The organism is Trichocoleus sp. FACHB-262, assembly GCF_014696035.1.
Lineage (GTDB): Bacteria > Cyanobacteriota > Cyanobacteriia > FACHB-46 > FACHB-46 > Trichocoleus.
This window is the reverse complement of sequence record NZ_JACJPK010000072.1, coordinates 293,358-382,803: the sequence shown is the minus strand read 5'-3', so window position 1 is coordinate 382,803 and position 89,446 is coordinate 293,358. Positions and strand designations below refer to the sequence as shown.

The window sequence follows — 89,446 nt, the reverse complement described above, 5'->3', positions numbered from 1 at the left end:
GCGTTGCACTTCTTCTTGGGTGCATGGCCTGTGATTGGCATCTGGTTCACGTCCTTGGGCATCAGCACGATGGCGTTCAACCTGAACGGGTTCAACTTCAACCAGTCGATCATTGACTCACAGGGTCAAGTGATTGGCACCTGGGCCGACGTGCTGAACCGCGCGAACTTGGGGATGGAAGTGATGCACGAGCGCAACGCTCACAACTTCCCCCTTGACCTAGCTGCGGGCGAAGCTGCTCCTGTAGCGCTAAGTGCACCTGCAATCCACGGTTAATCTTCAGCTAGTCTCTAGCTAAACCAGAAGCGCTCTCCTCACGGGGGGCGCTTTTTGCATGGCTGATTTTTTATCCTGACAAGTTTTCTGGGCTGACAAGAGCTGAAATGAGCTTTGATGGAAGAGGAGCGATCGCTCCTGTCTAGTATCGGCAAGTTCCCCTAAAAGTCGCCATTCTACACCTCCAAGATGAACGAAGTTTTAGGTGCTCTGATTATCTGTATTGGTTGTCCACTGCTCGGCGGGCTTCCCCTGATTGGCTGGCTCACCTATGCCCTAACGAGAAAACAACTAGCCAAAATAGGAACGGGCAATGTCAGTGTTTCGGCAGCGTTTTATCATGGCGGGCGTGTTGTAGGAATTTTGGCGGTTCTGTCAGAGGCCTTCAAGGGAATTGCTGCGGTTTTAATTGCTCGCTACTTTTTTCCGCAAGCTTCAGAGTGGGAGCTAATCTCCTTAATAGCCTTAGTTATGGGCCGTTATTGGATGGCGCGGGGAGCAGGCACAACCAACGTGGTTTGGGGCTATGTTGTCCACGATTGGATGGCTTCATTACTGGTGTTTATTTTGGGGGGCATTGGCTCCACCATTTTGCGGGAAAAGCGCCAAGGCAAGATTTTAGTCTTAGTTTTGTTTCCGCTAATCACTGCTTTATTGCATCCCCAAGAATCCGCTTTGATTGTGGCGGCGATCGTGCTGGGCAGTCTCATGGGCTGGATTTACCGCAAGATTCCCGATGATCTAGACTTAACCCCAGAAGCAGGTCAACCGGAATCCCAAGCAGTGTTTAAGTTTTTTCGCGGCGATCGCGCTCTAGTCTCGCTGAATCGGCCTTTAGAAGCGCAAAAAGTCGGACAGAAAGCGGCTACCCTCTCGCAATTAATGCGGTGGGGCTATCCAGTTCCGGTAGGTTGGGTGTTACCACCTGGCGACGATCCAACGCCATTGATTGAGTTTTTGCAGCCTTCCTCCGAAAAACCTTTGGTGGTGCGTTCTTCAGCGGTGGGGGAGGACTCGGAGCTAGCGTCGGCGGCAGGGCAGTACGAAAGTATCTTGAACGTGACGAGTCAGGGAGCGTTGGAGCGGGCGATCGCTCAGTGCTTGGCTTCCTATGACCAGCCAGGAGCCATCCAGTATCGGCGCGATCGCGGATTACCAGAAGCGGCAATGGCGATCCTGGTACAGCAACAAATTCGTGGCGCGTTTTCGGGGGTGGCCTTTAGTCGTGACCCGATCGCTCGGCAGGGTGAGGCAGTCGTAATTGAAGCGCTACCCGGTGAGACGCAACGGATTGTGTCCGGACAGTTTACGCCTGAGCAATATCGGGTTTTGGTGCGTGAAAGCGATTTAGCTCAAGCGGATTCAAACTGGGTGCTTCCCGCTGATTTAGAGCTACCAGTCGAGGGCACGGGAGATTTACCACCCCGCTTAATTCAGCAAGTGGCGTTTCTGGCTAGACATTTAGAGGCCCGCTATCACGGACTGCCGCAAGATATTGAATGGACCTACGATGGGCAGACCTTGTGGCTCTTGCAATCGCGTCCCATCACCACCCTGCTACCTATTTGGACTCGCAAAATTGCAGCGGAAGTAATTCCTGGGCTGATCCGTCCCTTGACTTGGTCGATTAATCGGCCTTTGACCTGTGGGGTTTGGGGTGAAATCTTTACGTTGGTATTAGGCAAGCGATCGCGAGGGCTAGACTTTAATGAAACCGCGACGCTGCATCACTCTCGCGCTTACTTCAACGCCTCTTTGTTAGGGCAAACTTTCCTCCGTATGGGCTTACCTCCTGAGAGCCTAGAGTTTTTGACCAGAGGGGCCAAGTTCAGCAAACCACCCCTAGGCTCCACGTTAGGCAATACACCTGGCTTAATGCGGCTGTTACAGCGAGAATGGCAGCTAGACAAAGATTTTCGTTATGACTACCAACGGCAGTTTGCACCCCTCCTAACGACGCTAACGCGAGAACCTGCCGAGAACTTGACTGCTCCCGCTCTCCTAGAGCGCATTGACACTATTTTGCGGGTGTTGAAGCGGGCGACTTATTACAGCATCTTGGCTCCACTAAGTGCAGCGTTACGACAAGCAATTCTCAAGGTTCAGGATGGCGAAATAGACAATAGCAGCACCCCAGAAGTCGCCGCGTTGCGATCGCTGCAAGACATCGCCAATCGTAACCGCCATTTAGTCGCTAACTTGGAAAATTCTGCTCCAACTCCTGAAGTTTTTGACACCTTAGCAGCCCTCCCCAACGGTCAAACTTTGTCTGACCAACTAGCTCAATTTCTCGACACCTATGGTTACTTGAGTGAGGTGGGGACGGATATTGCGGTGCCGACTTGGCGCGAAGACTCTAAACCTGTTTGTGACCTGTTCACCCAGCTTCTGCTCAACCCAACCCCTGTGGGTGAGCCTTTGCCTGCTGAATCGCGATCGCCTGCTTGGAAAGTGCAGCGAGTCCAGCAGCGAGTAAGTTTGAAGGGTCAAGTTACGGAGGTTTATAGCCAACTGCTGGCGGAATTGCGCTGGAGTTTTGTGGCGCTAGAAAAGTTGTGGCTGGAGCAAGGATTGCTGTCAGCAGCAGGCGATATCTTCTTCTTAAAGTTTGAGGAAATTTGGCGGCTGATTCGACAGTCAGATGCCGATTTAGCCAGCCAAGTCTCTAGGTTAATTGCAGAACGGCGATCGCAACTGGCCCAAGATAATGAACTGGTAAAAGTGCCCGCTTTGGTCTACGGTAATGACCCACTCACCTTTGTCACCGTCAATAATTGGCAACCTTCGCAAAAGCTGCAAGGCATTGGGGCTAGCCCAGGCCAAGTTGAGGGCCGAGTCAAAGTGTTGCGGAGTTTGCAAGCGATCGCAGAAATCGATCGAGAAACAATTTTGGTGGTGCCCTACACCGATTCTGGCTGGGCACCGCTGCTGGCGAGAGCAGGAGGTTTGATTGCGGAAGTGGGAGGGCGCTTGTCTCACGGCGCGATCGTGGCACGGGAGTATGGCATCCCTGCCGTGATGGATGTGCATGATGCGACCCATCAATTGCAAGATGGTCAATGGGTGAGAATTAATGGTCAACAAGGAACCGTAGAAGTCTTATAAAAGTTTTCGAAGACTTGTAATTTTTACTTTTAGGTCGAGCATTTCCGCAACCCAACCTTAACTGATCAAGACCGATTGATGTTTTTTTCCATTGCTTTAACCGTATCCAATGCTTCCTTTAAGCCAACTCCTGTTTCTTCACGTAGCTTTTTAATTGCTCCAATCCGATCGCCTGATCTGACTATATCTTCGACGGTTTCGCTGTAGTCAATTTCCAGCTTATTCAGAATTAGATCAACTTTTCGCTCTAATCTTGCGAGGCGGGAACTGTCCATTGCGTCAGGTGAGCGACTTTGAATCGCAAAAATACTGGCTAAACTCACCAAAGCCAAACCAATCAGCCAGGGTTCTATCATGTTGAGAAGCTTTTTAACTGAACAAGGCGGCTGTAGGAAAAACCAAATACTCTAAGAAAAAGAGCTTCCAAATGAATTGATAGAAGCTCGCGATCGCTACTTTGTCTGATAAATCAACTCGTAAACTTCGCCACCAAAGTAGACTCAAAGCGGCTAGGTGAGTCACGATTAAAAACTTAGAGTTAACGCCTGCCAGGTTAAATAAGCCAGCCAAAACCATGCCAAGATAGCAAGCGGTTAAAACCCAACGAGACAAGTTAAATACTACTTTTGTCCCGAGCCGAATTGTGAATGTATTGATGTTGTATTGACGATCGCCATCAATGTCAGGAATATCTTTAAAGATTGCGATCGCAAACGTAAATACCAGAACAAATAGCGTCAGCGCCCAAACTGCCGGAGTGATATTACCTTGGCCTTGGAGTTGTTGGCTGAAGTGTAGAAATAACCCCAAATTAACAATGACGCCCCGCACTGTAAAAATGCACAGCGAAGCCCAAACCGGAAATCGCTTCAGGCGGATGGGTGGCAAGGAGTAGGCAGTACCGATCGCCAAGCTAATTCCTACCGTACCGAACAAAAACCAGCCTGAACTGAGGGAAATCAGCAGCGCTAAAGCCCCTGTGAAGAGGACAATGGCCCAACCTTGCGATCGCGAGAATTCCCCAGAAGCGACAGGTAAATGTGGTTTGTTGATCCGGTCAATCTCGACATCTTCTAATTGGTTCAGTCCCACAATGTAGACGTTGCCGCAGAGACAAGCGAGCCAAGCGGCCAACAGTACGCCTAGATGACTAAGGGCAAAAGGAATCGAAGTTGTAGCACTGGCGATCGCGTACAACCCCAGTGCACTCAGGCTCGTGCCAATGATGGTGTGGGGGCGAGAAAACTTCCAGAAAGCATAGAGCCAGGGGGCATACTTTTGGAGGAGATTAATCTGGGCCGACGAAACAGCAGGCTTTTGGGGGGAAATCTGGCTCATGCGTGCCTGAATTGATACACAGGCTTGATTTTAAGCAATCAATGACAATTTTGGCAGCAATCCCTTGATAGAGAATGGCTGAGTTAGCTTGACCACAACTTGCTTAAATCGTTTATTTAGTGCCACATAGCAATCCAAAACGTACTAGTCCCCGCTGATAGCCCCGACTCATCAAATTCAACGCCAGAGCCGCTTGAATTGTCGTCCAACCAGAAAGTAGTAGACCGAAAATGGCATTAGGAGTTAAAGCGGATTCAATCACTTTGTCCCAGAACGGAGCTACTGCATCTGACCAATCCGCAGTCCGAATATTTTGAAACGCAAGTTGGCGGGCGATCGCTTCATACTCTGGCAGCGAAATCACATAAGGCAAGCAATAGACGCGATAAATGTCAGCTAAATGCTGCCGCTCATCTGTGGTCAGTGGATCGCTGGGCGTGGTGGGGCGGTGACACCAAGTCGCCATAATCAACGTGCCACCTGGTCTCAGCACCCGATAGCATTCCTGCAAGAACTTACGCTTATCTGGCATGTGCTCCCCGCTTTCCAGCGACCAGACGAGATCAAAGGAATTGTCGGCGAAATCGGTGTTTAAAGCATCCCTGACAAAAAACTGAGCCCTAGGTTGGGTCGTCAAGCTGCTCATGCCTGCCTCACGCGCTCTCTCGGTGGCTCTAGCGGCTTGCACAGGGCTTAGAGTGATGCCAGTCGCCGCCGCTTGAAACTTTTGAGCCAAATACAAAGAACTTCCTCCAATCCCGCAGCCTGCATCCAAAATCGCTTCTGCCTGTCTAACTTCGGCCCACTTCAGCAATTCTTCTACCAAATCAATCTGGGCTTGGCGGCGTTCTTTGGGTTCCTTGCCATCTAGACCGTAGTAGCCATGATGCATGTGCTCGCCCCAAATCTGCTCCCACAAACCAGAGGAGGCATCATAGAATTGCTGAATTTGTTGGTAGAGGGTCGAGGTCATAGCAGTGTAGCGTTGAATCTAGATCGGAATTAGCCTAGCAGAGCCAGCGATCGCGTCATAACCTCTAGAGGTGGAAAATGTATTTGAAAAAGGAAAAATCTGCATGACGATCTCCAGCGATCTATGGCAAGCAAACCAAGATTTAGCTCAAGCTTGTCTGAAAAATCCTTTTGTCCAGGGCATTGCCGATGGCAGCTTGCCCAAAGAGCTATTTGCTTATTACGTCGGCCAAGATGCTTTTTTTCTAGAAGCGTTTGCGCGAGCTTATAGTATTGCCGCTGCCAAAGCACCCGATTGGGAAGGATTTGGTGTGTTTCACACCCTAGCAGGTGGGGTGTTGGAAGAATTGCAACTGCACCAAGGCTATGCCCAAGAGTGGGGCGTGGACTTGCAGGCTATAGAACCTGGAGCCGCTACCCGGCGCTATACAGATTTTTTGTTGGCAACGGCTTGGAGCGGTGATGCGGGCTTGACCACAGCCGCAATGGTGCCTTGTATGCGCTTGTATACCTTTCTCGGTCAGCAACTTGGAGATAGCCAAAAGTCCGAGCATACCTATACCACTTGGATTCGCACCTACAGCAGTCCAGAGTTTGACCAATTGGCGCAACAGTTAGAGCAGCTTTGCGATCGCTACACCATCCATCCTGCTCCAGCCCATACCACTTACCGCTATGCCATGCAATGCGAACACGATTTCTTTCAAGCAGCTTGGTCCTATGATGCTTAGATAGTGTGCCAAGATGCAGCTAAACCAGAATCGTACAACGGGTGCCTCAGCAAGCAGTAAGCTCTTAAGCAGCCTTTGTTTTACAGTCCCAACTTAGTTTATTGACGCGATCGCTTCATGACTGTCTCTAGAACTATTTGTCTCGGTTTTCTAGCTGTCATTGCCATAGGAACATTCCTACTAATGCTGCCTTTTTCAACCAGCAGCGGCAATTGGAATGACTTTATTGTGGCTCTGTTTACTGCTACATCAGCTGTTTGTGTCACGGGCCACATCGTGGTGGATACAGGCATTTATTTTTCTACAACGGGGCAAGTGATCCTGCTCGCCTTGGTACAGATTGGTGGGTTGGGCTACATGACCGCTACTACCTTTCTCTTGCTACTTTTGGGACGACGGTTTGGCCTACGAGACAAAATTGCGCTACAACAGGCGCTCGATCGCCCTGGGATGCAAGGGGTGGCCCAAGTTCTGCGCTCCATCGTCGCCCTTACTCTAATCTTTGAACTCACAGGCGCGTTTCTACTGCTGCCAGTTTTTGTGCCCGATCACGGTTGGAGCAAGGGATTATGGCTCTCTATTTTCCATAGTATTACCGCTTGGAATAATGCTGGATTTAGCCCCTTTAAGGACAATCTCATTGGCTATCAATCTTCGGTGTTATTGAACATCATTATTCCAGCCTTAATTATCTTTGGTGGTATTGGCTATGAAGTGATTTTTGAGTTGTTTCTGTGGTTGCGCGATCGCTTGTCCAGAAAACCGGAAAAAATTGTCTTTTCCTTAAATTTCAAAGTCGCAACTAGTACTACAGTCATTCTTTTAGTCATTAGTACAATTGCTATATTTTTTACAGAGTTAGGAAATCCAGCCACCCTCGGAGCAATGGATCTCAAGACTAAGATACTCGCAGCTTGGTTTCAAGCCGTAACACCGCGTACTGTAGGTTTTAATACCGTTGATATTGGCAAAATGACGACTGCCAGCTTATTTATCATGATCGTCCTCATGTTTATTGGAGGTAGTCCAGGCGGTACCGCAGGCGGGATTAAAACTACTACTTTACGAGTTTTAACTAGTTGTACCCGAGCGATCTTACAAGGCAAAGAAGAAGCGACTTTATATGAGCGGCAAATTCCTGTTTCGCTCATTCTCAAAGCAGTGGGAGTTTCAGTTGGTTCACTCGCTGCCGTCATGATTATGACTACTTTAATTGCCATCACTGACACACACGTAGAATTTATTCAAATTCTGTTTGAGGTGATGTCAGGTTTTGGCACAGTCGGTCTCTCCACCGGGATTACGGCAGGTCTCTCCACCTTTGCTAAATTAGTTTTAATCGCCAGCATGTATCTCGGTCGAGTTGGGGTATTGCTGCTAATCGGCGCAATTTTAGGTGACCCCAATCCGAGTACTATCCGTTATCCAGAAGAAAACTTACTCGTAGGGTAGGTTTCTGTAACAAAATAGGGTGGGATTTCCGGAGCAGATTTGTACCCGAAATCTTGATAATTTAAAGAGTTGTGGATTCCAAATCAGATTTTGGCGCTTAGCGCCTGAGGTTAATTCGTGAATTTATCCTATCTGAGCTTCTTTCGCAGCTTACGAACCGAGAATAAGCAATTTGCTGTCATTGGTTTGGGGCGCTTTGGTCGAGCTGTTTGTGCATCTCTGCATCGTATGGGGTACGAAGCACTAGGGATTGACTCGGATGAAAAGCGGGTGGCTCAGATTCTGACAGACCAGCTAGCAGCTCATGCAATACAGTTAGATTCAACTGAGGTTGCTGCCCTGAAAGAAGCAGGGGTTTTTGAGTTCGATACCGTGATTGTCGCGATCGGCAATTATGTGGAAGAAAGCGTGATCACTACCATGAACCTGAAAGAGGCAGGGGTGCCCCATGTGGTCGCCAAGGCTTCTTCCGAAATCCATGAAAAGCTGCTGCGAAAAGTTGGCGCGGATCATGTAGTTTTTCCAGAGCATGAAATGGGCTGTGCCTTGGCGCGATCGCTGACGAAACCGGGCATTCTCGATCGCTTTGAGCTTGATCCCGACAACAGCATTGTGGAAGTGATTGTTCCTGAAGACTTTGACAGTAAAACAATTTCCGATCTGAGGTTGCGGAGTCGTTTTGGCCTCAACTTGCTGGCAGTTAGCTACAACGGCAAGTTTGAGATCAACCCCGAACCCAACCGCCGCCTCCGCAAGGGGGAAGCAATGGTGGTGATTGGTTCTAATAAGGGAATTGATCAACTACCAATCTAACTTCAAGTTCTGATGGCATTGCATCTTCAAGCGGGTCGGGAAGAATAAAGAGCATTGCTCCATTTTTGCTACCGACATCATGCTTGTATTTTTCATGCACGGAGTTGCCACCCGCAACGTGCAGTATGCCGATTCCTTACAGAGCTTGATTCGAGAAGAGTTTAGCCAACAACAAGTAGCTTTGCCGCTCTTTTATGCGAGCTTTTGGGGTGATGTCTTAAATGACGTTGGCAAGCTCTGGAATGCGGTGCATCAAAATTTGCAAGCCTTTCAATCAGCCAATCCCCAGGTTGATGCTCAAGCCGTATTTCGCTATCAAAACTTCAGAAAAGGCTTCTTTTCTGAATTTGTCGGTGATGCTTTCACCTATCTCAATTCAGAGCGTGGCATCAAGATTAGAAAATTAATTGCGGAACAGCTCTCTGATTTCATCAGCCGTAACCCAGGCGAGACAGAGCTACACATCGTTTCTCATTCGCTCGGTACGGTTGTTTTATGGGATGCTTTATTTTCTGAGAGATTCCATTCGGACGATCCAGCCTTTGAGATTCGATCGCTGATTCAGGGGCATCACAGCTCCGATTTTGAGTCAGAATCTTCTCAGCAAAAACTGCAATTAAAAAGCATCACCACAATGGGTTCTCCCATCGCTTTCTTTAACATCATGCTGGGCATTCAGCCTGAACAGGTGAAAGCTTTAGTGAGTCAATATAGCGATCGCGGCTTGAGATGGAGCAATCTGATCCATGCTTCTGACGTCATCGCTTATCCTTTGCAACCCTGCCTCAATCCAGACTTGTCTTGGAAACTCACTCTTCAGGATCACTATTTGCAAACTGAGGCCAACCCTACAGAGACCGCTGTTCGGAATTTTGTTAGCTCGGATCTGGTTAATCGAGTTGCTAAGGTGGCAGGCTTAGTTAATCCTGGTGTTCAAATCGCGATCGACCATGCGCCAATGGTAGCAGGGGCAGGAGATGCCCATATCAATTACTGGAGCTGCCCTGAAGTGGCCCGTTTAGTTGCTGACAATCTTCTGGCAAGCTTACCCAAAGCCCCAGGAACATCTAGCTTGCTGCAAACGGCGATCGCCCAGCTCCAACAAGTTCCTGGCATGACTCGGAATTTTCTTCCAACAGGCCAGTTTTTGGAGGAAACCCTCTCAGAACTAAAGTTTAGAGATCGCAGTGGTAGCCTACAACTTACAAAAAACCCTGCTGGCGTGCATCATGTTTGTATTCTTAACGCTCAAAATGTGGCTCAATTTAGAGGGTATGTTGGCTGGCTCCATACTTCAGGCTTGAAGCAAGCTGTGGAGTTTATTAGAAGCAGTTGTTGCTAAGGTTCACGCCCGAACGCATGATGCACGTAATTGGTTTAATGAGCGGCACCTCCGTAGACGGCATCGATGCCGCCTTAGTCGAAATCTCCGGTTTAGAAACCGATTTGCAAGTCAAATTGCTGGCCGGAGCAACTTATCCCTATCCCGAAACTTTGCGATCGCAAATCCTCGCCGTCGGTGCAGGCGAACCAATCTCGATGGCAGAGTTTGCCGCCCTAGACGACGCGATCGCCACGCAATTTGCTCAAGCCGCCTTAGCCGTTCAAGCAGGCCACACTCCAGCAGATTTAATTGGCTCGCATGGGCAAACCGTCTATCATCGACCACCAAAAAAGGATCAAAGAACAAACGACAAAGTTGTTTCTTCCTCACCGCTTGGCTACAGTCTCCAACTCGGTCGGGGAGCCGCGATCGCTCACCTGACTGGAATTTCTACCGTGAGCAATTTTCGAGTGGCTGACATTGCTGCGGGAGGGCAGGGAGCGCCGCTGGTGCCACGGGTGGATGCTTACTCGCTGAGCCACGCTACCCAGAGCCGCTGTGTGCAAAACATTGGCGGCATTGGCAATGTCACTTATTTACCAGCCAGAAGTACAGCTAACTGGGAGCAGCAAGTTCGAGGTTGGGATACAGGCCCTGGCAATATGCTGCTGGATTTGGCTGTGCAGCAACTTTCCCAGGGAGCTAAAACTTACGACCAAGACGGAGCTTGGGCTGCTACCGGAACCCCTTGCCAAGTTTTAGTCGAGCAGTGGCTCCAACAAGATTTTTTTCAGCAAGCACCCCCCAAATCAACCGGACGGGAATTATTTGGACTGGATTACTTGAAGGACTGCTTTGCTGATGCTGGACGTTATCAGCTGAGTGATGCTGATTTTCTCGCCACCTTAACGGAACTTACGGCACGTTCGATCGCTCATAGTTATGGGGCTTTTTTGCCGCAGCTTCCTGCTCAAGTGCTCCTTTGTGGCGGTGGCAGTCGCAACTTGTATCTCAAGCAACGATTGCAAGTGCATTTGCCTTCTGCGTCCGTGATCACCACCGATGAGGTTGGTTTAAGTGCAGACTTCAAGGAGGCGATCGCCTTTGCTGTGCTCGCTTACTGGCGACACCACGGCATACCCGGAAATTTGCCACAAGTCACGGGGGCGGCAAAAGCGATCGCTCTAGGGGAAATCCACCTTGTGACGACCTCCGGGCGTGATAGCATAGAGTCCCATCCGCATTAGCATGGCGAAACGCAATACAAGTAAGGAATAGCGCTGTGGCTCACACCTTTCTAATGGAGGCAGGACGCTGGACGCTACAGGGCAATTGGCTGGAGCGTGATGGGTTGCCGATCTTGGTTAAAGGCAAGACCTTAGTCGGCTGGAGCCGAGATAATTGGTACACAATGGTGACCAAGTTGGTATTTCCAGGCTCCGAACGCGAAGATATCTCACTACAATATCGGGGCCGCTTAGATGCGGGCGAGCGACAGTATACCTTTGTGCTCCAACACAGTTTGCTGGGGCGGGTCGAGGGCGAAGGCTGGATTGCACCGGAGTCCATTGTGCAACGGTATTGGGTTCTCGGCGATCGCCAGCGGCGTAGTGGGTTTGAAACCCTACATTGTCTCGATCCAGAGCGGTACTATCTCTCTAGCGGCATCATGGCAGGTCACTATCTCACTAGCACGATGGAAGTCACGCTGGAGCGGCAACCAGAGCAGTAGCTGCTGTCTCACAGGTCTATTGGCTTGGGTACTCTTAAGTGATAATCCTTTACTTGAGCTTTTAATGAAGCAAGACCGCCAGCCGACTCCTGACTGTAACTAAGCCTCTGCTAGAGAAAAGGCTCAGACCGCTAGAATAGCTTTACGTAAGCTTTACGGAATTTCTAATTCGTTCTCGGTAGGTAAGTTCAAACTACTGAGCGGTCAGCAACTTTGCGCCTGACCCAGGTAGTTTTATTGAGCCTGCTTGAATTCTCAACCGCAAGATTAAGAGATGTCTGCCCTCTTCTCAAGGGTTGGCTTCCGTATCTTTAACTTTACTCAGAGACTAATAACCCTAGTGTATGCCTGTGATTGGTAAGCCGTGGCAGAAATAAGTTACGTTCCTGTTGATTTAACTCAGAGTCGTCAGTTGTGCTGCAACCGACGCAGATCTACTGGCACCGCGAGAAACGGAGTTTCAATCGATGTCAGATCCTAATCTGGGCCGCTTATTAAACGACCGTTATCAACTAGCAGAGTTGATTGGTAAAGGCGCAATGGGCCGAGTGTACCGGGCTCAAGACGTTTTGCTGGGAGATGTACCAGTTGCAGTAAAGTTTTTGGCCCGCACCCTCCTCAACCAGAAAATGCGGGATCGCTTCAAAAGTGAGGCTAGGACTTGTGCGTTGCTGGGGCAGAAAACCATGCACATCGTGCGAGTCATGGACTATGGCGTTGACGATGATGAAGTGCCCTTCTACGTAATGGAGTATTTGCAGGGAGAGAGCTTGAGCGATGTGATTCGGACACGATCGCTAGTTCTACCTCGGTTTCTCAGCATATCTCGCCAAATTTGTCTGGGTTTACAGTGCGCTCACCACGATGGAGTAATTCACCGGGATATCAAGCCTGGGAATATTCTCGTGAGTCATGACACGAGTATTGGTGAACTCGTAAAAATTCTAGATTTCGGAATTGCTCGCCTCTTGCAAGCCGATAATGGCCAAACCAACTCCTTCATGGGCACGCTGGCTTACTCTTCGCCGGAGCAAATGGAGGGCAAAGAGCTAGATAGCCGCTCTGACATCTATAGCTTAGGCATCATGATGTATGAGATGCTAACGGGCCGCTTGCCGTTGCAGGCTGAAACTCATACCTTTGGTAGCTGGTACAAAGCTCACCATTTTCAACTCCCGCGCTCATTTGATGCCATTACCCCTAGCCTGAAGCTGCCTAAAGCGTTAGAAAACTTGGTGATGAGCTGTTTGGCTAAATCCCCGAGCGATCGCCCTCAGAGTGCAGCAGAAGTTCTCAAAGCCTTAGAGCCTTTAGAAGAACGCTTTGGTCCCGGCAGACAGATGGGCCATCGGATTGAAGCTGTGCTCTCAAAGTTTCAAGGGGTCACTGATAGCAAGCGCCAAGACTCAGTCTCCTCCGATGAATTCTGCAAACTAACTTCTTGGCCGAAAAGTAAACCCCTAGCTGAAATCGTTTTTGCTCAACCGTTGAAAACCAGTGATGAGGTTTTGGCAACACTATGGGTGATGATGCCTAAACAAGAAATTCAGCGGCGGTTACTAGCAACCCGGTATAACCAGTTCTTGTTTATGCTGGCTCCTCATCCGATGCTGCTGTGGCTGACTGCCCTGCATAATCGGGAGCATGGGCCTCGCTGGTTACCTTGCTACTTAGACTTAAAAACGCCACAGGGCCAACAAATGACTCGGCTACTAGCAGAAAATGGCTTGTATCGCCTGTTGTTTTTTGCCTTGGAAGAACCTCAACGATGCGTGACTGTGATGAGTTCTAAAATTGCTGACTTACAGCGCGATCGCTTGCGAGAATGGGCTGATATTAGCCGAACTTTTGTCTCCACTGCCCAACCCAATAATACTAAGACTCTCCTCAAGCAAGAACTTGAGAAGGTCAAGCCCAAAATCTTAATGAAACTGGAGGAACGCTAACAGTTAACGACTCAAGGACGGGTGGGGGGGAAAAATAATACTGGATGCCAACTGCGACGCAAGATTTCCCCGGCAAAGCTAGGAGCCGACCATTCAATTAAGCGGCCTAGGCTACCCGATGATATGGCGATCGCACTGATATCAAACGAGGATGCTACTTCCAGAATCTGGGTCACTGAGTTGCCTGAGCGTACCTGAGTCTGCACTTGCAGATTCAGGTTGGCTAAAGCTGCTTGAGGTGCTGCCAGCAGTTCAGCAATTTCCTGATCCTGATTGCTCTTTCTCAGTTCTTTACGGCCACTATCACTGACTACCCAGCAAAGCACACATTGTTCTAGGGCTTTAGTAGGTTGATTTTGGCAGTGCTGCTCAATTTGTTGAACTAAATATTTAGCGGGGTCGCTGCCATCATAAGGCAATAACAAACAACGAAATAGATGGCGACAGCGCAAGTCTAGTTCTTCAGAGGTATAGGCCGAAATCAGTTGGGGTCGTAATACCAGCAAAGGCGTCTTGGTGCGCTGCGCCAAGCCCACGGTCGTGCTACCAAAGAGCTTTTCATTTAATAAGCTACGAGTTGGGGTACCCAAAATGATGACATCTGCTTGGTGGGTTTTAGCGACCTTGAGAATCGTGTCGATCGCTCGTCCTGACTGCACTTCAACTTTAACTTCAACTCCATCAGGTACTTGCTGTAAGGCCACTGCTAAGCGATCGCGAGCTTGATTGACTTTTTCCGTGTCTTCTCGCGGAATTTCGCCTTCTTCCCACAGCGCTGTCACATGCAAAAACACAATCTGTTTCATTCCCCCAGCGACTAAGCTAGGCACAAAGTTAGCCAAGCGCTGAATGTTGTCGGAGAAGTCGGTGCAAATTAAAGGACGTTGGAACATAAGTGAGGAGGTGAGAGGATCTGAAGCGCAACTCTCCTAATTAAGCACTTAACTCAAAAGACATCCAATTAAATTTGTGAAAACTTTAGCGGTTGAGTCTAACTAACTCAAAGGTTTGGCCAAGCTAGATCAGCTAGTTTTTTCTGATTCTGGCAGCAAAGCTTTGGACATGGCTGGCTGACTCAGATAAATTACGTCCTCAAGCAGTTATTCTTATAAGCCACGTAATCTGGCTGAAACAACGCTGTTAATTGAAACTTATAGTTCTAGGTTAGTCAACTCAAATTAGTGCTTGAGTTTTTCGAGCTTGGTAAAGCGGGTTCGACGCCCCACGACCCCAGCTTCTTTCCCACGTTGGAACAAAGCAAGAGATAGAGGTCGCCCTACCGCGACGAGGCATTAACTACACTTGAGGACCTGGTTCCAAGCCCCACTGATGCTTCAGGAAGTGCTTGTACATGGTCTCACGCATCATCATTTGCTTGTAGAGGTCAATCAGGAAGTTCTGAGCCTGCTCGCGGCTCATTTGTTGAACCTGAGTTTCAAAAGAGCGGATATTGAATTGTTGTTCGAGAGAAAGTTCGATGGGCTGGTTCATATGTAACTCCAAAGTAAGAGAGAGGAGAGTACAGCGAATCTGGAAAAGCAGTATTGCTCTGTGGGCTACTTATTCTCTTCAACTGCTTTACCTGCAAATCCAGTCACCCTGTATTAAAAAAGATAACAATTGTTTGACAAAGTGCGCATACCCCTACTGAGGTAACTTAGCTCTAATGTTAGCTATCCCTGACGAAGTAGGTTTTCCAGGATACACATACTACCTCCTACACCAAATAACGGGTTGGAGTATTTTTATCAGGTTACAAATTGTAAAAATGCTCAAAATGAACTAATTTTGTGATACAGCTCAATTTAGAGAACGCCTAAAACAGCAGCCGGTACCTATGTCTTAGCCCAAAGGTCGAGTGGATGGGCGATCGCGGCGATCACAAAGCTGGACAAATCATTATTTGCCCTAACAAAAATTTCCTTTAAAGCTGAGTAAAGCTGAAGCGTTACGAACCCTGGGTCGGTGGGTCGGGATGGTTGAAGCCATCGAGGGTCACTAGCACTACGGTGATATTGTCCCGTCCACCCTTGTCTTTTGCAGCGTTGACTAGTGCTGCCGCTGCCTTCTCGGAGGCTCGGATTGCCTTGAGGTGCGCGGCGATCGAGTGGTCGGAGAGTTCTTCGGTGAGGCCATCACTGCACAGCAACAGGCGATCGCCTGGTTGTACCTCTAGAGCTTGAATATCCATCTGGCGTAAATCTTCACGCCCTAAACACTGGGACAAAACATGTCGCCAAGGATGATTCCGCGCCTGCTCTGGAGTCAAATCCCCCCCTTTCAGAGCTTTGGCAACCCAAGTGTGATCCTCTGTGATCTGTTCAATTTTGGGGCCGCGCAAACGGTAAAGCCGGGAGTCACCAATATGGGCGCACCAAGGTTGCTCGTCACCATCTCGAAAGATCACCACAACCACAGTTGTTCCCATATCGGAACGTTCTGGGTGACTTTGCTGGTCTTGCAAAATGGCTTGGTTAGCCTCTAGCAGTGCTGCTTCCAGTAAAGCGGATGACGAATCTAGCGAAGGCCAATATTGCTCTAGATAGAATTGGATTGCTTGAGTGGCAATGCGGCTTGCTTCCTGGCCGCCAGCATGCCCTCCCATGCCATCCGCCACAATAAAAAATCGACCCTCAGGGTCAATGTAGTAAGCATCCTGATTTACGGAACGAAGGAGTCCCGGATCGGTCAGACCCGTGAAGAGGCGTTTCATAAATTGGCTGCTTTTACCTGAAAGTCAAAAAACATTACAGCATCCGATCGAAGCGATCGAGGCGCATCAACAGGCGGATCAGGGCAAAGGCGAGGGCGGCAGCACCAACAGCAACCAGCAATGCCAGCCAGACATGACCGTTAACATACAAGATTGTGGCTGAAAGTGTAAAGGCACTGACCAACAACGTGTAGTTAGTTCCTATATTAACGCTGCTGAGACGGCGAATGACCCGATCCGTTTCAGTGGAGCGAACCCGGACTCGTAAATCGCCCCGTTCCAGTTTTTCTAGCGTATCTTCAATGCGGCGTGGTAAGCCAAAAGCCGTGCTGCCCACTTGAGCCGCTTGACGACCTAATTCGCTCAGGATGCTGCTTTCTGGAGAACTATTGCCATTAGACATAATCTGCATCGCAAAAGGTCTTGCGACCTCCATGAAGTTAAAGTCTGGGTCTAACCCTTTACCCACTCCTTCAAGTGTAGAGAAAGCTCGCATCACAAAGGTGAAGGTAGCTGGAAAGCGAAAGGGCTGGTCGTAAGCAATCTCGTACAAGTCGTCACTGATGTCACTGACCGATTGGTTCTCAAACGGTTGATCCATAAAGTGATCCAGCATGTACTGAACCGAGCGGCGCACAGGCCCCATGTCATCCACTGGAGACAAAGCGCCCAGTGCTACCAAAGAAGTCACCACGCGATCGGCATCTTTTTGAGCAATGCCAAAAAACGTATCAAGTAGCTTCTCGCGAGTAATGGGCTGAATGCGGCCCATCATGCCGAAATCGTAGAAGATTAACGAGCCGTCAGGACTAACGGCAATATTACCGGGATGCGGATCGGCATGAAAAAAGCCATCATTCAGCAGTTGTTGCAGATAAGCTCTTGCTCCCAATTGCGCTAAATTCCGGCGATCGAGCCCTGCCGCTTCGATAGCTTCATAGTGGCTAATTTTGATACCAGGAGCATATTCTAGAGTTATTACCCGGGGAGAAGTGTAACGCCAATAAACCCGTGGCACGGACACCCAATCCTCGTTGCGGAAGTTACGCCGAAATGTATCCGCGTTACGCCCCTCGTTGAGGTAATCGATTTCTTCCCAAAGAATTCGACAACACTCTTCGTAAATGCCTAGCCAATCTCGGCCTCGGCCCCACTCCGGATGGTTTTGGAAATAACGGGTAATCCCTTTGAGAATTTGTAAATCGATTTCAAATAACTGCCGCAAAGCTGGACGCTGCACTTTGGCGACGACTTCTTCACCAGAATGCAACTGGGCTTTATGGACTTGGCCCAAGCTAGCCGCTGCAAGGGGAATGGGGTCAAAGCTGCGGTAAAGCTCATGCACCTGTTTCCCTAAGTCCTTCTCAATAATGGCTTCAACTTGCTCGTAGCTGAAGGCAGGCACTCGGTCTTGGAGCTTGGACAACTCCTCAACGTATTCAGAGGGAAACAAATCGGCTCGCGTTGAGAACAACTGTCCGATTTTAATAAAAGTTGGCCCCAAATCTAGCAGGGTTTCTCGAATCCAGATTGCTTGATTTCGCCGTCTGACCGCCTTTTTAGCTTCAGTCATACCCCCGCGGTAGCTCCAAGCTTTGTCGTTGAGCCACAGCGAGGTCAGCAGGGTGAGAACAAAAGACCAAATGTCTACAAAGCGACGACGACGAGAGTACTTGTCGCGGCTCCAGCGGTAGACTTTTTCCTTACGGGTGCCTCGGCGGAGCCACCCTGTAATCGTCATGTGCTCCTTAGATTCCGGAAGACTAAGAGGATCATCAAAAAGGGCAGACACTTGGATTCCTAAATCAGCTTTTAAATTTGGCAGCCTAAGCACAGAGAGGGAAAGCAGAATGCTTCAACCTTAAACGGAACTACTCCGGTAGGTTTTTAATTCGGAGCGCAGTTGAGCAATTTCAGCCCGTAGCTCGTCAATGGTAGCTTGCAAGTCAGTGGGTTGAGAGCCTTGAGGCACGATTGCGGTGGTGGTGCGGGCTCGCATCACAATCTCTTCTTCTCGCTGAGCCCGTTCTAGAACTTGTTCGGTAAACTGGCGCAGGTGCTCTCGCTGCTCAGCATCAAACTTGCCTAGCTCACTCAAGGCGTTCGTCAGTGAATGTTCTAGCTGCTCACCCAAAGTTTCAGCCAAGGCTCTGCCAACGAAAAAGGCGTGAACTAGCGGATTACTCATGGGAAAATCTCTGCGGGTGTCCGCAAAGATTATAACTTGCTTATTCAATATCCTGCCTCGACCTCAGGGCTGGCTAAGGAGATGGTGCTGGAGGTTCCGGTGCGGCTGGGGGAGCAAACGAGGAAGCAGGGGCAGCGGAGTTATCGCTGGGGGGTTCTGGCTCAGGAGCGGGTTCAGGATTATTCGCAGGCGGTTGTGGCTCTGGCTCTACGGCTGGCTCCGGGGCAGGAATAGGGCTGGCTTCTACCGGAGCGGGAACTGGGCTGGGATCTGGAACTGGATTTGGCGCAGGGTCTACCTCTACAGGACTCGGAGCAACTTCTACATCTGGAGGGAGAGACGGTGTAGGAGCTAGGTCAAGTGGCGACTCAATGGGTTCGGGTGGAGCTTCATCCGCAGTTGACTCTGATTGCTCTGGAGGAGGCGCAGCGTTGTCCTGCGGAGCACCTCGTTCAACTGGCACATCTGGAGGCACAGAGGTGGGCACCTCCTGCCCTGGCCAGGCTCTTTCTGGAAAGGATTGATCGTTTTGCAAGAAAGTTGGGCCTGCTTGACCACCACTGATCCGGAGAACTAAACCAAAAGCAACACCAACGCAGGTGGCGATCGCTGCGGCTCCTAGCAGTGCCTTGGGGAAGGGTGAGTGAGCTGGAGCTGGCTTTGGAGGTGGAGCTTTTCTGGAAGGCGCTGGAGTTGCTGCTGCTTCATGCGATGCTACAGCCGTAGCCGAGGTGGGAGGAGTTACTGGGGTAGCAACTGCTGCTGGCGTAGGGCTATGCCGAGGCACTACCGGGAGAGTGGCACTGGTGACTGTGGCAGGAATGGGTTGAGGTTGAGAATTGGTGCTAGGTGGGGCTGGGGGCAATTTACTGGCGTGAGCCGTTTCGGAGGCGGGGGTAACAAAATTGCTATTGGGCAAGAGGGCAAACCACTCGGCTACAGTTTGAGGCCGTGCTTCAGCTTCCATCTCCATACCGCGCAGAATAGCTTGTTCTACAGCCGTACTAAGGTGGGGCTGGGATTGCCGCATGTCGAGTAAAGGAATGCGATCGCGTAAAGGAGCGGCGATTGGTGCTTGCCCTGTGACTAAGCTGTAGAGTGTGGCTGCTAAAGCATAGATATCAAGTGCAGGGGTGCGTTTGCCTTGAGGCAGATATTGCTCGATTGGCGCATAGCCCGCCGACAACATGCCCGTATGGGTTTGAGTCACCCCTGGAGTAAATTCGCGAGCAATACCAAAGTCGATCAGCACTACAAAGTCGGTATGTTCGCGGCGAATAATGTTATGAGGTTTCACGTCCCGATGTAGTAAGCCTGCTTGGTGCACTACATTTAGGGCTGCGCCAATCTGCCGAATGTAGTGAATCGCTTTAGCTTCGGGTAGGGCACCTTCGGACTGCACAATATCAGCCAAGGTATCGCCGGGAATGTAATCCATCACAATAAAGGACAGGCTACCTTCCTCAAAAAAGTCGAACACGCGCACAATGTTGGGATGCTGACAGCGGGCTACACGGCGGGCTTCAGCAATGAATTGCTGTTGAAACTGGGCGAAGTCTGCATGGCGACGTAAATTCTCGTGTAAAACTTTGATGACGACAGGTTGGTCGAAGTAGGCATGGTGCGCCCGATAGGTGATCCCAAAGCCACCTTGACCCAGGATGGCCTCAACGACGTATTTGCCGTTTTGCAGAACTGTTCCAGTCGCCAAGTTCATAGGTATTAACTACCAATTTGTCCACTTATGCTAGCGCCTTGCGAGAAATCTGAAACTTCAATGGCAGAAAAAGCGCATCCTGCTCAAGCCAGATTCTTAGACGTGACAACGAATTTTTCGTGCCTAATTTTTAACTGAATTCAGTTAGCTTAGCGTACTCGAAAAATTTTTAATCTAGAGGATAATGTTGAGCCAAAAATGCGATGGCTGAGTCGCGATCGCCAATCACACCATCTAAGGTAGCAGCCGTCAAGTCGGACAGAATCTGCTTAAACTGGCGGCTCGGCTTGTAACCCAACGCTTTTAAGTCATTACCATCTAGGAGCGGTTTCACCTGTGCCCAGCAGATTAAATAACGCCAAATTAACTGTCGCATTGAGCGAGGAGTTTGTACGGCCATCAAGATGAGAGTAGGTCGATCATATTGGCTCAGCAATTGCACAACTTGGCTAGGCTTTTGAGATTCCGATAAATGACTCGCTAGGTCAGCTTGTGTGGTAGCAAGTTGTTGCAAAGCCTCAATGCTATTAACAGGTAGTTGCAGATTGGCGGCAATCTTACCCCGGTACTCTGGCGCAAGATCAGCAATCAACACCTCTAACAGCATTTGCCAATGAACCAGCGTATTTGGGGAATCGAAGCGCCGCAACCAACGACTCATCAGGCGTATCCGGTGCCAAAGCGCTGGCGTTAAAGTCAAGGTGGGATGAATGCAGCGCAAAGCTCCTAAATGGGACAGTAACTGTAAAGCTGATTGCCAATAGGGAGCAGCCAGAATGTATTTGAGTTCGCTTTTTAATCGGGTTTGGAGGGCTGGCGCTCGACTGTTTTCGTCTTGGACGCGATCGTAAACACCACTCTCGATCGCATGGCGGATATAGCCTTCAGTTTGGGGATCAATCTCGAATCCTAGCCGCACTGCAAAGCGCACCGCTCGATAAATCCGGGTGGGATCTTCAATAAAGCTGTTGGCATGGAGGACACGGATTTGGCGCGATCGCAAATCCAGCAAACCCCCAAAGAAATCAAGTAATTCACCCGACCGGGGAGCCGTAAGTCGAATGGCGAGGGCGTTAATCGTGAAATCTCGCCGATAGAGATCTTGCCGAATCGAACTGGCTTCCACCTCTGGGTTAGCAGCGGGATAGGGATAAAACTCGGTACGAGCAGTAGCAATATCTACCCACAGAGAATCTAATTCTGGGTCTTTGTGCCACAACAAAGCAGCAGTTTGAAATTGCCCATGAATGTCGAGCCGAGCCTGCGGATATTGCTGCTGTAAAGCACGGGCTAGCTCTACGCCCGCTCCCTCTTGCAGCGCTCGGTGGTAGCCATCCACTACCAAATCAATATCATTGAGCAACAAGGCATCCTCTGGGTCAGCCAGCAGCAGATCTCGCACTGCCCCTCCCACGAGATAAAGATGCCAGCCCCTCGCTTCAGCCTGCTGAGCAGCCGCCGCTAGAACAGACCACAACTGCGGCACCAAACGAGCTTTGAGCTGTTCTTGCAAAGGTGCCCGCAGGGGAATTCCTTTGTCTCCAGGCACCACAGCGCTAGCCGGGCGCTGCATCTGGTGGAGCTGGCGCAAGACATCCGTGCGAGTGACGATACCCACTAACTGGTTCTCTTCCAACACAGGCAGACGGCCAATGTCATAAGTCACCATCAATGACTCAATATCTGGTAACGGTGTCTCTGGCGTAATCACTTTTAAGTTGGTAGTCATATAGCCTTTTACGGGGGCATGACCAAAGCCGTGATGCAGCGCAATATCTAGATCGCGCCGAGAAATGATGCCGACGAGTTGGCCTTCGGCATCGACCACCGACAAACCGGAATGACCGTAGCGCAACAAAATTCTCTGCGCCTCATTGATTGTGGTCTCAGGCCGAATGGTACGCACAGGTGAGGACATCAGTTCGCGAGCCGTGGGAGACTGAGGAATTTGTTGTTGCAACCCTGCTCGTAGCTGTTGCAATACTGACTCCGGGTTCGCTCCTCGTAAAGTTAGCGCTGCCGCCTTTGAGTGGCCACCCCCACCCAGCGGCTTGAATAGCTCGTTCAGGTCAGTGCCCTCAATTTGCGATCGCCCAATCACGCTTAAGCGAGTGTCGTCGAGGTCAGCTTCTTCTCGGTCTCCTGGATCTCCCGCCCGGACAGGATAATGAGCGGCTAACAGCAGGGCGTCGCTTTCTGTAAGTTCCGTGATCCGAGAAGCCAAGCTAGACAAACCAGGAATATACGCTCCAGGTTGCAAGAGCACCCAAGCGACCCGATGCCCTTGGATCTCCTCAGTTTGCAGCCCATCTAAGGCGATCGCAAACAACTCCTGTAACTGCGGTGACAGCCCAGGATCGATGTACTCCGCGATCATCTTCAGGTTGGCTCCCTGCTCCATCAGCCAAGCCAAAGCCAGCGCATCCCTAGCGGTTGCGTGGTCATAAGTCAGCGAACCCGTATCCACATGCACTCCCAAGGCCATCACGGTTGCCTCGGCAGGAGTCAGCTCCACAGCTTGCGCTTGCAGTTGCTCAGCAATCAACGTTGAGGTCGCCCCGACTGGCTCCACCTGAAAGGAAGTTGCTGGAATATCGCTCTCCGTGTTTAGGTGATGGTCGTAGACCGTAATCTCTATATCTGGCAGGTCTAACCACTCAGCGGTCTTGCCAATGCGATCGCGCCGCTGGGCATCTACCACGGCCAAAGAGCGAATCTGCTGCGGACTGACCGATCGCCGCTCAATCAAATGATATTCATCTCGGTGCAAAGCCAGAAAGTCATGCACCGCTGGATGCGAACCACCACTCAGCACAATCCGTGCCCCTGGTTGTAACCGAGTCAGCCCTACTGCCGCGCCCAGCGTATCAAAATCTGCGGTTGTATGACACAGAATTAAATCCATTTGTCTTGCTTCCAGCGCTGATCGGCAGTGACTATAAATGAACGGCTTTGGCCGCCCCACGTAACCCCGCAAAGCTAATTTGGTGTAGTACTTACGATGTTTCTTCAATCGTGGCAGAGAAAGTGCCGAGAGGGGATGAATTTCTGGTAGCGTACTACTCAGGACTGATCAAAAAATTGTCTAAATTCAGCGACAGGTGTAAACCAGTCCACTGCTGTATTGGGAGAAAAAAATGTTTTCAACTCTGTTCCAGCTCGCCTTAGTTGCCTTGGTTGGGTTGTCCTTTGTGATGGTTGTGGGTGTTCCAGTAGCCTATGCTTCTCCACAAAATTGGGAGCAATCTAAGCGATTGATCCTACTAGGTTCTGGACTTTGGTTCGCTCTCGTGCTGCTCGTTGGACTACTAAACTATTTAGTGGTATAGGTTGCCAGCAGATTCAATTCAGCCCCAGAACCCGATTTACCCAACTCACCAGATATCTACAGGCAGCCATGGCAGTTTTTGAGGGAACCTTTACTCAGACAGAACCCCTACGTTTTGCAATTGTGATCGGTCGGTTTAATGACTTGATTACAACCAAGCTGTTAGAGGGCTGTCAAGATTGCTTGAAGCGCCACGGCGTTGATCCAAACCCGCACGGCACTCAAGTGGATTATGTCTGGGTGCCAGGTAGTTTTGAGGTCCCCTTGGTTGCTCGTCAGTTAGCGTTGGCTAATCGCTACGATGCAATTATCTGCCTAGGAGCAATCATTCGGGGCCAAACCCCTCATTTTGACTACGTGGCTGCTGAGGTATCCAAAGGCATTGCTAACGTCGGGTTGCAGACAGGAGTGCCGATCATCTTTGGCATCGTTACCACAGATACCATGCAGCAAGCTTTAGAGCGCGCAGGGATCAAGAGTAATAAAGGTTGGGATTACGCCATGAATGCGCTAGAAATGGCTAGCTTAATGCGCCAACTGCGCTCTGGAGACGGGATTGTCCCCCAAACCTCCCAGGTCTCTGGCACGACCTCGACTCAGACATTACCTGCGGCTCCAAGCAATACCCTCGCTCCCAGTTTGCATAAAGAGCAAGAGCGGCTGGGTTAAGGGTAAGTTCTGCGGAGGGTGAGGCGATCGCATCCGATTGTGACAACAGCCGCTAACTTTCTCAACATTTCTTTCCAAAAAGTGTTGACAAACACATTCAAATCTGAGAAATTATTATCAGTGCGGCTTGCGGGCATAGCTCAGTGGTAGAGCGTCACCTTGCCAAGGTGAATGTCGCGCGTTCGAATCGCGTTGCCCGCTTTGAAAAATAGATAAAAATCAAGAAACTAGCGTTAGTTTCTTACCCTAATCTGGCCTGGGAAATTAAATATCTTCTTGGTTTCTTGGAAACTTGTACCAGTAGATACACCATAAGGTTTATGCCAGTAGGTATAACTCTAGTAAGATTTGCGTCAAATCTGACGGTGCTAGGATTTATTGAGTAGCTTAGTCAGTAGGTGTTTTGACCTGAACTGCTCAGGTCGGTCCATCTCATTACAATTACGCTTCTAAAACTACTGAATTATGGCACTCAGTTGTAGCTAAGTAGTTTGAAACTTTAAGTAACTTTTGTCTTAACTATCTTTAACTCTATAGCTGCTTGTGCAATCCCAAAAAGCCCAAAAGATTGAGTTAGACACAGATTACCCATGCCCTTGCCGCCGTCGGGGTCGCCTCTTGCCTATTACTCTGACGGAGGCTTTTGGCTGCAATCGATGTCAGCAGATTTTTGTGGTTGAAGAGAGTGGCTACGTCATTGAGCAACTTTCAACCACCTATCCTTATAAGCGGGCTTGGCGCTGGAGTGGCCAGCAGTGGAACATTGCTCACTCCGGTTTACGTGAAAGCTACTTGCCATTAGCCCTAGGCATTGTGATTGTCTTGCTAGTGCTTTGCTTGCCGATGGCGCTCCATTCGCCCTCAAACCCTAGTAATATTATTCTCTGGGCGGTAGTAATGGTGCTAGCTGCGATGTTGCCAGCGTTTATTCTATGGCTAGCTTATAGACGTTAGCTCAATGTCACCTGATTCTTCTAGTTCCCTTGTTGATCCATTAGCCGGAGTTCATCGCGCTTACCAAGCTTCTCTCGACTTGACTACGACTCAAGGAGCCGATCGCAGTCGAGCGGTGCAAGCTATGGTTCAAGTTTTGAAGCGCTATCAAGACGATATTTTAGAAGCCAATACTTTAGATCTGGAGGCTAGCCGGGAGATGGCAGTGCCAGATTTAATTTTGGAGTGGTTGAAGCTTACTCCAGAACGGCTGCAAGCCACGATTCAAACTTTGCAGAAGTTGGCGGAACTATCAGACCCGATTCGGCGAGTCATGAGTGCGGCTTACCAAATTCCTCATTGCCAGACTTATAGCCAGTTGGTACCTTTGGGCGTGATTGCGCTGGTGTATGAAGCGTTTCCAGATTTAGCTGCGATCGCTGCTGGACTTTGTATTAAAACCGGGAATTGCTTAGTCCTGAAGGGCGGCAGTGAAGCGAGCCATACCAATATTGTGATTGCCCAAGCTCTACAATCAGCCATTTACGACGCTGGCTTACCGGAAGGGTGCCTAGAATTATTGCCTGCCGAGCAAGGAGCATCGGTGCGAGATTTAATCACGCAAGATCAATATCTCAACCTAATCATTCCCTACGGTCGTCCTAGTTTGGTGCAGCAAGTCGTACGACAAGCCACAGCCCCCGTGTTGCGATCGGCGATGGGCAACTGCTATCTCTACTGGTCGCCTTCGGGCAGCATAGAAGCGGCTCGCTGGATGATTTTAGATAGCCATCAAAGTGAACCTGATGCGGTCAATGCGATCGAGAAAGTGTTGATTCATCAAGACCAAAATCGCTCGTCCCTAATTATGCTTTGGGACAGCTTGCGAGAAAAAGGCTTTACCTTAAGAGGCAGTCCTGAGCTAGCCGCAGAACACCCAGATCTACTGCTGTCTGAAGATCGCGAATGGAGCCAAGCTTACCTGGACAAAGTAGTGGCGTTTAAGACAGTGAGTAGTATTGAGACCGCGATCGCCTGGATTAATCAGTACAGTAGTGGTCATGCCGATTGCTTAGTCACTGAGTCTTACCAAGAGAGCCGCCAATTTGCCTTAGGCGTAAATAGTGCCTCAACCTACATCAATGCCTCCCCTCGCTTCTCGCGCAATCCCAAGCAAGGCGATGCGGTGTTCTTGGGCATGTCTAATCAAAAGGGTCATCGTCGTGGCTTAATTGGCTTAGACACGCTGACAACGGTGAAGCATATCGTCCAGGGAAATGGACAGTTTTAACGTCTCACTCCCAAACTGAAGTGGGGCTGCCCCTCAGAGCAACCCCACATCCTCAATCTGTAGTTTCAACGGCAACAGCTTTGCCAACCGGAGTTAAGACTAAGCGGCTTGAGCTTCCTTAGGAGGAAGCTTCACCTTAGAAGCTAGACCCAAGGTTTGCAAAAGCTGAATCGTCATCCAGGTCATATCAATTTCCCACCACTGGAGGCCGTGACGAGCGGAATATTGGTAAGCATGGTGATTGTTGTGCCAGCCTTCGCCATAGGTCAGGAGGGCCACCCACCAGCAATTGGTAGAGCGATCGTCAGACTCATGACTCCGATAACCAAATTTGTGCGTTGCGCTATTCACAAACCAGGTGCAGTGATACACCAACACCAAGCGGACAAAAATGCCCCAGACGACAAAAGGCCAGCCGCCGATGAGATAAAGTACAACTCCTAGGGCGAACTGCACCAGAAGAAAGTAGTCGTCCAAAAACTTGTAAACTGGATCGCCAGAAATATCTTTGGTCAAACGCTCAACTTCGCTTTTGGCTGGAACTTTGTGCAGCATCCAACCCATGTGGCTCCACCAAAATCCCTCGTTTGAGTTGTGGTGATCCACCGCTTCGTCTGAATGCGCATGGTGATGACGGTGCAGGCCAACCCACTCAATTACACCGCCTTCACAGGCTAAGCTGCCACAAAATACGAAGAAGTATTCTAACCATTTAGGGGTTTGGAAACTCCGGTGCGTGACTAAACGATGCCATCCTAAAGTAATTCCTAACCCACCAGTCACCCAATGGAGAAACAGAGCAACACCCACAGCACCCCAGCTAAAGGTGCCAGGTACAAAGGCGAAGAGTGCCCCAATGTGGATTGCCCCCATGAACAAAATAATGGGCCAGGCTAAGGGAGGTTTGGTTGCTTGTGCAATAGTCATGCGGTAATCTCAAAACGAACTTTGATGTCCAATCTGCGCGACAATAAACTTTACATCTGATAAAGGTTAACCAGCTGACAAAGAAAAAACATCAGCCTGGAGGGCTACCAGATCCTACGTATGTCTCCGGAGGAGAACGAAAGCGTGACCAGCAGTGTTGAACTGTTACAGAAAGCAGAGCAAGCACTACTCCAGATTTTTTCTGGAATTGACTCTCAGGTCAAGAAAAATCTGAAACGAGTCTTAACATCGTTCTACCATCATCGCGTAGGAACGCATCACTTTGCAGGTGTTTCTGGCTACGGGCATGATGATTTGGGGCGGCAGACGTTAGATCAAGTATTTGCTGAAGTCATGGGAGCCGAGGCAGCAGCAGTGCGGGTGCAGTTTGTCTCTGGTACCCACGCGATCGCCTGTGCCTTATATGGCGTGCTGCGTCCGGGCGATGAAATGCTCGCTGTGGCAGGTGCGCCCTACGACACTTTAGAAGAAGTGATCGGCCTGCGGGGTCATGGTCAAGGCTCGTTGCGCGAGTTTGGTGTGGATTACCGCCAACTAGAACTCACGCCAGAAGGTGCGATCGATTGGCAAGCTTTGGCCCAGGCGGTGAGCGATCGCACTCGCCTCGTGTTGATTCAGCGCTCCTGTGGTTACTCTTGGCGCTCTAGCTTGGCGATCGCCGATATTGAAAAAATTGTGCATTTGGTAAAGCAGCAAAATCCCAACACCGTTTGCTTTGTGGATAATTGCTATGGCGAGTTTATTGAAACCCAAGAACCCACTGCCGTTGGTGCGGATTTAATGGCTGGGTCACTGATCAAAAATCCCGGTGGCACGATTGTGACGGCGGGAGGTTATGTTGCGGGTCGGGCTGATTTGGTAGAAGCTGCCACCTGTCGCCTGACTGCACCAGGAGTCGGCAGTTCCGGTGGAGCTACTTTTGATCAAAACCGTTTGCTATTTCAAGGCTTGTTTCTAGCCCCTCAAATGGTTGGAGAAGCAATAAAGGGCAATCACTTAACCGCTCATGTCTTCCAGCAACTCGGCTACCCAGTGAATCCTTTGCCAGAAGCGCCACGACGGGATGTAATTCAAGCTATTCAACTTGGTTCACCCGAAAAACTGATTGCTTTTTGTCGCGCCATCCAAAAGCATTCGCCCATTGGTTCCTATCTAGACCCAATTCCCTCAGGAATGCCAGGTTACGAAAGCGAATTGGTGATGGCAGGCGGCACGTTTATTGATGGTAGTACTTCTGAGTTCTCAGCCGATGGGCCGCTGCGTGAGCCTTTTGTAGTGTTTTGCCAAGGAGGCACTCACTGGACCCATGTGGCGATCGCCTTAGAAGCAGCGATCGAAGCAGTTGGCCCTGCCTAGGCGACCCCAGCAGCGGGGCGAAAGGAAAACTCTACAAACAAGCGGCGGCAAGAAAATAAGGTGTAACCGTCTACAGGCATGAGAGAAATGCTGTCTTCGTAGCACTCCACCACCCGATATTGCTTGCCATTCTTAGCAACTAAAAGCTCGCCCGTCTGAAGTTTCATTTCTTAACAACTGCTAATGATTAGTAACTAAAATTATGCATTTCTTAGTGTATTTAGTATGACTGGATACGACTTTACAAAGTTGGCATTTCTGTAACGAATTTATCAATTTATATAAATTGAATGTAATGTTTTAACCTGCGTTTAAAGTTCTCGCGCTACAGCAATTTGCCAATGAGCTAAGGAATTGGATAGAGTGCCCGCCCTGCAAACTGATTAGGTGATTGAGAGTAGTTACCAGTCCAATTGTTTACGCGATATGAAACCAGCATGAAACCCAAAAACCAAGAGCCGTATTGTTCTAGCTCCTGGCTTCTGGTTTCTAACTCTTGACTTCTAGCTTCTAAATCTCGCTCATTCCGGCAACTTATACTGTCCTACAATACGCTTGGCATACTCTGGCACATGAGCTTCCAGTTTCTCCGGATGTTGGCGCTTTAGGTATAGATAGTTGCGAGTGAAGTGCGAATCGATGGAGAAGCGAGCGTACTCCAAGCCTTTAGGGCCAATTCTTTCGATTACCACACCCATCAGCTGAGCTGCCCACATGGGTAAAGTAACGCCTTTGTCATAGGCAGGAATGCTTTGCTGTACTGCGTTACGGCGATCGCCTTGGGACATCACAGGCTGAGTTTCAATCTGGTCATGCACCAAATCCAGCATTTCTTGACCGCGATCGTTCCGTACCACAATCCACTGCCAGCCGAAAGGAGCGCCCATGTAGCCCACGACTAAATCGGCTAGGGAGTTGACGTAGTCGAAGCAGCTCATGCAGGAAGGCGCGAACACATCTTTGAGTTGATTGGTTTTGAGGCCGAAGAAGGGGACTTTTTCAATTGAGCCATCTTCATGCTTGAAATGGACTCGGAAATCTTGCATGAACTCGTAGTGCACCACCGTTTCTGGCGATCGACTGGTGGTTTCTAAGAACTTCTGCAAGCCTGCCCGTGTCACGTTGTCTACACAAGGTGTCCCTAGCACATAGAGCTTTTCTAAGCCGAGTTGCTTTTCCACCGCCCGCAGTGCTTGGATTTGACAACCCACACCAATTACTAACAGTCGCTTCATGCCCGACTGCTCAATCTGCTCTAGTACTGAGAGATTTGGAGACAATGTGGGTTTATTGACTCGTGCCGCTAAAATTTCCTCCGGCGTACGAGCGATCACAGGTTTGGGTTGAAAGCGGTCTTCTTCGGTGTTTTGCACACAGACCACGCCTTCCACAAGGCCACGATTCAGCATCTCGATCGCGATCGTGCTGACAATGCCTGTCCATTGGGCACCCTCGATCGGCTCAGTTTTGCGGGCGGCCTTCATGTCTTGGTTGACGCCGAAGTACCACTCGTCTTGGTTCTCTAAGTCACGGCTGCGTCCGTGGATTTCAGCCTCTAGCTCAGCAATCTGCTGATTGATAAAGGCACAAGCTTCTTTGACGTAATGAACGTAGTAGGTATCACACAGGCCGCACTCACTACAGAGTTCCTTGGCAGGACGACGGCTAGAAGGTTTGAGGGCTTTAGCTTTTTGGTGAGGACGGACAGAGGCGGTCATGTTATGGCAGCTAATGAATCACAAGCGTAAAGTCTGATTAAGGTAGCTTAATGCTTTCTTGTGGTTACCGTTAAAGGATGGTCATGAAACTTTAAGCAAGTCTTGAAACAAGCTCTGCTATTCGGCTAGAAGGTCTTCGTAGGTTTTGATCAGTTGCTTAACTGCTGGTAAATATTCAGAGGCGATCGCTGGAGGGTTGGAACTCGGTTCTACCACCACATCGCCTACGGTATCCAAGGCTCGTTCATTGATCGAGTCAATCAACAGCTCTGGCATCATAATGTTGGCTTCAGCAATTTGCTTAATGGCAGCGCTAGCATTTTCCTGTTCCGCGATCGCCTTTAGTACCTGAAATTCGGCCATTGGCAATTGCAAGAGAAATTCTGTCCACTCAGACGGTAAAGTTTCCTCACGGGGTGGGCGGAACGGGAGAATCGCTCCTTTTTTGCTAGCACTTTTGCGCTTGCGGTTGGAAGTCTGAGGTTGAACTGCTTGAACTGGTTGCACTTCATAGGCTTCCGCTTGCAGCTTCAATAGGTTGAGTGTGGCGAGTTCTTCTTCTAAGCTTTCTTTGTGATTGCGTCGCTCTAAGATTTGGGTTTCTAGTTGTTCCAGTTCTTTGTGCAGCGAGATTACCTGAGTTTGTAACTGTTGCATGGCAGCTTGGAGCGGATGAGAACTCGCATCTTCCTGCTGTTTTTCTGCTTGTAAAACCGAAAGCGATTGGCTGACCTCTAATTTGCGCTGCTCTAACTGTTGAATTTGTGTTTGCAGCCCGTAGACTTCTGGCTCAAGTTGCTGTTTTTGTTGTCGCAGTAGCAGCAAAGCTTGGTCGAGCGAGGCCTCTTGCTGGCGTTGCTCTATCACCCGCGCTTCTAGCTGGATGAGCTCTTCTCGCCAAGTTGCCAAGTTTGCTTCTGTTTGTTCCTTGATCGTGTCAATGCTGGAGAGCGATCGCTTCAGCTCCAATTCTTGCCGTTCTAAGGCTTTTACCTGAGATTGCCGTTGGTTGATTTGCTCTAGTTGGTGTTGTTCCTGAGCATTCAGGGCATTTAATTTCCAAACCAATTCTTCTTTGTGGTTCCAATAATCCGCAAGTTGCAGCTTGGCTTGTTGTGCTTGAGCTTGCAGCGAACTGAGGTGGGCTGCGACTTCCTGCCGTTCGTCAGTTAAATCTAATAGTAGGTCTTGTAAATCTTCACCCTGCCGCTGCAACGCCCGAATCTGAGTGTTGAGAAATGCCAAAGTACTTTTGGCTTGGGAACTGCGGCGATTTTCTACTACGACCATTGCAACCAAGGCAGCAGGCAGCGTGATCAACCCACTAGAAAAGGCTTTTCCCATATGTCGGTTGGTCAAAAAGCTGAGGCCAAAGCTGACACCAAATGCAACAGACCCAACAAGGAACCGATTGTTGACCATAGCTCACTGCGATCGCGTGTCTTAGTTACCTGGATCTGGTTGAACCAGTTCACACTAGTTTAGTTGTGGGGGAGGGAGTATATGCGATCGCCCCTTTAATCTCTCAGAAAATTGACTGATTGGACAGGAGATTGTGGCGATCGTTTTTATCTCTTTCAAAGGGAATGTTAGAGCAGTAAGGCTGTTCTAGAAGCAGTAAATACCCAAAATCCTTAAGAAAATTGGTTTATTCTGAAAGGAGGCTGGTTTACGGAACTTAACACACCATCTCCCTCCCCTGCGCCCATGAAATGCATTATCAATCGTCGAGCTGAGTTCTCAGCAAGCCATCGTTACTGGCTGCCTGAACTCAACGAAGCGGAAAACACAGAGCAGTTTGGTCTCTGCGCCCGTGCCCCCGGACATGGACATAATTATGTCTTTTACGTCTCGATGGCGGGTGAACTCGACGAGTACGGCATGGTGCTAAACCTGTCGGACGTAAAGCATGTGATCAAGCGAGAAGTGACCAATCATCTCAACTTCTCGTACCTCAACGATGCTTTGCCAGAATTTCAGCAAACGCTGCCAACAACGGAAAATATTGCGCGGGTGATTTGGCAACGTCTTGCGCCTCACCTGCCGATCACCAATATTCAACTGTTTGAACATCCTGAACTCTGGGCCGACTACAAAGGAAACGGAATGGAAGCTTACCTCACCATCAGCACTCACTTCAGCGCCGCTCACCGCCTGGCTCTGCCTCACCTCACCTTAGAGCAGAATTCTGAAATCTATGGCAAATGCGCGCGGGTCAATGGTCACGGTCATAACTATCACTTAGAAGTCACGATCAAAGGTGAGATGGACCCCCGCACAGGCATGATCGCTGATTTGGTAGCTTTCCAAAAAGCAGTGGATGACTATGTGGTAGAACCCTTCGACCACACGTTTCTGAACAAAGACATCCCTTACTTTGCTGAGGTCGTGCCCACGGCTGAAAATATTGCCGTCCATATTCGCGATCTGCTGCAACAACCCATCCGCGAGATTGGCGCACAGTTGCACAAAATCAAGTTGATCGAAAGCCCTAACAACTCCTGCGAAGTCTTTTGCAGTGAGGCTGATTTCAATCAGGCAGCAGGTCAACAACGCGAAGCAGCACTGGCTTAAGACGACCTAACCCCCGGCCCCTTCCCTTAGAGGGAGGGGAGAAAGAGGAGATCAGGGTCGAGGGCGATCGCCTCTACGCCTGAGATAGCGGTAAATGAACCAGGCGATCGCCGCTGGAATTAAGTTGAGCGCAAAACGGCTGAGCGCAAACTGGAGTAAATCTGGTGTGGCGATTAGTTGTGCCCAACTGACGCTGCTCAAGCTTCTACCCAATAGAAACCAGCCAAAAATCGCGTTGCCTCCTAGCAGCAGCGCAAATAGAACTAGACCACTCTGCCAGTAACGTTCTGGTTGCGTAGTTCCAGAGATTAGCGTCGGTAGAGGTTGGTTTTGCGATTGCCTCAGCAAATTATTCAGTCGCCACGCCATCCAAAGGAAGAACGGAAAGAGACCGTAGCTCAATAACTGAATCGGTGGATTGTAGCGCCATGCAATAGAGAGGGTATTGACGAGGGCATGACAAGCGACTGCGTTTAACCAAGCGATTAGCAGCTCTCCCCAATCTCGCTTAAAAAAGAGACCTAAAGTGTGTCTGCGATGGAGTGTTAAACCTAATACATAACCCCAAGGTGCGGAAAACCAAGCGTGGACAGCAACACCGATTGTGCGATCGAAAATAGACGCAACACCATTGAACAGATAAAACAGATTTTCTTCGGCAGTGAATCCTAAAGCGACAGCAATGGTGTAGAGCAGAATGGTGCTGCTTGAGGGCGATCGCGACTGCCACTTGCGAAGGCCAACCAAAAGTAAAAGCACCCCTGCGAGTTTGTTGCCTTCTTCAATGGGGCCAATTTCTAGCAGTTGTCGTAAACCTGCACCGAGGAGCGATCGCGTGATTTGCTGCCAAGGCAAAATGCTTTGAGCCAAAAATTCAAAACCCCACTCCAGGCCCAGAGCCATAAGGCCAACTAGCCCTCCGAGTAGGAACCCAAGCAATAGTTGAGGTAGGGCGGGAACTGGGCGTACTTGGCGACAGTAGTAAACCAGGGCTAAGAGCGGAGGTGCGATCGCCCAAAAGACTAATGTGTAAGTGTTCATACACTAGGTAAGGGCAAAGCATTCTCAATAGCCTTAAATAAAACCGTTCATGAGTTGCGAGAATGCTTCGCCCCTACAGCCCAATAGGGTTATTTGGCTTGGGCGACGATCGTGCGGTGGCGGGGACTGTTGGCGGTGATAGTGGGCGGATGGAAGCCCGCTTCGACCATTGCCTTTTCAATATCTAAAGCGAAGTATTGATCGAGATAAGGCTCAGTGCTTTTGAGTAGCGTCAATATATAGGGCGGCATCTTGGCATAGATTTCGGACTTGGGGTTCATGTCCATGATGGTGAAATGACCACCGGGACGAAGTATCCGTCTCACTTCTTGGAAGATGGCGATCGCGGCACTTTGAGGTAGTTCGTGGAATACCAGGCAAGCCGAAACCAAATCGAATGAGGCAGTGGGTAAGCCTGTCTCTTCGGCTTTAGCATGAACCCAGTTGATCTGGAGTTGGCGTTTCTGGGCTTTGTAGCGAGCCACCGTCAAGAAGTAGGGAGACAGTTCTAGACCCGTTACCCTGGCTTGTGGATAGGTTTCTTGTAGCGCAAACGTGCTCATGCCGACGCTGCATCCCAAGTCCAAAATATCCTTCGGTTCTGCTAGAATCTGCGATTTCACGGCATTATGGTAACTCTGGCGCAGCATGGCATCTCCCTGCGCTCCTGCTTCGGGCCAAATCCGCGCATGAACCGCGTGGGCTGCCACCTCAACTTCCGTCGCAGGCTCCCAACCCATATTGCCTTCTTCATAGGCATGGAACGAAGTCAAATAATAATCGGGATAAGCCAGGTTAGGGTTCTGAACTTGCGCCAGCTCTGCTTCCCACTCCGGTGAAAATTCGGCAGTGCTACCTCGTGCTTTGAGTGCTTTCACTTCCTTCGGCCAATAAACCCCAATGGTTTCAGCTCGTTTGATCATCATGTTGCGCGCTCGGTTCTTGGCTAGCTTGGCGAGCGGTTTGATCGAAAGAACGCCATTCACGAGGCGAGAGGCTAACCGGGGAGCAGTCTTGGCGGCAGTCGCAGTCATAGAGCAATGTTAAAGAACAGCATTCAACAAGATCAATTATCGCAAATCCTTTACTGCCAATATACAGACACAATTAAAAATCTCCTCTCGTTTAAGCAGGCAGAACTGAGTTTTTGCTAAAAACCCAGACCATTAATTTAATGGCACTAGTAGGATCAAATAGCATAAAGAATAACAATTCAATATGTTTGTGGTAACACATATCATCTAACAGAAATATTAAAAACTACAGCTTTCAATCATCTTATTTGTCCATGCTAAACTAAGCAAAATGTGATTCTCACAAAGTTATCACATTAACATTGAGAATAAAACTATATTCCATAGGCAGGATTAAGATGCTTCTTAAAACAGTTTTTATCCGCTTTTACAAGTCTTTCAACGATGATTTCCTAAGAAGGTTACATAAAGAGGCAAAGCCAAAACCATGGGAGAAACTAAATGGAGATTGGTATCCTTATATTGAAGTAGCAATTGATTCGGAAATCACAACTGTTGTAGGTGCTAATGAATCTGGAAAGTCTCACCTTTTGAGCGCCATAGAAAAGGCGATTTCTGGAAGCAAAATTGAACGTGATGACTTCTGTAGATATTCACGATTTTTTACCGTAAAGATGGGAGAGCTAAAACATCCTGACTTTGGGACTGGCTGGAAAGATTTAACAAATGAAGAAAAAGCTTTTTTTCGATAAGCTTGTGCGATGTCAGACAATAGTGAATTCAATAGTTTATTGATATTTAGAACGAGCGTAAATGATTTGACAGTATACATACCTGAGGAAAATTATAGAGCTTACAAAATACAGGATGACTTTATATCTAAAGTTCCAAGCATTTTACCTAAAACATTTAGGATTGATGCTGAAATAGCACTTCCAGATAGTATACCTATACAAAAGCTAGTTAAGAATTCAAATGAAGGAAACACAAGTTTTGAGTTGCTGGAGCGTGATGAAAAAATCAGAATCTTTGATCTATTAAATAAACTTGCTAACACCCCAAGACCTGAACGAAACTTTCCCGTCACAGATTCAGATCCTTTTGAAAAGGTGGTTTCTAGCTTGGTTTCAGCCCTAAAGGAATCTAATTTAAATCAAGATGAAGAAACTAGACGTGAAAAGCAGCTTGAGTTGGCAAAAAAATTGATTTATAAAATCGCTCAGGTCGATCCTGAAGTTCTTTCAAACCTTGCGGAAGCTATTAAGAAAGGAAAGCAAGGATATGCCAATGGAATTATTAAGATGATCAATGATCAACTAGCAACAAATTTAAACTTTCCTAATTGGTGGGTACAAGACCGAAATTTTCAATTAAAAGTTATGGCTAGAGAGCATGACTTGGTTTTTACCATAACTGACAAGACTGGAACTGAGTATTCATTTAAAGAAAGAAGCTCAGGATTAAAATACTTCCTTAGCTACTACATACAATATCGCTCTCATGAATCACATAAATTAAAAAACGAAATTCTTCTGATGGATGAGCCTGACACATATTTGTCCAGTCAGGCTCAGCAAGATTTGTTGAGAATTTTTGAGGCATTTGCAAACCCCGAAGAAGGTTCTCATATTATTCGTCCAGTACAAGTAGTTTATGTAACTCACTCTCCCTTCCTAGTTGACAAAAATCATGCTGAGAGAATCCGTGTATTGCAAAAGGGTAATGAAGATGAAGGGACACGAGTTGTAAAAGATGCCGCAAAGAATCATTATGAGCCCCTTAGATCCGCATTTGGTGCATTTGTTGGTGAAACAACTTTTATTGGTAACTGTAACTTGATGGTTGAAGGCATAGCAGATCAAATACTGCTGGCTGGTGCATCTAATTATCTTCGTCGGAAAAGAGGTATCTCCACTTTAGAAAAACTGAATCTGAATAATCTTACTATTGTGCCCGCAGGTTCTGCATCACATATTCCATATTTAGTTTATTTAGCTCGTGGTCGTGATATTGAGCAGCCAGCAGTAATTGTGCTTTTAGATAGTGACTCAAGCGGCAATGATGCCAAGAAGCATCTCTTAGGTAAAGGTGGAAGGCATAGAAAGCCTTTGATCAAAGAAAGTTTTATTGTTCAGATTGGTGACTTATTCAAGCAGCGTGAATTAAGTGAAGGAACGAAACTAAAACCAATTGAAATAGAAGACTTAATTCCTCTAGAGATTTGTGTTTTGGCAGCTAGGCACTACGCACTTGAAATGTGCAATATAGACGAATCAACTGCTGCTTTAATCAACAAAGAATTAATTTCATCAAAGCTGACAGAAGACAAAACTGTTTTTGATGCTTTGCAAGCATGTTTTGAGAATTTATCCAGTTCAAAGCTTCACATTGAAAAGGTTGGTTTTGCCAGAAACGTAGTTCAGATTCTCAATGAATTATATAAAAACCCTAGAGACCCTCTTGCCAAAGTTTCAGAAGGTGCAATGCAAGAGCTTGAAGAAAATTTCAAAACTTTGTTTCAGCATTTAAACAAAATGCAACGTCAAGCTCAAAATAAACTTATTAAAGCTCGTTTATCTCAACAAATCAAAAATAGGATTGACGGGTTCATTCAACAACACCGAGTAATATCAAGACGTGAGAACGCATTAATTCTTCTTCAAGATATAGAGTCTTTAATGGATGAAAATCGAAATGAGTCCTCGCCTATTGAACTAGATAAAATAAAAGAAGCAATTCAAAATATTCGTCATTCTTATAACCTTGATCAAGGCATGACAAAATATATTGATGATTATGAAGGATTCAAATTGTCTCTGGAGCAGATTCGTTACGCGGGCCTATTAGCAATTCAAGAAGATGAGCTAGAGCCAGAGCAGATTCTTGATTTATCTATAGATTCTGCCAACACTACAAAACAGGAGCAGTTGGAGGTTGAAACAAGTAGCCACATTAATGATTCAGAACCAATGAAAATCTCAGAAGAATCGAAGCCTAGAAGCCAAAATAAAATTGGCAAAAAAGTGTGAGAATTTGGTTGCCACTCCATCTACTCTGCCTAATTGGAAATACATATAGCTACTGCATTATTATCGTAATGATGTGAGATTTGCAGGAAATTATTAGTTTGGTATGAGAAAGGTAATATCCTGGATTCCTCAACTCACCGATGATGGCTCTTTCACCTTCTTTTCTGAGGAATTTAACGAGACGTTTCACAGCAGCCAGGGCGCGAAAGCAGAAGCATTCCTCAAATTCGCCAAAGCGACCGATTTAGTGGAGCAGGCGCAGCAAGGTCAAGTGCGGCTCCTCGATGTCTGTTATGGACTGGGCTACAACACTGCTGCCGCTCTAGAAACCATCTGGACAGCTAACCCAGGCTGTCAAGTGGAAGTGTACGGGCTGGAACTGGATGCCACCGTACCTCAAGCCGCGATCGCGCCTCCTTTGATCGAGTCTTGGTCGCCCACTGTCCAAACGATTTTGATTACGTTAGCGCAGGAACGTGAATATAAAAGCGATCGCTTACAAGCCAAACTTTTGATCGGAGACGCTCGCCAAACCATTCAATCTTTGGCTAACTTCGAGTTCCAAGCAGATGCCATTTTCTTCGATCCCTTTTCTCCCCGTCGCTGCCCGCAGTTATGGACGGTAGAGTTCTTTACGCAGGTCGTAAATTGTTTGGCTCCAATTGGAAAGTTGGCTACCTACTCGCGGTCGGCCTCAGTGCGATCGGCGATGCAAGCAGCAGGCTTATGTATTGGCACCATTCCTCTCAGCGAAGGTGAAGTTTACGAATCGCATGAATGGTCCCAAGGTACAGTGGGCAGTTTTAATCCTGAAACGCTGTATCCCCTCTCGCAGATGGAGCAAGAACATCTACAAACGAGAGCTGCTATTCCTTTCCGTGACTCCGATTTGAGCGATCGCGCCGAAACTATTTTGCAGCGTCAAAAGGACGAGCAATCACAATCCCAACGAGAATCTACTTCCAGTTGGCGACGGCGTTGGGGTATCAAGTAGGGGCGAAGCATTTGCACCCGATTCCTTGCTCCTTCCAACTATTGCTACAAATGCTTCGCTCCTACAGTTGTTAGGGTATTGGAAATAAATGGCATCTCTGCGTAAACCAACTAAGGAAGAAATCCGAGCGGCGATCGGCGAAACGATGGTTGATGTCATCGCCCCTGATCTCAAGGTGCTGTTTTGTGGCATCAATCCCAGCCTCTACAGCGCTGTGGTGGGTCATCACTTTGCGCGTCCTGGCAATCGCTTTTGGCCGACTTTACATCAAGCGGGTTTCACCGATCGCCTGTTCAACCCTGCTGAAGACCGTGACCTGCTCAAACTCGGCTATGGCATTACCAATGTCGTCGATCGCGCCACTGCTACAGCCGATGAGTTATCCAAGCAAGAACTATTGATTGGTGGTCAAAATCTAGCAGCCAAGGTAGAACAATATCGCCCCTGCTGCTTAGCAATTTTGGGCATTGGTGCTTATCGAACTGCCTTTGGCAAACCTAAAGCTGTAGTTGGAAGACAGGAAGAAACTATACACAACGCGATCGTTTGGGTATTACCTAATCCCAGCGGTTTGAATGCTCATTATCAACTCAAAGACTTAGCGATCGTCTTTCGAGAATTGTTAGTTGCTGTTGAGCCCACTTGATTATTTACAAAGACGCATTCCTAAAAACTGTTCTTCTATATACTGCAATAAAAAATGCCTCATTAAGCATCACTTATTACGAACCTAGTTCCCAAATATTTGACTCCAATATTTTGCGTTAAGTGCATCTTGAGCAGCACGCTTAATAAGTTGCTTATCTCGGCCAGGGATGTCATCAGAAAGAGAATTATTGCTATTCGCAGGGTCTTTGACTTGAACTGTTTCGATATGGTCTTTAATATAAGTAAGCGATGATAAAAATTGACCTTCTAAATCTGTATAAAACCTGCCTTTAGAGCCTTCTATTGTCATCATCTCTAACAAAAATGATTTTTTAAAGGGAACTTGATTTCGTTCTCTCCAAAGCTTCAGAAGTCTTATGGCATCACGGCGACCACTATTTCTAACCGTGTCAATATGAGTTTTAAGGCTCGTTTTCAGAGTCGTCCCAGTGTCAGTACGATAAAGATTAGCTTCTCTATAATCAGCAGCTAAAGCACGACCGGGAACAACATCGATATGAAATCCTCCTTCAAACGGAATTTCCCAGGAAACTGTTTTGGGTTTCACAACATCCCACTCTTTTTTAAGCTGCTTGCCCACTGCTCTATATATACTTTCTACTGTGTAATTTGTGTTTTGAGGCCAATAAATAACAATATCTAGATCATAACGCTCACTAATAATTGTTTTCTTTCCATAGGAACCCCCGTAATAGAAGCGTGGTCTACCTTCGAGTTCTGCTAATACGGCCTCAATCTGGTCACGTAGGTTTCGTAAAACTTCTAGTTCCTGTTCATTCAAACTTTGTTGACTAAGGAGACTTTGTAAATATTCTTGAGTAGTCATATCTTTCCTTCCCCCAAAACTATGCTTGGATGATACATAGGAACACGATTGTGCCTATATTCATAAAGTTGAATTGGAGGACACATAGTTGGATTTATTTGTTGACCAATAGCAACACCGCCAGGAGCAGGGCCAGCATAAAAAAGATGCCACTTACTAGCTTTTGGGTAATGTGAGAAACATTTTTCAAAGATGCCTCTTGCTACTTGGGACAGTTTTTTGAGCTGATCCTGGTGCTTTAGCCAGCCTGTACCGATGCTAGGAACAGTGACGTGTATTTCTGCTAGCAACGGCTCCTTTAACACTTCATGTATAGCTTCTTCAGTAATAGAAACACTCAGGTGAAAGCAGATTGCTATTTCACCAGCAGTAGTTGCTTTGCTGACGTGCAATCCAGTGGTTTCAATATTAATTATTGGTGCAGCTTCATTTGGCCAAGACCATGAATAGTCATCACGATGATATTGGAATAACCTGACACATGGACGATTGGTCAAATAATATCCAACGGCAATGCAAGCAGAAACAGGCGCTAAAGGAAAAATGGCAAGTCTAAAATCAAATGGATCATCAGTCCTTAACAATCTATCGATTTGTTCTATTAAGCGTTTTTGTATACTGGGCCAAGATTCCTTGTCAGGATCTACCTTTATAAGAAGAGGATTACCCGAAGGAAAGTCTGGAAGTAGAGCAGCTATTGTAGGTTCTAAATCAAATGGGTGAGGCCCTTGTAGAAGTATGGTTGCCCATCCTGTAGTACTCTTGCCACGCTCCGGTAAGCTATTTCGCACCCATGCTTCATGAGCATTACGAAGCTGTTTTATTTGTTCAACTGAATTTCTGTTCTTTTGCCCGTCAAGGCGTGCATGACAGTTTTGGCAGAGCAAAATGAGATTGCTATAGTCATCTCGCTCTTTTTTAGCTAAAGTTTTGTTTGCACGGGGGCCTGAGTTACTCGATGCTTCTATATGAGCTATCTCTCCAATAATGACAATGGGATCATGATTAGTAGAGTCAACATATAGCTCAATACGACACTCTGGAACAGCACAACGTCCAGCAGCACGTCCCCACAAGATCTTAAGTGTGCGTGCAGTATAGTTGCGTCCTGATTTTTGGCTCATGGTCACTCCTTGATAGGCGCAAGAGTGATTACCCAACTAACATAATTTCTGATCTTCTCTAAATTTAATGAAGTAGAGAATAATCGCCCTAATGCAAATCTGCATCCCACACCCCGATGTAAATCCGATCGCGATCATCTCGCTGGATGACACCCTTCACCCCATTGCGCTCAAACGAATATTGGTTAGTTTGGCGATCGCGCACTTGGCGTAAGGCTGCTTCAATCTCCTCGCTAGACCTGCCACTTAGCATGCCATTCAGTGCCGTTCGCATCACCAACGGGTCAGCCGATGGCGGAAAAGACGCTTCCGTTTGCCGCACTTGGTTGGAGTCGCGATCGTAGATGTAGCCCAAGTTCACGCCATTGCCCAAGTCATACAAAGCCGAGCGGGTGTTGGGCCAATAGCCTGTTTTTAAGCTAGCGGGTGCTCCTAATAATTGTTCCACTTCACTTTTGGACGCGCCCGTGGGAATTCCGCGCACAGGTTGGTTGGTCGGAATCGTAGAACTGCGATCGCCAGCCTCGTTTTTTGTTGGTTTCTCATCGGGTTGGTCCGATGGTTCCTCAAAACTGATCGGCGGAGAAGGCTCTATGACTGGAGTAGGAGTAACGGTGGGTGAAGGTTCTGGCGGCGGAGGCTCAGCAGGTGTGATGCTAGGTGGAGGTGCAGGAGTAGGCGTGGGTGTAATCGCTGGACTAGGGGATACACTCGAAGTCACCGTGGTTTCTGTCGCGGGTTGACGAGATTTCAATGCTACAGTTCCTAGAGCCACCGCAGCGACAGTTGCGATCGCTACGCTTCCCAGGAGCAGAGGCAAAGGCATACCAGTGCGTGTTGCAGGAATTACAGCATTCGTAGCATTGCCCACTGGTGTTGCTTGAGGTGTTACCTCACGATTTCGAGGAGCGACTGCCACCGTAGCTACCGTCTGGGTTGCTCCTACAGGAGCGACGGGAGTTACAGGTGCCGCTTCTGGAAGCATTGCTAACCACTCATCGACCGTGGCGGGGCGATAGCGCACTTCCACTGCCATCCCACGCATTACGGCCTGGTTTACTGCTGGGCTGAGTTCGGGCCGTACATCTCGCGGTGCAGGCATTTGTTGGCGATCGCGCAAAATGGAAGCGACTGGAATTTGCGCTGTCAGCAAAGCATACAGAGTTGCCGCTAAACCATAAACATCCGTAGCTGGGGTGCGCTTTTCGTTGGAAACATATTGCTCAATCGGCGCATAACCCGACGAAATCATGCTGGTGTGGGTCTGGGTGACCCCAGGAGTAAACTCTCGCGCAATGCCAAAATCAATCAGCACCACTTCTTGAGTGTTTTGGCGCAAAATAATGTTTTGCGGCTTAATGTCTCGGTGCAGCATGCCATTGCGATGCACTACTTTCAGCGCTTCGCTAATCTGCCGCATGTAATGCACAGCGATCGCTTCTGGCAACGGATGATCTGGAAAAACTACCGCTTCTAGAGTGGGGCCTGGGATATAGTCCATCACCATGTAAGAGCGGTCATCTTCAATGAAAAAGTCGCTCAGCCGCACAATATTGGGATGCACACATAACGCCAATCGCCGCGCTTCATCTTGAAACTTAAGCTCAAACTCGGCATAGTTTGGTTGCTGGCGCATCGATTCATTCAGGGTTTTGATCACCACAGGTTGCCCCAAATAGCGATGGATGGCCTTGAAGGTAATGCCAAAGCCACCCCGCCCTAGTTCTTGCTCTAGAGTATATTTGCCACCCTGTAAGGTTTTTCCGAGAAGTGTGTCCATGTCCAGCAGCTAACCGCCAATCGCGCCTTCTCGTTCACTCTAGCTTAGAAACGCTGACCCAGACCGAACTGTAGGCGATCGTCACCTTGGTCATTAATGCCGTAATCAGCCCGGATAATGCCAAGCGGTGATTTGACTCGCACTCCTACTCCATAGCCAAATCCAGTACCCGGTTTCTCCCGCACTGCCCCTGGATCGCCAGGAACCGTGTTGCCAGAGCCTAAGTCGGAGGCGAAATCAGCAAACACGACCCCACTCACAGGCGAAGTTAGAATTGGAATACGGTATTCCGCTGAGGCTAAAACATAGCTGCGTCCTGTGGCAACTTCTCCTTGGCCGTAACCTCGCACTGTATTCGGACCACCTAAATTGAAAGCGCTGTAGGGAGGCAAATCACCAATTGTGGTTCCCCCTTGCAAGTTGAAGGCAAATACTTCTGGCTCTTTCTTGCTGGAGTTAATGATGCGGGTGGGGACGTATTGCGTGTAGTTCGCTTGCAGGCGATTCGAGAGAATATTACCCTGTCCCACAGGAATTGATTGGGCGGTGCTGAGTGTTAGCACCGAACCATCGGTGGGGTTGACTGGGTTATTCCGGCGATCGCGCGTAGCCCCAAACGAAACCGTCGTCAGGTCATCAATGCCCGTGCCACTAAAGGATAGAGGATTACCCAACTCATCCACTGGCGAAATCTTGCCATCGCTATCGCGAATGCTGGTGCGGGTGTAGTTTAGTCCCACCGAACCTTGCCAATCTCCCAGCGGTCTTTGGAGCGTGATACCGCCCCCAAACTTGCCTTCACGAACTTTGTCGCCGTTGGGTAGGCCGATGTCCTCGTTAAAGGTGGAGGAGAGACCCCGTTTGCGGAAGGCATCGACTTGATAGCCAATCTTGTCGGGTTGACTGACTCGGTAAGGGCTCTTGAAGTTGACATCAAACTGCACATCCCGACGACCTACCAGCACATTGCCGCCGACGCTCTGGCCCACACCCCCAATATTTTGGTCTTGGTAGTTGACGGTGCCATAAATGCCGCTATCTTCGCTGTAGCCAGCTCCTACGTTCACCGCTCTCGGTGGACGCTCTGTGAGGTTGTAGGTGACATCTACCTGCCGCGAATCACCGTTTAATGTGATTTCGGCGTTGTCAAACAAACCTAGTTGGTACAGTCGTTGTAAATCTTGGCGAACTACGTCTTCTCGGAAGGTTTGCCCTGGTTGCAACTGAATTTCTCTTCTCAAAAATGATTCCTGGGTTCTACCCTGAATCGTTTTGCCTTCCTCATCGACAGTTTCTCCTTTGTCATTGACAAAGAGGAAGTTGATCTTACCAACCGTTCCTTCAGCCACTTCTACGGTAACAACACCGTTTTGGCTGGGTTCAATGGCAACCACCCGCGCTAATGAGTAGCCATTTTGCTTGTACCAATCGTTAATGTTGCGCCCCCCCTGATCGAGCGCGGCAGGGCTAATTTGATTGCCGAGCTGAGCCGCAAACAATTCTTGAGCGATCGCAGGAGTGAGTACCTTCGCCCCAGTCAATTGCAGCGATCGCACCACCACTGGCGTGACTTGATAGGTGACATCTAAGCCTGTGGCATTGCTGCGGCTACTAACATTGGCATTGGCAAATAACCCACTATTCAAAATACGGCTAACATCGTCTTGCAACTGACTTTGGCTCGTGGTGCCGCCTGGACGAGTGCGGATCACGTTGCGTACCACTTGTTGCAGTTCTTCGTTGACCCCTACGATTTTTACATCGGTCGCAGTCACCACCAAATTCCCATTGGCGTTATTGGTTTTGGGTGGCGTAGTCGTCCGGTTGGGTGTGGCAGCGACTTGCGGAGATGGGGCGATCGCGTTGGGGCGAGCCGTGGTTGTAGGAGTTGGCGCAGTTGTGGTTGGTGCAGGGAAACTAGCAGGCCGAGTCTGAGATTCAACGGGTGCCGTTGGCACTACGACAGCAGGTTGATATTGCTGGTAGTACTGGGCGCTGTCACTCGGTTGGGTTGTGCTTTCTGAAAACTGCTGAGCCACTAAGGTTTCTGGCGGAGCGATCGCTTCGACTGGTGTGGGTGCAGTGGTTTCGGCAGGGACGACAAAATTATTTGCTGTAGGCTGTGGGGCGATGGCTTTCGGTGCCTGACCAGCACTCGCTTGGTGAGTTAAATCCCAGCCTGCCACAGCAGCTAGGGTACAAAGTGCAAGAGTTGGGACACGCATAACAGTCACTTCGTTTGTCAATCTGGGTTTAATTCGTCACAAAAGGCTTTCTCGCCATGCCTACAACATTTGCTTGTAATGAATCGGGTTCAGCGTCAATACTGCCCTCTATTTTGCCTTGCTCTTTGCTTTAACCTTTAAAGGCAACCTGTCAGTTTGTATAAGGTTGCAGAAATACATTAATTGCTTCATGAACTGTTGAAAAACTCAAACAAGTCCTGTGATTTAGCAAGGAGCTAAACCTTCACACCACAAAATTAAGTTTGAATGGCAAATGTTGTCTAGTAACCTGAGCGAGCAGGAGTTGTAGCCGTCAACGTCACCGCATAATATCTGGGTTGCGTTGGCTGCTTTGTTAACTTTGACTGCAACCTAACTCATCAAGTTCCGGGCTGCTGCGATCGCTGTTCAGTTGTTGCTACGGCTGACTTAATCTCGCGATCGCATCAACCTACGTTTTGGTGACTAACTGTTAGTGCCACTGGGAGCGATCGCGATACCTCAAAGGCTTATAGAAACGCGCCTTCCGTCGCTTTAATCGGCGAGCCGCATTGCGCCGCTGAATTGCATCAACGACTGGAATACCCACGAAATAGCTAACTACTGCAAAGGCCAGCCCGACAATCAAACAGCCCATCAAGTAGCCAGTAATAAAGTCCGTGCCTAAGGCAAGAAAGCTATCGAGCGATCGCAAATTTTCTGTTGGCAAATCTTCCCACTCTCGCCCTAACACCGACTGTCCAACATGAAAGTTAAATGCAGTTAACGGTAGAGTCGTCAAAGGATTGCTAAACCAAGTTCCTGCCGCCGCTGCCAATTTACTGCCACGAACAACGGCTGCGCTCACAACTGCGATCGCCATTTGCAACCCGGGTAGCGGAAACATCCCCCAAAAAATCCCTAAGGCGAATCCCCGCGAGATCTGCTCAGGTGTCGCTTGCAACCGGACGAACCTCAGGTAAAGATAACGGAGCCCCCGTTGCCACTGCTTCATGACTTAATGTATTCCTACGTCCCTAAACAAAAATTACACGGGAGTAGATCAATATTCCGTATCTACTTTAGAGATTGTCCTCTCTATTTTAAGTTATGAAAATTTGGCTCCTCTTGGCTCCTTCTCCAGGTGGAAAGCCGATCCCCTGCCCTAAAGCGCTGAAGTTTAGGCGATCGCACCTAATTGCCAGCTCCAATTTCAATATTTATTCGCTGCCAGTAGTTGATTTTCGTTTACCTCTGCTATCATAGTTAAGCCAGATAACAGGCGGATGTGGCGGAATTGGCAGACGCGCTAGATTTAGGTTCTAGTTCCTCACGGAGTGAAGGTTCAAGTCCTTTCATCCGCATTAAAAATTAAATCAAAAGCGATCGCCCGGGTTTTCTAAAAAAAGGAAGCTGGGCGATTTCACTAATAAATGTGGAGGGAGAGCGATCGCTCATACCTTTCAGACACTAAGAGATTTAGGAGTTAGTCAAAATAGTGACGGCAACCAAGGAGACAATGCTAGTAAGTTGCTTTCGCCCTCAAGTAGCCAGTGCCGAATTTACGAATGTATGGTGCCAAGTATCTGGCTCCTCATAATACTCATCCTACGCAATACGAAAGTTTCATATTTTACACGTCACAATTCTCGATGCGAGACGAAGAGACACCAACGACCGACTCAACAACACTCCCCCAACTACACCGTCCACAAACCGCGGGAGGTGCCCGCATAGTGCCTGCATACTATTAAAACCTGAGTCATGGCGGCTGACCCACTTATTATTTTTACGCCAGCCAACGCGATCGCAAAACTCGTACCAGATTTGGTCACCTGGATATTCACCATCCAAGAGACCGCTGCATTCTAGGTAAATCTGCTTCTGCACACTAAAGCCATATTTACCATTGCTGTATTTCACCCAAAGTTGATCAATAGCTTTCAAGTCTTCGCAAGGGAAGTTTAGCAAATCTTCTCGGTCAAACCATTGCCCCTCTTCTTTACCCACCCGAATAATCATCAGACGATAGGTTTCTTGATCAGCTTTTGGCCAAAGCCCATTGGCAAGATAAAGCTCCAGTGTTTGATAGTGTGAGATTTGTAGAAATTGACCGAGGGTCTTGAACTGTAATGCCAAATCATGATCGATGCGTTTTGTGGTTTCTTGATAACAGGCATATGCCAGATCTCTAGCCCCCCGGTTAATTGCTTCCTGAATCAAGCTAGTAGGATTTTTTACTTGGGCAGCATAGAGTAAACAGGTTGGCTTCCACCAGTCATCCCCAAAGTGGTCATACAATATGCTTTCCTGCTGTTGCTGGGCAATCTGGGTGGCGGCTAGATATTCTTGAAAACTCAAATGGGCGAATTCAAACTCCTCCGGTTCCCGCTCGACCAGTAATTCGCTGATTTGCACCACTTGTTCTAAAAACTCTTTGGTATCTGCTGTTTCACCTTGAGCCGAGAGATAGCTAGTTAACTGCCGTAGCAATGTATCGCGATCGATCCGCTCTTGCTTTTGCTCCATCATCTCCAGCGCCAACATTTGCAGGATAGTTTGGGCTTCGCATTGGGTCAGTAGTGTTTCTAACGTTCTAGCACTAGGGCGATCGCGCAACTGCAAGAGGCAAATTTCTCGATATAGTTCGACACGACGCTTCGGCAGATCTGCGCCAGGATAGCGCCGATGAAAAGTAACGATCATATTCAACAACAGTGGATTCTTGGCCAGATCCTTTAGTTCTTGCCGTGCTTCAATCTGCGCTAACAGTTCTGTTGCGGCTTGAGTTGCTGCTTGTCGAACATCTGGAGTATCACGGCCTCCATTGGCATAACGTTCTTGACACAGATACCACCGCTTAACAAAATCTTGACGCTGTTCGGAATTGAAGTTTTGTACCCAGAGCGGAGTGTTGAATTCTAAGCGATCGCCCACTTCTTGCTCGGTGTAAGCCTTAGGCCGAGACGTGAGAATGAATATTGACTTGCCATACTGCCGTATTTGTTCATTAATCCAACGAGCAACTGCTGGACGTTGGGCTTTTGCCACTTCATCAAACCCATCCAGCATGACGATCGCGTCACCTTTCTTGAGGATGTCCTTAACCCAATCAACTGACACTTGTAGATCAGCGGCTCCTGGTAGGCTAGGCACATGATGATTAGCAATCAGTTCTGGCAGACTAGGCGGATCGTCTTGTAATAATAAATCTCGAAATTTCTTTTTCCGCAGCGCTAGGAAAACTGGAACTCGTTTCGTTACTCCGTATCGAGTATGTTGCCGGGTGCCATAGATATAGGCAATATGCTTTAGCAGCGTAGTTTTGCCATAACCACCCCAAGCTAAAATTACGATTTGACGAAAAGTAGGCTGTTTTGAGGCTCTAATCAAGAAATCCCAAATGCCTAGATCGCCTTCAGTTGTGATTTCTGTTGGTAACGATCGAAATCCTGGCAGGCTAGCACCAGCAGCTACCTCCAGCGGCACAAATACTTCTTCTAATAACGGAATAAAAATGCCTTGATGTTGGGCAACTCCTTCCGATCGCAGTGCTTGGCAATCTAACGCCTGACATTCCAAATATCGGTCTTCAATTGTGCGTCGAGCTGGCTCAGCCAAACCGCGATCGATCGCCGCATCGATTGCTTTACCTGCTTTCTCTAACCGTCGCTGGTTACCCTCATGCACAGGCTGAAGCATTTTGGCTGCGTAGGAAATTCCTAGGCCAATCACCGCGGAAGCGATCGCCTTAGGTACGTCGCTATCTTTGAACAGTGACCAAAATGCTCCAATCCCTCCCCCTGCGACTCCTCCAGTCATCACCACTTTGAGAACTAGATCGGCAATTTTTTCATTTAGAGGAGCTTGTTCTGTAGCCTTATCTTTCGGTTCTGGGGCCTCTGTCATACCAAGAGCAGTGCAGGATTTCCCTTATTCTGGCTCACTTCCCAAAGCAAAATTCTGCTTAATGCCATAGCTTTATAGATGTGATCGCTTTCCTGGAGTAGAAGTGGAGGGTTTTGAGCTAGGTGACGGAGCTAAGCTGAGTTTCTGATGTCCACCTAACGCGATTAGCCAAACCACCACAACTACCCAGTGGACAAAAGCGATCGTCCATAAAGAGCCTGTTACCGCATAGACCACTGTACAAGTGACTCCTAACAAACCTGTTAAAGCCAGAAAAATGGGGTTTAGAAAAGTAATTGCACCAGCCTTATACAGAGTCTTGCCGTTTAGCGGGTGATAGAGGATGAACAGCAGTAGACTCAGTACTGCCCAACCACCCCAGATATACCAGGCCACTCCCACCGTGGGATGCGGCAGTAGTAACACTCGGAAGCCTAATTCCTCTAATAGCGCTGGCGTGAGTAATGCTCTTAATGCCAACAAACAATAGCTGAGCCAGTTGGCAGGCCAAAGGTTGATTTGTAAAAAACCAGAGGCAAAGCCTAGAGGTAAAGCGATCGCTCCATACAGGAATAGCAGCCCTACTGTGATGATCCAGCCTCGTAGATCAGAAGGATTCAGAGCACTCAAAACCCGATTGAGCAAAATAGAAGCGATCGGAGCTTTCGCGACTGGAACGGTCAACTGGCCTAACAACGCAGTCGGTGCAACGGGGACAATATCCGGGTTCCAACCACCAACTTGATTCGTGCGAAGAAACCAGAGCTGTGCCCCATGTTGTAAAAACAAGTTAGCCAATTCATCTTGAGCTTGTCGGGGAATCATGGTTCGCCAACTGGTCAACCCTGCTAACGGGTCGCGGCTACTCGTAAAGTCTGGTTGAGAATTGGTGCCCGCTAAAACGGTTGCGTTTTGTTGCCAGTCCGATCGCAAAATTCCGAGTGGAATCAGCCGCTGTTCGAGATCCTTGGCTAAGGATACGAGCTGCTGAAACCGTAGGGTTTGCTCATCCTTAGGATGGGCGGCTAGCCAACTTTGAATTACTGGTGTGGAGCTGACTTGCTGCTTGATGTGCAGAATTGTGGCATAGAGAGCTTGGTTAGAGTCTTGCACACAAGAGGTTGCAGGCGTTACGGTAGCGCTCCCTGTCCCATCTCCCACTCGATACCGCGCCATCATTACCTGTAACTGTTGCTGAAATTCTCTTAGGGGCGAGAGCGTGATGCCACCGAAGCCATAGTCGCGTAGCACTGGGTCAAATTTCACCAGGACATCTGAAACAGGCCGAGTTCCCAACCAGCCCCACTGTAAGTTCCCCATGTAATTAGGCCAGGTTGTGGTGCCCGAAATAATGGCATTGGGATTGTGGGCGTAAACCTGCTGATACTGGACATCAAACTGTAACTCTTGGGTCAGCGGCTCACGAACTACTTCAGCTAGCCCATAGGAAAAGTGGCCCGTGACGGTATAACCCAAGGCTGCTTCTGCTTTTCTGCCACCAATACCGCCGAAGGTATGTAAAACGATCGCGCGATCGCCTAGCTTCCACTTGAAAGGTCTTGCTTTAGCCTTCGTGACGGTTGAGCCAGGTTTAACTAAAACTTTCCGAACAGTGCCTTTCTGCGTTTCCACCTTCTGCCAGTTTTGCTGGTTGATGTAAGTGAGTCCTGCTGGATGACCTAAGACGACTCGATCGGACTGCAACTGTACCAGCGATCGCGGCTGAATCGCTTGCACCACAAAAACTCCCTCAGCACTTTTAGCCCCATAAATGTACCAGCCTGCTTTTCCAGCGGGGGAAGTTTCGATATGGCGGGGAGTTGAGGGCGCAATGCCGCTACGTCCAGCAAGTTGTTGTGGGATGCGAACTGTTTCTAGAACTCCATCAAATTTTTTAGAAGCTGGATTGTAGTGTTGGACGCGAAAAAACTCATGAGCGCAGGTGGGTGATTTTTGGCAGAGGCTGGGTGCTACTTGCTTAGCTGCCTGGTCATCTACGCCTAAAATTTTCACCAACCCGTACAAGCGTCCTGTGGCTAAAACAGGTTCTTGACTAATCTGGAGAATGCTGGGAGAGTCACTTGCTGGGACCACGGTGACATCCTTGAGCGTGACGATGACATCATCATTGGGTCTAGCTCCAGCCAAAGACTGCAACGGCCCTACATCTTTATGACCATTAAGGCGATCGGGATGAATATTGCCTTGCTGTTTACTGGTCTCAGTCCTAGCCGTAAAGCTAACATTCTGCGTGACGGCTCGCACATAAGCTTGGACTTCTAGCTGGGGACTCCATTCCAACCGGACAACTTTCCTAACTAAGCTTTGCGCCTCACTGGGTGCGTGTTGCACTTCTAGCCAAACCCAATCTGAAGCTGAGGCATTATTTGCTTGATCAAGCGACTGCTGATCATCTGGTAACTTTGGGTCAGACAAGCCTTGACTCGGTAAGATCAGCCGACCCACCCACTCTCCTACGGGTTGATAGAGAGCGGTTGGCGGCTTTTGGCTCGGAGGATAAAACTGGGGTTGATTGAAGCTTAACTGTGAGTGAATGGCGTAGTCAGTTGCCTGGATCGCTGGCTTGGGTTTAGGCACAAGTAACAAGCAGGCGATCGCGGCCAATGCTGCCAACAAAACAAAAACACCTAAACGGTATTTCCCGCTCTGGTATAACTTTTGTTTGATGCTTCGTAGAGCCATTTTTGTGCAGCCATAATGTTGTGCTTTGGTAGTGGCTCCTGGAAAAGCACTTGGGAAAGCACTTTAGTTCAAGCATTGTTCCCATCTTCCGACCATTCACCGCTAAATTTCATCGCCCATACCGATTATTTAAAGAATCAGCTAAGGCGTTTTCCTGCCACAACTCACAAAATTCTGCTCAATGCCATAGCCCTATTGATGCGATCGCTTTCCTAGGTTAGAAGCGAAGCGTTTTGAGTTGCGCTAAGTTGAAACAGCACTTCAACCGAGATAACTCGTAGAGTTACACGCAACTCGGCTCCAGCAGCTGAGTCATAGCGCTATTCATAAGTTTTATAGAGATGTAGACAAAGCAATAGGTGAGGGATGGAACATTGAGCAAAGCAACTTTAGACCAACAAGCAGCACCCCAAGTGGCCAAGTCAGTACTCGAAAAACAGGCATGGGAAGCCCTAGAACAATCCATTATTTATTATCAAGACCGTCCTGTCGGCACAGTAGCGGCCCGCGATCCAGAATTAACAGCCCTTAACTACGACCAGTGCTTTATTCGTGACTTTGTTTCTTCCGCCCTCGTCTTCCTGATCAGAGGCAGAACCGACATTGTTCGCAACTTCCTAGAAGAAACCCTCAAGCTGCAACCTAAGAAACGCCAGTTTGACTGCTCCAAGCCAGGCCGTGGCTTGATGCCAGCTAGCTTCAAGGTTGAGTCGTCTCACGGGCACGAACGGCTCAAGGCAGATTTTGGGGAACATGCGATCGCGAGAGTTGCACCCGTTGACTCCTGCCTCTGGTGGCTAATTTTGCTCCGGGCTTACTTCAAAGCCACTCACGACGAAGAATTAATTAACCGGGATGACTTCCAGCAAGGGATTCGGCTGATTGTCGAGCTTTGCCTGGTGGCGCGGTTCGATATGTACCCCACCCTGTTGGTTCCCGACGGCGCTTGCATGATTGACCGTCGGATGGGGCTTTATGGTCACCCGCTAGAAATTCAATCTCTGTTTTACGCCGCGTTGCGTTCTGCTCAAGAGTTGTTGCTGCCCACCAAGCACAATCGCTATTTCGTCGATGCTGTCAATTCTCGCTTAGAGCCAGTCACGAAGCACATCCGCGAAAACTATTGGCTCGATACCCACCGTCTCAACGTCATCTACCGCTACAAAGTGGAAGAGTACGGCGAGCAAGCCCTCAACCAGTTCAATATTTATTCTGATTCCATTCCGTTTTATCAACTCACTGAGTGGCTGCCTCCAGAAGGCGGCTACTTAGCGGGTAACTTAGGGCCATCCCAAATTGACTGCCGTTTCTTTGCCGTGGGCAACCTGATGGCTGTGCTGTCTAGCCTGTCGAGTAAGGAGCAGTCCCAAGGAATTTTGCAACTGATTGAGTCTCGCTGGGAAGACCTAGTGGGTGACATGCCAATGAAGCTTTGTTACCCGGCGCTGGAGGACCAAGGCTGGAAAATTCTGACTGGTTGTGACCCCAAGAATCGCCCTTGGTCTTATCACAATGGTGGTAGTTGGCCCGTTTTACTTTGGATGCTGGCAGCAGCAGCCCAGAAAGCAGGTCGGCCAGAAATTGGTAAGCAAGCCCTCAAAATTGCTGAGCGCCGCTTGGTTGAAGATGAGTGGCCCGAATACTACGACGGCAAAAATGGACGCCTAGTGGGTAAGGAAGCCAGACGGTACCAAACATGGACGATTGCGGGTTATTTACTAGCCAAAGAGCTAATTCAGAAACCCAGCAACCTCTCCCTTATTTGCTTTGAGGACTTGGGGATCATCTAAAAATGTCCATAAAAAAGAGGGGCCTGAATTCAGAACCCCTCTTTTTGGCTGTTTAGAGTCTTTGACCTAAAGTTGCTTCACTTCTGAAACCAACTTGTCTACTACTTCTTTGGCACCGCCAAACATCATCATCGTTTTGTCTTTGTAGAACAAATCGTTGTCAACTCCTGCGAAGCCTGCGCTCATGCCCCGCTTAATCACGATGGTGTGTAGTGCCTTGTCTACTTCTAGAATCGGCATCCCATAGATCGGGCTGCTAGCGTTGTCCCGGGCGGCTGGATTCACCACATCATTGGCCCCAATTACCAGGGCTACATCTGTGCGATCGAGGTCTGGGTTAATGTCTTCCATGTCGCAGAGCTGGGGGTAAGGCACATTCGCTTCTGCTAGCAACACGTTCATGTGACCAGGCATGCGGCCTGCTACTGGATGGATGGCGTATTTCACGCTCACATTCAGTCTCTCCAGCTGGTCAGCTAGTTCTCGGACCGAGTGTTGAGCTTGGGCGACTGCCATGCCGTATCCTGGCACAATTACCACCGAGCGAGCATAGCCCAACATCATCGCACCTTCTTCGGGGTCGATGGAGTGAACTACCTTGTCACCCTGAGTTCCTTCAGTTGCTGTTGCAGCGGCACCACTGCCAAAAGCGCTGAACAATACATTGGTGATCGATCGGTTCATCGCCTTACACATGATCTGCGTCAGGATGATTCCGGAAGCACCGACTAAAGCACCCGCGATGATCAGCATGTTGTTGCCTAGGATGAACCCTGCCGCACTAGCCGCCAAGCCAGAGTAAGAGTTCAGAAGCGAAATCACGACTGGCGTGTCTGCTCCACCAATTGGGATCACGAATAGAACACCCAAGAGTAAGGAAATGCCAACTAATCCTAGAAAAATAGGAACGTTGTGAGGTTCAACTATTAGGTAGGCACTGCCAGTCAAAAAGATCAGCAAGAGAGAAAGGTTAAAAGGCTGTTGCAACTGGAAAGTAATCGGGGCACCGGGCATAATACCTTGCAACTTAGCAAAAGCCACCAAACTGCCTGTGAGCGTCACCCCTCCAATTAACACCCCTAAAATCGTGGTGATTGTGGCTTCCAGGGGCACTGCGGCGGCGGTGCCCAGTAGCCGCCAAAACTCAGCCACTGCGACTAGAGCCGAGGCCGCACCACCCAACCCGTTGAGTAAACCTACCATCTGAGGCATTTCAGTCATGGCGACTCTCTGAGCCGCGATCGCTCCAATTACAGAACCAGCAGCAATGCCCAACAAAATCATTTCGTAGTTGAGCACATTGCGATCAAGCAAGGTAACGACGACAGCGATTAACATCCCAACCGCCGCAATCGTGTTGCCTTGCCGAGCTGTAGCGGGTGAGCCTAAACGCTTCAGACCAATAATGAATAGAGAAGAGGCAATTAAGTAGCTTAGTTCAATACCAGTAGGACCAAAGATGCTCATGCCTTCACCTCTTTTTTCTTAAACATTTGCAGCATCCGGTCTGTAACTAGAAAGCCACCGACGACGTTGATGGTTGCGAGCACGATGGCGATCAAGCCCAAAATGACGCTGAGATTGGAGTCTCTGGGGCCAGCTACTAGCAAGGCACCAATCACAGCAATACCTGAGATGGCATTAGAGCCAGACATCAGTGGTGTGTGAAGTGTGGGTGGCACTTTGTTGATCACTTCCACCCCGATAAAAGAGGCAAGGACAAAAACGACGAGTCCGGCAATTAATCCTGCTGCCATTGCTTTAGTGGCTCCTTTCCATTACTTGTTCGTTGTTTGCGGCCAAAGCATCTTTAATCCGTTGGTTGCGAATTTCTCCCGCATGGGTAATGCAAGCCGCATCAATAATGTCATCAGCAAAGTTCAGATTCAGTGCTTGGTCTTTTACCAAATACTGCACCAAGGTCAAAACGTTCTTGGCATACATTTGGCTAGCATGGATTGGCACTGAGGAAGGGAGGTTGATGGGGCCAATTACAGTCACACCATTGACCAGTACGTCCTTTCCTGGCTTCGTACAGGCACAGTTGCCGCCTTGCTCCGCTGCTAAATCGACGATCACCGAGCCTGGTTTCATTTGAGCTACCATTTCTTCAGTGACAAGCAGAGGTGCTTTTCTGCCAGGAACCTGAGCCGTGGTAATCACAGCATCAGCGGTCTTGACATGCTCAGCTACTACTTCGCGCGATCGCTGTTTAGCGGCCTCAGAAATTTCCTTGGCGTATCCACCCGCTGCCACGGTATCTTCTTCGATTGGCACCTCGATAAATTTCGCGCCCAAGCTTTGCACTTCTTCCTTGACCGCAGGACGAATATCAAACGCTTCTACTACAGCACCGAGGCGGCGAGCAGTAGCGATCGCTTGCAGACCCGCCACCCCAGCCCCCATGATGAATACTTTGGCAGGTGGAATCGTTCCTGCTGCTGTCGTCAACATCGGGAAGTATTTAGGCATTGCTGCCGCAGCAATTAGCACAGCTTTATAACCCGCAACGCTGGCTTGAGACGACAAAGCATCCATACTTTGCGCTCGCGTGGTGCGTGGAATCATCTCCATACTGAAAGCAGTAATCTTGCGCTCTGCCAAACGCTGAGCCAAAGTTGGAGTGCCTAAGGGATCGAGGAAACCAATTACCACTTGGCCTTCGTGCAGCAAATCGGCTTCATGCTGCCCATCTCCTCGCTCTTGGAGGGGCGACACTTTCAGCAGCACGTCAGCTTCTCCCCAGAGAGTAGCTGTATCGCTCACAATTTTGGCTCCGGCGGCTTCGTAGGTAGCATCCGAGAAACAGGCTCGTTCCCCAGCGCCCGCTTCTACCAAGACTTCTATTCCCTGCTTCACTAAACGAGCCACCGTATCTGGGATCAGGGCAACCCGACGCTCACCGACTTCACTTTCTTTAGCAACTGCTATTTTCATGAACTCTCCTTCGTAATCAATATCAGTGACTCGTCACTCTTTGAAGTGGCAATTAATGTAGTGAAATTTCGACTGCTACCTGGCTTCAGCCCTGAGCTGAGCCTCGATTTATTAAAAGGTAATTGTGAAACTCAAGCAGTAAAAACTCCTACCCATCAGTTCATTGCCAGCAAAGCAAAAACAAAAAGAGGGCGATCGCTTACTTTTGCTGGTAAAACACACATCAGCTACTCTTCACATCTGCTTTACTGCTGATACTAACGACAATAAGGCTCTGTCAGCTTTTTCAGCACAGCACCTAGCCTGTTTAGTAAAGGCTAGCCGGATCTATTACTAAGTGGCTGAGAAGCTTTTTTCAGGCTGAGCCTTGTCGTCATGGCAGCAAATCTTTAGGTTTCAAAACCTCAAACAGCAGACTCGTCAACTTAGTTTTGGGTTAAGAGCGACATTTCTACCATAACTAATGTCAAACTTTAACCTCCGAGTGTGATGCTGGTTTCAATAGCACTCCTGCTATTATTTTCCCTTTCAAGCCAGCGATCGCACGTTGTCGAAAGACAAGCTCTACTTCATCTTGGCTAACTCGGCCATACTGTCCTGAGCAGTGATAACGGATGCGGTTAGCTTGTAAATTTACTTGACTTAGAACAAACAATTCAAGAAATTCCCAGGTAAGCGTAGAGGTGTATTTCGCATAGTATGTTGATCCCCAAAATCAGATTGGTATCTTTAACTTGTTTTAATAGATTTCAATATTTAAAGACACAACTTTGAAGACATTATTAGTAAAACCAGGCTCTCTAAATCCTGAGAGCAAATTAATTGCTTCTGAGAGTCGTCCTGCTTTGATTAGGTAGTGCAGTAACCTAAAACCTGAGCAACTAGATATAAAGCTGTGTTAGTGATGTTTTCCAGTGGATGCGCCTAGGCTTGGGTTAATGGCACTTTTTCCCTTGGCTCGGCGTCACTCAGCCCAGTTGGAACTTCATCAATCCTGGTAAAGTCAATATTGATGAAGTTTTGCAACTGAATCACTCAACCCTATTGTCCACGCACAAAGCTTATGTTCTCTAAGAAATTGATGGCACGAGGCGCTTTCTCAAGTCTTGCGATCGCAGGTTGCTTATTGGGTTCAATTCCTGCTGTCACATTAGCTCAAAGCCTACCTGGATTGACGATTTTTAGCGGCGTGAAGCCCGAATATCGGCTCAGCTACCGCTTAGACTTTGGGGGGCATACCAACGCTTGGGATCGCTATCGACTCCGAGTTCCAGCTAAGAAAATGAAATTAGCAGTAGCCCAATTTAGCATTACTTACCCTAACTACTACAAAGGTAAGTTCGATCCAAAAGACATGGAGATTCGGGTCAAAGGTAAGAGTGTTCCCCTCCAAGAAGTTAATTGGAATAAAGAGAACCGAGTCATTGAGCTGATTCCCGAAGAACCCATTCCCGCCAACAGCGCTGTTGAGTTAGTCTTCTCCAACGTCAAAAACCCTTCCAACCCTGGCATCTTTTACTTCAACTGTCAGATTTTATCTCCCGGCGATGTGCCTCTACTGCGTTACTTGGGTACTTGGGAAATGAGCATCGGCTAATCGAGCCAAATTCAGTGATACGATGGTAGACTGTGGCTTTTTTACGCTTATCGATTAGCACGTTTGGAGCAACTTGAACTATGACTCAGCGGACTTTGGGTGGTACCTCTCGCAAAAGAAAAAGAACTTCCGGATTCCGGGCCCGCATGCGTACTAAGAATGGCCAACGAGTCATCAAGGCCCGCAGACAAAAAGGCCGTCAACGTCTTGCAGTCTAGGCAGTACTTATTGCAATCAACGGAGTGGCTCGAAGACTGAAGTGTCCCTGCCCCAGTCAAATCGGCTTAAACGGCGACAAGACTTTAGTGCCGTTTATCAAGGTGGAATTCGTCGCTCGACGGCGAACATAACCTTACGAGCCTTAAACAAACAAGGTCATCTCAACCATTCCAGCCACTCTCCAGCGCTACCAACTCAGATTGGTATTTCTGTTAGTCAAAAAGTCAGTAAACGTGCTGTAGTCCGCAATCGCTTGAAGCGACAAATTCGGGCTGCTCTGCGACAGTTTTTGCCCCAGCTACCTCTGGGCTGGCAGCTAGTAGTTGTGGTGCGTCCCCCCGCTGTTCAGTGCGATTATCATCAAGTTCTGCGAGAATTAGAGCAGTTGTTGGTAGATGCCGAGGTTTTAAGGTAATGGCGATTAACGAGGAAGCATACTATGAGGGCGGTCCTCACATTGGCGATCTGATCATTAACCTTTTGCTGGGATTTACTATTATTTGTATCCCCCTGAGCGTTGGTGCTATTGTTCGCGCCCTGTGGGTTCGTTATCGCATTACCAATCGTCGCATTTCTGTCACTGGTGGTTGGATGGGGCGCGATCGCTCCGATATCATCTACTCCGAAATTGCCAAGATCGTCACTGTACCTCGTGGATTGGGTGCTTGGGGTGATATGGTCATCACCTTAAAAGATGGCAGCCGTCTAGAGCTGCGATCGGTACCTAACTTTAGAGAGGTCTACGACTACATCAATGACAAGCTCTCCACAAGGGCTCAGCAAGCAAGCGGTGCAGTGGGCGCTAAATCCTAACTCCCTGAATGCAGCGATAGAGAGCGACAGAGTGGCTTCCTCAGCATTCAGTAACTAAGTTAGCGATCGCCAAGACTTGCTACCTTCAGCCCTTTAAGGGCTTTATTTATGTCAATGCCTCTCCAGGCTGAATTAATATTAGATAGATTAGATTAGAACATTCAGAGCACGTAGGTTGACTTAGAGCGAATGGACTTCGGTGTAGGATTTCTCTCCAACAATGTCATGCTGCCAATCCTGGACTTTTTCTACGGGATTGTGCCTAGTTACGGTCTAGCCATCGTGGCTCTGACACTAGTAATTCGCTTTGCCCTTTATCCTCTCAGCGCTGGCTCAATCCGGAGTATGCGTCGGATGCGCGTCACCCAACCCGTTATGCAGAAGCGGGTCAAGGAAATTCAAGAGCGTCACAAAGACGATCCTGCTAAGCAGCAGGAGGAAATGAGCAAAATTTACAAAGAGTTTGGCAATCCGCTGGCAGGCTGCTTTCCTGTTTTGCTACAAATGCCGGTGCTATTTGCCCTCTTTGCAACGCTGCGTGGTTCACCGTTCTCAGATGCTAACTACAGCGTCAATCTGCAAATCCTACCTCAGGAGCAGATTACCCAGGTTCAGCCTCAAGCGTTTGCAACTTCTCCCCAGAACATCTTTATCGCTGACAAGGTCCACGCACCTGTTGTTGCCCTCTTGCCAGGTGGTAACCGGTTAGCCGTTGGAGAAAAAACCAAAATTGAGTTTCAAACCGTAGATGGCAAGCCTCTAGGTACGCTATTAGAAGAGCATCCTGAAACCAAAATCCAACCTAGCTGGAAAATCACCAAAGGCGAAGATCGAGTTCGCATTGATGAGAGTGGCAACTTAGAAGCCCTCCAGCCAGGAGAAGTGAGCGTTCAGGGTGTCGTCCCAGGCTTGGCAGCAGACAAAGGATTTCTGTTCATTGATGCCTTAGGTCGAGTTGGAGCCTTTGATGACGATGGCACGATCCATTGGGACATCGTTGGCATGGTGCTCTTCTTTGGTATCAGCTTGTACATCAACCAAATCTTGTCGGGTCAAGGACCTAATTCCAATCCCCAACAGGCAACGGTCAACAAGATTACGCCAATTATCTTCTCTGGGATGTTCTTGTTCTTCCCGCTTCCAGCTGGTGTCTTGATGTACATGCTGCTAGCTAACATCTTCCAAACCTTCCAAACCTTTATTCTGTCACGGGAGCCTCTACCCGAAAACTTGCAGAAGATTGTGGATGAAGAGGCCAAAACCTCTGGTGGTAGTGGTACAGACAGAGAAGCCCTTCCTTTTGAACCAGGACGGGCTAAGAAAAAGGCCTAACTGGAGCAGTCGGCATATTTACTTTCCGGAGGACGGTCATCGCGTGCAACAAGGTCGAGAGTGGCTTCAGGAATTATTGAGCTTGGTGGATCTACCAGCAGATGTGCAAGTCGCTGAGCAAGCGGCCCATGACCCCACCTCAACACAGTCTGGTACTGAAGCAACCCTAGAAGATAGGGCTAGCTATTGGCTGACCATTGATGAAACAGGCCTGACTCCGGAACAAATTCAACAACTGACGGGGCCTAATGGGGCCGTCTTGGACGCGCTCCAATATCTTGCCAATACCATACTCAACCTAGGCCAAGCTGAGGATCAGCAAAAAGCCTACACGATTGAGTTGGCAGGATATCGCGCCCGCCGTCAAGCTGAGCTGCAATCTTTGGCAGAGCAGGCAGCGGACCAAGTTCGCCAGACGGGTCAAGAGGTGGAGATGAAAGCGCTCTCTTCAGCCGAGCGACGGCAGATTCACACTTTCCTAAAGGTGTATCCTGACTTGGAAACCTATAGTCGAGGCCGAGAACCTGATCGGCGCTTAGTGGTGAAGCAGACGCAGACAGAACCTAGCTAACTGAGCTGTCTAATCTACCATCGCAGCTAAATTCAAAGCTATAAATTGCTAGGGTAGAGTAACATCTCAACTTTTTGACTGGCACAGAATCTGTATGGACGCCATTTACATCCCTCAGTTAACGAGGGCTCCTGAGCAGACAGAAGTTCTTGAGTTTAAAGAGTTTCTTCCCGATCTGGAAACTTTGACCCCTGTTCAGGGACAGCTAAAGGTCACTCATCGCGGCAATTATTTAGAAGTTTCAGTGCAGGCCGAAACCATTATTACTTTGGCTTGTCATCGTTGCTTGCAAAACTATAATCATCGGTTGGCTGTGGATGCTTCCGAGCTTATCTGGTTGGATGAGTCGGCTGGTGATGCAGATGCAATTATTCTAGACCGCGAAGTGGGGCTAGAAGATTTAGTAGAAAGCTTATCGCCTCAAGGCAACTTCGATGCTGCTAAATGGCTCTACGAACAGCTATGTTTGGCAATTCCTCAGCGCCAGCTATGTGACCCGGCTTGTACCGGCATTAAGTTATCTGACTCACTTTCTTCTTTAGGAACAGATAGTCGTTGGGCTTCTTTGGAGGCCTTGAGAAAACAGCTACCTTCTTGATGCCACTGTTCTGAGTTGGATAGTTTTATGAACTTTAGCAATGAGTTCGAGCTACTGCTACGAGCTCGCTACCCCTTGATCTATATTCCCACCCGTGAAGAAGAGCGGGTAGAAGCAGCGATCGCGCAGTCTGCTAAGCACCAAGGCAATCGTGCAGTTTACATCTGGGATTTTGTCGATGGTTACCAAGGCAACGCTAATGATGCAGGCTTCGGTAAGCGCAATCCTCTACAAGCCCTAGAATTTGTCGAAAAACTACCTGCAACTGCTCCTGCTATCTTCATCTTGCGTGACTTTCATCGCTTTGTCGAAGATGTTTCTGTTTCGCGTAAACTGCGGAATTTGGCTCGATTGCTCAAATCTCAGCCTAAGAATGTCGTTCTCGTTGCTTCGCAAATCACCATTCCAGATGAGCTGAGCGAGGTTATCACTGTTTTAGAGTTTCCATTGCCTGCTCCTGAGGATATCCAGGTTGAGATTGAGCGTCTGCTGGTAGCAACAGGCCAATCTCTGGAAGGTCGAACGCTAGATGATTTGGTGCGCTCTTGTCAAGGTCTCTCTATTGAACGAATTCGGCGGGTGTTGGCTCGAGCGATCGCCACACATCGTGAACTGCAACCAGACGATGTGGATTTGATTTTAGAAGAGAAACGGCAGACCATCCGCCAGACGCAAATCTTAGATTTTTACCCTGTTACTGAAAGAATTTCAGACATTGGTGGTTTAGATAACCTCAAAGATTGGTTATTGAGACGGGGGGGTGCTTTTTCTGAGCGAGCCCGACAGTATGGCTTGCCGCATCCTAGAGGTATGCTACTGGCTGGAATTCAGGGAACTGGTAAGTCCTTAACCGCTAAAGCGATCGCCCACCACTGGCATTTGCCCTTACTGAGACTAGATGTAGGACGACTATTTGCTGGTTTGGTGGGTGAATCAGAATCTCGAACTCGGCAAATGATTCAGCTGGCTGAAGCGCTAGCTCCCTGTGTGCTGTGGATTGACGAAATTGACAAAGCTTTTTCAGGATTTGACAGTAAAGGAGACGCTGGGACGACTAGCCGCGTCTTCGGTACTTTCATTACCTGGCTAGCAGAAAAGTCTTCTCCTGTTTTTGTGGTCGCAACTGCCAATAATGTCCAGGCGTTGCCACCTGAAATGTTGCGTAAGGGCCGATTTGACGAAATCTTCTTCGTCGGCTTGCCCAGTCAAGAAGAACGTCGAGCTATTTTCTCGGTGCATTTGTCTCGTTTAAGATTTCACAATCTAAAGAGTTACGACTTGGAGCGCCTCGCCTATGAAACTCCTGACTTCTCAGGCGCAGAGATTGAGCAAACCATCATAGAGGCAATGCATATCGGGTTTAGCCAAAATCGGGACTTTACGACTGACGATATTCTGGAGGCGGCTAGTCAAATGGTTCCTTTGGCTCAAACAGCACGGGAGCAAATTCAATTTCTTCAGGATTGGGCGGCGGCTGGCAAAGCGCGTCTAGCTTCTCGGCATGGTGGCTTAAGTAGCCGGGTCTCTCGCTCCATACAGTCTCCTGACTAAAGCGAACTTGTATTTTAGGATTTGTCGGAATTCCTCATCCAAATCCAGATAAATTCGGGAGCAGCAATGTAGAATACAGTCTGATTTGGTTTTAGCCATGAAGTGGTCTGGCCTGATAAACCTAATAAAATTTCTGCTAGGTTTTGCGCTGGCGATCGCCCTCTTGGGACTAGGAGGAGTGGTGGCTGCTCGGTATCTTGTCACTAAACTCACTGCTCCTCCCCCCAGACCAGCGTTTGCTAATGACAAGCCGCTCACTAATAAAGCCGCTACAGTTTCTAAGCCTGCTGCTGGAAATGCTCAATCTTCTCAGGTGTCCAGCACTGCCTCAGCTCCAGTTTTGGAACCAGGGGCTTATCAAGCTCGTGTCGTGCAACCGATTGGCTTAATTTTGCGAGATGGCCCTGGCCGCGATTCCAACCAGATTGGTGGTATCGAATTTAACAGCCGAGTTGTGGTGCTAGAGGAAAGCTCTGATAAGCAATGGCAACGAGTTCGCCTGGAAAACAGCGATCGCGCGGGCTGGGTAAAAGCAGGTAACACAGAGCGCTCGAATTAAGTTATGTAGCAACTGTAAAATCCCTGTAAAAATACTGAACACCAGTAACCAAATCGCATAAGATATTGGAAAAGTTTCTCAGACCTAGAGCCTGAGAACTTTGGATTTTGCTCAGCTTTTCAGTGCATCGCGGGAAAATTATGGAAAACCTCGCTTATCTTCACCTTGTCTCAAGCTACGAAGCACCTCCAAGGGTTGAGTTATTTCCCGCTGACAAGACCTTAGAACTGTTCAGCGATCTAAATTGGGCAAAACTTTCGAGTGGGTTTTTAATCCGGTTGCTGACTGTGATTGCTGGTTTGACAGCGCTCACCCTAGCTGACCACGTGTTAGCGTTGCCGCTACAACGTGAAGACGAAGGCCCCGAAGTAGAAGTGTTGCAAAGATGTCTGGTCGATCAAAACTACTTGGACACCAGCACATTTGGTTATTTTGGGTCTAAAACTGAAGCAGCAGTTGTGCAATTTCAGCAAGACAGCGGCTTAACAGCGGATGGTGTGGTTGGTTCTACAACAGCTAGAGCCCTGAATTGTGCTCAACTCAACTCAAGTTCAGTTTCAGCCACTTCCTACTACAGCAGCGAACCGAGCAATTTTGGTTCAGAGTTCTACAATAGCGCTGTTGATCAGGCAACTGTGTCCTTAGGCGATCGCGGTGCTACCGTTGAAGATTTGCAAAGACGTCTAAACACCTTAGGCTACTATTTTGAGCCGATAGATGGGGTCTTTGGTCCAGCTACTGAGCGAGCCGTAATTCAATTTCAGCGCGATCGTAATTTAACGGGGGATGGTGTGGTTGGTTCTGGTACTTGGGCTAGCTTGGGTAGCTCCTCTAGTTTTGATACGGCTCGTAGCCCTAACTCAGGCCTTGGCCAAGGTGGTTACCTTGGGGAGAATGCGCGTCCTGCCGAAAAGTTTAGTGTTTTAGAGTTGCAGCGACGACTCAAGGCTAGAGGCTTTTATCCTGGTGCCTTAGATGGCAGTATGGGACCTACGACCCAAAGAGCGATCGCGGCAGCCCAGCGGTTTTATGGAGTGAGCGATCGCGATGTCCGGAACGGGCGCTTCTAGCGCTTGCCCCGATGCGCAAGTTTAGTAACCTTAACCTAGCTCTGCTTTTAAGCAGGCATTAGTGAACGCTGACAGGTTGGGCAGATCGCATGAATCGACAACTGGCAATCCAGCAAATGATAGCCCTCTTTCTGAGCGGTTTTTGTGCCAATTTTTAGGATCGAGTCACTCTTAAACTCAATCGTCTTATTGCAACGTACGCAAATCAGATGGTGATGGTAATAAGGGTAAGGCTGATTGATTTCATAATGCTTGTGGCCTTCTGCTAACTCTAGCTCACGCAGAATTCCCATCCGAGCCATTAACTTCAGAGTTCGGTAGATGGTAGATAGGCTAATCCGTTCTCCATCTGTTTGTAGTTCGTTATATAGATCTTCGGCACTCAGATGATTCCCTTTGGGAAGATTCTGAAATACCTGCAAGATTGTCTCTCGTTGGGGTGTAAGCCGCCAGCCTCGCTCGTTGAGTTCAGCCTTTAGTGAAGACGTTGTGTAGAGAGACATAAGTAAACTTCCCAATAAAGTCTCTTTATTGAGAATGATACACAATCAACAAGGTGATTATCAAGAGAATCACCTTGTTGACAATAATATTTAATTAGGTAGCTAGTACGAACCTACCACTATTTAGAACCTAATCGAAAACCTAAGGAGCAATTGGCGAACAAAAGTCTCTCTAGGCTTTCCTAGCAGTCCCTAGCTAAGGGATTCTAAATAGTCTCGTACTCGGTTGCGACGCTTAGGCTGACGCAGTTTTTGCAAAGCTTTCGCTTCAATCTGACGGACGCGCTCCCGTGACAAGTCTAAAGCTCGGCCAATTTCAGCCAAGGAATAGGGATGACCGTCGCCTAAACCAAAGCGCATTAGGATCACGTCACGCTCACGGCTAGTCAAGTCTGTAAGCAATTGCTGAAGATCTCGGCGCAGGGCTTCCCGCATCAAAATTTCTTCAGGGGATACATCTTCGGTTTCTAGCAAATCTCCTAGTTCTGTATCTTTCTCTTTGCCTACTTTGGTTTCTAGAGAAACAGAGCGGGGGACTCGCAGTAATACTTCTCTAACTTGCGGAGCCGTCATTTCAAGCTCAGTAGCAATGTCTTCAATAGTGGCCGTCCGGCCCTTTTCTTGAGAAATCTTACGCTGAGCTTTTTTGATTTTGTTCAGCTTTTCAGTGATGTGAACTGGTAGGCGAATCGTACGGCTCTGAGTTGCGATCGCCCGGGTAATTCCTTGGCGAATCCACCAGTAAGCATAGGTGCTAAAGCGATAACCTTTGGTTGGGTCAAACTTCTCTACCGCTCGCTCTAAGCCGAGGGTGCCTTCTTGAATCAAATCCAGCAGCTCTAAGCCTCGATTCTGGTACTTCTTCGCGACAGATACGACCAAGCGCAAGTTCGCTTTGATCATGTGTTCCTTGGCTCGCAGACCTTCTGTTTGGATCTGCTCCAATTCCGTCACTTCTAGGGCTACAACCTCTGCCCAGCGACGTTTTCCTTGGGCTAAAATTGGCTTTAGGTCTGCGACAGTAACGCCTGCTTGGGTAGCCCATCGCTCTAGAGAAGGCCGATGACCTAGCTGAGATGCTAGACAGTCATGGGCTTCAATCAAATCAACATAGCGCTTAATCGGTTCATCCCCTGCGGCTGCTACTTCGTTGCGTAACTCTAGCAATCGCATGTAGCGCTGTACCCGTTGCGCTTCTGAAACTTCTTCATCTCGCCCCAATAAGCGAACCCGACCAATTTCCTGGAGATACAAGCGCACTAGATCAGTGGTGCGGCGGCTCACACTTTTACGTAAACCACTAGCTGGATCGGCATACCCCATGTCTAAGTCAACGAGATCATCGGCACTTGGCTCGATGTCTTCATTGTTCAACCGAAAGCTAGTAGCGTTCAGTTGATCGTCATATTCTGCATCAGCGTAAAAAGATGTTGCTGGCATAGTGATCGTCTCAGTCGCTCCGGGTAATTATGGGGCTTGCTAGCTAGGTCTCGCTGCTATTGTTCCCGTCATGTCAGACTTCAGAACGCGGCTGAGAGTTCCAGGGTTAAGTTAGGTCAAGTTTTTCTGACATAACTTGGGCCACGATCATCAGCGGCGAATTGAACAGCCAGGCTTTCTGGGTAGCATTCGAGCTTTAACGGCTCAAGGGCTAGCTTCATGCTTCAATTAGGTCTACAGTAGGCACCCATCTTGTTACTTGCACCCAACTTTAGATCTACTTTTTGGTAGATGCAGTTAACCTGTTTAGCTCGTCTATCCAAACTATAAGGAGAGAATAAGAATCCACGAGTGACTCAGGTCCGATGCTAAGTTAATCTACATCACCCTACATAGGATTTCCTGATCACTTGCTAAGTTTCACCAGATCTGCAAACAGGTCTACGCTTCAACAAGCTTTGATGTAGGTTTTGCCAACCTAATGATGTTTCTGTCAACTTAGCCTAGAATCTGAGAACGTTATTCTCAGGCTTAGTGTCTCTCAGCATTAGGGCTGCGGTTGCTTGTTGCGGAGTAATCTCACCTTCTAGCAAGCGATACACTTGATGGGAAATAGGTATAGAAATATTGTGCTGCCGAGCGACTTGGATTAATACTTGAGTGGTGTTGATTCCCTCAGCAGTTCCCTCTAATGTCGCTAGTACTTCTGAGAGCGTTCGACCCTGAGCTAAACCATAACCAACGCGATAGTTACGGCTTAGGACACTATTACAAGTTGCCAGCAGGTCCCCTAAGCCAGAGAGACCATAGAAGGTTTCTGTTTTTGCGCCCCAGTGCGTACCAATCCGAATAATTTCTGTCAGACCACGAGTTACAAGGGCTGCTTTGGCATTGGTGCCTAATTGCAGACCATCGCATACCCCAACTGCGATCGCAATAATATTTTTGAGCGTGCCACCCAGTTCGACGCCTAAGGGATCAGGATTCGTATAAACCCGAAAGATTCCAGACGAGAAGACCGCTTGCACAACCTCAGCCGCTACCATCTGTTCACTGGCAACCACGGTGGCTGCAGGCAAACCTGCTTCGATTTCTTTGGATAAGTTGGGCCCAGACAGCACCACAACTGGATAGTCTGGAAAAGCAGCTTGCCAAATTTGGGAAGGAGTGAGTGTGGTGGTTGGATCTAGCCCCTTGGTTGCGGTGATCAAAATCGCTGGCTTGGCGATCGCTAAGGATTGTATCTGCTCAACCACGGCTCTCACGCCCTGCATGGAAATCGCAGACACAATCAGATCAGCACCTTCTACTACCTCTCTCAAGCTTTGAGCTTGATGGCGTGACCATAGGCGCACAGAGTGACCATTTTTGGCTGCTAAATTTGCCAAAGCTGAACCCCACGCACCTGCCCCAAGTACTGCTAGCGTTACAGTTTGCACAACCCTTTGCTCAATCTAGTGGTGAGGAATTAGCAGAGGGCGCAGCAATCATGCGGGGGTAGCGTTCCATCAATACCCTCACTTGCTCCGCATGGTAAGAACTGCGAGTTAAGGGAGAGGACACGACTTGCAAAAAGCCAATAGATTCGCCAAATTGTCGCCAAGCCTCAAATTGCTCTGGCGGCACAAAGTTGGTTACACCTAAGTGTTTTTGGCTGGGCTGTAGATACTGCCCAATCGTAAGGATGTCACAGTCTACAGTTCGCAGATCCTGCATGGCTGCCCGCACTTCCGCGTCGGTTTCTCCCAAGCCGACCATGATGCCAGACTTGGTGTAAACCCAAGGGGCGAGTTCTCGCGATCGCTTGAGAAGTTCCAAACTGCGCTCGTACTGGCCTTGAGGACGCACCCGCCGATAAAGCCGAGGTACGGTTTCTGTGTTGTGGTTCAGCACCTCTGGTTGTGCTTGCAAGATGGTTGCTAGTGCCTGCCAATTGCCACACAGATCTGGAATCAAAACTTCGATGGTGGTGCTGGGAGAAGTTTCTCGAATTGCCTGAATACACCGGACAAACTGAGATGCACCGCCATCGGGTAAATCATCTCGGTTTACAGAGGTGATCACAACGTGATTTAAGCGCAATCGTTGCACTGCTTCAGCCAAGCGATCGGGTTCAGTGGGATCGAGTGGTTTGGGCTTTTTCTCAAAATCAATATCGCAGTAAGGACAAGCTCTTGTACAAGCGGGTCCCATGATCAAAAACGTTGCTGTGCCGTGATTAAAGCACTCACCAATGTTGGGGCAAGACGCTTCCTCACACACCGTATTTAGTGCTAAATCCCGGAGGATTTCTTTGACACTACCAACCCGCTCCCACTGGGGAGCTTTTACCCGTAACCACTCTGGCTTAACAACCACGCTGAGTTTTGATTGCTGAAGTTATGTATGCTTAATCTTAACAAGTAGCGGCGCATCACAATATATTTGTGCTGTGATAGGCTAAACTTGGTTAGCTGAGACTACGACGGGATGTAGCGCAGCTTGGTAGCGCACTTCGTTCGGGACGAAGGGGCCGCTGGTTCGAATCCAGTCATCCCGATTTTTAACTTAATAAAAAGGAAACTACCAAGAGGAGCCTTCTTCCTCGCGGGGACCGAGTACCATTTGCAAAATCATGGATTGTCCGCCTACCTTATGGTAGCGATCGGCCCAAGCCCGGATGACTTCATCTAGTTCTTCCAGTGCTTGATCCACTCTTTCGATAGGAATATCGAGTTCTTCAAGCACTCGCATGACACGAGGTTGCTGATCAGCCCAATCTTTCATCAAGCGAAAATAGCGAGCTGTGTCCTCCACCATGATGTAGGTACGCTCCTCATCATCGGCGGGGGAGTAGGAAGAACGGGTTAACGCATAAAAGGGCATGCCCCAGGGCGACTCAATGCGTGTGACAGTGCCAGAGTAAATTAAACGGCGTTTAATGTGTTCTGCCAATGCCTCACTTAAAGGCATCTGACGATCTGCGGTGAGGTCTTCTTGCGATCGCGTATGCAGAAACTCAATCAAGTCCATGAATTGAAAGGAATTGATCAGTTGAGCATCTGGCAGATTGTCAGGTAGTTTCTGCTCAATCTGGCGTTTTTCTTCGGAGGTGAGGCTTGTCCCAGGAATGCGCGATCGCCCAGGCTGCCAAGGATATTGCTCTAACCAAACGTAGGGAAACTGAATCAGATACCGAGGTTCCTGAGACCCCAGCATTTTCAGGAGTTTGCCTTCCGTTAGGGCTTGTCTAACTTCCTCAACAATCACTTTGACCCGTTTGGGCTCAATGTGGTGCAAGTGACCTGTCATACGCAGGTTGTGTCCTTGCTCCAAATAAGTCATGTAAATAGCACACTTGGCAGCAGTTGCAGCCGCATCTAGAAATGCCCCATGCCGATGTCCGCTGGTGCGCATGGCACTAAATGCCAAGTAAAGCATGATCTGATCCATTGCACTGGGGCTAAGACGTTTGATCAGATCTAAGTCGTTAGTCATAGCAGTAGCCATGCTCCGCAGGAGCGACTAGGTGAATATACAATTTGTGTATAAAAGTTTGAGCACTTATTGATAGCTCTATCTCTATTGCAGAACAATCGATTTACTCTCTTCATCGAACACCCTTAAGCTTAAAGCATGCAGGTATTTTAAGCACTAGTGATTTTTCCTAAACAAGGATTATGGATCAGCCATTTGAGAATAGCTGAATTTCCTTTCCTAGAAACGCATTTCAAGAAATTCTCTTGCTCCACTATTGCCATCCAGGCCGACAAAATCGAGCCGCTTCAGTCACCCTGGCTGAGCGGTCTGAGAAATCCTGATTTGGCATTAAGTTCCTTTGATTGCAAGAGTTATGACAGCAGGCTTACCCTTACAAATTACCTATCTTTCTGTCACCTATCTCTTGATGCGGAAAAGCAGCTCTAGGTTGTTTGTATCCTCACCCAAAGCTGGTTATAATTTATACTCTAATGTCGTGCTTGAACTAGTTAAATTTGAGGCTGAAACGAGCGAGCAATTTGGCCTAGGCTACGACGTCCACTACCACGATGAGGGGCGACGTCAGTGCTTCGACTTGCTTGAGCGGCTAAAGTTGCTTGAGTTTGAGCAGAAGGCGGAGAATTGTGTAAGCTATAGCTAGTAGGCTGCCAGCCAAATGCCAAAACAACTGTCAGCAATTGAACTGCAATGACAGATTGATAAATGTGCATGGGAAGTATCCATCTCAGAGCTGCTACTTTCTGATACGGAACTTCTGACCTCGGATCAGGAAAAAAATTGTGGTAGCCAGGCTTGCTTTGGCTAAATTCTGAAGAAAAAGTTGATTTTTAGCAGTTGGTTTTCGTTAGCTAGTATGGCTGTAATCAAGTGCTGGAGAGCCCGATAGAGCTGTTAGCAATTTTTTCTGCTCATTCTGATCCCGCCAATGGGGAAACTTGCTCAACTAACAGCCAATTGCCCGCTAAGTTTAATCGCCCTAATACTTGCATCGGTTGTTGATGTGGATAAGATTCTAGTTGCTGGTTAACCTGAGGGCCTAGAGTGACCAGGCTGATAGCGGCAGCTAAAGGGAGACCTGACGGTGCCGTTGGGCTGAACGGAATCAAATTATACTCTTGAGGGCGATCGCGGCGAAAAACACCGCTCAGCACCATTGAGGTGGCGCTAGTTGACTCAGAGCTAGAACTTGCTGCAATTTGTTGTTCTTTTGGGGGCTCGGTTCGACTGCATTGACCATCGGTGGGGTAAGTCTCTGGATGAGCTAGATAGTGAGCTTGCCCCCGAAGCCAGTCAGGATGATCAGGGAGCGAATTGAAGAGAGGAACGATCACAGCAGGTGCAGTAGGCTCTTCCAGTAAAGCAGTTTGCAGCGATCGCACTTTAAGTTCTCTGGGTTGACAGTGGTGCTCTACACACAATGCAGCAGCCATGCCTGCGGCTTGACCAATATTCATCACTGTAGGCTGCAAACGGGTGGCACCATTGGCCATGTGAGAGACAGAAATATTCTTTTCACAAACCAATAAGCCATCCGCTGCTAGCGGTATCAAGGAACCGTAAGGAATAGTGAAAGGAGTTCCTGTCCAGCGTCCACCCCATCGAATTGACTTGGGCTTAAGGTTGAGGCTCGGTAAAGCTTGGCCGTTGATATGCGTCGGGTAGTGGTGGTCATTTGCATAGTTGCCGATCGCGATCGCCGTGACTTGGCCTTGCTCATTTACAGGTAGGGCGGCGACTTTTCCTCCTAGCACAGGCAAAATATCCGGTTCACAGACGGTCACGAGTCCTTGCAGACGGCGAGATTCGCGATAGTAGGGATGCAGGGCGTAAGCTCCACCTCCTAAACTTCCGGGTAGGTGAGGGAAAATATCTGAGGCTAAGCCGTAGCGATCGCCAAGTTGCGTTTGGATAAAATGAGCAAAACCTTGAGTATGCCAGCGAGCTTCTTGCAAAAACTCCTGTTGCGCTTGCGGCGATTGAACCAAACGATCCACACCTAGGCCGTAATCATTGCCGCCCTGGGGCCAGTTGAGCATGAAGCGATCGCCAGGTAAGCGACCGTAGTTGAGAAACTGTTCTGGGCTATAACCTTCCCAAGCACCAGCAAATTGGGCTGGATCGTAATTGGGTGGAGGAGCGATCGCTGGGGCATGATTGCCCGCACCAAAGTCTTGCAGAATCACTACCCAAGTAGGCGACTGTACTGGGCAGAGCTGAGTTAAGGCATTGGCAGAGGGTGGAGCGCTCGGTTCCTGCCATTCAGATTGCAGTTCCCAACCCCAACGGTAAGGCACTTCTGCCAAAGCCAATAAATCGCCTAGTTCGGTGGCATCTAGGGTAATTTGGGCCTTGACTGTCACCTCTGCAAACCGCACGCCCGTAACGCGATCGCCTTGACGTAAAACTTCTACAGGTGTTTGACCGCTAATCCACTGCAAGTTAGGCAGCGATCGCACCCAATCGGCAAAGATCTGGGCACCAATGCGAGGGTCATAGGTAAAGAAGCTGACCCAGCCATGATCTAAGCCACCCGGTTGCCGTTTTTGTAATTCTTGGAGAAAAGCTCCCCAAATTCCGGTTTGGAAAGCAGCCAGCTCATTACCATCTGGGGCACAGACTCCTGCACTGGTCAGCATGCCACCCAGCCAAGGAAACTCGCTGACTAAAACGGTTTTGGCTCCTCGTCGGGCCGACTGTATGGCTGCAACTGTGCCGCCTGTGCCTCCACCCACAACTAAAACATCAGTGGTTAATTCTTCTAAGGTGAGTGGCATGGAATTGACTTTGCCAGCGTGACGAATAACGAGTCTTGGTAAAGTTTATGATCATTGGGTCTGCAAAAACCTAATTTCGGCACTTTAGCGGCAGATTAGCAGCATTAGAGGGGAGTATGAAAGCACAAGTGTTTCGTGGGGTAAAGCAGCTGAGTTACGAGGAACTGCCTGTGCCTGAATTAGGCGCAGACGAAGTGCTCGTGCAAGTCAAAGTTGTGGGGCTATGTCAATCTGACATTAAAAAAATTCTCTATCCTCTCTACGAACCCCCCAGAATTTTTGGTCATGAAACTGCTGGCACGATCGCGGCTGTCGGAGCTGAAGTCAAAAATTGGCAAGTGGGCGATCGCGTCGTCGTAATGCACCACATTCCCTGTATGCATTGCAACTATTGCCTCAACGACAATTTCTCCATGTGCGATGTTTACAAAAACGTCACGACAACAGCAGGGTTTGCTCCCAGCGGTGGCGGTTTTGCCGAATATGTCAAAGTGCCAGGGCATATTGTCCGAAACGGTGGCTTAATTCCCATCCCCAACGACATTAGTTTTGAGCAAGCCAGCTTTGTAGAACCGACCAACTGCTGCCTCAAAGCCGTTAAAAAAGCCCAAATTGCCCCCGGTCAAACTGTGCTGATTACTGGAGCAGGCCCGATTGGGCTAATGTTTATCATGCTGGTGAAGTACTTCGGTGCTAGAGCGATCGCCACAGATCTAATTCCTGCTCGGATTGAAAAAGCTCTGAGTGTGGGAGCCGATGCCGCTTTTGATGCCCGCGATCCTGAAATTGCTCAGAAGGTTCAGGAATTAACCCAAGGTATGGGCGTGGATGTGAGTTTGCTCGCGGTGCCCAGCGACAAAGCCTTCTTCCAAGCGCTAGATTGCACGCGCAAAGGCGGCAAAATCTTGTTCTTTGCAGAGTTTCCCGATGAGGTTGAAATTCCCATTAATCCCAATATTCTCTATCGCCGGGAAATTGACTTGATGGGGAGTTACAGCTCTTCTTTCCGGGTACAGAATTTGGCTGCAGATATTGTCTTTAATCGTCGCATTGATGTCGAAGCATTGATTAGCGATCGCTATCCCTTAGAAAATCTATCTCAAGCTGTCGATCAAGCCGTTTCTCCAGGACCAGAAACCTACAAAATTTTGATATATCCGTAAACTAATCCAGTAGGAATCCGGGGGTTAAACAGGATTTTACCTCCCGGATTTTAGGAAAACTAAGTTTTCTTTTTCTCCGCTCAATCACTCTATGGATTAATAGGAAGTCACCAAAACCTCTGTGATTTTTCCTCGCTTGCTTGCTTTAGAGTTAATCGATCGAGCAGCGGCGATCGCGTGAATATTAAAGCCTGCGTATAGCTCTCGAATAAACTCACAATCTGAATTAGAAAGCATCACCTTCACACCTCGGCTTGCCAGCTTCACGAATACATCTCTTAGTCTTATTTGATGCTCTTGATTAAAGGCGTAGCGACTATAAGCAGTGAAGTTGCTTGTCGAACTAACAGGATAATAAGGCGGATCGAAATAGACAAAATCCTCACGATTAGCGCAATCTAAAATTGCCTCAAAAGGCTTGATTACAATTACAGTTGATCGCAAGGCTAGTGATACTGAGCGTAATAACTCTGCATTGCAAATTCCAGGGTTTTTGTAGCGCCCAATGGGCACATTGAAATTCCCTTTGGAATTTTCCCGATATAAGCCATTGAAGCAAGTTTTGTTCAAATAGATTAGACGAGCTGCCCGCTCCAAATTAGTCGTAGGATTTTCAGCTCTTACTTGGTAATAGTAGTCGTGGGAATGCTGTTTCTGATGCTCTTGCAAACGCAGGATTAAAGGTTCAACTTGGTCTCGAACGCAGCAATAAACATTCACTAATTCTGGATTAATATCTGTAAGAATGGCTTGCTTTGGTAAGAGGTGAAAGAAAACAGCCCCCCCTCCTAAAAAAGGTTCGTAGTAAGTGACAAACTCTTGAGGAAAGTAAGGCTGATACTGAGAAATGAGTTGACTCTTTCCGCCTGCCCATTTCAAGAAGGGACGGGGAGAGATAGACGGAGCAGTTTGAGGTGGCATCAAAACAGGCTGTGAAGCAGAAGCAGACTCAATATTATGTCAAACAAGCCTTACTTAGCGCTCTCAAGGTTGTGGCGAACCTGCCCACAGGCTCTACTCAAAATCGTTATGACTATGATATATTGCGTAACAGTTCTTAAATAATCAGTCGTTGCCTGCGTAGGAAAAAGTGAGTTGCTCACTGCTTACCTATGACTCAGCAAATGTAGACCTGTAGACTCTTCAAGGAGAATCAAGTACATGACCTTGACCTACAATACCGAAGGTTGCCTCCGGGTTGGTCGCCCTGCCCCCGACTTCACTGCAACGGCTGTGGTCGATCAAGAGTTCAAGACCATCAAGCTGTCTGACTACCGAGGCAAATATGTTGTCTTGTTCTTCTACCCCCTAGACTTTACCTTCGTTTGCCCCACTGAAATCACTGCTTTCAGCGATCGCTTCGACGAATTTAAGCAAATTGGGACTGAAATTCTAGGCGTGTCTGTAGACAGTGAATTCTCTCACCTCGCTTGGACCCAAAGCGATCGCAAACAAGGTGGAGTGGGTGACCTCAACTATCCTCTTGTTTCCGACATCAAGAAAGAAATCAGCGCTGCTTACAACGTGCTCGATCCAGAAGCAGGTGTAGCCCTCCGTGGTCTTTTCATCATTGACAAAGATGGTGTAATTCAACATTCCACCATCAACAACCTGTCCTTTGGCCGCAGTGTGGACGAAACCCTCCGGACTTTGCAGGCGATTCAGTACGTGCAGTCTCACCCCGATGAAGTCTGCCCCGCTGGTTGGAAGCCTGGTGATGCCACCATGAATCCTGACCCTGTGAAGTCCAAGAATTACTTCGCGGCGGTGTAGTTGCTAGCGATTAGCAATTAGCTGTAATTTGTTGATAGGGTGGGCAATGCTCACCCTTTTTTATGGTTGACTGTAGTTCCGAACCTTACTTCACAGACATCAGTTATAGCTAGCGATGCTAACCTCGACAGACTTTAGCGGCCTGCTGAATCAGCGCTTTTTCAACAACTTTTTCCCGATTCCAGCAACGAGTTCTCTAGCGCTAGGCCAAAAAACTCCTGATTTTGAGTTGCCAGATATTACTCAGGGTCAGCGGATTAAATTAGCGGCTTACCAGGGACAGCAACCCGTAATTTTGGCTTTTACGCGCATCTTTACCGAAAAGCAGTACTGTCCTTTTTGCTTCCCCCACATCAAGGCGCTAAACGAGAACTACGAGAAGTTTACGAGTCGCGGAGTGGAGATCTTGATGATTACCAGTACTGATGAGCGCCAGAGCCAGATTGTGGTGCGCGATTTGGGCCTAAAGATGCCGCTCCTCAGCGATCCTAGCTGCCAAATATTTCGCGCTTACCGAGTGGGGCAAGCTCTAGGCGCACCCCTTCCAGCACAGTTTGTTTTGGACACTCAAGGCAACCTACGCTTCAAACATATGTTCTCGTTTTTGTCGTACAACGCCAATGTGGAGGAGTTGTTGGCGGCGCTCTAGAGCTGCATGCTTTGGATGTGGCTGCGGGGATTGAAGCTGCGGATGGCTCGAATTTTTTCGTAGTACTCACGCTCCTGGGGGCTGAGTTCCTTGGGGGAGGCGATCGCAATCTTAACGATTTGATCACTGCGTCCGCCCTTGGGATTGGGCCAGCCTTTGCCTCGTAAGCGTAGAGATTGCCCTGCCCGCACGCCAGCAGGCACATTCATGGTGACGCTGCCATCGGGAGTAGGGATTTCAATTTGTGCCCCTAACACTGCTTCATCCGGGGCGATGGGCACCTCACAGACTAGATTGTCGCCCTCAAATTGAAAGAAGGGATGGGATTGAATGTTGACGACCAAATAGAGATCGCCGCGTTGTTGGTTATAGGGACTCGCTGGCCCTTTGCCTTTGACGCGGATGCGGCTACCGGGTTTAGCTCCGGGGGGAATGCGGACATCAATCACTTCGCTGCCTAGATTGAGGCGTTTCTGCACACCTTGGAAGGCTTCTCTCAGGGTTAGAGCGATCGCAGCTTCGCTGTCTTGAGTTGGAGCGGTAGCAGTGTCGCCAAAACCCCCAAAGCCGCCGAAGTCCCCAAAGCCTGGGCCACCTGGAGTGGTGCGATAATTATAGGTTTGTCGTCCAGCTCCAGGGCTAGGGCCAGCGCCAGGGCTGCCAAAGCGACCTAACAGCTCGTTGATAAAGTCATCAAAGCTGCCGTATTGGCTAAAGTCGAAGTTGCCAAAGTCAACATTGGGGCTACTTCCGCCACCTGGCCAGCCGCCACCTGCTTGTTTCCAGTACTGGCCAAACTGATCGTACTTCTGGCGTTTCTCTGGGTCAGATAGTACTTCGTAGGCTTCGTTGACTTCCTTGAACCGGGCTTCCGCGTCTTGGTTGCCTGGATTAACGTCTGGATGGTACTTGCGGGCTAGTTTACGAAATGCTTTTTTGATGTCGTCGGCAGTGGCGGTTTTATTCACTCCCAAGACAGCGTAGTAATCTTTATAGTCGGTTGCAGCCATCCACCTACCTCCTCTAATAGTTTCAGTTTATGTCTTTATATCTATGATCGTCTGCTTTAGCCGCGTCGTAATCTGGATGCGGTAAGGGGCAAAGCTAAACTCCAATAGCTTATACATAGATTCAGGGCAGAGCGATGCTGACTCACGCCCTCCCCTGAACTATGACCGAATTAAGTGCGGATTTAGGCAACCAGCTTGCCAAGCACCTGATTTAATCAGGCATCTAAGCAGTAGCGATCGCCACTCCAATTACCCTGCTAGATTCACCTTAACGACCTTGTTGCGTTCTTCTTCAGCCTTGGGTAGGTGGAGATGCAAAATGCCGTTTTTGAACTCAGCCTGCACTTGGGTATTCTGAACCCGAGTGGGGAGGGGAATGACTCGTTGGAAGCGCCCGTAACGAAACTCGGAACGAAAGACGGCTCTCTCTTCACTGGGGACAGTAGCTTTACGCTCTCCACTAACTGAGACCGCTTCTGCGGTTACTTGCACATCCAGGTCTTTGGCTGCAATCCCAGGCACTTCAATTTTTAGCTGAATGGCTTCTGAGGTTTCCTGCATTTCTGCGGCAGGAGCAAAGGCAGTATGGTTGACTTCGGGAGCGAGGCGATCGAATAACCGATTCATTTCCCGCTGTAGGGTGTCAACTTCACGGAAGGGTTCCCAACGAATGAGTGCCATAACTCTAACCTCTCAAAACCTCTCAATGTTTATCTAGTCCCTTGCTGTGGGTCTTTCAACTAGATTTAAAGTATCAGAGGTGGCGTTAGAGCAGAGTTCGGTTCTTGCGCGAGATGCGATCGCAATTTCCGCCATTGCCTGGTTCAGGGATACCAAGACTGACGAATCAAGCTCGTGAATCCTTCCTCTAGTGCTGGAGGTGCGCCTAAAAGTTGTCGGTGCATGCGCAACATTACAGCTTCTGGAACCACGCGATCGCGCTGACGATTTCTGGTTAAACACACTTCCAAAGGCAAATTTAGCCAAAAGCCGACAATCTCCTGAAAGCCTAGCGATCGCGCCAACGTTAACACCCGTCGCCGTTGCTTGCGAGCCGTATTGGTAGCGTCGTAGATCGCATCGGGAATGTGGCCTTGGGAGATCTGCTCAACTGCTTGCTGTAGGTGATGTTGGACTTCGCGCCATACTTGCAACCACGGCCCCTGGACTGCTTCATCGCCAAACAATTGAGCCCGGATTGCATCAGTAGAAATCCACCGACGCTCCGGGCTAGCTGTGAGTAAATGTTGAGCCAGGGTAGTTTTGCCGCTTCCTGGCAGCCCCATCAAAATAATTAGGCGAGTAGTAGTCGGCGTGGGATGTGGAGTTGACAGGTAATCTTCCCCTAACTCCACACCCCTAGCTTCTTGCCTAGATGATGGTTCCATCCGGAATCACGGCATTTTTCATCACTACGATGATGCCATTGCGGATATAGAACCCTAGGTCCTCGCGCTCAGCTTCTTCTATCCGATCTTTGTTGATGATTTGCACATCACAACCGATGTGGGCATTTTTGTCGATGATCGCCCGTCGAATGGTGGTGTTGGCTCCAATCCCCATCGGTACTGTGCGAGTTTCACAGTTGGTATTGCGCTCAGCGAAGGGTTGATAGAAGTCAGCACCCATTAACAGGGAGTTGTCGATGACGCATCCGGATTCTACGCGCGATCGCACACCCAAGACAGAGTGTTGAATCTGGCAGTTTTTCAGAATGCACCCTTCCCCAATGATTGACTCGGTGACGTGGCAATCTAGGAGCTTGCTAGGAGGCAAGTAACGGGCACGGGTGTAGATCGGTGCTTGCTCGTCGTAGAAGCTAAAGCGTGGCTGCGGTTGTTGGGTTAGCGACAAATTAGCTTCGTAGAAAGCTTCAATCGTTCCGATGTCTTCCCAATAGTCATCGAACAAATAAGCTTGGACGTTGTGGTCTGCGGCGGAAGCTGGAATGATCTCCTTACCAAAGTCAGTGCGATCGGGCGACTGCTTCAACAGGTTCATCAAGACATCGCGCTTAAAGACATAAATGCCCATTGAGGCAATATAAGGCCGTTCTTGAGCTTGCTTAGCATCCAATCCTAGAATGCTGGTATCTACCTGCATTTGTTTCAGCGCTTCACCTTTCGGCTTCTCGCTAAAGTCTACAACTCGGCCAGAAGCATCAATCTTCATCAAGCCAAAGTCAGACGCTCGTCGTTCATCCATTGGCACGACTGAGATCGTGATGTCGGCTCCTGTATCCCGGTGGCGCTGCACAAACTGACGGTAGTCCATGCGGTACAGGTGATCTCCAGAGAGAATCAAGTACTCATCGACTTCCCACTCTTCGAACAACCACATGTACTGACGAACTGCGTCAGCCGTACCTTGGAACCAGTTGGGGTTTTCGGGGGTTTGTTGCGCCGCAAGTACCTCAACAAATCCTTCAGTAAAGCCAGCAAAGTTGTAAGCGCGGGCAATGTGGCGGTTGAGGGAGGCTGAGTTGAACTGAGTCAGAACGTAAATCTTGAATATTTCAGAATTAATGCAATTACTAACAGGAATGTCAATTAAACGGTATTTGCCTGCAAGGGGCACCGCAGGCTTCGCACGAGGCTTGGTCAATGGATAAAGGCGGGTTCCGGCTCCCCCACCGAGAATAATCGATAATACTCTTTTCACAAAAGACCTCTAAACTGCCAGTCAACTCCCAAGATAAGTGTCGGTCTGAGTGTGGCAGTTTGCAAGAGGGGATCGGAAGATAACAGAGAGTTTTGTCGATCCGCCCAAAGGCAGAGGAGGTTTAGCTTAAGGGGAGATTAAGGGGTGAGGGAGGGCGATCGCACTTATGGAGTGAGGAAGGCGATCGCCTTTCGTCACAAACAAGAGCTACTTAGAAATAAAGTGGCACCACATATTGCCTGGGCCTTCGGGGGAGCAGGTGCGCTCAATTAAGCTGTAGGAATAAACCAAGCCTTTGCCTTTGGTTTTATCCCAATCAGTATTCATGTCATAGCCACTATCCCAATACTCACCGTAGGGATCGTGAACGATGAAACCTTCTGCGTTGTAGCCCACTAAGACAATGATGTGACCAAAGCGAGTGAAGTACCCATGCACAATCACGGGTTTGTCTTGAGCAATCCACTTCTTCGCATCTTGAATCGAAGCAGTTTCGCGGAAGTCATCTTTATACCCTTTTTGCTCCACTAACCACTTCAAGTCGTAGGGATCGTGTCTGGAGCGACCTTGCTCAATCAAGAAATCGTAGTACTCATCTTCGAGTTGGGCTTCCCTAGTGGGTTTAGCACCAAAGAAAGAAAGACACATTGCTACGCTGGTGACATTGCAGGAGCCGCCTGGATTGTAGCGATTATCAGTTTGGGCCAGATAAGGAAAGTCTTTAATGCGGTGTTGGCGGGGTAGTTCGCCAGGTGTCGGGGGTGAAAGCTGTTGTTGTGTAGCGACCACGTCTTCTTGAGAAGTCACCAAGCGGACATGATCCGCAAAGGCGTACCAAGTATTGCGCCCTTTGAACTCAACATTTTTAAAGGAAACTTTGATGAGCTTGCCTTCAATTTTGTAAGAATGTAGATCGAGTAATTGGCCAGCGGTGATTTCTTCTTTTTGGTCAGCGGGTAGATCGGACGCCTGAGCAGTTTGTAATTTGAAAACGGTATTTTGCAGGATTTTGAGCTTCATAACAAATCACCTAAAGATATATGGTTCCAGTCGGGGGATCAGGAACCTCTAGATTGGTCTGAGTTATATCAACAAGTCTAGGAGTCAAGTTTTCGTCATCGAATCACAATTAATCGCTGACTTTCTACCAGGGGAAAGAATTGCGAAATGGCTTGTGCCTGTACCTTGTCAGTGGAGGCTTAGAGAGCTACTTATGCAGATTTATACGCCAGACTGGGTCAAGCACGCAGTTTTCTACCAAATTTTCCCCGATCGCTTTGCCAAAAGCCACCATCCACACAAAAAATTGTTAAAAAATGCCAGTTGGGAAGCCTGGGACGAGATGCCAACGCTGCAAGGCTACAAAGGTGGTGACTTGTGGGGGGTAATAGAGAAGTTGGACTATCTCAAAGATTTAGGGATTAATGCTATCTACTTCACCCCTATTTTTCAATCTGCGAGTAATCACCGCTATCACACCCACGATTACTACCAAGTGGACCCGATGCTGGGGGGAAATGCAGCCTTTCGGGATTTGCTAGAAGCGGCTCACGAGCGCGATATTCGGGTGGTGCTGGATGGTGTGTTCAACCACGCGAGTCGAGGCTTTTTCTTCTTTCACGATGTGCTAGAAAACGGGCCACATTCTCCTTGGGTGGATTGGTTCAAGATTCATGATTGGCCCGTGTCCCCCTATAACGGCGAGTACCCAGCGAATTACGAAGGTTGGGACAATAACCGAGCTTTGCCCGTGTTCAACCACGACAATCCAGAAGTGCGCGAGTACATCATGGAGGTGGCGGAATATTGGATTAAATTTGGCATTGATGGCTGGCGTTTGGATGTGCCTTTTGAGGTGAAAGCGCCCGGATTTTGGCAAGAGTTTCGCGATCGCGTCAAAGCAATTAATCCAGAAGCCTACATTGTGGGGGAAGTCTGGGAAGATTCCCGCGAGTGGCTAGATGGCACCCAGTTTGATGGCGTGATGAATTATCTGTTTGCTGCTCCTACGATCGCATTTGCGGCGGGCGATCGCGTGGTGATGGAGCAGGTGCAAGGCCGCTCCTATCATCCTTATCCACCGCTGTTTGCCAAGGAATACGCTGAGAAAATTCAGGAAGTGTTAGCGCTATATCCCTGGGAAATTCAGCTGACTCAGTTAAATTTGTTGGCAAGCCACGATACGGCTCGTTTACTCTCGATTGCGGGGGGCGATCGCGCCAGTGTAGAGCTAGCCACGATTCTCCTGATGACGTATCCAGGCGCTCCTAGTATCTACTACGGCGATGAAGTGGGGTTGCCAGGGGCACTCGATCCGGATTCACGACGAGCTTTCCCCATGGAAGATAAGTGGGAGCAGGATGTCCTTAGTTACCACCGCTACCTGATTGATTTGCGGAACCGCTACGCAGCTTTGCGAACGGGAGCCTATCAGGTGTTGTTTGCGGAAACCACCGTCTATGTCTTTGCCAGAGTTCTGGGTGGCGAAGAAGTGATTGTCGCTGTGAATGTGGGAACCGCTTCCGGGAAGGCCCATATTAGTTGGGATGAGACAGGATTGCGATCGCGTCCTAGCGAGATTCTCTACGGCTCCGCTGAACTGGAGTGGGGTGAAGAGAATCCTTCCCAGTTGAGCTTGACCATTCCTGCTCGGACAGGCTGTATTCTGACTGCGGCTTCGTCATAAAGTAGCTTCGTGATCAAACAGATGAAATTCTGCTTCAATTGCTGGCAAGAAAACGTTCAACCAACGTTGCTTGATTGAAAATCATCTCCCTATAGGGATGATATTTAAGCCAGATTGAGAGCTAATGTTAAGCGAGGGGCAGCTGGGGTTCCGGTTGCCTCATTTTGCTATTCGCAAAAAAAGTTGTATTAGACGATCTGCACTCAATTGATGCACGAATTAAGTTAGCTTAAAGATAAAAAAGTACTAGGAGTTCGGTGTGGAATTGCATAGTTTTGAGCAACGGATGGAGACAATTCAGGAACGAATTTCCTCCTTAGCTCAATTCGCTGAGCAACTCTCTGCCGATCAAGCAGCCATTCTAAAAACATCACTGGATGAGCTTTCGAGCCTCACAAAAGCGCTGCCGATCCCTTCAAATAATGACATAAGTTCTAATAATCAAGACGCGCAGTTCCTGACTTATCAATCAGAGGAAAAGCTTTCGAAAATATTTCAAGCGAGTCCTATCGCAATTAGCATTTCTACCATCACTGAGGGACGTTTTATTGACGTAAATAATAGCTTTGTAGACTTGGTGGGCTATAGCCGTGAAGAACTGATTAATCATACGGTTTTAGAACTGGCTATCTGGCCCAGTGCGGAAGATAGAAAAAGGCTAATCGAATTGATAAACCGTCAAGGCTTGGTTCGCAGCTTAGAAGCTAAATATGCCAAGAAGTCGGGTGAGATGCGAGATGCTTTAGTCTCTGTAGATGTTTTGGAGATAGACGGGGAAAGATGTGCTCTTGCTTTCTTGAATGACATTACCGAGCGCAAACAAGCAGAAACGCAGCTTCAGCAGCTCTACCAACAAACGCAGTATCAGGTGCAACGGGAGCGAGCCTTAAATCGTTTTACTCAAGCGGTTCGTAACTCTCTCGACATCGATTGTATCTTTGCGACCGCAGCCCAAGAAATTGGTCAGATGCTGCAAATTGATTATGTTTCGATTTTGCAGTATGTACCGCAGCGGCAAATTTGGCTCAATGTCGCTGAGTACGAGCAGCAGCTTGGTTTGGTGCCTACGGGTGTAGGAATGGAGATTCCGGATGCGGATAACCCCTTGGCAGCTCGCCTGAAGCAATTAGAAGTGGTACGAATTGACAATACTCAGGTGCTCAATGATCCGATCAACAGCTCTCTAGCAGAAGAGTTTCCAGGTGCCTGGTTGCTGATTCCTTTGCAGTATCAAGGTAGTCTCTGGGGCAGCTTGACTTTATCGCAAAGAGACTCGCCTCACACCTGGCAAGACTCGGAAGTGGATTTAGGTTGTGCGATCGCCGACCAACTCGCCTTAGCCATTCAGCAGTCGGAACTGTACCAACAGGTGCAGCAACTGAATGCCAATCTAGAGCAACAGGTGCAAGAGCGCACCCAACAACTGCAACGAGCCTTGAGTTTTGAGTCGTTACTCAAGCGCATTACAGACAAAGTACGGGACAGCCTGGATGAAGGGCAGATTTTGCAAACTGCGGTGCAAGAACTCGGCTTAGGACTACAAGTGAAGCGCTGTGAAACCGCTCTGCATGACTTAGCGCAACAAACTTCTGCGATCGCCTATGAATTTACAGCAGTCCCACATACTTACTCAGGTCAGGTAGTGCCGATCGCCGAGTATCCCGATGTATATGAGCAGTTGCTACAAGGTCAAGGCGTGCAATTTTGCCCCATCTATTCCCGCTCCCAAACCAATGGCGAACCGGAAGCAATTTTCAGTTACCCCATCAGCGATGATCACGAGGTTTTAGGGAGCCTGCATTTGTGCAAAACTCCCCAAGCATATTTCGATGAGGCAGAGGTGCGGATTGTGCAGCAGGTTGCCAACCAATGTGCGATCGCTATGCGGCAAGCTCGGCTGTATCAAGCTGCTCAAGCCCAAGTCCAGGCTTTAGAAGCGCTGAACCAACTCAAGGATGACTTTTTAAGCACGGTTTCCCATGAGCTGCGAACCCCTGTTTCCAACATGAAGATGGCGATTCAAATGCTCAAAATTGCGCCGAGCATAGAGCGGCGGCAGCGCTATCTCGAAATTTTGCAAATGGAGTGTACGCGGGAAATTGAGCTAATCAATGATCTGCTTGATCTACAGCGCCTAGAGTCGCAAGCTGATGGCATTGCCTTAGAAGAAACGATTCTGCTACTCGATTGGTTGCCGAGTGTGATTGAACCGTTTCGCTCCCGCATCCAAGAACGCCAACAAATCCTGCACATGGATGTGCCCGCCGATTTACCACCGCTGATTTCGGACCATGCCAACTTAGGGCGTGTCTTAGTTGAGTTAATCAACAATGCTTGCAAATACACCCCGGCAGGGCATCAGATTATTCTGAGCGCTTGGTGTGAATCTGAGTCTTTAGCGATCGCCCCAACTCCCCAGCCTGTCATTGCTTTAAGGGTTCGCAATCAAGCCAACATTCCTGCCGCTCAACTAGATCGAGTCTTTGAGAAGTTCTACCGAGTCCCTCACGCCGATCCTTGGCAGCAAGGGGGCACAGGCTTAGGATTGGCGCTAGTACAGAAGCTAGTGGAGCAGTTACAGGGAGTTTTGCAAGTGGAGAGCGCAGATGGCTGGACGACTTTTACCGTTCACCTGCCTACTCAACCTCAAACTTCCTGAAACCATAAATTTTACGCAATCGAAACCTTTCCCCAACCCCTCTCCGCGTCAGAGAGGAACTTTGAATATGGCTACCCTTCCCTCATAGGGAAGGGGCTGGGGGTTAGGTTGCAATCTGATGAGCACTCAGTAAGCCAGTGACCTAAACACCCACAGCATGATTGGAAAGGCTACTCCGCCATCGCCAAAGTCGGCATCAGCACCGTATCGATCACATGGATGACACCGTTATCAGCCAAGATGTCGGTTTTAAGTACATTGGCATCATTTACCTTCAAGCCTCCCTCCTGCCCTACAGCTACAATCGAGCCTTCCATTGTGGGAGCTTCATCGATCTGAGCCAAGTCATCCGAGCGGACATCGCCAGAGATTACGTGGTAAGTCAAGAGCCGCTTTAGCTTCAACGGTTCTTGCAATAACCCATCGATGGTGCCTTCCGGTAGCTTGGCAAAGGCTTCATCGGTAGGAGCCAAAACCGTTATGGGGCCAGGGTTTCTCAGTACGTCGTTTAAATTAGCCGCTTCAAGCGCACTCAGTAGTTGAGTAAACGATCCAGCCTGGGTAGCAGTTTCTAAGAGGTCAGCCATAGTTGCTTATTTAGCTTCTCGATAAAGTAGGTCTCTTGTTAAGAAATAGAAGCCAGAAACCGACTCGGCATCTTGCTACAGGCTGACTCGGCTAGGTTTAATGAGTGGATTGAATATTGCGCTGGCGCAACTGCTCCATAAAGAACTCCTCTAAAGTAGGCCGAGCTAAGCTGACCGTGATGATTTGCGCGCCCATGAGGCTGAGGCTGGCTAAGAAATCGTATGGATCGCCCCGCAGGTTCCCTTCCCAGAAGCCGTCTTCAAACTCTAGATTGAGCATGCGCTTCTTCAGTACATCCAAGCTGCCACCTTTACCCTTGACGTAGTAAGTGTCAGCCGTACCCAGCAGCTCATTCAAGGAGCCGACACAGATTAACTCGCCCTCAGCCAAGATGGCGACGCGATCGCAAATTTGCTCCACATCCGACAAAACGTGACTGTTGAAGAAAATCGTTTTGCCTTGCTCTTTCAGCGACAGAATAATCTCTCGAATTTGGTAACGCCCCATCGGGTCTAGCCCAGACATCGGTTCATCGAGAAACACTACATCTGGGTCATTAATCAAGGCTTGGGCCATACCAATGCGCTGCAACATGCCCTTGGAGTATTGCCGTAGTGGTTTCTTGCGCGTCGTTTTTTGCGACAAACCCACAAGTTCGAGCAATTGCGGAATTCGTTGCCGCTGCACTGAGCGCGGAATTTGGAAGAGGCCCGCCACAAACTGCAAGAACTCCCAGCCCGTCAGGTAGTCGTAGTAGTAAGCGTTTTCTGGCAGGTAACCGACTCTTTGCTTCACCAAGCGATCGCCCAAGGGCCGCTCTAATAAAAAAGCCTTGCCAGACGTGGGACGGACAATGCCCAACAAGGTTTTAAGCAGAGTGGTTTTGCCTGCGCCATTTGGCCCTAACAAGCCAAAGGTTTCTCCCTGATAGACGGTAAGGGAGCAGCCTTTTAAGGATTCCACGCGCTGATTGAACCAGAACCCAGTGCGATAGACTTTGCGGAGGTTATTGGTTTCTACTACCGTCGGGCGATCGTATACGACTAGTTCGCCTGGTGAATCTGTTGCAGCAGTCATTACAGTTCCACTGAATATCCTAGTCTTCTAGATTAGCTTGGTCTTGGCTTCTCACAGCTACAGGGTTACTGCCATTCGTTGAGTGCTGTCACCCAATGCTGCAACAAAGCCGAAACTTGGCTGCGCCGCGCCTCAAAGGTGGCCGCAATCCAAATTAAAGCTAAACCCAAAACAATCAGCAACGCCCACAGCAGCAAAGAGTAGTTGTCAATTAGGAGCCAGACTTGCCGCAAAACTTGAATCATGAAGCTGGCTGTACCGACGTAGAGAAAAGCGCGGACTTGCAAGGTTAGTCCCGCCAAAATCAGCCCAATACTAAAGCCCAGCGTTCCTAAGGCGATCGCTAAGCTAGTTTCCGATTGATAAATCGCCGTTAAACAAATCAGACCTACGGCTAGACTCCGCAGCCAATGGCGTTTCTCGCGTTCGGTGGGCGATCGCAGAACTGGGTCAACTTGCGCTACATAGAGCAGCGACCCACCCAAAACGGCGGCATACCACAATGGTTCCTCTAAGGCGCGATCGTTGAAAAAGCGCAGAATCGCCCAGTCTGCCAGCAGAATACTCAGATAACTGAGCCGTGCTTGATTGCGAGTTTTGGCCACCCACGCATAAAAAGCTGCCACAATCAGCAAACTTTGCAAATTCACTCCACCCGCATTGGCAACCGCGATCACCCCAGGCAGCAGCATGGCTGATTGCTGCCAAGGCTCCAACGCCCAACCTCCGCGTTGCCAAGGTAGAACGTACATGCCATAAGCCATAGCACTGGCGATCGCGGCTCCCCAAGCGATTAGAGTGGCATCCGATAGCCACAGACTAAGCAGATAGCCAATCGCTAACAAACTGGTGATAATTCCGGTGTAAGTCCAAGACTCACTGTCTCGACCTTCCCGGAGGGCATAGATGGCGAGCACAGCCGTAATCCCCACCCACAGCAGTTCTCCGGTGGGACTGAGCGAATTGAACAGTGCTAGCAGCATGAGACCGCTACTGATAATCCAGTGCAAGTGAGCGATCGCGTGAATTCGGGGCGCGTCAAGGCGGAGGTACGGCGCCAACCACCGGGACAGCAGGCGATCGCCGATCGCAATTACAGCCGCCAAAGCCCCTAACAATAAGATGCCATCGCCCGCATTGCCGCCTGTCGCTTGCATCAGTTGATAAATCAGCAACTCATAGGCCGCGATCGAGATACCCACGATCGAGAGGTAGGTTAATGCGAGTCGAGGTTGTTGTCGGCCCACGCCAATGCCGATGAGAGCGGCACCAAAGCTATATAAGCCCGTAGTAGCCGTGAAGGTACTGTGAGCGCCCATCAGAGCCAAAGCCGCATAAACCACCGGAATCACATGCCAACTCATGAGATAAGGCTGCTGAGTTCGCCTCATCCACCAATCACTGGCTAGTTGCGCGATCAATCCTAAAGCCAGATTCGCGATCGCCAATCGTTCCAGCAGGGTAGGAACTAAAGAGACATCCGGCGACCATAGCAGCCGAACAACAAGTAACTCGATGCCCCAAGCCAAGCCATAAAACCCTACATTGCTCGCTTGCTGCCAAATGCGG

77 protein-coding genes, 3 tRNA genes and 1 pseudogene (1 of these 81 running past the window's edge) are annotated in these 89,446 nt (G+C 48.7%); 39 read left to right on the top strand and 42 right to left on the bottom strand.

Annotated elements, in window-relative coordinates; genetic code table 11:
• Together H6F68_RS14955 and H6F68_RS14950 are read left to right on the top strand one after the other, a co-directional pair.
• Positions 1-276 (top strand): annotated as a pseudogene (locus tag H6F68_RS14955) (photosystem II q(b) protein); the annotation flags it as partial.
• Between the two features lie 189 nt (positions 277-465).
• Positions 466-3,381, top strand: a complete 2,916-nt coding sequence (locus H6F68_RS14950; protein ID WP_190560091.1) for a glycerol-3-phosphate acyltransferase — start codon at positions 466-468, stop codon at positions 3,379-3,381.
• Positions 3,382-3,446: 65 nt separating this feature from the next.
• On the opposite strand, the gene H6F68_RS14945 is transcribed toward H6F68_RS14950, so the two are convergent.
• From H6F68_RS14945 to H6F68_RS14935, 3 genes are all read right to left on the bottom strand, one after another.
• Positions 3,447-3,737 (bottom strand): hypothetical protein, encoded by a 291-nt coding sequence (locus tag H6F68_RS14945; protein ID WP_190560089.1) that lies wholly within the window; start codon positions 3,735-3,737, stop codon positions 3,447-3,449.
• 13 nt (positions 3,738-3,750) lie between these two features.
• A complete protein-coding gene (locus tag H6F68_RS14940) occupies positions 3,751-4,719 on the bottom strand; it encodes a homogentisate phytyltransferase (RefSeq protein ID WP_190560087.1) in 969 nt (322 codons plus the stop codon).
• A gap of 112 nt (positions 4,720-4,831) precedes the next feature.
• Positions 4,832-5,692: a methyltransferase domain-containing protein gene (locus tag H6F68_RS14935; RefSeq protein WP_190560085.1), complete on the bottom strand. Its 861-nt coding sequence runs from the start codon at positions 5,690-5,692 to the stop codon at positions 4,832-4,834.
• A gap of 103 nt (positions 5,693-5,795) precedes the next feature.
• On the opposite strand from H6F68_RS14935, the gene H6F68_RS14930 reads away from it, so the two are divergent.
• The 7 genes from H6F68_RS14930 to H6F68_RS14900 all read left to right on the top strand — a co-directional run bounded on the left by H6F68_RS14930 (position 5,796) and on the right by H6F68_RS14900 (position 13,689).
• On the top strand, positions 5,796-6,422 hold the full coding sequence (locus H6F68_RS14930; RefSeq protein ID WP_190560083.1) for a TenA family protein: 627 nt from the start codon (positions 5,796-5,798) through the stop codon (positions 6,420-6,422).
• Between the two features lie 117 nt (positions 6,423-6,539).
• Entirely contained in the window at positions 6,540-7,874 is a 1,335-nt protein-coding gene (locus H6F68_RS14925) for a TrkH family potassium uptake protein (protein WP_190560081.1), read from the top strand.
• A 117-nt stretch (positions 7,875-7,991) separates the two neighbouring features.
• Positions 7,992-8,687: an NAD-binding protein gene (locus H6F68_RS14920; RefSeq protein ID WP_190433367.1), complete on the top strand. Its 696-nt coding sequence runs from the start codon at positions 7,992-7,994 to the stop codon at positions 8,685-8,687.
• Between the two features lie 79 nt (positions 8,688-8,766).
• Positions 8,767-10,029 (top strand): hypothetical protein, encoded by a 1,263-nt coding sequence (locus H6F68_RS14915; RefSeq protein ID WP_190560079.1) that lies wholly within the window; start codon positions 8,767-8,769, stop codon positions 10,027-10,029.
• Between the two features lie 17 nt (positions 10,030-10,046).
• Positions 10,047-11,258 carry an anhydro-N-acetylmuramic acid kinase gene (locus tag H6F68_RS14910; protein WP_190560078.1) on the top strand — a complete coding sequence of 404 codons (1,212 nt, stop codon included), beginning with the start codon at positions 10,047-10,049 and terminating at the stop codon, positions 11,256-11,258.
• Between the two features lie 35 nt (positions 11,259-11,293).
• Positions 11,294-11,743, top strand: coding sequence for a hypothetical protein (locus tag H6F68_RS14905; protein WP_190433359.1), 450 nt, complete (start codon positions 11,294-11,296; stop codon positions 11,741-11,743).
• A 467-nt stretch (positions 11,744-12,210) separates the two neighbouring features.
• Positions 12,211-13,689, top strand: a complete 1,479-nt coding sequence (locus H6F68_RS14900; protein WP_190560076.1) for a serine/threonine-protein kinase — start codon at positions 12,211-12,213, stop codon at positions 13,687-13,689.
• 11 nt (positions 13,690-13,700) lie between these two features.
• Here the strand turns inward: H6F68_RS14900 and H6F68_RS14895 are convergent, their stop codons facing one another.
• The 7 genes from H6F68_RS14895 to H6F68_RS14865 all read right to left on the bottom strand — a co-directional run bounded on the left by H6F68_RS14895 (position 13,701) and on the right by H6F68_RS14865 (position 23,212).
• On the bottom strand, positions 13,701-14,582 hold the full coding sequence (locus H6F68_RS14895) for a universal stress protein (protein WP_190560073.1): 882 nt from the start codon (positions 14,580-14,582) through the stop codon (positions 13,701-13,703).
• A gap of 403 nt (positions 14,583-14,985) precedes the next feature.
• On the bottom strand, positions 14,986-15,180 hold the full coding sequence (locus H6F68_RS14890) for an NblA/ycf18 family protein (RefSeq protein WP_190433354.1): 195 nt from the start codon (positions 15,178-15,180) through the stop codon (positions 14,986-14,988).
• 457 nt (positions 15,181-15,637) lie between these two features.
• Complete coding sequence (locus tag H6F68_RS14885; RefSeq protein ID WP_190560071.1) at positions 15,638-16,402, bottom strand: PP2C family serine/threonine-protein phosphatase; 765 nt, start codon at positions 16,400-16,402, stop codon at positions 15,638-15,640.
• A gap of 34 nt (positions 16,403-16,436) precedes the next feature.
• The gene (locus H6F68_RS14880) at positions 16,437-18,194 is read right to left on the bottom strand and encodes an ABC1 kinase family protein (protein ID WP_399314048.1); all 1,758 of its coding nucleotides are present in this window, start codon (positions 18,192-18,194) and stop codon (positions 16,437-16,439) included.
• 69 nt (positions 18,195-18,263) lie between these two features.
• Complete coding sequence (locus H6F68_RS14875) at positions 18,264-18,590, bottom strand: DUF6825 family protein (protein WP_190433350.1); 327 nt, start codon at positions 18,588-18,590, stop codon at positions 18,264-18,266.
• A 73-nt stretch (positions 18,591-18,663) separates the two neighbouring features.
• Positions 18,664-20,307 carry a serine/threonine-protein kinase gene (locus H6F68_RS14870; RefSeq protein ID WP_190560069.1) on the bottom strand — a complete coding sequence of 548 codons (1,644 nt, stop codon included), beginning with the start codon at positions 20,305-20,307 and terminating at the stop codon, positions 18,664-18,666.
• Between the two features lie 169 nt (positions 20,308-20,476).
• A complete protein-coding gene (locus H6F68_RS14865) occupies positions 20,477-23,212 on the bottom strand; it encodes a CBS domain-containing protein (RefSeq protein WP_190560067.1) in 2,736 nt (911 codons plus the stop codon).
• Between the two features lie 232 nt (positions 23,213-23,444).
• On the opposite strand from H6F68_RS14865, the gene psbZ reads away from it, so the two are divergent.
• The 5 genes from psbZ (at position 23,445) to H6F68_RS14840 (ending at position 26,528) form a co-directional block, all read left to right on the top strand.
• On the top strand, positions 23,445-23,636 hold the full coding sequence (psbZ, locus tag H6F68_RS14860; protein ID WP_190433339.1) for a photosystem II reaction center protein PsbZ: 192 nt from the start codon (positions 23,445-23,447) through the stop codon (positions 23,634-23,636).
• A gap of 68 nt (positions 23,637-23,704) precedes the next feature.
• Complete coding sequence (gene ribH / locus H6F68_RS14855; protein WP_190560065.1) at positions 23,705-24,304, top strand: 6,7-dimethyl-8-ribityllumazine synthase; 600 nt, start codon at positions 23,705-23,707, stop codon at positions 24,302-24,304.
• A gap of 129 nt (positions 24,305-24,433) precedes the next feature.
• Positions 24,434-24,505 (top strand) — tRNA-Gly (locus H6F68_RS14850).
• Positions 24,506-24,847: 342 nt separating this feature from the next.
• On the top strand, positions 24,848-25,258 hold the full coding sequence (locus tag H6F68_RS14845) for a hypothetical protein (protein ID WP_190433336.1): 411 nt from the start codon (positions 24,848-24,850) through the stop codon (positions 25,256-25,258).
• 4 nt (positions 25,259-25,262) lie between these two features.
• On the top strand, positions 25,263-26,528 hold the full coding sequence (locus tag H6F68_RS14840; protein WP_190433335.1) for a glutamate-5-semialdehyde dehydrogenase: 1,266 nt from the start codon (positions 25,263-25,265) through the stop codon (positions 26,526-26,528).
• Positions 26,529-26,627: 99 nt separating this feature from the next.
• Here H6F68_RS14840 and H6F68_RS14835 read toward each other — a convergent pair whose 3' ends face one another.
• Positions 26,628-27,455 (bottom strand): acyl-CoA desaturase, encoded by an 828-nt coding sequence (locus tag H6F68_RS14835; RefSeq protein WP_190433334.1) that lies wholly within the window; start codon positions 27,453-27,455, stop codon positions 26,628-26,630.
• Between the two features lie 144 nt (positions 27,456-27,599).
• Between H6F68_RS14835 and H6F68_RS14830 the strand changes: the two genes are divergently transcribed.
• Positions 27,600-28,832 carry an aminotransferase class I/II-fold pyridoxal phosphate-dependent enzyme gene (locus H6F68_RS14830; protein ID WP_399314041.1) on the top strand — a complete coding sequence of 411 codons (1,233 nt, stop codon included), beginning with the start codon at positions 27,600-27,602 and terminating at the stop codon, positions 28,830-28,832.
• On the opposite strand, the gene H6F68_RS14825 is transcribed toward H6F68_RS14830, so the two are convergent.
• The 3 genes from H6F68_RS14825 to H6F68_RS14815 form a co-directional block, all read right to left on the bottom strand.
• Complete coding sequence (locus H6F68_RS14825; RefSeq protein WP_190560061.1) at positions 28,829-28,999, bottom strand: hypothetical protein; 171 nt, start codon at positions 28,997-28,999, stop codon at positions 28,829-28,831. The genes H6F68_RS14830 and H6F68_RS14825 overlap by 4 nt on opposite strands.
• 354 nt (positions 29,000-29,353) lie before the next feature.
• On the bottom strand, positions 29,354-30,550 hold the full coding sequence (locus tag H6F68_RS14820; protein WP_190560059.1) for a Coenzyme F420 hydrogenase/dehydrogenase, beta subunit C-terminal domain: 1,197 nt from the start codon (positions 30,548-30,550) through the stop codon (positions 29,354-29,356).
• Positions 30,551-30,667: 117 nt separating this feature from the next.
• Positions 30,668-31,972 (bottom strand): tellurite resistance TerB C-terminal domain-containing protein, encoded by a 1,305-nt coding sequence (locus H6F68_RS14815; RefSeq protein ID WP_190560057.1) that lies wholly within the window; start codon positions 31,970-31,972, stop codon positions 30,668-30,670.
• A 285-nt stretch (positions 31,973-32,257) separates the two neighbouring features.
• On the opposite strand from H6F68_RS14815, the gene H6F68_RS14810 reads away from it, so the two are divergent.
• Positions 32,258-33,124, top strand: coding sequence for a 6-carboxytetrahydropterin synthase (locus H6F68_RS14810; protein ID WP_190560055.1), 867 nt, complete (start codon positions 32,258-32,260; stop codon positions 33,122-33,124).
• A gap of 51 nt (positions 33,125-33,175) precedes the next feature.
• Here H6F68_RS14810 and H6F68_RS14805 read toward each other — a convergent pair whose 3' ends face one another.
• Both H6F68_RS14805 and H6F68_RS14800 read right to left on the bottom strand, forming a co-directional pair.
• Positions 33,176-34,165, bottom strand: a complete 990-nt coding sequence (locus H6F68_RS14805; protein WP_190560053.1) for a PrsW family glutamic-type intramembrane protease — start codon at positions 34,163-34,165, stop codon at positions 33,176-33,178.
• Between the two features lie 89 nt (positions 34,166-34,254).
• A complete protein-coding gene (locus H6F68_RS14800; RefSeq protein WP_190553653.1) occupies positions 34,255-35,199 on the bottom strand; it encodes a class I SAM-dependent methyltransferase in 945 nt (314 codons plus the stop codon).
• A 338-nt stretch (positions 35,200-35,537) separates the two neighbouring features.
• Here H6F68_RS14800 and H6F68_RS14795 point away from each other — a divergent pair, with 338 nt between their 5' ends.
• The 4 genes from H6F68_RS14795 to mug all read left to right on the top strand — a co-directional run bounded on the left by H6F68_RS14795 (position 35,538) and on the right by mug (position 39,808).
• Positions 35,538-35,891, top strand: a complete 354-nt coding sequence (locus H6F68_RS14795; protein ID WP_190560051.1) for a hypothetical protein — start codon at positions 35,538-35,540, stop codon at positions 35,889-35,891.
• A gap of 9 nt (positions 35,892-35,900) precedes the next feature.
• The gene (locus H6F68_RS14790; RefSeq protein ID WP_190560049.1) at positions 35,901-38,168 is read left to right on the top strand and encodes an ATP-dependent endonuclease; all 2,268 of its coding nucleotides are present in this window, start codon (positions 35,901-35,903) and stop codon (positions 38,166-38,168) included.
• Positions 38,169-38,271: 103 nt separating this feature from the next.
• Complete coding sequence (locus tag H6F68_RS14785) at positions 38,272-39,162, top strand: tRNA (5-methylaminomethyl-2-thiouridine)(34)-methyltransferase MnmD (protein WP_190560047.1); 891 nt, start codon at positions 38,272-38,274, stop codon at positions 39,160-39,162.
• Between the two features lie 88 nt (positions 39,163-39,250).
• A complete protein-coding gene (gene mug, locus H6F68_RS14780; RefSeq protein ID WP_190560045.1) occupies positions 39,251-39,808 on the top strand; it encodes a G/U mismatch-specific DNA glycosylase in 558 nt (185 codons plus the stop codon).
• An 84-nt stretch (positions 39,809-39,892) separates the two neighbouring features.
• Here the strand turns inward: mug and H6F68_RS14775 are convergent, their stop codons facing one another.
• The 5 genes from H6F68_RS14775 to H6F68_RS14755 all read right to left on the bottom strand — a co-directional run bounded on the left by H6F68_RS14775 (position 39,893) and on the right by H6F68_RS14755 (position 46,780).
• A complete protein-coding gene (locus tag H6F68_RS14775; RefSeq protein WP_190560043.1) occupies positions 39,893-40,657 on the bottom strand; it encodes a nucleotidyltransferase in 765 nt (254 codons plus the stop codon).
• The gene (locus tag H6F68_RS14770; protein WP_190560041.1) at positions 40,654-41,781 is read right to left on the bottom strand and encodes an SAVED domain-containing protein; all 1,128 of its coding nucleotides are present in this window, start codon (positions 41,779-41,781) and stop codon (positions 40,654-40,656) included. The genes H6F68_RS14775 and H6F68_RS14770 overlap by 4 nt, the downstream gene beginning before the upstream one ends.
• Positions 41,782-41,869: 88 nt before the next feature.
• The gene (locus tag H6F68_RS14765; protein ID WP_190560039.1) at positions 41,870-43,561 is read right to left on the bottom strand and encodes a serine/threonine-protein kinase; all 1,692 of its coding nucleotides are present in this window, start codon (positions 43,559-43,561) and stop codon (positions 41,870-41,872) included.
• 44 nt (positions 43,562-43,605) lie between these two features.
• Positions 43,606-45,786 carry a BamA/TamA family outer membrane protein gene (locus H6F68_RS14760; RefSeq protein ID WP_190560037.1) on the bottom strand — a complete coding sequence of 727 codons (2,181 nt, stop codon included), beginning with the start codon at positions 45,784-45,786 and terminating at the stop codon, positions 43,606-43,608.
• 472 nt (positions 45,787-46,258) lie between these two features.
• A complete protein-coding gene (locus tag H6F68_RS14755) occupies positions 46,259-46,780 on the bottom strand; it encodes a DUF2062 domain-containing protein (RefSeq protein WP_190560035.1) in 522 nt (173 codons plus the stop codon).
• A 267-nt stretch (positions 46,781-47,047) separates the two neighbouring features.
• Here H6F68_RS14755 and H6F68_RS14750 point away from each other — a divergent pair.
• A tRNA-Leu gene (locus H6F68_RS14750) sits at positions 47,048-47,129 on the top strand.
• Positions 47,130-47,391: 262 nt separating this feature from the next.
• On the opposite strand, the gene H6F68_RS14745 is transcribed toward H6F68_RS14750, so the two are convergent.
• Together H6F68_RS14745 and H6F68_RS14740 are read right to left on the bottom strand one after the other, a co-directional pair.
• On the bottom strand, positions 47,392-49,674 hold the full coding sequence (locus H6F68_RS14745; protein ID WP_190560033.1) for a GUN4 domain-containing protein: 2,283 nt from the start codon (positions 49,672-49,674) through the stop codon (positions 47,392-47,394).
• Positions 49,675-49,746: 72 nt separating this feature from the next.
• Positions 49,747-52,377: a type II CAAX prenyl endopeptidase Rce1 family protein gene (locus tag H6F68_RS14740; RefSeq protein WP_190560031.1), complete on the bottom strand. Its 2,631-nt coding sequence runs from the start codon at positions 52,375-52,377 to the stop codon at positions 49,747-49,749.
• 374 nt (positions 52,378-52,751) lie between these two features.
• On the opposite strand from H6F68_RS14740, the gene H6F68_RS14735 reads away from it, so the two are divergent.
• Positions 52,752-54,167 carry a glycoside hydrolase 100 family protein gene (locus tag H6F68_RS14735; RefSeq protein WP_199300084.1) on the top strand — a complete coding sequence of 472 codons (1,416 nt, stop codon included), beginning with the start codon at positions 52,752-52,754 and terminating at the stop codon, positions 54,165-54,167.
• 66 nt (positions 54,168-54,233) lie between these two features.
• Here H6F68_RS14735 and H6F68_RS14730 read toward each other — a convergent pair whose 3' ends face one another.
• Genes H6F68_RS14730 through H6F68_RS14720 form a run of 3 tightly spaced genes read right to left on the bottom strand, consistent with a single transcriptional unit; the run spans position 54,234 to position 57,104 of the window.
• Positions 54,234-55,634 carry an NAD(P)(+) transhydrogenase (Re/Si-specific) subunit beta gene (locus H6F68_RS14730; RefSeq protein ID WP_190560029.1) on the bottom strand — a complete coding sequence of 467 codons (1,401 nt, stop codon included), beginning with the start codon at positions 55,632-55,634 and terminating at the stop codon, positions 54,234-54,236.
• Positions 55,631-55,924, bottom strand: coding sequence for an NAD(P) transhydrogenase subunit alpha (locus tag H6F68_RS14725; protein WP_190433308.1), 294 nt, complete (start codon positions 55,922-55,924; stop codon positions 55,631-55,633). The genes H6F68_RS14730 and H6F68_RS14725 overlap by 4 nt, the downstream gene beginning before the upstream one ends.
• A 4-nt stretch (positions 55,925-55,928) precedes the next feature.
• Complete coding sequence (locus tag H6F68_RS14720) at positions 55,929-57,104, bottom strand: Re/Si-specific NAD(P)(+) transhydrogenase subunit alpha (protein WP_190560027.1); 1,176 nt, start codon at positions 57,102-57,104, stop codon at positions 55,929-55,931.
• Positions 57,105-58,167: 1,063 nt separating this feature from the next.
• Here H6F68_RS14720 and H6F68_RS14715 point away from each other — a divergent pair.
• From H6F68_RS14715 to H6F68_RS14670, 10 genes are all read left to right on the top strand, one after another.
• A complete protein-coding gene (locus tag H6F68_RS14715; RefSeq protein ID WP_190560025.1) occupies positions 58,168-58,701 on the top strand; it encodes a DUF2808 domain-containing protein in 534 nt (177 codons plus the stop codon).
• An 80-nt stretch (positions 58,702-58,781) separates the two neighbouring features.
• Positions 58,782-58,919: a 50S ribosomal protein L34 gene (rpmH, locus tag H6F68_RS14710; protein ID WP_190433302.1), complete on the top strand. Its 138-nt coding sequence runs from the start codon at positions 58,782-58,784 to the stop codon at positions 58,917-58,919.
• 41 nt (positions 58,920-58,960) lie between these two features.
• Positions 58,961-59,335, top strand: a complete 375-nt coding sequence (gene rnpA, locus H6F68_RS14705) for a ribonuclease P protein component (RefSeq protein WP_190433300.1) — start codon at positions 58,961-58,963, stop codon at positions 59,333-59,335.
• Positions 59,335-59,733, top strand: coding sequence for a PH domain-containing protein (locus H6F68_RS14700; protein WP_190553641.1), 399 nt, complete (start codon positions 59,335-59,337; stop codon positions 59,731-59,733). The genes rnpA and H6F68_RS14700 overlap by 1 nt, the downstream gene beginning before the upstream one ends.
• A gap of 189 nt (positions 59,734-59,922) precedes the next feature.
• The gene (yidC, locus tag H6F68_RS14695) at positions 59,923-61,065 is read left to right on the top strand and encodes a membrane protein insertase YidC (protein WP_190553640.1); all 1,143 of its coding nucleotides are present in this window, start codon (positions 59,923-59,925) and stop codon (positions 61,063-61,065) included.
• A gap of 43 nt (positions 61,066-61,108) precedes the next feature.
• Entirely contained in the window at positions 61,109-61,636 is a 528-nt protein-coding gene (locus H6F68_RS14690; RefSeq protein ID WP_313930135.1) for a R3H domain-containing nucleic acid-binding protein, read from the top strand.
• A 94-nt stretch (positions 61,637-61,730) separates the two neighbouring features.
• Positions 61,731-62,234, top strand: coding sequence for a DUF177 domain-containing protein (locus tag H6F68_RS14685; protein ID WP_190560023.1), 504 nt, complete (start codon positions 61,731-61,733; stop codon positions 62,232-62,234).
• A gap of 27 nt (positions 62,235-62,261) precedes the next feature.
• A complete protein-coding gene (locus tag H6F68_RS14680; RefSeq protein ID WP_190560021.1) occupies positions 62,262-63,785 on the top strand; it encodes an AAA family ATPase in 1,524 nt (507 codons plus the stop codon).
• A 97-nt stretch (positions 63,786-63,882) separates the two neighbouring features.
• On the top strand, positions 63,883-64,344 hold the full coding sequence (locus H6F68_RS14675) for an SH3 domain-containing protein (protein ID WP_190553637.1): 462 nt from the start codon (positions 63,883-63,885) through the stop codon (positions 64,342-64,344).
• Between the two features lie 140 nt (positions 64,345-64,484).
• A complete protein-coding gene (locus H6F68_RS14670) occupies positions 64,485-65,414 on the top strand; it encodes a peptidoglycan-binding protein (RefSeq protein WP_190560019.1) in 930 nt (309 codons plus the stop codon).
• 47 nt (positions 65,415-65,461) lie between these two features.
• Here H6F68_RS14670 and H6F68_RS14665 read toward each other — a convergent pair whose 3' ends face one another.
• The 4 genes from H6F68_RS14665 to lipA all read right to left on the bottom strand — a co-directional run bounded on the left by H6F68_RS14665 (position 65,462) and on the right by lipA (position 69,715).
• Positions 65,462-65,917 carry a Fur family transcriptional regulator gene (locus H6F68_RS14665; protein WP_190433285.1) on the bottom strand — a complete coding sequence of 152 codons (456 nt, stop codon included), beginning with the start codon at positions 65,915-65,917 and terminating at the stop codon, positions 65,462-65,464.
• A 192-nt stretch (positions 65,918-66,109) separates the two neighbouring features.
• Positions 66,110-67,357: an RNA polymerase sigma factor SigC gene (gene sigC, locus H6F68_RS14660; protein WP_190560017.1), complete on the bottom strand. Its 1,248-nt coding sequence runs from the start codon at positions 67,355-67,357 to the stop codon at positions 66,110-66,112.
• 503 nt (positions 67,358-67,860) lie between these two features.
• Positions 67,861-68,796, bottom strand: coding sequence for an NAD(P)H-dependent glycerol-3-phosphate dehydrogenase (locus tag H6F68_RS14655; RefSeq protein WP_190560015.1), 936 nt, complete (start codon positions 68,794-68,796; stop codon positions 67,861-67,863).
• Positions 68,797-68,806: 10 nt separating this feature from the next.
• A complete protein-coding gene (gene lipA / locus H6F68_RS14650; RefSeq protein ID WP_190560013.1) occupies positions 68,807-69,715 on the bottom strand; it encodes a lipoyl synthase in 909 nt (302 codons plus the stop codon).
• 107 nt (positions 69,716-69,822) lie between these two features.
• On the opposite strand from lipA, the gene H6F68_RS14645 reads away from it, so the two are divergent.
• Positions 69,823-69,896: transfer RNA gene (locus tag H6F68_RS14645), tRNA-Pro, on the top strand.
• Positions 69,897-69,919: 23 nt separating this feature from the next.
• On the opposite strand, the gene hetR is transcribed toward H6F68_RS14645, so the two are convergent.
• The 3 genes from hetR to H6F68_RS14630 form a co-directional block, all read right to left on the bottom strand.
• On the bottom strand, positions 69,920-70,834 hold the full coding sequence (gene hetR / locus H6F68_RS14640) for a heterocyst differentiation master regulator HetR (protein WP_190560011.1): 915 nt from the start codon (positions 70,832-70,834) through the stop codon (positions 69,920-69,922).
• A gap of 491 nt (positions 70,835-71,325) precedes the next feature.
• Positions 71,326-71,547, bottom strand: a complete 222-nt coding sequence (patX, locus tag H6F68_RS14635) for a heterocyst-inhibiting protein PatX (protein ID WP_190433277.1) — start codon at positions 71,545-71,547, stop codon at positions 71,326-71,328.
• A gap of 198 nt (positions 71,548-71,745) precedes the next feature.
• Positions 71,746-73,611 carry an FAD-dependent oxidoreductase gene (locus H6F68_RS14630; protein ID WP_190560009.1) on the bottom strand — a complete coding sequence of 622 codons (1,866 nt, stop codon included), beginning with the start codon at positions 73,609-73,611 and terminating at the stop codon, positions 71,746-71,748.
• Between the two features lie 116 nt (positions 73,612-73,727).
• Here H6F68_RS14630 and H6F68_RS14625 point away from each other — a divergent pair, with 116 nt between their 5' ends.
• Positions 73,728-74,774 carry a zinc-dependent dehydrogenase gene (locus tag H6F68_RS14625; RefSeq protein ID WP_190560007.1) on the top strand — a complete coding sequence of 349 codons (1,047 nt, stop codon included), beginning with the start codon at positions 73,728-73,730 and terminating at the stop codon, positions 74,772-74,774.
• Between the two features lie 96 nt (positions 74,775-74,870).
• Here the strand turns inward: H6F68_RS14625 and H6F68_RS14620 are convergent, their stop codons facing one another.
• Entirely contained in the window at positions 74,871-75,695 is an 825-nt protein-coding gene (locus tag H6F68_RS14620; protein ID WP_190560005.1) for a DNA adenine methylase, read from the bottom strand.
• Here H6F68_RS14620 and H6F68_RS14615 point away from each other — a divergent pair.
• From H6F68_RS14615 to H6F68_RS14605, 3 genes are all read left to right on the top strand, one after another.
• Positions 75,689-75,835, top strand: coding sequence for a hypothetical protein (locus H6F68_RS14615; protein WP_190560003.1), 147 nt, complete (start codon positions 75,689-75,691; stop codon positions 75,833-75,835). The two genes, H6F68_RS14620 and H6F68_RS14615, sit on opposite strands and share 7 nt — an antisense overlap.
• A 100-nt stretch (positions 75,836-75,935) precedes the next feature.
• Entirely contained in the window at positions 75,936-76,547 is a 612-nt protein-coding gene (locus H6F68_RS14610; protein ID WP_190433268.1) for a peroxiredoxin, read from the top strand.
• 115 nt (positions 76,548-76,662) lie between these two features.
• On the top strand, positions 76,663-77,196 hold the full coding sequence (locus tag H6F68_RS14605) for a redoxin domain-containing protein (protein ID WP_190560001.1): 534 nt from the start codon (positions 76,663-76,665) through the stop codon (positions 77,194-77,196).
• On the opposite strand, the gene H6F68_RS14600 is transcribed toward H6F68_RS14605, so the two are convergent.
• The 5 genes from H6F68_RS14600 to H6F68_RS14580 all read right to left on the bottom strand — a co-directional run bounded on the left by H6F68_RS14600 (position 77,193) and on the right by H6F68_RS14580 (position 81,887).
• Entirely contained in the window at positions 77,193-78,206 is a 1,014-nt protein-coding gene (locus tag H6F68_RS14600; RefSeq protein ID WP_190559999.1) for a DnaJ C-terminal domain-containing protein, read from the bottom strand. The genes H6F68_RS14605 and H6F68_RS14600 overlap by 4 nt on opposite strands.
• A gap of 249 nt (positions 78,207-78,455) precedes the next feature.
• Positions 78,456-78,887, bottom strand: coding sequence for an Hsp20/alpha crystallin family protein (locus H6F68_RS14595; RefSeq protein ID WP_190559997.1), 432 nt, complete (start codon positions 78,885-78,887; stop codon positions 78,456-78,458).
• Positions 78,888-79,030: 143 nt separating this feature from the next.
• Entirely contained in the window at positions 79,031-79,594 is a 564-nt protein-coding gene (locus tag H6F68_RS14590) for an AAA family ATPase (RefSeq protein ID WP_190559995.1), read from the bottom strand.
• Positions 79,578-80,867 (bottom strand): glucose-1-phosphate adenylyltransferase, encoded by a 1,290-nt coding sequence (locus H6F68_RS14585; RefSeq protein ID WP_190433263.1) that lies wholly within the window; start codon positions 80,865-80,867, stop codon positions 79,578-79,580. The genes H6F68_RS14590 and H6F68_RS14585 overlap by 17 nt, the downstream gene beginning before the upstream one ends.
• 207 nt (positions 80,868-81,074) lie before the next feature.
• Positions 81,075-81,887 carry a C39 family peptidase gene (locus tag H6F68_RS14580; protein ID WP_190559993.1) on the bottom strand — a complete coding sequence of 271 codons (813 nt, stop codon included), beginning with the start codon at positions 81,885-81,887 and terminating at the stop codon, positions 81,075-81,077.
• 193 nt (positions 81,888-82,080) lie between these two features.
• On the opposite strand from H6F68_RS14580, the gene H6F68_RS14575 reads away from it, so the two are divergent.
• Both H6F68_RS14575 and H6F68_RS14570 read left to right on the top strand, forming a co-directional pair.
• Positions 82,081-83,553, top strand: a complete 1,473-nt coding sequence (locus H6F68_RS14575) for a glycoside hydrolase family 13 protein (protein ID WP_190559991.1) — start codon at positions 82,081-82,083, stop codon at positions 83,551-83,553.
• 259 nt (positions 83,554-83,812) lie between these two features.
• Positions 83,813-86,212, top strand: a complete 2,400-nt coding sequence (locus H6F68_RS14570; protein ID WP_190559989.1) for a GAF domain-containing protein — start codon at positions 83,813-83,815, stop codon at positions 86,210-86,212.
• Positions 86,213-86,382: 170 nt separating this feature from the next.
• Here the strand turns inward: H6F68_RS14570 and H6F68_RS14565 are convergent, their stop codons facing one another.
• The 3 genes from H6F68_RS14565 to H6F68_RS14555 all read right to left on the bottom strand — a co-directional run.
• A complete protein-coding gene (locus H6F68_RS14565) occupies positions 86,383-86,799 on the bottom strand; it encodes a fasciclin domain-containing protein (protein ID WP_190553623.1) in 417 nt (138 codons plus the stop codon).
• 97 nt (positions 86,800-86,896) lie between these two features.
• A complete protein-coding gene (locus H6F68_RS14560; RefSeq protein WP_190553622.1) occupies positions 86,897-87,877 on the bottom strand; it encodes an ABC transporter ATP-binding protein in 981 nt (326 codons plus the stop codon).
• Positions 87,878-87,942: 65 nt separating this feature from the next.
• On the bottom strand, positions 87,943-89,446 hold the final stretch of the coding sequence (locus H6F68_RS14555) for a DUF2157 domain-containing protein (RefSeq protein WP_190559987.1). Its footprint extends 2,411 nt past the window's final position; the window shows 1,504 of its 3,915 coding nt (coding positions 2,412-3,915); its start codon lies beyond the right edge, outside the window; its stop codon occupies positions 87,943-87,945.

Excerpts from the sequence above, each read along its gene's own strand:
- H6F68_RS14950 (WP_190560091.1), top strand. The coding sequence starts at position 466 with ATGAACGAAGTTTTAGGTGCTCTGATTATCTGTATTGGTTGTCCACTG.
- H6F68_RS14945 (WP_190560089.1), bottom strand. The coding sequence starts at position 3,737 with ATGATAGAACCCTGGCTGATTGGTTTGGCTTTGGTGAGTTTAGCCAGT.
- H6F68_RS14940 (WP_190560087.1), bottom strand. The coding sequence starts at position 4,719 with ATGAGCCAGATTTCCCCCCAAAAGCCTGCTGTTTCGTCGGCCCAGATT.
- H6F68_RS14935 (WP_190560085.1), bottom strand. The coding sequence starts at position 5,692 with ATGACCTCGACCCTCTACCAACAAATTCAGCAATTCTATGATGCCTCC.
- H6F68_RS14930 (WP_190560083.1), top strand. The coding sequence starts at position 5,796 with ATGACGATCTCCAGCGATCTATGGCAAGCAAACCAAGATTTAGCTCAA.
- H6F68_RS14925 (WP_190560081.1), top strand. The coding sequence starts at position 6,540 with ATGACTGTCTCTAGAACTATTTGTCTCGGTTTTCTAGCTGTCATTGCC.
- H6F68_RS14915 (WP_190560079.1), top strand. The coding sequence starts at position 8,767 with ATGCTTGTATTTTTCATGCACGGAGTTGCCACCCGCAACGTGCAGTAT.
- H6F68_RS14910 (WP_190560078.1), top strand. The coding sequence starts at position 10,047 with ATGATGCACGTAATTGGTTTAATGAGCGGCACCTCCGTAGACGGCATC.
- H6F68_RS14900 (WP_190560076.1), top strand. The coding sequence starts at position 12,211 with ATGTCAGATCCTAATCTGGGCCGCTTATTAAACGACCGTTATCAACTA.
- H6F68_RS14895 (WP_190560073.1), bottom strand. The coding sequence starts at position 14,582 with ATGTTCCAACGTCCTTTAATTTGCACCGACTTCTCCGACAACATTCAG.
- H6F68_RS14890 (WP_190433354.1), bottom strand. The coding sequence starts at position 15,180 with ATGAACCAGCCCATCGAACTTTCTCTCGAACAACAATTCAATATCCGC.
- H6F68_RS14885 (WP_190560071.1), bottom strand. The coding sequence starts at position 16,402 with ATGAAACGCCTCTTCACGGGTCTGACCGATCCGGGACTCCTTCGTTCC.
- H6F68_RS14875 (WP_190433350.1), bottom strand. The coding sequence starts at position 18,590 with ATGAGTAATCCGCTAGTTCACGCCTTTTTCGTTGGCAGAGCCTTGGCT.
- H6F68_RS14870 (WP_190560069.1), bottom strand. The coding sequence starts at position 20,307 with ATGAACTTGGCGACTGGAACAGTTCTGCAAAACGGCAAATACGTCGTT.
- H6F68_RS14865 (WP_190560067.1), bottom strand. The coding sequence starts at position 23,212 with ATGGATTTAATTCTGTGTCATACAACCGCAGATTTTGATACGCTGGGC.
- psbZ (WP_190433339.1), top strand. The coding sequence starts at position 23,445 with ATGTTTTCAACTCTGTTCCAGCTCGCCTTAGTTGCCTTGGTTGGGTTG.
- ribH (WP_190560065.1), top strand. The coding sequence starts at position 23,705 with ATGGCAGTTTTTGAGGGAACCTTTACTCAGACAGAACCCCTACGTTTT.
- H6F68_RS14840 (WP_190433335.1), top strand. The coding sequence starts at position 25,263 with ATGTCACCTGATTCTTCTAGTTCCCTTGTTGATCCATTAGCCGGAGTT.
- H6F68_RS14835 (WP_190433334.1), bottom strand. The coding sequence starts at position 27,455 with ATGACTATTGCACAAGCAACCAAACCTCCCTTAGCCTGGCCCATTATT.
- H6F68_RS14825 (WP_190560061.1), bottom strand. The coding sequence starts at position 28,999 with ATGAAACTTCAGACGGGCGAGCTTTTAGTTGCTAAGAATGGCAAGCAA.
- H6F68_RS14820 (WP_190560059.1), bottom strand. The coding sequence starts at position 30,550 with ATGACCGCCTCTGTCCGTCCTCACCAAAAAGCTAAAGCCCTCAAACCT.
- H6F68_RS14815 (WP_190560057.1), bottom strand. The coding sequence starts at position 31,972 with ATGGTCAACAATCGGTTCCTTGTTGGGTCTGTTGCATTTGGTGTCAGC.
- H6F68_RS14810 (WP_190560055.1), top strand. The coding sequence starts at position 32,258 with ATGAAATGCATTATCAATCGTCGAGCTGAGTTCTCAGCAAGCCATCGT.
- H6F68_RS14805 (WP_190560053.1), bottom strand. The coding sequence starts at position 34,165 with ATGAACACTTACACATTAGTCTTTTGGGCGATCGCACCTCCGCTCTTA.
- H6F68_RS14800 (WP_190553653.1), bottom strand. The coding sequence starts at position 35,199 with ATGACTGCGACTGCCGCCAAGACTGCTCCCCGGTTAGCCTCTCGCCTC.
- H6F68_RS14795 (WP_190560051.1), top strand. The coding sequence starts at position 35,538 with ATGCTTCTTAAAACAGTTTTTATCCGCTTTTACAAGTCTTTCAACGAT.
- H6F68_RS14790 (WP_190560049.1), top strand. The coding sequence starts at position 35,901 with ATGTCAGACAATAGTGAATTCAATAGTTTATTGATATTTAGAACGAGC.
- H6F68_RS14785 (WP_190560047.1), top strand. The coding sequence starts at position 38,272 with ATGAGAAAGGTAATATCCTGGATTCCTCAACTCACCGATGATGGCTCT.
- mug (WP_190560045.1), top strand. The coding sequence starts at position 39,251 with ATGGCATCTCTGCGTAAACCAACTAAGGAAGAAATCCGAGCGGCGATC.
- H6F68_RS14775 (WP_190560043.1), bottom strand. The coding sequence starts at position 40,657 with ATGACTACTCAAGAATATTTACAAAGTCTCCTTAGTCAACAAAGTTTG.
- H6F68_RS14770 (WP_190560041.1), bottom strand. The coding sequence starts at position 41,781 with ATGAGCCAAAAATCAGGACGCAACTATACTGCACGCACACTTAAGATC.
- H6F68_RS14765 (WP_190560039.1), bottom strand. The coding sequence starts at position 43,561 with ATGGACACACTTCTCGGAAAAACCTTACAGGGTGGCAAATATACTCTA.
- H6F68_RS14760 (WP_190560037.1), bottom strand. The coding sequence starts at position 45,786 with ATGCGTGTCCCAACTCTTGCACTTTGTACCCTAGCTGCTGTGGCAGGC.
- H6F68_RS14755 (WP_190560035.1), bottom strand. The coding sequence starts at position 46,780 with ATGAAGCAGTGGCAACGGGGGCTCCGTTATCTTTACCTGAGGTTCGTC.
- H6F68_RS14745 (WP_190560033.1), bottom strand. The coding sequence starts at position 49,674 with ATGACAGAGGCCCCAGAACCGAAAGATAAGGCTACAGAACAAGCTCCT.
- H6F68_RS14740 (WP_190560031.1), bottom strand. The coding sequence starts at position 52,377 with ATGGCTCTACGAAGCATCAAACAAAAGTTATACCAGAGCGGGAAATAC.
- H6F68_RS14730 (WP_190560029.1), bottom strand. The coding sequence starts at position 55,634 with ATGAGCATCTTTGGTCCTACTGGTATTGAACTAAGCTACTTAATTGCC.
- H6F68_RS14725 (WP_190433308.1), bottom strand. The coding sequence starts at position 55,924 with ATGGCAGCAGGATTAATTGCCGGACTCGTCGTTTTTGTCCTTGCCTCT.
- H6F68_RS14720 (WP_190560027.1), bottom strand. The coding sequence starts at position 57,104 with ATGAAAATAGCAGTTGCTAAAGAAAGTGAAGTCGGTGAGCGTCGGGTT.
- H6F68_RS14715 (WP_190560025.1), top strand. The coding sequence starts at position 58,168 with ATGTTCTCTAAGAAATTGATGGCACGAGGCGCTTTCTCAAGTCTTGCG.
- rpmH (WP_190433302.1), top strand. The coding sequence starts at position 58,782 with ATGACTCAGCGGACTTTGGGTGGTACCTCTCGCAAAAGAAAAAGAACT.
- H6F68_RS14700 (WP_190553641.1), top strand. The coding sequence starts at position 59,335 with ATGGCGATTAACGAGGAAGCATACTATGAGGGCGGTCCTCACATTGGC.
- yidC (WP_190553640.1), top strand. The coding sequence starts at position 59,923 with ATGGACTTCGGTGTAGGATTTCTCTCCAACAATGTCATGCTGCCAATC.
- H6F68_RS14685 (WP_190560023.1), top strand. The coding sequence starts at position 61,731 with ATGGACGCCATTTACATCCCTCAGTTAACGAGGGCTCCTGAGCAGACA.
- H6F68_RS14680 (WP_190560021.1), top strand. The coding sequence starts at position 62,262 with ATGAACTTTAGCAATGAGTTCGAGCTACTGCTACGAGCTCGCTACCCC.
- H6F68_RS14675 (WP_190553637.1), top strand. The coding sequence starts at position 63,883 with ATGAAGTGGTCTGGCCTGATAAACCTAATAAAATTTCTGCTAGGTTTT.
- H6F68_RS14670 (WP_190560019.1), top strand. The coding sequence starts at position 64,485 with ATGGAAAACCTCGCTTATCTTCACCTTGTCTCAAGCTACGAAGCACCT.
- H6F68_RS14665 (WP_190433285.1), bottom strand. The coding sequence starts at position 65,917 with ATGTCTCTCTACACAACGTCTTCACTAAAGGCTGAACTCAACGAGCGA.
- sigC (WP_190560017.1), bottom strand. The coding sequence starts at position 67,357 with ATGCCAGCAACATCTTTTTACGCTGATGCAGAATATGACGATCAACTG.
- hetR (WP_190560011.1), bottom strand. The coding sequence starts at position 70,834 with ATGACTAACGACTTAGATCTGATCAAACGTCTTAGCCCCAGTGCAATG.
- patX (WP_190433277.1), bottom strand. The coding sequence starts at position 71,547 with ATGCACATTTATCAATCTGTCATTGCAGTTCAATTGCTGACAGTTGTT.
- H6F68_RS14630 (WP_190560009.1), bottom strand. The coding sequence starts at position 73,611 with ATGCCACTCACCTTAGAAGAATTAACCACTGATGTTTTAGTTGTGGGT.
- H6F68_RS14625 (WP_190560007.1), top strand. The coding sequence starts at position 73,728 with ATGAAAGCACAAGTGTTTCGTGGGGTAAAGCAGCTGAGTTACGAGGAA.
- H6F68_RS14620 (WP_190560005.1), bottom strand. The coding sequence starts at position 75,695 with ATGCCACCTCAAACTGCTCCGTCTATCTCTCCCCGTCCCTTCTTGAAA.
- H6F68_RS14610 (WP_190433268.1), top strand. The coding sequence starts at position 75,936 with ATGACCTTGACCTACAATACCGAAGGTTGCCTCCGGGTTGGTCGCCCT.
- H6F68_RS14605 (WP_190560001.1), top strand. The coding sequence starts at position 76,663 with ATGCTAACCTCGACAGACTTTAGCGGCCTGCTGAATCAGCGCTTTTTC.
- H6F68_RS14600 (WP_190559999.1), bottom strand. The coding sequence starts at position 78,206 with ATGGCTGCAACCGACTATAAAGATTACTACGCTGTCTTGGGAGTGAAT.
- H6F68_RS14595 (WP_190559997.1), bottom strand. The coding sequence starts at position 78,887 with ATGGCACTCATTCGTTGGGAACCCTTCCGTGAAGTTGACACCCTACAG.
- H6F68_RS14590 (WP_190559995.1), bottom strand. The coding sequence starts at position 79,594 with ATGGAACCATCATCTAGGCAAGAAGCTAGGGGTGTGGAGTTAGGGGAA.
- H6F68_RS14580 (WP_190559993.1), bottom strand. The coding sequence starts at position 81,887 with ATGAAGCTCAAAATCCTGCAAAATACCGTTTTCAAATTACAAACTGCT.
- H6F68_RS14575 (WP_190559991.1), top strand. The coding sequence starts at position 82,081 with ATGCAGATTTATACGCCAGACTGGGTCAAGCACGCAGTTTTCTACCAA.
- H6F68_RS14565 (WP_190553623.1), bottom strand. The coding sequence starts at position 86,799 with ATGGCTGACCTCTTAGAAACTGCTACCCAGGCTGGATCGTTTACTCAA.
- H6F68_RS14560 (WP_190553622.1), bottom strand. The coding sequence starts at position 87,877 with ATGACTGCTGCAACAGATTCACCAGGCGAACTAGTCGTATACGATCGC.